Raw genomic sequence first — 115,343 nt, 5'->3', positions numbered from 1 at the left:
TGGGATATAAGGGCATCGACAGTGCCGAATTAGTGTTTCAGGACTATCGCATTCCAGCCGCGCGTCTTGTGGGTGGTGCGGAAGGAAACGGCCTGCAAGCCGCCCTTGGTGGGCTGGAGCTGGGGCGCATCAACATCGCGGCGCGCGGCTGCGGGTTGGCGGCGGCGGCGTTGAACGACAGCGTGCAATATTCGCAAATCCGCAAGACTTTCGGCAAACCGATCTGCAAACATCAGGCGATCCAGCTGAAACTGGGGGAAATGGCGACCAAACTCCAGGCGGCGCGTCTGCTAACTTATGACGCCGCGCGCGCCTATGACAGTGGCGAACGCTGTGACATGGAGGCGGGAATGGCAAAGTTTTTCGCCTCGGAAACGGCCGTAGAAAACGCGTTGGAGGCGATGCGAATCCACGGCGGATACGGGTATTCGAAAGAATACCACATCGAGCGCTATTTCCGCGACGCACCGCTGATGTGCATCGGTGAGGGCACGAATGAGATCCAGCGGATCATCATCGCCAAGCAGTTGATCGAGCGGAACCCGGCCTAGCGCGCGGTGTCGATCCAGGGCACTTGCGACCCGGCATTTGCGCCAGTGGCAGACGTCTTTGGGAACTCGGTCGCGACCGGTGCGGAACGCGGCGCGCTTTGCCTTCGTGTCAATGGACGCAATGTGGTGAACCTGTTCGGCGGAATGGCCCAGCCCGAGACGGATATGCCCTGGCGCAGCGATACGCTGGCATGTTGTTTCAGTGTGACCAAGGGCATGTTCGCGCTTCTGGCGCACGTGCTGATCGATAAAGGCATTCTGAAGCCAGACACTCGGGTTATGGACATCTGGAGCGGCTTCGGAACCGCCGGAAAAGACCGCCTGACCGTTTATGACGTTCTGACACACCGCGCAGGATTGCCGGCAGTTTCGGGTAATGTTTCGCCGGGTCTGCTCTACGATCGCTCGGGGATGGAGGCCGCACTTGCGACCTCGGCACCCGTCGTTTCAATCGGGACGCCGGTGTATCACAACATGACCTATGGCTATCTGCTGGGCGGAATTCTGGCGCGTGTAGGTGGCGCGCCGGTGGAAGATTTGATTGAGCGTGAATTGACCGGCCCGCTTGATGCAGATTTCCGGATTGGCCTTGGCCGGTCGGATATGGCGCGCACCGCGACCCTCAGCCAGGACGATCCGAATGCGCTGTTTGCGGCGCTAGACGCGGATCCGGAAAGCCTGTTCGCCCGTTCAATGCAATTCTTTGGGCGTGGCGAAGATTTTAACTCGGTCCGCTGGCAGCAGTCCGTGATCGGTTCGGGCAACGGGCACGCTACGGCAGCAGCGATTGCGATAGTGTATGAACAGTTGATTGCGCCCGACGGTTTGTTGTCTGCAGACCGCCAGCATGCTCTGCGGTGCGAGGTTTGCCGCAGTGACAGTGTAGATCCGATTATGGGCATGGCGATCCGGTATGGTGAAGGGGTTGAACTTTCGACGCCCGCGGCGCTTGATTTCGGCCCCAATCCGGCGACGGTGGGGTATTGGGGCGCAGGCGGCGCGCAGGGATTTGCGGACCCGGACTCCGGATTGGTATTCGGATATGTGACGGGACGGATGGACGCTGCACTTGGCACGTCGGCGCGTGCGGCAGCACTTGTTGCCGCCGCGTATCAATGTCTATGAGGCAAGGCAGGGGGAACAGATGACCCAAACACTCAGACTGGCGGACGGCGGGCTGCGGCTGGATCTGGGCCGGATTGCGCAGTTGACGTTGTGCCGGCCCCAGGCGCGCAATGCCCTGACCCGCGCCATGTGGGACGGATTGGCAGAGGCGGCGGCCCGAATTAACGCAAATGACCCCACACGCGTTCTGGTGATTTCGGGCGAGGGCGACAAAGCCTTCAGCGCCGGGGCGGATATTGCCGAGTTTCCCGAGACCTATGCGACCAAAGCGACGACGGATGCTTATAACGGCGCGGTCCGGCAAGCGCAGGCCGCGATTGCCGCTGTCGCAATGCCCACCATTGCCGAAGTGCGGGGTGCCTGTTTCGGAGGCGGCTGCGGCTTGGCGCTGCATTGCGATCTTCGGTTCGCAGCAGAGACGGCGCGATTTGCGATAACGCCAGCCCGGCTGGGCCTGGCGTATTCATTTGAAGATACGGCACGGCTGGTCACGCATGTCGGGGCAGCGCGAGCCAAGGACATCCTGATGTCGGGGCGTGTCGTCTGCGCCAGTGAGGCGCTTGGTATTGGTCTGGTTGATCGGGTCTTGCCCGACGCGGATCTGGCTGCTGCGGTGGCCGATTACGCCAACAGTCTGGCCGCCCTTTCAAAAGACTCGATCCGCATAGCCAAGATGACGATCAACGCTATTGCAAAGGGGGATGCGGCGCCGTCGCCTGAATTTAGGCAGGCGTTCGAGGCGACGTTTGCGGGCCCTGATTTTGCCGAAGGATCCCGGGCATTCATGGAAAAACGCGCGCCGAAGTTTAAGTAGCAACTGAGATCAGACGGCGTATTTAGCCGGATCAATTCCGCATAGCCAACGCAGTCTCCAACACGCGCCCGATGGTCAGTACCAGCGCCTCGGAATAGTCCGGACCGACAATCTGGACCGAGTTTGGCAGCCCGTTGCCGGGGACCGGGACCGCCACAGCCGGCCCACCGTGGAAATTTGCCAACGAGGTTAAATCCGCCTGATTGGCAGGCACCGGATCACTGTGGCGAAAAGCGCGTTGCGGAGCTGTTGGCATAAGCAGCACGTCAACATCCGCAAACCCCTGCGTTGCACTATCCGCCGCGGCCTGAATACGGGCGTGCCCATCGGCCAACCTGTCTGCCGACAGGTTGCGGCCATAGGATAGAAGGTCACGAAGTTCATCGCTCATCAGCTCCGAACCTGGGCGGTCCAGAATTGCGGACAACGCGATGGCCCCCTCAGCTTCGCAGACCAACAGACCGCCGCGGCGGGCGCGTGCGGGCTGCCAACCACGCAAATCAACATCACTCACGCCCGCCCCGGCGCGTTCCAATGCCCCGCGCGCCAAGGCCAGCCCTTGCAGAACCTCATCCTCGCACGCAACGTCATCGATCTGCTTTGGAATGCCAATGGTCAGACCCGCAGGCAGAGCCGTGGCCGGGCGCGCCCGCCAACCACCCGGCACGGGTTTCGAGGCGGGGTCCCCCTGATCTTGACCTGCCATCACCTCTGCCATTGCGGCCAGAGTCTCAACGTCTTGCGCTAAGGGGCCAATCGTGTCGAACGTGGGCGACAGGAAGATCAATCCGGTCCGTGGAATCAAACCGCGGGTCGGTTTTAGGCCGGCAACACCACAATAAGCTGCCGGAAGGCGCACTGACCCCATAGTATCCGTTCCCAGCGTGATGTCGCCGAAACCGGCTGGGATGGCCGCACCCGAACCGCCGCTTGACCCGCCCGGCGTCCTGTCGGGATCCAGCGGATTGGCGGTTCTGCCAAAGTGCGGGTTGTCGGTCGTTGCACCCAGCGCGCCTTCGTGCATATTCAGCATCGCAAGCGGAATGGCTCCGGCCGCGCTGAGGCGCGCCACAACAGTCGCATCCTGTTTGGCCAACGTTTCGCGCCGCGCACCAAGCCCGCCAGTCCATGGCAGGCCTTCGACGGCGAGGTTGTCTTTGATCCCTAGGATCATTCCATCCAATGGCCCCGAAAGTTGCCCGGCAGCACGCCGCTGGTCGCTGGCGATCGCCTCCCGCTGTGCGCGTGCGGCGTTCAATGTCGTGACAATCGCCAGGTCACTGTTGCGCGCGGCAATCGCGCTCAGCGCAATGTCGACATTTGCCTGCGCGCTATCTGTCAACAATCAACCGGATTGGTTTCTGGCGCGACTCGATCCCGGTTTCAGCGGCGGTTTCGCCCGGGGCGACCAGCGAAACCTCAATACCAACACCCAGCCGCGTCCTGATATGGGCGGCCATCGCATCTGCCAGATCGTCACCCTGTTGCGTCGCCTCAACCACAGCGGTCATTTCATCCCGTCCGGCGCGCCGCTGAACCCGGCAGAAAAACTCACCGTTCGCCGGTTCGAATTGGGCCGTCAACAACGCGCCGATTCCTGTTGGATAGATATTGATACCCCGCAGTTTCACCATGTTGTCGCTGCGCCCTAGAAACCCCTCAAGCCGACGGAATGGCAGGCCAAGTGGGTTTTCGCCGGCGACTTCACGGCTGACATCATGGGTTTGAAATCGGATGATGGGAAAGACATCATCTTTGAACAGGCAAGTGCAAACCATGTCACCCATGCCCCCAGGTCCGACCGGCGCGCCGGTGTCCACGTCCAGCAGTTCCAGAAACTGCGCGTCCTCTAATATGTGCAACCCGGATTGGTCCGGGCCTTCGCCCGCGATGCAGCCCGTGTCGCCCACGCCATACCAGTCATAGACATCAGCACCGCCCCAGGCTTGCGACATCGAGGCGCGGCTTTCAGCGCCCATGTGGCCCGAAATCACCCGCACAGGAATGTCTTTGCCAGGTTCCAATCCCTGCTCGCGTGCGACCTCGGCCAGCCGCTTGATGAAGTCGCCGAAACCAACAAGTGCGGTGGCTCCGAAGGCATGCATCAGCGCAACCTGGTTCGGGCTTCGCGTCTCAACGCCCGTTCCCGCTGTCAGCATCTGTGCGCCGACCCAGTGGTTGATCGCTTCGCGCACATAGTGGCCCCCGTTGACCATCCCGTGGCCATAGACCGAGTGGATGACATCGCGGTTGGTGATCCCCTGAAGCGCATAGAGCCGCCCCAGCAGCAGCGACTGAACTTCGCGACTTTTGGGGCCAAACAGCAACGGCTGCGGCTTGCCGGTGGTGCCGCTTGTGGTCTGAAAGATCAGCGGCGGGCGTTTGTCATCCGGGTAGGTGTCCAGCCCGTGGAAATCGCCAATCGGCGGATGGGCCTCGACCGAGGCCATCAGGTCGGACTTGGAATACGTCGGCAATTTGGTGATATCGTCGAGGGAGCGGATGTCGCCGGGTTCAACCCCCGTGTCGCCCCAATGCCGCTGATAGAACGGAACCTTCCAGGCAAACGCCATGATTTTCGTGAACAGAGTATTCTGGCGGGCGCGCAGCTCGTCCCGGCTCATCCCTCTGAAAGTGCTTAGAAAAGTGTCACCGCTCGGATGCGCCTGCGTCATTGCAGGATAGTCGATCAGATCGAAATAGTTGGTTTGGGTCACGCGTTGGTCCCTATGTGAATATGGTGATGCAAACATCCGAGTGCCGCTGATAAGTCGTCCAGCGGCCCGCCCTGCGGCAGCGCCAGCGTGGCGCTGACAATTCGGTCGGTCAGCCCGTCCGAAGCCCCCCCGGCAGCCATCAGCGTGCGGGCCTTTTCCACAATCTGATCCGTCGAAACCGGATTTTCCGGATCTCCCAGCGCGTCCGCAACGGCGACGGTGTATTGATCGCCTTCTTGCGTTTCCAGACTTACAGACGCGCCGAAATGGGCTGGAAAAGCTGCATCAAACTCGTCGGTAACGACCACCGTTGCAGCGTTGCGAAGTCGCACAACACCGGGCCGTTGCAATATCTCCGGCTCAAAACCGTCCAGCTTGGGTGGGCCATCAGCCAAAGTGATGGCTACGGCGTGCTGCAGACTGAATTTTGCTTGATTGGGCGTGGTCGGCGCCGGGGTGTCACAGAAAACCTTCGCATCGCGGAATGTTTCAATGCGGATCGCGCTGATATTATCCACCGCGTGTTTGGCATACAGCAACAGGGCGGCGTCGATTGCCGGGTGCGTATAGCGACAGGCGGGCCAGGGCTTGAAACTCGTCTCCCAGATTTTCCAGGGCCCGGCGGGGTCTTCCACCAGTCGTTCGGGCACCGGATCCGGGCACATCGCGTCGTAGAAGCCCTGGGCACCTTCCAACATGAACGCGGGCCCGGTGAACCCATGCGCGGCAAGTGCGACAGCGGCATATCCGGATTGCGCGGCGCGCGCTGTATGCAATTGCTTGGTCATCACCGGTTCATGGCGGCAATGCCAAGGCCCGGACGATTGCGTTGCCGCGTTGCCAAGCGCCCAGACCATCGCATCGGGGCCAAGTCCCATCAGATGACCGACCGCCGCCGCCGCCCCGAATGGGCCGCATGTGGCCGTGTTATGCCAGTTCGCGTAGTGGGCTTTTCCGACACTCTCTCCCAGGCGAATATCTGCATCGTACCCCCGGATTACGGCGTCCAGGAACGTCAATCCCGAACCCTCACAGGCTTGGGCAGCCGCAAAGGCGGCCGGGACGACAACAGGCCCGGGATGCAGGATGGCAGCGCGGTGCACATCGTCCATCTCAAGAACGTTTCCAAATCCTCCGTTTAGGAATGCGGCCTGTTCTGCTGTCGCCACGCCGGCGCCTCCGATGACCGAGAATTTACCGCGAGGCATCGTCGTCGACATGGACAATAGAACCTGTCCGACAGGTTCAGCCGCGCCTACCACAGCGCAGCCGATCCAATCCAATACGTGCAGAGCCGCCCGTTCTTGCGTGGCAGAATCCACAGGCCTGGCCAGTATGTCGATCAATTGCCATGTCAGGGAACTTGTCATCAGGGATTTGAACCCGCTAGAGTCAAATTTGTCCGGACATTTCTATCAGTCCGATGTAATGAATGCAATGGACTGCAATTGCGAGGAAAATGGTGACCACTGGTGCATGGGCGGATGCCTTAAAGCAGCTTTCTGGCGACGGTTCGGTCTATATCGCGGGCTGTTGCGGAGAACCGACCGCCTGTCTGGATGCGCTGGACGCAGACCCGGACATTGCTGCAGGGCGAATGTTCACCGGCGTTTGGATTCCCGGTGTCAACACGCGCGATGTGACTCGCCAGGGCGGACGCAGCGCATGTGTCAGTTTCGTCACCCCTGCGCTGCAGGACGCAGTGGCCGAACTGCGCGCGCAAATCCTGCCGATGCACTACAGCGCAACATCCCGTTGGCTTCGCAATAGCGCTGGTTTGTCGGGTGCGGTGTTTCAGGTTGGGCCGCCGCGTGACGGAACAGTCGGCCTTGGCGTTTCGGCGGACTTCACGCCGGCGGCGATTGCTGCCGGCGTTCCGCTGTTTGCGCAGATCAACCCGGCCATGCCGGATGTGGTCAACGGACCGCGTGTGCCGGTCGAGCGGTTTGCAGCAATGATTGAGGCTGAATCGCCGCTGATCGAGCATGACGCAGGGCCGCTCGACGAAGCTTATGAGACGCTCGGACGGCACGTCGCGCGGCTGGTCAGGGACGGCGACACGGTTCAATTCGGGCTGGGAAAATTACAGAACGCCGTACTTGGTGCACTGGCAGACCACCAAGATCTGTCGCTGAACGGCGGCATGATCTCGCCCGCGTTCCTTGCCCGGTTGCAGGCCGGTACAATTAAGCGCGCAATCACCGGAGTCGCACTGGGTGATCGCGATTTTTATGATCAGGTTTCGCGCGACCCGCGCATCACATTCGCCCCGGTAAGCGATACCCACGATGGCAAAAACCTTGCCGGCATTGCGTCATTCGTTTCGGTCAATTCCATTTTGGAGGTCGACCTGTTTGGCCAGGGCAATGGCGAATTCATTGCAGGCAAACAGATCACTGGACACGGAGGATTGGTGGATTTCATTCGCGGAGCCGCGCAATCGGACGGCGGGCGTAGCATTCTGGCACTGCCTGCGACCATGCGGGGGGGCAGCCAAAGCCGCATTGTGCCCTGTCTTTCTGCAGGGATCCCGGTGACAGTGACACGGTCAGACGTTGATTGGATCGTAACTGAATTTGGTGGCGCGCATTTGCGACACGCCACAGTCGATCAACGCGCTGACCGCCTGATTGCAATCGCGGCACCTCAGTTTAGGGATGCATTGGCAAACGCATGGGATGCGGCGCGATGCCGGGAAACGACACGATGACTAAGACGAAAAAAAACTTTGGTCGGGCCAGGCCGGGTTTGGATCACCTGCCACTCTATCGCAGACTCGCGCGTGAGATTAGGCAGGATATTGTTACAGGCGCCCACCCGGTTGGATCACTTCTGCCGACAGAACAACAGCTCTGCGATCGCTTTGGTGCCAGCCGATATACTGTCCGCGAAGCGCTGCGCTTATTGGGCGAAGACGGCATGGTGCAACGCCAACAAGGGCGTGGCACCGAAGTGATTTCGATCACCGAACGGCCGGTTTTTGCGCAATCCCTGACATCTCTGACGCAGCTTTATGACTACGCCGCCGAAACGCGGTTAATCGTAGAACGGGTTATCCGCATCGTTCCGGATCCGGCGTTGGCGCATGAACTTGGGCGCAAACCGGGGCGCGAATGGGTTCTTGCCGAAGGTGTGCGCAGGACCAATCAGGCGGAATTGATCTGCGTCAGCCACGTCTATGTTCACCAGGATTTTGCCGCTATTTCGGGGGAACTGGAAACGCACAATGGCGCGATCCATAGCCTAATCGAAAGTCGGTTCGACGTGCAGGTTGTCGAAGTTCATCAGGAAATCATGTCTGTGAAACTTGACAATAATACCGCACGGACGCTGGAGATGCCTGCAAAAGCTGACGCCTTGTTGGTTACCCGCCGCTATCTGGCGCGTGACGACAGGCCGGTTTTGGTATCGTTCAATTGGCATCCGCTTGCAGGGTTCAGATATGGCCAGGTGATCAGATGAGAGTGACACAATACCCATCCGCTTGGTTTGGCGGTAGCGAACCTTGAATCATCGCCTGAATTCTGAAAGCACGTCGCAGAGCAGGTGCAGGTATTGGCAACAAGTTTACGTCCATCTGACATTCAATGACACACATGGGAGCAACCATATCCAACGTCGCGATGTCCTGGTCAGACAGCTGGATGTATTAGTGCGGCCGAAATATTGCAGGCAGAAAGATCGACCGATTAATAACGATAGTCAGGGCATTTGAATGATCGGGACAAATCTCGTCTCACGGCAATGCGGACGAAAGCAACCGCACCACAATTGGCAGCATTGTCCCGCAAACTGTGCATTCGAAGACGTCGAGATTGCTGCTCTGTAGCGAATGTCTTCTTCGACGGGCCGCTCCGCAGCATGACTGAGCATGGGCCAATGGCCGGTATGTGCCGATTGTGTTGAAAAACTCCGAAATCAGAGCGTCGCGGATTTCTTGCGAAAACCTATGAAGCGAAATAGTCGGAAAGCTTTGACCACGAGACAGCGCATGGCTGCGCGTGAGCGCATGTAGGCGATTTGGGCCGACCCCCGCGCCAAAAATTTAGGATCGGGCTGCATGGAAAGAAAAATCATCGTTCAGGCCCTAAAACGGAGTTTTTCAACACAATCTGCACTAACCTGCCTTTCAATAGTTTATCGAATATTGCGCTGTGGCATCCCTGAAGCGGTTCACGGGACATCGCGCTGTGTCTTCATAAGTTGGAGATCCCGAACTTCAACATTCCAAAAGCAAGTGGCCTGAAAAACGTCGCTCAGCGAATTGCCGCACGCAACGTTACTCAGGTAGCAAGCCGAGACGTTGGTGCGCAGCTATGTCGAAGCGGGTTTTCAGAAGATACATCTAGACGCAAGTATGGCCTGCGGCGGCGAACCGCGCCCGAGCTTTTCGGACATCGCGGAAAGAGCTGCACGCCTGTGCAGAATTGCGGAAGACTATGCGCCAGATCCGTCAAAATTGATCTACGTTATCGGATCCGAAGTTCCCGTACCTGGGGGCGAGACCGACGATATGCAGGATCTCCAAATCACGACACCAGAACGGTTGGATGAAACCATCCAAACGCATGAATCCGCCTTCCGCAAAGAAGGCTTAGAAGGTGCGTGGGAGCGCGTCGTCTCAGTTGTGACGCAGCCCGGGGTAGATTTCAGCCACAGCTCTGTTCGTCAGTTCGATCCTGCCGCGGCAGTTGATCTTGTCGCAGCGATTAACCGGCACCCGCGTTTGACCTTCGAAGGTCATTCAACTGATTATCAGCCTACATCCAGCCTCGCCCAACTTGTCGAGCGTCACGTCTTCTTCCTCAAGGTCGGACCGGAACTGACTTTCCGGTTTCGCGAGGCGGTTTTTGCATTGGCTGCAATCGAAGATAGGGTTTGTCCAAAGACGGTATCTGGGATCATCGGCGTGCTCGACGAAGCAATGGACAATGCGCCCGCGCACTGGGACGGCTACTATGCTGGAACACCAACGGACATCGCGTTGCAACGCCATTTCAGCTTTAGTGATCGGATTCGTTATTTTTGGCAAGAAGCGCCCGTGCGCGACGCCGTTGACCTGCTTCTCAACAATCTCGTCGCAGCAGACGTCCCCAATGGGCTGATTGTGTTGAAAAACTCCGAAATCAGAGCGTCGCGGATTTCTTGCGAAAACCTATGAAGCGAAATAGTCGGAAAGCTTTGACCACGAGACAGCGCATGGCTGCGCGTGAGCGCATGTAGGCGATTTGGGCCGACCCCCGCGCCAAAAATTTAGGATCGGGCTGCATGGAAAGAAAAATCATCGTTCAGGCCCTAAAACGGAGTTTTTCAACACAATCGGCTTGTAACGCAGGCCTTCGGCGGACTTGAATTTGACGAAACCTCCGGCGACATCCGCACGCTTCTGGACACTCATGTGTGCAAAGCGGTTTCAAGATACTACGCGGCATGTGGCTTTGGCTGCCCGCCATCGTCAGACCGAAAACCCACGCGATGAAATTATCCAACGCCACACTGCGCGACCTGCCTGATCCGATCCTATGCCCAAGCTATGACCGCTCGCCCTGATCAAAGTTGCGAAAGCCGCCAGCGACCAACCCTGCGCGTGGCTGGGACAACACAAATTATGCGGAAATCTAATCGATGAACCGCGTTTCGCTGATGCCTTTGAGGGCTGGTTGCAGATAATTTGGGCGGATGGTTTGAGCGCTTCTTTGAACAAGTATTTGTACGGTTATCACTGAAAAGGACGCGGCTATGAAAGCAATAATTTTTCCCGCTCGTGGTGAAGTCACCTGCGCAAGCCTTCCCGATCCCGTTGCGGGCAACGGCGAAGTGGTGATCGCAGTCAAGGCAAGCGGACTCTGCCACACAGATTTCGAAGTGCTGAAGGCCGATTGTGTTGAAAAACTCCGAAATCAGAGCGTCGCGGATTTCTTGCGAAAACCTATGAAGCGAAATAGTCGGAAAGCTTTGACCACGAGACAGCGCATGGCTGCGCGTGAGCGCATGTAGGCGATTTGGGCCGACCCCCGCGCCAAAAATTTAGGATCGGGCTGCATGGAAAGAAAAATCATCGTTCAGGCCCTAAAACGGAGTTTTTCAACACAATCGGCCAATTACGGAACGTCAGCATTTCCTGTGGTTCCGGGTCACGAATACGCTGGTGTGGTGGCTGATGTCGGGCCCGGCGTCACAGGTCTTACCGTTGGGGACCGGGTCGTTGTTGACCCAAACCTCGAATGTGGAACGTGCCGCGCCTGCCTACGCGGCTGGGCCCATTTGTGCGACTCCCTCGGCGCGTATGGCGTAACCGAAAGCGGAGGCTTTGCCGAGTTCAGTCGGGTCAAAGCATCCGCGCTTCACCGGATCGGCGACATAGACTTCAGCATAGCCGCCTTGTGCGAACCGATGGGATGCGTCCTAAACGGGCTTGATGCCGTGCGTTCCTCAATAACGGACAATGCACTGATTTTCGGAGCCGGTCCGATGGGCTTACTGTTGGCCATGGCGTTGAGCGCCCACAATGTGCCTGACATTGTGTTCACCGATATTGATGATGCTCGACTGGAACTGGCGGCAAGTTTTGGTTTTGAAATCGTGGCTTCCGGATCCTCTGAATTGGCGGCCTTGCACTACGGGGTTGATCTGGTCGTGGATGCTACCGGCGTTCCTGCGGTCGCGGGCAATCTGGCAAACTACATGGCCAACGGCGCGAAAGGCCTGTTCTTCGGCGTCTGCCCATCTGACGCACGCATCGAAGTGTCCCCATTCGAGGTGTTCCGCCGTCAATTGACATTCGCCGGCTCTCATTCGTTGAACCACAACATCCCGCAAGCACTCGAAACGATCGCCGCTTTCGGTCCGGATATCAGCCGCGTCGTGTCGCATCGCATGCCTTTGGAAGGTGTCTCCAATATTCTGTTGTCCAGCCCGCCTAAAGGGAGCTTAAAAATACAGGCAACGATAAGCTGAGTGTGCGATTTATGCGATGGAGCCTTGGGACAGAACCAAGTGGTTAGAATTCATAGGAAGCAGCTCTTAAGTGCATGGCAACCGGCTCAAATGACAGCTTCTGATGTTGCAGTTGGCGCAGCTGCGCCCGTAGTGAAGGTCCGGTTAGTATCAATTTTGTTGAAAAACTCCTGCTTGATCGAGGGCTATGGCGCTGATTCAATCCTCTCAACAAGCGGGAGGATCAGCCATGATGGGACCGAGGCAGGAAGCACAGGCGGCGCTGTTCTATGAGTTCTCGCTGGAAGACCATGTCCCGCAAGATCACCTGCTGCGATCGATTGATCGTTTCGTCGATCTGAGCAGCATCCGCGCCCATCTTGCCGATTTCTACAGCCACACCGGTCGTCCTTCGATCGATCCTGAACTGCTGATCCGGATGCTGATCGTCGGTTACTGCTTCGGCATCCGGTCCGAGCGGCGGCTCTGTGAAGAGGTACACTTGAACCTCGCGTACAGGTGGTTTTGTCGGCTCGACCTGGCCGATCGGGTGCCGGATCACTCGACCTTTTCAAAGAACCGGCATGGTCGGTTCCGCGAGAGTGAGCTGCTGCGCCATCTCTTCGAGACCACGGTCGCGCGATGCATCGCCGAAGGTCTCGTCAGCGGTCAGCGCCTGGCCGTCGATGCCAGCTTGATCGAGGCGGATGCCAACAAGCAGTACTCTGCGCCAAAGGAAGAATGGGACATTGCGCGGATCGATGCAGACGCTGCACCCCGCGCGGTCCGCGAGTATCTCGACACTCTGGATGAGGCCGCATTCGGAGCAGCGACACCGGTCGAGCCAAAGTTCACGTCCTATTCCGACCCAGCCAGCCAGTGGACGGCGGCGCGTAAGGGTCCCGCATTTTTTGCCTACTCCGACAACTATCTCATCGATACCGATCATGGTGTCATCGTCGACGTGGAAGCGACACGGTCGATCCGTCAAGCCGAGGTGGGGTCAACCAAGACGATGCTGAAGCGGGCCAAAGAGCGCTTCGATCTTCATCCCGAACGGCTGATCGCCGACACCGCCTACGGATCGGGACCCATGCTCGGATGGCTGGTGGGTGAAAAGATCGCACCGCACATCCCGGTCTTCGACAAAGCCGGGCGCACCGATGGCACCTGGTCCCGAGCTGACTTCGAATGGGATGCCGAGAACAATCAATACATCTGCCCGGAAGGCGAGGCTCTGAAGCAGTTCCGCCGAAACTACTCCGACCCCAATCGCGGCCCAACCGGCAAGGGCGTGGCCAAGTACCAAGCGCTGAAGCACACCTGCCAATCCTGTCCTTCCAAGCCGAAGTGCTGCCCGAATGCCGACGCCCGTAAGATCACCCGTGAGGAACATGAGGACGCTCGCGACATCGCCCGCGCAATCGCCAAAACGCCGCAATACAAGATCTCGGTGAAGCTCCGGAAGAAGGTCGAAATGCTCTTTGCCCACCTCAAGCGCATTCTCGGCCTGGGACGGCTCCGATTACGTGGACCATGCGGCGCAAATGACGAATTCCTGCTCGCCGCCACTGCCCAAAACCTTCGCAAACTGGCAAAGATCTTTCCTGCACCGCAGCAAACGCGCAAAGCCTGATCAGAAAGGCGCTCGCGCTATGTTCAAATCGCTACTTTCTGCGCCCGCAACACGTTGTTTTTCCACAGAATCAATCCAAACCGAACCTTCGCTGCGCTCAGGATCGACAAACAAGGTGCGGACAGAGCCGTCATTGGATTTTCCGGCTTCGCTGGCGCAGCATCTGTTCGCAGTTGCGGCACTTGCTTCGCCGCATCGCAGCCCAGGTCACCGATGCAGCCGTTCAGGCCCGTCGAAAGTCACCAAACCGGAACCGCCTTTTCGCTGCGCGCTGGATCAACATTAAGGGCGCGGACTCTGCCGACGTTGGTCTTCGCGAAGCCAATGGCCGCTTCGGTTTTGCCGCAATCGCCGCGAAATGCAGCATCGGTGCGAACCGGTCATTGCTTGCAGCTGTCTGCTACCTATGCCGATACGCTGCGGGCAGACATGAAATTATCACTGACGTAGGGATTCCATGCGTTCCGCCGAAATCACTCAAACAGATACCGCATCAAGGATTTCTTCTCTCGAAATGTCGGATTTGCGACCTGTTCGGATGACACGGCCACGACGCATGATGACGTAATGATCGGCATGCTCGACCGCGAAATCGAAGTACTGCTCAACAAGTATGATCGCCATGTCGCCCTTGTCGCGCAAATGCGCAATTACCCGGCCGATCTGTTGGATGATGTTGGGCTGAATGCCCTCGGTCGGTTCATCCAGCAGCAGCAGCTTTGGTTTCGTGATCAGCGCTCGGGCGATCGACAGTTGTTGCTGTTGTCCGCCCGACAAGTCGCCGCCGCGCCGGCTGAGCATTTCTTTCAGGACTGGAAACAGCTCGAAAATCTCATCCGGGATCACACGCGCGGCGGGGCCTAAGCAGGCGAACCCTGTCTCCAGGTTTTCTTTGACACTCAGCAAAGGGAACACATCGCGCCCTTGGGGCACATAGCCGATGCCCAGTTTTGCCATACGATGTGCCGACGCTTTGCCGACCGATTGCTGATCGATCGAAATCGATCCGGAAGATCGCGGATGCGTGCCAGAAATTGCCTTCAGCAGGCTGGTCTTGCCGACACCGTTGGTGCCCATCACGCAGGTGACCTGGCCCAATTGCGCCTGGAATGAAATGTCATAGAGGATTTGCGAACTGCCATAGTGCAGCGACAGGTTTTCGACGTTCAACATCGCTCAGCGCCCCAAATAGACATCAATGACGTCCTGGTTCTTGGTCACGTGATCAAGGCTGCCCTCGGCCAGAACCGACCCTTCATTAAGCACCGTCACACGGCAATTGAGGCGGCGCACGAAGTCCATGTCGTGTTCAACCACAACCACCGCGCGGGTCTTGGCCGCCTTCACCAGAATGCTGGTGGTATGCTCGCGTTCCTCAGGAGTCATCCCCGCCGCAGGCTCATCAACCAAAAGCAGTTTCGGTTCCTGCGCCAACAGCATTCCGATCTCCAGCCACTGCTTTTGCCCGTGGCTCAACTCGCCGGATTTGCGATCAAGGGCATCGGTCAAACCAATTTCCAACGCCAGCAGTCGCACCTTGTCAGCGTCGGTTTCGCTGCGCCGGTAGAACAGAACCGACAACGGACCGCGCTTTTTTTTCAATGCCAGCAGCAGGTTGTCAAAAACGCTCTGATCCTCGAACACGGTCGGGCGCTGGAATTTGCGCCCCACGCCGGCCTGCGCGATTTTCGCTTCGGACATATTCAGAAGCGAAGCGGATTTCTCGCCCCAGACAACGCGACCTTCGTTGGGTTTCGTTTTGCCGGTGACAATGTCCATGAAGGTGGTTTTTCCAGCCCCGTTTGGCCCGATAATCGCGCGCATCTCGGCTGGGCCGATCTGGAATGACAGGTTGTTGATCGCTTTGAACCCGTCGAACGAGACCGACACCCCCGAGACTTCCAGCAGCACGCTCATTGCTGGGCCTCGCGCTCGCGAAGCGATCCCTGATCGGGGCCAAGGTCGGCGCCGTGTCGATTTGGCGCAAGGCGCCCGTTCAGCAGGTCGAATAGGCCGCCAATCCCTTTTGGTGCGTACATGGTGACCAGAACGAACGACAGCCCAAGAACGACCTGCCACCAGTCCACCCAGTTTATCGTGTAGAACCCAAGCGGCACGGCAGGAACCTGACCGCTGGTGAACCAGGTCGACACCAGGCTGACCAACGCCGCACCGATGACCGCTCCGTAAAGCCGCCCGCGCCCGCCGATCGCCACCCAGACCGCGAGGTAAATCGAGGCAATGGGCGCGATCTCGGCCGGGTTGATGATCCCGGCCTGGGGGTAATAAAGCGCCCCTGCAATGGCGGCGATCACGGCGGTCAGCACGAAGACGAACAGTTTGTAGCTTTCGACCGAATAACCAAGGAACCGCATCCGCGCCTCATCATCGCGGATCGCGCGGATCACATTGCCAAACTTGCCCGAGACGACCCAGGCTGCCACCAGATACCCCAGCAACAGGGCCAGCGCGCTTGCCCAGAAGAACCACAGCGATATCGTCGATTGCGGTATCGCTGCAGCGCCCGGCAGGTTTTGCAAGCCCGAAAGCCCGTTGTTGCCCCTCAGCCCACTTTCGTTCTGGAACAGATACAGCGCCAGCGCCAACGTCATCGCCTGTGTCAGGATCGACAGGTAAACCCCTGTCACCCGGCTGCGGAACGCCAGCCAGCCGAAGACCAGTGCAAGAAAACCGGGGACCAGAACCACCAGAATCAGCTGCAGCGTCAGGCTATGCGCGAACATCCAGATCACCGGGAATTCGTTGCTGCCAACCACACCAAAAATCTGCGTGCCGATGGCGTCCACAACCTCCTGATCTGTCGGTGGAATTTCGGCGTTGGCCAACGAGGCGACAACGATGTCACGGGTCCGCGCGTACATCAGCCACATGCCGATCATATAGCCGCCAAGACCGAAGAACGCGATGTGACCAAGGGACAGGATGCCGCAATAGCCCCAGATCAGATCCATCGCGATGGCCACAAGACACAGGCACAGGGTCTTGCCGAGGGTCTTGATGAAACTGGTCGAGATCAGGCCGGGGCCGGCCGCCTCGGACATGACTGTCACGACCAGTGTGAACAGGGCCAGACAGCCAAGAAAGATCAACACCGAAGGGTTTTTGAAGATGAAACTGCGCGCCATGTCCTAATCCCCCGCCGCCCGGCCTTTGAGGGCGATGATGCCACGTGGCCGGAACTGAATGAAAATGATGATGAAAACGATCATGTAGGTTTGCGCCGCAAGCGTGTTGCCGGGGTTGGCCCACTCGATGCCTTTTTGCAGAAATCCGATCATCACGGCCCCGGCTAGAGTGCCCCAGATATTGCCGACGCCACCAACGACCACGGTCATGAAGCTTTGCACGATGTAGTCGCTGCCAAGCTCGCTTGTGACCTTGGCGAACAACCCGATTGCCACGCCAGCGACCCCGGCAATGCCCGAGCCGAGACCGAAGGTCAGCATGTTCACCCGGTCCGGGTTGATCCCCATGCTGGCGGCCATGCGCGGGCTCTGGGTGACGGCACGGGTTTCAAGACCCATGCGGGTGCGTTTCATGATGAACAGGAAGACGCCAAGAAAGATCAGCGCCAGCACGAAGATTGCGATGCGGATGTAACTGATGCTGACCACGTCATTCAGCACCCAGGCCCCGTCCAGCCAGGCGGGCGAGGTCAGCGGACGCGCCTGCGTTCCGAACACGTTCTTGGCTATCTGCTGCAAGGCGATGGAAATCCCGAAGGTCGCCAGAAGGGTCTCGAGCGGGCGGTTGTAGAGGTGCCGGATCACCAACCGCTCCATCGCGACGCCGGCGACGAAGGTAACGGCAAAGGCCATTGGCAGGGCGACGATGATCGAGACGGTATAGCTGGGGATCAGAAGTTGCACGACATAGCCGGTGTAGGCGCCCATCATGATGAACTCTCCATGGGCCATGTTGATGACGCCCATGACACCGAAGGTGATGGCGAGCCCGATGGCCGCAAGAAAGAAGATCGAGGCCAGCGACAGTGCGTCGAGCGTCAGGTCAATCGTCTGGTTGATCGCAACATTGGTGCCGATAGCGGCAAGCGCCGCCTCGGCGGCAGCGGTGACGGCGGGCGACGGGTCGGCGTAGGCATCCAGGAACGTATGCGTGGCAAAGGCATTGGCCATGTCGGCTTGGGTGACCAGCGGTGGCACCGCACCTGCGGCTGCCAATGTGGCATAGGCCGTGGAGCGTGCGTCCGGTAACGACAGTCCGGCGACCGGCACCCCTCCGACCCGCCCGCTGTCAATATTCTCGGACAGGGCGGCGCGAATATCGGCATCCGTTACGCGCGGCGGAGCGAGGCCTGCGTCGGCCAACAGAGCGTAAGCGTCATCTTCGGACAATTCTGCGCTTCCGGGTTTCAGAACGCGGGCGATGTTTACGTTCTCGGGCGGGTCGCCCGCGACCACCATACGCCGGGTTTCGACCAGCGGGTTCAGAGTTGCCCGCAGGTCCAGCGAAATGCAGCCCGAGGTCCCCTCGATTGCCGCGATGCGCTTGGCTTCGTCGGAGTCGTAGCCGATGGTCAGCAACTGGCGCAGACGCTCTTTGCTGGCGCGCAGCACCGGGTTTTTTTCGGTCTCGACCGACGCGCGCAGCGGTGCCAGATGGCTGGCTTCGGGATCGCGCTGGATTGCCAGAAGTGCAGCGCGGCGACGCTCGGGATCGGGATCGGATAGCTGGAATTGCACGAGTGCTGCACCGATCATCGCGCGAATGCCGCTGTTGGGTTTGAGTTGTTTCAGGTCGTTCTTGGTCAGCACTGCAACATCGGCGCCATCCTCGAAGTCAAACAGCGCGACCTGTTTGTCATCGCCTTCAACCCCGTAGAAGAACAGCCCGTCCTCCTTGCGCTGCCACATCTCCTTGGCCTGCCACTTCTGCAGCACGTTCTGCGCCTGAGGCGTGCCACTGCTCGCCAGTGCGGTAATTGCCGGCTCGATGGTCTTGCGAGAGCTTTTTTCGATGAGCGCGCGGTGCTCTTGCAGCACATCCTGGATCGTCCGATCCTGCGCGATGGCCGGCAGCGCAATAGCGCCAAGGGCGAGGACCGCCAGAAGAAAAACGCGCATGTCGGAGTGCCTGTTCATGGTGGAAGGGGGCAATTGCCGCCCCCTTCGCGTGTTTACGAGCGATCAGTAGTTCGAGAGTGTCTGAACGCAGCTTTTGGTCTCGGTGTTGTACATACCGCAGCCAAGCTCCTGCCAATCCGACATCAGGACTGCGGATTCGGGCAGGAAGTCGGTCCAGGCGTCGCCGGGGACTTCCGCGGTCTGGCTGATGATGTCGAATTGACCGTCGGCCTGGATCTCACCGATCAGTACCGGCTTGGCCAGGTGGTGGTTCGGCAGCATCACGGCGGTGCCGCCTGTCAGGTTCGGTACTTCCAGACCGTACATCGCGGTGCGAACAGCGTCGACGTCGGCAGTACCAGCGGCTTCCACCGCCTGCACCCACATGTTGAAGCCGATCACGTGGGCTTCCATCGGGTCGTTGAACACCCGCTCGTCGCCCATGCGGTCTTTCCACTTGGCGACGAATTCGTCGTTCAGATCGCTTTCCGCTGACTGGAAGTAGTTCCAGGCCGCCAGGTGACCGACGAGGTTCGACGTATCGAGGCCCGATAGTTCTTCCTCACCGACAGAAAACGCCACGACCGGGATGTCGTCTGCCGATACGCCAGCGGCGGCCAGTTCCTTGTAGAACCCGATGTTCGCATCACCGTTGATGGTCGAGATCACGCCGACTTTCTTGCCGTCAGCCCCAAGGGCAACCACATCGGCAACGATCTTGGACCAGTCGGAATGGCCAAAGGGCGTGTAGTTCGTAAAGATGTCGTCCGCCGCGATGCCCTTGTCCTGAAGATAGGCCTCAAGAATGTTGTTCGTGGTACGCGGATAGACATAGTCGGTCCCGAGCAGCGCGAACTTTTCGACGCCAAGTTCATCCAGGAAATAATCCGTCGCCGGGATCGCCTGCTGGTTCGGGGCAGCACCGGTGTAGAAGACGTTTTTGGAGCTTTCCTCGCCCTCGTACTGCACCGGATAGAACATCAGACCGTTGAGTTCTTCCAGAACCGGCAGGGCCGATTTGCGGCTGACGCTGGTCCAGGAGCCGAAGATCACGTCGACTTCTTCAACGCTCAACAGCTCGCGAGCTTTTTCAGCAAACAGCGGCCAGTCGGAAGCCGGGTCAACGACGACAGCTTCAAGCTGCTTGTCCAAAACACCGCCAGCGGCATTCTGTTCGTCGATTAACATCAGCATGGTGTCTTTCAGCGTGGTTTCCGAGATTGCCATCGTGCCGGAGAGTGAATGCAGCACGCCGATTTTGATCGTGTCCTGCGCAGTCGCGGGCGCTGCAAGCGCAGCCGCCGCCAACGCGCCAGTCAGTGAAGTTTTCAGAAGCGATTTCATGGAGTTCCTTCCAAGCAGGGCGGAACAGCCTGGGCCGCCTTGCTGGGCAAGACGTGATCCCATAAGTTCCCCCTGCAACATCAGTGTTGCAACCGTGTGGCGGCCCGTCAGATGTCCAAATCATCGGGTCGTCACACACCCTCAAATCCGTTTGCCGAAGCAATCGACGGATCGGGCGGGTCAAGAAATGCCGCAGTGCGGCACAATGACAACGCGCAGGCAGACATAGCGGCCCGACTTCCGTCATATTGGCCAAAATTTGTGCACATTCCTGACATCTGCCCAAATTTTAAGCGTCGACCACCGCGCCGCTTGCGGTTCGCGCGATTTTCAGTGCGTCGTCGATCCAGTCAAAGCATTGAGATTGGGCTGCCGAAGGGGGATACAGAATCACCATTGTAGACAGAATATTGGTCACCGACGGCGCACAGCCGCGGGCAATTGGCGCGGCAAACGTGGCTGTGGCCGCGTCCAGTCGTGGCTCGACGCTCAGCGCATTGCGTCAGTCCGGATCGCTGAAACTTCTGTTCCCGCGCGTTGCCGTTGCGACCGGCGTGACTGCCGTCAGCATTAACACTGCCGGTGGCGTCACTGGCGGAGATCGTTTCGAACTCCGCGCCGAAGCCCGCTCAGGCAGCCGCTTGACCCTGACGACGCAGGCAGCCGAACGCATATATTGCGCCAATGGGGACGAAGTCAGCGACGTCTCGACCCATCTGTACATGGCTGACGGCGCGCGGATCGACTGGTTGCCGCAAGAGACCATTATCTTCAACCGCTCCGCGTTAAGCCGAAAGTTGCATATCGACATGGCACCGGATGCAACCTTTCTGGCGGTCGAACCGCTGGTCTTTGGGCGCGCTGCAATGGGTGAGACGCTGCGAAACGTCTCGCTCAGTGATCATATCCGCCTGCGGCGCGGCGGTGCGCTTGTATTCGCGGATGCGATCCGCCTGCGTGGCGACGCAAAGGCGCAGTTGGCCGGTCCATTCACCGGCGGCGGTGCCGGCGCTTGCGCATCGTTGATCTACGCGGCACCGGATGCCGAACTGCTGGTCGAGCGCCTGCGTGCATTGTTGCCGGACAGCGCCGGGGTCAGCTTGATCCGCCCCAGCATCCTGTTCGCGCGACTGCTGGCTGTCGACAGTTACCTGCTGCGCAAAAGCCTGATTCCGGCGATCGAGGCGCTGCGCAAAGCCCCCTTGCCAAAGACATGGACCCTCTGAGATGCAACTGACCCCACGCGAAAAAGACAAACTGCTCGTCGCCATGGCCGCCGAGGTTGCCCGCAAACGCATGGCGCGCGGCGTCAAGCTGAACCACCCCGAGGCGATCGCCCTGATCACAGACGCGGTGGTCGAAGGCGCGCGCGACGGGCGCAGTGTTTCGGAAATGATGAGCGCCGGGGCCGAGGTCATCACCCGCGATCAATGCATGGAAGGCGTGCCCGATATGATCCCCGAAGTGCAGGTCGAGGCGACGTTTCCGGACGGCACCAAGCTTGTCACCGTCCACACCCCCATCCGGTAGGCCGGGGTTCACCCCGGCACCCCAAGAACAGGACACTCACATGATCCCCGGAGAACTCTTCCCCGCCGACGGCACCCTGACCCTGAACGAAGGGACCCAGGCCATCACCCTGATGGTCGCCAATACCGGCGACCGCCCCGTACAGGTCGGCAGCCACTATCACTTCGCCGAGGCCAACCCGGCGCTGGAGTTCGACCGAACCACCGCCCACGGCTGCCGGTTGGACATCGCCGCCGGAACCGCCGTGCGGTTCGAACCGGGGCAGAGGCGCGAGGTTCAGGTGATCCCGCTCAACGGTGCGCGGCGGGTGTTCGGGTTCAATCAGGCCGTGATGGGAGACCTCTGATGTCCCGACAAATCGCCCGCGCTGACTATGCCGCCATGTATGGCCCGACTACCGGAGACCGCCTGCGGCTCGCCGACACCGATCTGATTATCGAAGTTGAACGCGATCTGACCACCTATGGGGAGGAGGTCAAGTTCGGCGGCGGCAAGGTGATCCGCGACGGGATGGGTCAGTCTCAGGTGACGCGGGCGGGCGGCGCGGTGGATACGGTGATTACCAATGCGCTGATAGTGGATCACTCGGGCATCTACAAGGCCGATGTCGGCCTGCGTGACGGGCGGATCGCGAAGATCGGCAAGGCCGGGAACCCGGACACGCAGCCCGGCGTCGATATCATCATCGGCCCCGGAACCGAGGCGATTGCCGGTGAAGGGCGCATCCTGACCACCGGCGGTTTCGACAGCCACATCCACTTTATCTGCCCGCAACAGATCGAAGACGCGCTGCACTCGGGCGTTACCACAATGTTCGGCGGCGGCACCGGTCCGGCGCATGGCACGCTGGCGACGACCTGCACGCCCGGCGCCTGGCACATCGGGCGGATGCTGCAATCGCTCGACGCGTTTCCGATGAATTTCGGTCTGGCGGGCAAAGGCAACGCCAGCCAGCCGGGGGCGCTGGTCGAGATGGTCGAAGCCGGGGCCTGCGCGCTGAAACTGCATGAGGATTGGGGGACCACTCCGGGCGCGATTGATTGCTGCCTGAGCGTGGCCGACGACATGGACGTTCAGGTGATGATCCACACCGACACGCTGAACGAAAGCGGCTTTGTCGAGCATACACTTAACGCAATGAAGGGCCGCACGATCCATGCGTTTCATACCGAGGGCGCCGGAGGAGGCCATGCACCGGATATTATCAAGATCTGCGGCGAGGATCACGTGCTGCCAAGCTCGACCAACCCGACCCGCCCTTTCACGGTCAATACTCTGGAAGAGCACCTGGATATGCTGATGGTCTGCCATCACCTCGACAAATCAATCCCCGAGGATATCGCCTTTGCAGAAAGCCGGATCCGGCGAGAGACGATCGCGGCGGAAGATATCCTGCACGACATGGGCGCGTTTTCGATCATTGCCAGCGACAGTCAGGCGATGGGCCGCGTCGGCGAGGTTCTGATCCGCACCTGGCAGACCGCTGACAAGATGAAGAAACAGCGCGGTCGGCTGGCCGATGAGACGGGGGAGAACGACAATTTCCGGGTTCGCCGCTATATCGCGAAATACACCATCAACCCGGCGATTGCCCATGGCGTTTCGGCTGAGATTGGTTCGGTTGAAGCGGGCAAACGCGCCGACTTGGTCCTGTGGGACCCGGCGTTCTTTGGCGTGAAGCCGGAGATGGTTCTGATGGGCGGAACGATTGTCTGCGCCCAGATGGGCGACCCGAATGCCTCGATCCCGACGCCGCAGCCGGTCTATTCACGGCCCATGTTTGGGGCCTACGGGCGGTCGGTCGAAAACTCTGCCGTCAGTTTCGTTTCGGCGGCCGCGCAGGCGGCAGGGATCGGCGGGCAGCTTGGACTGTCCAAGCAGACAGTGGCTGTTGAGAATACCCGCCAGATCGGTAAGCGAGATCTGCTGCTGAACGACGCGACGCCAAAGGTTGAGGTGGACCCCGAAACCTACGATGTCCGCGCAGATGGCGAGTTGCTGACCTGTGAACCAGCCGAGGTGTTGCCGATGGCGCATCGGTATTTTTTGTTTTGAGGGCGCCGACGATGTCATTTGATGACTTGCACCGAACGCATATCGAATATGCACACAACGATATTTCAGCGTTGGACGATGCGGTCTACCGTTGCAACCGTGGGAGGAAACCAAACTCACAATACGAAGAGGTTTCTAATGACACAAACAACGCAATCATCGACATTCGACCGCTCAACCGGGTTTCGCGCATCACTCGACAACTTTTTCGCGGGCATCGGACAGGGTTTCAATGCCTACATGGTTCGACGATCGCGTCTCGATCAGATCGAAAAACTCAACGCGAAAACCGATGCGAAACTGGCTTCTATGGGGCTGGATCGCGACGGTATCGTGCGACACGTCTTCCGCGACATGCTTCATCTGTAGGACGACTGTTCGCAAGACATTCGGGGGGCCGGTCTTGACCCCCCGAGACCTGCAAGAGCTGGTTTGTCATACTGTCCGTCATCACGCCGATAGTCGGGATCGTGGCGCAGCCTGCACCCTCACCTACGACGCGCGCTTCCTGCGCCGCAAAACCCTCACGACAGACAGTGGCGAGGCATTTCTCGTCGATCTCCCCCACACCACGTCCCTCCACCACGGCGACGCCTTCGAACTGACGGATGGCCGCCTGATCGAGGTCATCGCGGCCAAGGAACCCTTGCTGGAGATCACCGGCGAGCTAACACCGCTCGCCTGGCATATCGGCAACCGGCACTGCCCTTGCCAGATCGAACCTGACCGTCTGCTGATCCAGCGCGATAAGGTCATCCGGGATATGTTGGAAAAGCTCGGCGCAACCCTGCGCGAGGTGAGCGAATCCTTCACCCCCGAAGGCGGCGCCTATGGCCACGGACGGACCCATTCCCATGACCACTGAGGCACTGTCGCCCAACGATTTGCTGACCCTGGCGCAATGGCTCTCGCCCAGCTTTCCGGTCGGGGCGTTCAGTTACAGTCATGGGTTGGAATGGTCGGTCGATACCGGTGAGGTCACCAACGCGAACTCATTCGCGACATGGCTGGCAACCGTGATCGAACAGGGGGCGGGGCGCACCGATTTGATCTTGTTGGCGGCGGCTTATCGCGCGGGATCGCGCGGCGAACTGGCCGAGGTTGACGCGTTGGCCCGTGCTCTTGCGTGCTCGGCTGAGCGCTTGCTGGAAACCGAACAACAGGGGGCAGCATTTGCGCACACCGCCTCGGCAATCTGGAGGCTGAACCTGCCGGAACTGGCGTTTCCGGTTGCGGTGGGCGCGGCGGCCTCCTCGCAGGGCGTTCCGCTTGATCCTACGGCACGGATGTACCTTCAGGCTTTCGCCAGCAATCTGGTATCAGCTGCGATCCGCTTGATCCCGCTGGGCCAGACCGAAGGGCAGGCATGCCTCGGCGGGTTGGCAACGCTGATCAACCGAACTGCAGATATCGCCCTGGGACAGTCATTGGACGGCCTTGGGTCATCCGCGTTTCTGGTCGATATCGCCTCAATGTGCCACGAAACCCAAAACTCAAGGATATTCCGCTCATGACGTCTACAAATGGCCCTCTGCGCGTTGGCATCGGCGGCCCGGTCGGCGCAGGCAAAACCACCCTGACCGCCGCGCTGTGCGTGGCAATGCGCGATCAGTTCTCGGTCGCCGCAATCACAAACGATATCTACACGCGCGAAGATGCCGAGGCGCTGGTACGCCTTCAGGCGCTGCCCAGTGACCGGATCATGGGTGTCGAGACCGGCGGTTGCCCTCATACGGCGATCCGTGAGGATGCCTCTATCAACCTTGCCGCCGTGGCCGAAATGACCGCCCGCCATCCAGACCTTGAGGTCGTGTTCATCGAAAGCGGTGGCGACAACCTGTCGGCAACCTTCAGCCCCGAGCTGGCAGACCTGACGCTTTACATCATCGACGTTGCTGCGGGCGAAGAGATCCCTCGGAAAGGCGGCCCCGCAATCACCAGGTCTGACTTGCTGATCATCAACAAAACCGACCTGGCCCCTCATGTCGGCGCATCGCTCGACGTCATGCGACGGGACGCTGCCAGAATGCGCGGCGACCGACCCTTCGAATTTGCCTTTTTGAAAGCGGATGATGGAATACAGGCTATCATCCAGCACGTGACGGAAATCGGTGGTCTAAGGGCGATTGCTTGCAGGTGAGTGCGTAGACGCGCCATATTTTGAGTCCACACAATTCTGTAGTTTCAGGCAGCGAGGAAATATTCAGAATGACCCGCTTTCGGTGTGATGGCATCCCTACTGAAAGTACGTGCGCAATCTGGCGAACTCCCGATTTTGGCCGAACCGCGCTATCAGTCATGAAACTGATGGTGGGATCACGATTCCTTGACCTCGTCTGTTTTGTTACATCTGCCGATGTCAGTTAGAGACTTGTCGAAAGCGTGGTACACTTCGAGGCTGGCCGGATAAGGATCGCTCGGACAGCCGGTGGTCTAAGCGGAGGATATGAAATGACCCGATTAGTCAACATGCACCGCTCGGTTCTTTTCTCCGCTGCGGCGCTAGTTGCGACCGGCGTGACAGGTTTCGCAGCGCCCGCCCGTGCGCAATCCCTAAAGGCGACACAGTCGATGCGAGGTGGGGCAAACAACTACATTCCCGGCGCGCCGATCGTGGAGCGGATTGGCGGTGGCGGCTTTTTGATGGCATGTACGGTCCGTCGCGCAGGCGATGGCGCCCCGCTGTCTGGTCAGCGCATTCAGATCTGGGCGCATACAACTGAGGGGCACGAGCGTGATCCCCATAGTCACGGCGCAACGCTAACCGACAATAATGGCGAATTTCGCCTCGAAATGCCGCAGATTGTCCCTGCGTTTGGCCAGCCCCACGGGCATTTGGCCTATGATGGGGATGATTTTCAAACGGTGTTTCTGCGTCCGATCATGGCCAACTCAAGTGAAACGAACCTCATTGCCAACTTTGTCCTTCAACCGGCTTGAGCATCGGGCAAGCTCTGCGAAGGACCTTCATCTGGACCGCATTGGCATCGGTAATGCTGGTTCCGGTCGCAGTGGCCGCGGCCAGCCCACTTCTTGCCTGGCGTGACCCGGTCTATATTGCCGCTGGCTTTGCGGGCATTGCTGCCATGGCGCTGATGATGGTTCAGCCATTGCTGGCGCGGGGATATCTGCCAGGGCTACCTGCGCGCCTGAGTCGTCGCGTGCACCGGATCAACGGGGCACTTTTGGTCTTTCTGGTCACACTTCACGTGGCTGGACTTTGGGTCACCAGCCCACCGGATATGATCGACGCCCTGACCTTTTCGTCGCCGACTCCGTTCTCAAACTGGGGTGTCATTGCGATGTGGGCGCTGTTTGTGTCCGCGCATTCGGTTAAAATTCGGCATTACTGGCGCTTTGGTCCGGCAAACTGGCGGATCGCTCATGCGATATTGGCGGTCGTGATCGTTGTCACCACAGTCGTTCATGCCGTGCTTGTTCAGGGCACGATGGGCACGAAATCCAAAACGGCTCTCGGCGTCTTCATTGCTGCGGCATTGGCTATCGTTGTCGCCGATGTCTTCAGGCGCAGCCACCGCAGGCGCTGAGCGCTAGCCCAGCAACAACATCCGTATCATCAGCACAGGGTCAATCGAAGGACGGCCATGCGGGCTGTACGATGGTGCAAGAAGCGGGCGAACCTCAGACAGATCAAGAAACCGATCAATGCCACGTAGCGGATGATCCGTCGGCACAAAATCCTCAATCGAGAACTCATAGAACTGCGCACCCTGCGCCACCTGCCTTGGTTCCATCATCGCCGATCCTCCACTCTCAAATAAAGTGAATCAGGGCAGACCGCTCCAATCAACAGACTGTTTCAACACTATCTCCGCAACCTGACCCCTGAACAATTCGTTTTCACTGCAGAAAGCTCGAATGACCGGTTCTCCCCTCGCAAGGCAGCACAGATTTTTTGCACGCGCCGCAAGTTTGGCGCTGCGAGCGCACGCAGCAAGAAAATCCAATTTACAGGTTGGGCTCGCACTTCGTTTTCGCCGCTGCGTGATCTTATGTCTCTTCTAAGTTGGCGAACGGCAAGCAGCGTTCGCCAACATCGCTTAGATGTCGATGCGCTCCGCAATACTCGGAGCATCTTCCAATTCGACGCCAAGGTAGCGCACTGTGCTATCAACCTTCGTATGGCCGAGTAGAAGTTGCACAACACGAAGGTTGCCAGTTTTGCGGTATATCTCAGCGGCTTTGGTCCGGCGGAGCGAATGAGTGCCGTAGCCGCTCGGTTCTAGTCCAATCGCAGCCACCCAATCACGAACTAAAGCGTTTCGACATTAACCTGAGACATATCCGGCGGCCTTAAAGTAGTTCCAGCATTCTACTGGGTCGTAGAGATCGCAGATTGCTCCGATTGCTTCGAAGACCTGGGTAAAGGACCTGGCCCCGATCCGTCGCAAATGGGCTTTCAGTTTAGAGAAGGCCTGCTCGATGGGATTCAGGTCGGGCGAGTACGGTGGCAGGTAAAGGAACCAGCAGCCGTGATTGCGTAAAGCCTGCGTCGCCTCCTTATTCCGGTGGGTTGCCAGGTTGTCGAGAATGACGACAGTGCCGGGGTTGATCTCGGGGACCAGCACTTCGCGGATGTAGGCCGCGAAGGCGGGGCCATCTATCGCTCCCTTGATGACCCAAGGTGCGATCAGCGCGCCTTGGGTCAGGCCCGCGATCAAGGTTTGGGTTCCCCAGCTTCCGAAGGGCGCATCCATCGTCAGGCGCTTACCGCGCTTGGCTCTGCCGCGTAGGCGCGTGAGGTTTGTCTTCACTGCGGTTTCGTCAATAAAGACAACGCGCTCAGGAAAGGTCGCAATGGCTGGCGAGCGGTATCTGAACCAGTCGGCCCGTTGCTGCCTTACCTTGGCGCGGCGGCGCTCGGTTGCGACCAGCGACTTTTTTTGTACGTGAAGCCGAGCCGGGACAGAAGGTTGGCGATGGAGGAGTGATGCACCCGCACACCCTCTGCATCGGCCAGCGCATTACGCAACTCAAAGAGCGTGATGTCAGGGTCTTGTGCGATCAACTCCTCAAAGAATTCCCGATGCGGAGCCAGCTTTCCCTTGCCGCGCGGCGGTCCCTGCCGGGCAGGTTCCGCATGACCCTTCATCCTCACCTGACGCGCCCACCGCGCGCCTGTGGCAGGCGACAGCTTCAACCGCAACGCCGCCGCGCGCCCGCTCAACCCTTCTTCAATGTATCTCTGAAACCGTATCCGAAGCGCAGATGGCAAAGGTGCTGACATGATCCATCCTCCCAAACAGGATGAATCACAGATCAGGTCTCAAGGGAATCCCTCGCGATTCAGGTTCAAGACGAAACGCTTTAGTCGACCATACGCGGAAGAGTTCCGAGGAGGCGCTGGAGCAGGAGTTCAACTCTCTTCACGTCCAGCGCGAGGCCTGCGCCGCCTATGTGGCCAGCCAGAAGCACGAAGGCTGGCTACTTCTGGAAGGCGCGTATGATGACGGCGGTCTGTCTGGCGGAAGCCTGGAACGGCCGGCTCTGCAACGGCTGCTCGAAGACGTCCGCAGCGGCATTGTCGATCAGATCGTCGTCTACAAGATCGACCGGCTGACCCGATCTCTGGCGGACTTCGCCAAGATCGTCGATGTGCTGGACGCCGCGGAGGCCTCCTTTGTCTCGGTAACGCAATCGTTCAACACAGCAACCAGCATGGGCCGGTTGACGCTGAACATGCTGTTGTCCTTCGCGCAATTCGAGCGCGAAGTGACCGCTGAACGAATTCGCGACAAGATTGCGGCGTCAAAGCGCAAAGGACTCTGGATGGGAGGACAGGTACCGCTTGGCTACGACGCCGATGGCCGGACGCTGGCAATCAATGTATCCGATGCCAGGACCATCCGAACGCTGTACGAACTCTACGAGCGCCTGGGCACCATCCGACAAGTGAAGCAGGAGGCTGATCGGCTCGGCCTGCGTAGTCGTCGGCGAACGGCCCCAGATGGCAACACAAGCGGTGGCAATCCGTTCGATCGTGGCCATATCCATCACATCCTGACCAATCCGGTCTATGCCGGGCGCATCCGGCATCGTGACAAGGTGTTTGAGGGGCAGCACGACGCGGTTATCGAGCCCGACCGATGGGACGCGGTTCAGAACCAGCTTAAGGCCGGTGCAACGAAGCGGTGAGGGCGGTCAACTGGCAGGGTGAGCAAATCGCCTCTTATCGGCAAGCTCTTCGATGAGACTGGCGACAGGCTCACCCCATCGCATTCGCGAACGCGCAATGGCGTGCGCCTGCGTTATTACATCTCGCATCGTCTGGTCGCGCGATCCGGTGAGCCGCATGCGGATGCCTGGCGGCTTCCGGCGCAAGAACTGGAACATCGGATCGCAGGGCTTGTGCGATCAACGCTGGCAAGGCCGGGCTTCCCTGCGGCATTGCTTCGCGATGCTTCTGCGGATCAGATCTGCAAAGTGGCATCCAGACTGGGCAAAATGGCCAAGTCGGCCGATGCTGACGTTTTGCAGATCATTCAGCGTATCGATCTCGCTCCCGGCAACCTTGCGATCAGGATGGACGGAGAGGCCGTTGCAGAGCACTTACAGGTCGATCCGTCTCAACTGAAAGATGCAAGTCTTATCCCCCGCCACGCGTTCCAACTGCGCAAGCGAGGTGTCGAGACCAGGATCACCCTGGCCGATGTACCGACGAGTCAGGACGCTGTACTGCTCCTGAATATCGCGCGTGCACATCACTGGTTCGAGCGCATCAAGGCGGGTGAGACATTTGCCGAGATTGCCACTTCAGAGGACACATCGAAACGGCGCATCCAACAAATGATCGGTCTGACGTTCCTTGCGCCGGACATCGTCACAGATGTCATCGACGGCAAGCAGCCCATCAGCTTCACGTCGGACTGGTACTTGCGCCACGACCTGCCGTCCGACTGGGCCGACCAACGCGTGCTTCTCGCAGCTCTCTGATCAATCACACCTCAACCTCGTATCGCCGAAATGGCGAGTGCAGACTTTGGCCGGATTGGCCGAGGATCTCGCGCCTTATCCGTGTCTCGGCAGACCAGGCCCACGCACAAGCGCCCGAAAACGCGGCACAATTCGGTGCACACCTTGCTCAGTCTCGATCAAGGGAAGTGGCTGGCTGGGGTGGTAGGATTCGAACCTACGATACACAGTACCAAAAACTGCTGCCTTACCACTTGGCTACACCCCAACGGTGCGGGCCTACTTACTTGCGCTCTTTCGGCTTCGCAAGTGGGATTGACGCGAAAATCGCACTGTTTCAGCCTATTCCAGCGCGCTGCCTCGTTCGAGCAAATCTGTCTGTTCTTCTTCAAGGCGTTCGGCGTCGACCATGCGTTCCAGCGCCTGTTCATCGGCGGGCTGCACGTCTTCTTCGCGCGCCTCTGGCAGGGGTTTTGCCGGGGGGGCGTTCGGAGGCTGCTTTTGCATCTGATCCGAAGTGGATTGGGTGACCGAGGCCATCATGCCCGTGCCGAAAGCGCCATCCAGCCGCACGCGGTAGGTGGTGTCGGGGATTTCGACGCCTGCGGCCTCGATCGCGTCTTTGGCGTGGCGGATGGCGGAACCGCGCGCGGCGGCAAAGCTGGTCGAATGCTGATCAATCCATCCCGTGACCCGCAGCACCACGCCGGCGTCGCCCAGATCCTCGATCCAGGCGGTGGCGGCCGGATCCTCCAGGACAAACGGCAGATCCTGCACGGTCGCTTCGATCAATTGGCGGACCGCGGCCAGATCACTGTCGTATTCAACCCCGATGTCGAAAGAGAAACGACGCTCGCGATTGCGGGAATAGTTGATGATGCGGCTTTTGAATACGGTCGCGTTGGGTATGCGAATGTGGTTGCCGTCCAGCGACAACAGGATCGTTGCGCGGCTGGTCAGGCGGATCACCTTGCCCAGATCGCCCTCGATCTCGATCAGATCATTGGGGCTGAAGGGGTGGCGGATCGACAGCAGGACCGAGGCGATGAAATTCTCCACCGTGTCGCGAACCGCGAAACCGATTGCCAGCCCGATGATGCCCGCCGCCCCAAGGATCGTGCCCAGCAGGGCCGTCGCCCCAAGGATATCCAGGGCCAGAACCAGGCCCACGACGATGAAGAACAGGCGGATGACCTGGCGATAGATCTCGGCAATGAACGGATTGGGGGCCATGCGTTCCCATGGTCCGCGCATCGCCGCCAGGACAAAGCCCAGCACGGCGACCAGACCGGCGGCAATCGCTGCCACGATCAGAAGCGGCAGCATCGCGACGATCTGGGACATGCGCGATGCCACACGCTCGGCAGCGGGGTTCAGGCGCCGGGCGATGTCTGTCGTTTCGCTCATGTGATTTTGCACGGTCAGCACGCCGTCAACCCGACCGATCAGGTCAATCAGATTGCTCGCAGCTTCGGCTTCCAGAACCTCGCCCGTCAGCGTAACGACACCGGCGCGCACTTCGACGCTGATGTCGTCGTAGCCATCAATCTCGGACAGGATGGACCTGATCTTGAGCAGGGTCGCCACATCTTCGGGCGCGACGGCAATGTCGTCGGCGCTGACTGTGGTGTCATTTTGGGCGTGAACCGGAAATGGCGTCACCAATGCCAGAAGGGCAAGTGTGACCAGCAGACGCAATACGGGCATTCCAAACCTCTGACATCGAATCCCGGCAATGCTACGCAGACCGGCAGCGACTTGCCAGCGATCTTGGTCAGAGTGTCGCCCGACGCACCCCTTGCCGCCCGCTGTGGCCCCGAGGGCCTAGCCCGAAACCTGTTCGCGCAAGATCGACACGGTCAGGGATGCCATCAGGTAGAATCCGGTGAATATCAGGAAAGCCAACAGAGTGTTGATGAAGGATTTCGGGTATGTGGCTGCATCCGGGGCGATCGGGCTGACACCCAGCGACAGGTATCGCACCTGGCGATTTGCCTCGATCCGGGCACTTTCCATCTGCTGCAGCGACTGCTGCATCAAAGCGGTGCGCGTCTGCAAATCCACTTCGGCCACCCTAAGCTGGCTGGCGATACTTGCCAGAGAATCCCGGTTTTCGGTCGCGCCGGTCAGTTGATTACGCAATTCGGTGATGAGCGTTTCCAACCGGCTGATATCCCCTTCGACAGCGCGCACATGCGCCTGATTCGGGCGGAGATTTTCCAGCAATTGCTGAAGTTCCAGGCGCTTTTCTTGCACCTCGGTTTCAAATCGGTTGACCTGCCCCAGCAGGGCAGAGGATTCCGATGTCGGATCCAGGACGCCCAGTTTTTCCTGTAGCGCCAGAACCCGGTCCTGTGCCGCGATCATCTTGGCTTCGGCTTCATCAAAGCTTTCGCGGGCGCCGCGCATCTGGTCGCCGCGCAGCCGCTGGGTCAGGTTATCGACCTGTTCTTCGGCATAGGCGATCAGGGCCCGCGAAAACGCCGCGCTAACCTCGGGATCGGCAGCGCCAACTTCCATTTTCACGATGCCTTCGGTCGGATCATACCCGATCGTGACCTGCTTCTTGAACAGCTTATAGGCCGCTTCATTGGTGGCGTCCGGGTCCAGCCGCTGCAATGGGTCGATGTCTTCGTGGCTGAAGTGCGCCTTGAAACCGATGTCATTATCCAACCGCAGCAATGCCTCGCGGCTTTCAAGATAGCTTTGGACCGTGATCGAATCCTGACTGGTCGCGAAACTGGTGCCAGAGAACAAGCCGCCAATCGAAGACCCGCCTGCGCCTTCGGATTGCTGGATCAGAAATTCGGACTTGGTCGAATACATCGGGGTTGCCATGACGTAGAAATACCAACCGGTGAGGAACGTCGGAAGCAACACAAAGACCGTCAGCCGTGCCAGCAATGTCGCCAGTCGCCGACGCCTGCGCTGGGCAATCTCGCGCTGGATTTCACGCACTGCGCGGATCTGATAGACCCGGTGATCTTCGGGCATTGGCTGTGCCGGGACCGAGGGGCTGGCCGTGGCCTGCGAGACGCCGGGTGCAGGCGACGGGGCGTCCGCCTCGGAGTCTCCGGTTTTTTCGGTCACCAGCTCCAGCATATTCGCGCGCTGGAAGGGGTCGATACCGCGTTCTCTCAGCTGGCGGACAGCATCAAAGTCGGATGTCGGGGCAAGGCCGTTCTTCTGCGCCATCCGTCGCGCCATGCGCAGCTGGCGGCCGGTCAGCCCCTCGCGCCGGATTGCCGCAATATCGGTCGCGAAGGACCCGGTCGGTTCGCCACTGTTTGCGGCGGGTGTTTCGGTCGGGCGTTCGCGGAACGCATCCATCGGGTTGCCCGCAGGCTGGCCACCGGCCTGGTCCGCGCCCCCATCCGGCACATCGGCCGCCAAAGGCGTCGAAGCGCGAATGCGATACTTCAGAGCCTTAGCCTTCATAGTCATAAAGCCGCCTAGCCTCGTGCAGGTTATCGAACATATACAGCTGTCCGTTACGCAACACACCCGCAGTATGACAGTATTTTTCAAGAATTTCTGGCGAATGCGACACAATCACGAGTGTCGCAGTCTCCATCCGTTCGCTGAGGATATTGCCCGCCCGGCGGTTGAATTCCATATCCGTGCTGTAGGGCATGCCTTCGTCGATCAGGTAAATGTCGAAATCCAGCGCCAGCAGAAGCGCGTATGACAACCGTGCGCGCATGCCCGAACTATAGGTGCCCACAGGGGCATCGAAGTATTCCTCAAGATCGCACATCCAGCGGCAGAACGCCTCGATATAGTCCGGGTCCAGACCGTACATCTTGGCAATGAAGCGGGTGTTTTCCACCGCCGACAGCTTGGTTTCGATCCCCCCATATAGCCCAGCGGGAACGAGATGCTGGCGTTGCGGGTGATCATGCCCTCATCGGGTTTTTCCAGCCCGGCCATCATGTTGACGACGGTGGTTTTGCCTGTCCCGTTCGGGGCCAGGATGCCAAGCGAGGTTCCAAGCTCCACCCGGAACGTCGCCCTGTCGAGGATGACCTTGCGTTGTGTGCCGGTCCAGAAGGACTTGCTGACTTCCAGAAACTCGATCATCTCGCCGTTTGACCAACTCGCGTTACAGGTATCGCCACAGTGACCCGGCAAACCTGAACAATTACTGACCGCAGCCCGCAGGGCGGCAGCGCGTGCATCGGGTATGTGCGCCAGAGCGGCCATTGCGCAAGCAAAAATGGATAACAGCGTCAGGGGGCGTTGCATCAGTTCTGCAAAATGCACAGGCGCGGGCGTTGCAGACGGGGCATTCGCAGCCTATCAATTCTAGGAACCGATTCCGGTCAACAAACGGTTCGATGTCAGCAAGGGTCACATGCGCACAATTGTCATAGCTTTGGTCCTGCTTGCGCTTTGGCTGCTGATGTCAGGCGTCTACAAGCCGCTGACCATCGGGTTGGGTGTCGCATCGGTGGTGCTGGTCGTGTTCGTGATGCGCCGTATGGACATGGTGGATCAGGACCGGCCCGAGCTGCATTTGAGATTTTTCGGGTTCTTCGCCTACTTTGGTTGGCTTCTGGTCGAGATTGCGCGCGCCAACTGGGCCGTGACCAAAGTGATCCTGTCGCCTGAGATGCCGATCCGACAGCATCTGTTCCCGGTGAAGTACAGCCAGAGGTCTGACGTTGGCCAGGTGATCTTTGCCAACTCGATCACGCTGACGCCCGGCACGATCACGGTCGAGATTGAGCCGAAGCACTTCTTCGTTCATGCACTGGCGTTCCACAGCCACGACATCGTCGCCCTGGCCGATATGGACGCGCGGGTCACGGCAACCGAAAGCGGGGCGGCCTGATGTTCGCAGTTGGCACTGTCGCGCTTCTGATCGCCATGGTCATAGTTCTGATTCGGGTTTTCCGGGGGGCGACGCTGTACGACCGGGTGCTGGCCGTGAACGCCTTTGGCACCATCACAGTCTTGTTCATCGGCATTGTTGGCTTCCTGATGGAGCGGCCGGAATTCCTTGATATCGCAATGCTTTATGCGCTGATCAATTTTGTCGGCACGATCGCCATCCTCAAATTCTTCCGGTATCGCGCGATCGGCGATATTCCACGCAACGACCCCGAGGAGGAGGCCGCAGGATGAGCGATCCGGAATTCCTTGTTGAGGGTCTGAGCTGGGGCTTCATCCTGGCAGGCAGCGCCTTCCTGCTGATCGGCGCTTTCGGCGTGTTGCGGTTTCCCGATTTCTGGTCGCGTCTGCACGCGGTGTCGGTCATGGACAGCGCTGGTGTGATCCTTTTGCTGATCGGCATGGCGATCCAGGCCGGGCCGACACTGATCGCGGTGAAGCTGTTGATCATCGGGTTGTTTTTGTTCATCACCGGCCCGACGGCGACACATGCGGTGGCAAATGCCGCCTTCGTTTCCGGCCTGCGCCCGAAAGAAGGCGATGGGTTGCGCAGCATTGTTGACGCGCCGACACCTGCGCAGGATGGCGACTTGCAAGCGGCAGACCTGTCATAGACCTGTTCATCACCATAACGCTGTTCACCTTCATGGTGCTGACGGCCCTTGCCGTTGTGCGAATGCGCAGCCTGTTCGCGGTTGTCATGCTGTCGGGGATCTTCAGCCTGTTGTCGGCCTTGCTGTTCATGACCATGGACGCCGTCGACGTCGCCTTTACCGAGGCCGCAGTCGGCGCCGGGATCACCACGGTGCTGATGCTGGGCACCATGGCGCTGACCTCGCGCCATGAACGCCCGACGGCCCGGTCACCGCTGATCCCGCTGTTTGTGGTCGTTGTGACCGGTTCGGCGCTGATTTACGGCACGATGGACATGCCGAATTTCGGCGATCCGGCCGCCCCGGCACAGACCCATGTCGGTGCCGATTATATCGAACGCACGCCCGATGACATCGATCTTCCCAACATGGTGACCGCCGTTTTGGCCAGCTATCGCGGTTACGACACGCTGGGTGAGGTTGCCGTGGTCTTCACCGCCGGGATCGGCGTGCTGCTGTTGATCAGCGGATTGCGCCGCCGACGCCGTGACGACGAAGATGAGGAGGGGTCCGCCTGATGCGTCATCACCTGATCCTGCGCGTCATCACCAAACTGCTGGTCGGTGCCATCATCCTGTTCGGTCTTTACGTCCAGTTTCACGGCGATTTTTCGCCCGGGGGCGGGTTTCAGGCCGGGGTGATCATCGCGGTGGCCTTCATCCTTTATGGCGTCGTGTTCAGCCTGCACCATGTTCAGCGGGTGTTCCCGCCCTGGCTGGTCCACAAGCTGCTGGCGCTGGGTCTGCTGATCTATGCGTTCACCGGATTGTACAGTTTCACGCGAGGGTTTCGGTACCTCGACTATGCGGCTTTCGACCCGCATCACCCCTCGCACGGGCAACACTATGGCATTCTGCTGGTCGAAGCCGGGGTCGGCATCACCGTAACCGGCGTCATGATCGCGATCTACTATGCCTTCGCCGCCCGCACCCCCGTCATCAGCGATGAGGAGTGGTGATGACGTCTGAGTTTTTCTTTGGGCACCTGAACTACTGGCTGTTCATCATCCTGATGATGACCGGCCTCTATATCGTTGTGGCCAAGGGCAATCTGGTCAAGAAGATCGTCGGGCTGAACATCTTTCAGACCTCGGTTTTCATGTTCTACATCTCGATCGGCAACGTCACCGGCGGCACCGCGCCGATCTTTCCGCTGGATATGAAGGTTGACCCGGATGTCCTCTATTCCAACCCGCTGCCGCATGTGTTGATCCTGACCGCAATTGTCGTCGGCGTGGCCACAACGGCGCTGGGCCTGGCGCTGATTGTGTGCATACGTGAGGAATTCGGCACCATTGAAGAAGACGCGCTGCTGGAGCTTGAGCATGAGATTTCGCGGAAAGTGAACGACCAGCACGGTGATGCGATGGGCGGGCGACACAGTGGCGACTGAGGCGGTCCATACCACGTTCCAGATGGCCGACCACCTGCCGGTGCTGTCGGTCTTGGTGCCGTTCATTGCTGCACCGCTGATCGTGTTGCTGGGCGGGCGGGCGCTGGCCTGGCCATTGGCATTTCTGGCCAGTGCGGCATCCTGCCTGATTTCATTCGCGCTGCTGATGCAGGTGATCGACGGCAGTGTCATCAGCTATCATCTTGGCGGCTGGGCACCGCCGCTGGGCATCGAATACCGGATCGACGCGGCCAATGCCTTCGTTCTGTTGCTGGTCAGCGGGATCAGCACCGTCGTGCTGCCCTATGCCAAAGCCAGCGTCGCGCAGGAAATCCCCGCCAAGCACCACACGTTGTTCTATTCCTGCTACTTGTTGTGCCTGACCGGTCTGCTGGGCGTGGTTGCCACGGGTGACGCCTTCAACGTCTTTGTCTTCCTCGAGATTTCGTCGCTCTCTACCTACGTCCTGATCGCCATGGGGGCGCATAAGGACAAGCGGGCGCTGACGGCGGCCTATGACTATCTGATCATGGGGACGATCGGTGCGACTTTCTTCGTGATCGGCATCGGGTTCCTTTATATGGCGACTGGCACGCTCAACATGGCTGATTTGGCCGAGCGGATTGCCGACAAGGGCGCGAACCGCACCGTCAAGGCGGCCTTCGCCTTCATCATTGTCGGCATGGGCTTGAAGGTTGCGATGTACCCGCTGCATCTGTGGTTGCCGCGCGCCTATGTTTTTGCGCCCTCGGCCGTGACCGCCTTCTTGGCGGCAACGGCCACCAAGGTCGCCGTCTATGTCATGCTGCGCTTCGCGTTTTCGGTGTTCCAGCCCGCCTTCGTGTTCGAGGTTAACACGCTGGAGTTCATTCTGATCCCCTTCGCCCTGCTGGCGATGTTCGCGGCGTCCTTCATCGCGGCGTTCCAGAGCAACCTCAAACGTCTGCTGGCTTATTCCAGTCTGGCGCAGATCGGGTACATGATGCTGGGCATCGGGCTTTTGAACGAGACGGGCGTGACCGCGACGCTGGTGCATCTGTTCAACCACGGCATCACCAAAGCGGCGCTGTTCATGGCCGCCGGGATTTTCATCCTGCGCTGTGGGAGTACGTTTTTCGACGACATACGCGGTCTGGGCAAGGTTATGCCCTGGACCTCGGCGGCGGTGGTCATTGCGGGCCTCAGCCTGATCGGGGTGCCGGGAACGGCGGGCTTCGTATCCAAATGGGTGCTGGTGCAGGGCGCGCTGGAACGTGGCTGGTGGTGGATCGCGGTGCTGATCGTGGCTTCGTCCCTGTTGGCAGTGGTCTATGTCTGGCGTGTGGTCGAGGTGCTGTATCTGGCCGAGCATAAGGCCCGCGCAAACCCGTTCAACCCACCGCTGATGATGACCGTGCCGCTGTGGATCATGGCGCTGGCCTGCATCTTCTTTGGATTGAACACCGATCTGACGATGGGCGCGGCAAGCGTTGCTGCCGAGGGGTTGTTCGCAGGCTCGACCGGTCTGGAAACGGGGGCAGGCGATGGACACTAACACCGCCATCCTGCTGAGCATTCTGATCCCGTCGCTGGCGACCGGGACCAACCTGATGTTCCGCAACAACCCGAACCTGCGCGACGGGCTGACGCTGGCCGCCGCCGTGCTGACGTTCCTTTGCGTGCTGAACATCCTGTTCAACGAAGGCAACGGCACCACCGAGCAACTGCGGCTGTTCACCGTTCTGCCGGGCCTTGATCTGGCCTTCAACGTCGAACCGCTGGGCCTGCTGTTCGCGCTGATCGCCAGCGGCCTGTGGATTCTGACGCACCTCTACGGCATCGGCTACATGCGCGGGAATGATGAGAAGGACCACGCCCGCTTCTTCGCCTGTTTCAGCTTCGCGATTGCATCGGTCATGGGCATCGCCTTTTCGGCCAACATGTTCACGCTGTTCCTGTTTTATGAGGCGCTTACGGTCTCGACCTATCCGCTGGTCGCCCACAAAGGCACGCCCGAGGCGATCCGCGGCGCGCGCACCTATCTGGCGATCCTGATCGGCACCTCAATTGGCTTGCAACTGATCGCGGTGGTCTGGACCTGGGTTGTTGCGGGCACGCTCGACTTCACCAAGGGCGGCATTCTGGAGGGACATATCGCCGGGCCGATGGTCGCGGTGCTGCTGGCGCTTTACGCCTTCGGGATTGGCAAGGCTGCGCTGATGCCGTTCCACCGCTGGCTGCCCGCCGCGATGGTGGCGCCGACGCCGGTCTCGGCCCTGCTGCATGCGGTGGCCGTTGTGAAGGCAGGCGTATTCACCATGCTGAAGGTGGGCGTTTATATATTCGGGATCGACTTTCTGGCTGACACCGGCGCGTCGGTCTGGCTGATGTGGCTGGCCGCGTTTTCGATCATCGCCGCCTCGGTCGTGGCGATGACCAAGGACAACCTGAAGGCGCGGCTGGCCTATTCAACCGTCAGCCAGTTAAGCTACATCACGCTGGGTATGGCGCTGGCGACCAGCATGGGCGCGCTGGGCGGGGGAATGCACATCGCGATGCACGCCATGGGCAAGATCACCTTGTTCATGTGCGCAGGCAGCATCTACGTCGCCACGCACAAGACCGACATCAGCCAGATGACCGGATTGGGCCGGGCGATGCCAATCACATTCTTCGCCTTCCTGATCGGCGCACTGTCCATCATCGGCCTGCCCCCATTGGGCGGATCGTGGTCCAAATGGCTGCTGATCGTCGGGGCGGCGGACACCGGTCAGATGGTGATGATCGGGGTGCTGATGGCCAGTTCGCTGCTGAACGTCGCCTATCTGCTGCCGCTGGTCGGGCGCGGCTTCTTCCTGCGCGATCCGGGTTCCGCTGGACCGGTGGCCATGGCCGAATCGCCCACGCTGGTCTGGCTGCCCCCGGCGATCACCGCTGTCGGCTGCCTGTTCCTGTTCTTCTTTGCCGGCGATATCCTGACCTTCCTGTCGCCCATCGTTGCCCCGAATTGAGGAGAGGCTGATGTCAAACCACCCCCCCTCAACCGATGATCCGGCGAACTGGCCGCGCCTTGGGCGCCTGTTAAGCTGGGTCGACAGACCCGGCAGCGCGCATCGGCTGTTCTGGGGCCTTGCCATGGTCTGCATTGTCTTGGTGATGCTGGACTTCACCTATAAGAAATATGGTCATTTCGGGGTCGAGGCGATCCCCGGCGCCTATGGCATCTATGGCTACGTGATGTTCACCCTGTTGATCTTCGCCGCCAAAATCCTGCGCGATTTCATCAAGCGGCCCGAAAATTACTACGGCGACAAGGCGGTGGATTCGGAAACCTACCCCGAGGATCAGCTGGATCGGGTGCAACATGGCGACTAGCATCCCAACCGCATATCTGTTTTTCGCCGCCGCCATCGTGCTGCTGGCGCTGCCGAAAGGGCAGGCGCGCAGCATCCTGCTGCTGGTCGTGCCGATCATCGCGGGCCTGCACGTCTGGATGCTGCCCGAGGGCAGCCTTGCCACCGTCAGCTTCCTCGGCCTCGATCTCGACCTGTCCCGCGTTGACCGCCTGAGCCGCGTCTTCGCCCTGATCTTCTGCCTCGCCGCCTTCATCGGCAACCTGTTTGCCTGGCACGTCAAGGATCCGGTGCAACAGGTCGCTGCACTGCTGTATGCTGGCTCGGCCATTGGTGCGGTCTTCGCAGGCGACCTCATAACACTGTTCATCTATTGGGAAGGCACGGCCATCGCCTCGGTCTTCCTGATCTGGGCGCGGGGGACGACAGCGGCTTATCACACCGGCATGCGCTATCTGATTATCCAGATCGGATCGGGCGTTATCCTGCTGGCAGGCGTCGGGCTGGTCTGGCAGGAGACCGGCAGTCTGACGTTCGGAGCGATGACACTGGGCAGCCTCGGCACATGGCTGATCTTCCTGTCCTTCGGCATAAAATGCGCCTTCCCGCTGCTGCATAACTGGCTGCAAGACAGCTATCCAGCCGCCACCATCACCGGCGCCGTGATCCTGAGCGCCTTCACCACCAAGCTGGCCGTTTATGCGCTGGCACGCGGCTTCGCGGGCACGGAAATCCTGATCTACATCGGCGTCTTCATGACCCTGTTCCCGATCTTTTTTGCCGAGATCGAGAACGACTTGCGACGGGTGCTGGCCTACAGCCTCAACAACCAGCTGGGCTTCATGGTGGTCGGCATCGGGGTGGGGACCGAGATGGCGCTAAACGGCACAGCCTCCCACGCCTTTGCCCATATTCTTTACAAAGCGCTGCTGTTTATGAGCGTCGGCGCAGTGATGTTCCGTACAGGCACGTCGAAAGCGAGCGAGCTTGGCGGCCTTTACCGTACCATGCCGAAAACCGCGATCTTCTGCCTGATCGGCGCGGCGTCGATCTCGGCCTTTCCGCTGTTTTCCGGCTTCGTGACGAAATCTTTGATTCTGGACGAAACGGCCTCAGCCCATTACCCGCTGATCTGGGCTTTGCTGGTCTTTGCCTCGGCAGGCGTGCTGAGCCATTCCGGCATCAAAATCCCGTTCTTCACCTTCTTTGCCCATGACAGTGGCATGCGCCCGGCCGAGGCGCCGACGCATATGTTGTTGGCGATGGGGATCACCGCGTTCCTGTGCGTTTTCATCGGGGTATTCCCGGATACACTCTATGCGATCCTGCCCTACCCGGTGGAATACCACCCCTACACGATGAACCATGTCGTCGCGCAGTTGCAATTGCTGCTGTTTGCGCTTCTGGCCTTTGGCGTTCTGATGCGCACCGGAATGCACCCGCCTGAAATCCGGGCTGTGAATCTGGACACTGATTGGACGTATCGCAAGGCCGCGCCTTCGGTCATCGGGCTGGCGGCACGGGGGCTGGCGCAGGTCTGGAATGCGGTGACGGGCAAGGCGACGCGGATTGTGGAGGCGACGATCGCGCGGCTTTACCGCAGCCACGGGCCAGAGGGGCGCATGGCCTCGGTCTGGCCGACGGGCGCGATGGTTCTGTGGCTGGGGATCCTGCTGGGCGTGACGCTGATTGTGAGTTTTGTGAGTTAGCCAATCGCTTCCGATCCTCGTCGGTGCGGGTGTCAGCCCGGCAGAAAACCCCTGATGAGATCTGGAGGCCTACGCCCCACTCGCGTCCGCGCCGGGAACCGAGGGAATACACACTCTGCGGCCTCCCGCCAGGAGCGTGCGCATTAAGTAGACGGGTGCCTCGATATTGCCAGCAACGAGTCGGAGCGGACGTTGGCGAGGCGCGCTTTTCCGCCCGGAATCAAGCCCGCAAGGGCGCCGGGCGATCGCCTGACCGTCCCGCGGGCAGGCGATTTCGATGGATCGCGAAACCTTCGTAGTCCGGCGTTAACGCTGAACCATAAATTGCCACGCACAACCGTTGCATCGCCTACCCCCGGTCAGGCGCTCGCCCGGCTTGTTCTTCGCCGCGCCAGCGCCCGCTTCATGTCAATGTGCCAAGCAGGCTGCGGGTGCTTTGGAAATCCTGTTGTTCGCTTTAGGCAACTGCATTCCACGCCATTCCGGCCAGAACGGCGCCGACCATCGCCAGCCCGATGTAGGCAACAAAAACTCGAGGTTTCACCAGGGCCCAGACCGCAATCGCTGCCGGGATGCAGCTGACGCCACCCGCGATAACAAAGGACATCGCCGCGCCATTGCTCATCCCCTGCGCCAGCAGCGCGTCGACCAGTGGCACGGCGGCATAACCGTTTAGGTAGGCTGGTGCGCCGACCAATGCGCCCAGAATGATCGGGAACACGCCGCTGCCGCCCAGAACCCCGGCGATCCAGTCTGCGGGAACATAGTGCAGCATCAGCGCTTCGATCAGATAGGCCAGCACCAGCCATTTGGTCAGGAAAAGGGCGTTTTCCAGCGCCGTGTCGCGGAAAGTATCGCGCCGATCACCCTCGGCCCAGAAACGCCAGTTGGTTTGACCCGAGAATGGCGAGGGGCCGCAGCCGCAGCCTTTTGCAGCCGGACGCGCGCGCAGCGGGTCGGCAAAGACCGGGCTGCTGGCGAAGGCTTTGACGACAAAGGCACCCCCCAGCCCCAGCGCCACGGCGGCCAGCGTCTTGGCTGTCGCAAATCCGGTGCCCAGCGTTCCGGCAGTGATCGCGAACATCGCCGGATCCATCAGGGGTGAGGCCAGCCAGAATGCCATGACCGCGCTAAGCGGAGCACCAACCGCCAGCATGGCGGCGATGAAGGGGATCACCTCACACGAACAGAACGGCGACAACCCGCCCAGCATTGCCGCAAGGACGATCATGCGTGTCTCGCGCCCTTCGAAGGCGCGGGCCAACAGCGCCTCGGCACCGCTGGCCTTGAGGTAGGCGACGGCAAGCACTGCGAAGGCGATGAACGGCAATGTGCCCACGAAGACGCGGGCGGCGAAACCCAGCATCGGGCCGACCTGAGGCCAGTCGAAGATGGCCACCAGAAGGACCAGAATGGCACTGGCCAGCCATGCTTTGTCGGGCATCCAGCTGCGGCCCTGTTGGTCGTGCGTCGCGTCGGTCATGCGCCGTGTCCTTCGTTTGCCCCGTGCTGCGCATGTGGGTCTTCGCTATCGGCGCAGCATTCGCTGAGGAGATATGCAGCGAGGGCTTCCATCTCAGAATAATCGGCGGCGATGCAGATGATCTGCCGCCCGTCACGGACCTGGTTGACCAGCCCGGCGGCGCTGAGGATTTTCATGTGATGCGTCAGGGTCGAACCGGAAACACCGCTCCGCGTGCCCAGCGTCCCGATGGTCAGCCCGTCCGGCCCGGCGCGCTCCAGTGTGCGCAGCACGCTCAGCCGTTGTTCCGAGCCGAGGGCCGCAAATGTCGATGCGGCTTTCTCGACCGGCAGAAGGGGGGTGCTTTGTTTCATATTTCGACATATCTAGAAATATCGAAATTATGTCAAGTAGGTTTGTCGCCCGTGTCCATAAGCGCTAGACCCGCGTCATGGCCACCGACCTTGCCCAATGCACCCTTTGCGCCGAGCGTTTCGCCGCGACAAAAACCGCGCATGCGCCGCGCCCGGTGCTGTGGTTTCGCCAGTCTGCACGGCTGTTGATCGCAGGGCAGGCGCCGGGGATGCGGGTGCATCAGTCCGGCGTGCCGTTTGATGACCCGTCGGGAGAGCGGTTGCGCGACTGGATGGGCGTTGGGCGCGATACTTTCTATGACCGCGACCGGATTGCCATCGTTCCGATGGCATTCTGCTTTCCGGGATATGATGCCAAGGGCAGCGATCTGCCCCCTCCCGCAGTTTGCGCGAAGACCTGGCGACAGGGGGTTCTGGACTCATTGCCATCCGTCCAGTTGACCCTTCTGATCGGCGGGCATGCGCAGCGCTGGCATCTGGGCACCCGCAACGTGACCGACACGGTGGCTGATTGGCGCGCCCATGCCCCCGCGGTGATCCCATTGCCGCATCCGTCGTGGCGCAACACCGGCTGGCTGAAGAAAAACCCCTGGTTTGAGGCTGAGTTGCTACCAGTTCTGCGCGCGCGGGTGGCGGAGGTTCTGGGATGAGCGAGACCCCCCTCGATCAGGCGCATCTGGCGGCCGAGGCGGACCCGGATCAGCGGTTGCGATTCTTCGACCGGCTGGCGGGGGCGGAGTTGTTTTTGCTGTTGGAGCGTGATGAACCGAAGGTGTTCGAGCTGTCCGACGGGCCTATTGTGCTGGCCTTCGATACCGAGGCCCGGCTTGCCGAATTCGCCCCGGCAGGCGCTGAGCGGGCCGAGATCACCGGGCGTTCGATGGTGGCGATGCTGGCCGGGCAGGGCGTCGGGCTGGGTCTGAACCTGAGCGTCGCACCCTCGTCCCAGATCCTTGGGCCGGACGCGCTCGACTGGCTGGCGGGGATGCTGGACCAAGGCCCGGCGGAGGTGTCGGGCAGGCCCAAAGCATTGCGCGCGCCGGGCCGTGCACCCGAGGCGCTATTGCGCGCGCTGGATGAGAAACTGTCCGCTGCCGCTGGGCTGGCCGATGCGGCCTATCTGGCCGAAGCGGATTGGGACAATGGGGCGTCGGGCCACCTGCTGGCGGTTATCGGTGCGCCCGATGGCGCGCGCAACGCCCTGACGCGGGCGGTGGGTGAAGCGCTGGTGTTTTCGGGGATCGAAGCCGGCGCCGTGGATGTGAGTTTCCATCACCCGGGCGACCCGGTCGTTGCGACGCTGGAGCGTGTGGGATTGCGCTTTGATCTGCCGCAGTTGGGGTTGGTGCCAACGATGCCGGGCCGCGATCCGTCGCGGCCACCGAAGTTGCGTTAAAGCGTTTCGACATTAACCTGAGACATATCCGGCGGCCTTAAAGTAGTTCCAGCATTCTACTGGGTCGTAGAGATCGCAGATTGCTCCGATTGCTTCGAAGACCTGGGTAAAGGACCTGACCCCGATCCGTCGCAAATGGGCTTTCAGTTTAGAGAAGGCCTGCTCGATGGGATTCAGGTCGGGCGAGTACGGTGGCAGGTAAAGGAACCAGCAGCCGTGATTGCGTAAAGCCTGCGTCGCCTCCTTATTCCGGTGGGTTGCCAGGTTGTCGAGAATGACGACAGTGCCGGGGTTGATCTCGGGGACCAGCACTTCGCGGATGTAGGCCGCGAAGGCGGGGCCATCTATCGCTCCCTTGATGACCCAAGGTGCGATCAGCGCGCCTTGGGTCAGGCCCGCGATCAAGGTTTGGGTTCCCCAGCTTCCGAAGGGCGCATCCATCGTCAGGCGCTTACCGCGCTTGGCTCTGCCGCGTAGGCGCGTGAGGTTTGTCTTCACTGCGGTTTCGTCAATAAAGACAACGCGCTCAGGAAAGGTCGCAATGGCTGGCGAGCGGTATCTGAACCAGTCGGCCCGTTGCTGCCTTACCTTGGCGCGGCGGCGCTCGGTTGCGACCAGCGACTTTTTTTGTACGTGAAGCCGAGCCGGGACAGAAGGTTGGCGATGGAGGAGTGATGCACCCGCACACCCTCTGCATCGGCCAGCGCATTACGCAACTCAAAGAGCGTGATGTCAGGGTCTTGTGCGATCAACTCCTCAAAGAATTCCCGATGCGGAGCCAGCTTTCCCTTGCCGCGCGGCGGTCCCTGCCGGGCAGGTTCCGCATGACCCTTCATCCTCACCTGACGCGCCCACCGCGCGCCTGTGGCAGGCGACAGCTTCAACCGCAACGCCGCCGCGCGCCCGCTCAACCCTTCTTCAATGTATCTCTGAAACCGTATCCGAAGCGCAGATGGCAAAGGTGCTGACATGATCCATCCTCCCAAACAGGATGAATCACAGATCAGGTCTCAAGGGAATCCCTCGCGATTCAGGTTCAAGACGAAACGCTTTAGGGGGCAGGTTAAAAAACTTCATGCCTCCGGCGGGGAAATTTTCGACAAGAAGACGGACAAGGCCTCAGTAACCTGCACGGCGGTCAACCAGATGCAGCAGGGGTTCGCCGGCTTCGCTGCGGCGGATGTTTTCGGCGATGATCGTGACCGCCGTTTCGGGGCGGGTTTCCGAGGCGATGTGCGGCGTCACGGTCACACGCGGATGCGCCCAGAACGGGTGATCGCGGGGCAGGGGTTCGATGCGGAAAACATCCAGCGTGGCGCGGCTGATCTGGCCAGTATCGAGGGCCGCCAGCAGCGCGTCGTCGTCGATCAGCGGGCCACGACCCGGATTAAGGATCGAAGCGCCGCGCGGCATGAGCGAGAGTGTTTCGGCGTTCAGCAGCCCCTCGGTCCCCGCAGTCTGGGGCAGCAGGAGGATGAGGATCTCAGAGCCTACCATGACATCGCGCAGCCCGTCCTGACCGCTGTGGCATGTTATCCCGTCGATCTGTCTGGGTCGGCGGCTCCAACCGGAGACGTTGAAATTCAGCCCTGCAAGGGCCAGCGCGGCCGCAGACCCAAGCGTACCAAGGCCGAGGAGGCCGATGCGGCGATTGCGGGCCAGTGGCGGGGTAATCTGTTGCCAGGTTCCGGGCGCTGCCTCAAGATGGGCGTCCATGCCGATGTGGTGACGCATGGTATGGGCGACGATCCATTCGGTCATGCCCTCGGTCATGCCGGGGTCGACCATGCGGGCCAGCGGCTGGGTCAGGGTCGGGTTTGTGATGATCCGTTCGACCCCGGCCCAGAGGCTGAGCACGGCGCGCGCCCGCGTGTAGGGCGTAAAATCAGTGATTGCGCCGCCGGGGGAATAAACGATGAAATCGACCTGTTCCGGTGGGGCTCCCGTGGTCAGCGTTGCGTCCACGCCCGCGGTCTGCAGCGCCTGCGCCAAAGGACCTTCGTACCGGGGCCAATTTGCCGGGGCCGCATCGAACAGGACAGTGACGCTCATTTACCGCGCGGCCTGTGGACGTGGGCGGACTGTGCCAGCCCGAATGCGGCAAGCAGAACGATCATGGCAGTTCCTCCGTAGCTGATCAGTGGCAGCGGCACGCCGACGACGGGCATCAGCCCCATCACCATGGCCATGTTGACGGCGAAAAACAGGAAGAATGTCGCCCCGACGCCCAATGTGACCAGTGACCCGAAGCGATCCTTGTTGGTCAATGCCGAAGTGATGCAGAACATCAGGATCAGCCCATAGAGCAAAAGTAAAGAGATGGCCCCGACAAAGCCGAATTCCTCGGCCAGGGTGGTGAAGATGAAGTCGGTGTGTTTTTCGGGCAGGAAGTTCAGGCGCGACTGGGTGCCCTGCATGAAGCCCCGGCCCGAAAACCCGCCCGAGCCGAGGGCGATTTTCGACTGGGTGATGTTATAGCCCGCGCCCAGCGGATCTGATGAGGGATCAAGAAAGGTGTCGATGCGGCGGAACTGGTAATCTTTCAGCAACTGCCAGTCGGTGCCACGCGACAGCAGGGTCGTATAGACGACCCCGACGCCTGCAATGATGACCGCGATGAAATACGCCCAATGGACCCCGGCGACGAACATCATGATGCCCCCGCCCGCGACCAGCAGGATCGCGGTGCCCAGATCAGGTTGTTTCAGGACCAGGAAGGTCGGCACCAGGATCAGCGCCATGGGAACAAGTACCCAAAGCGGATGAGAGGTTCTTTCAACCTCTAGCCAGTCGTAATAGGCGGCGAGGATCATCACCAGCGTGACTTTGGTCAGCTCGGACGGTTGCAGCCGCATGAAACCAAGGTCGATCCAGCGTTGGGCGCCGCCGCCGCTGAAGCCGAAGAATTCGACCAGCAGCAGCAGCAGGATCGACACCGCATAGGCCAGGCCCGCCATGTTGCGCCAGAACCAGATCGGCACCATCGCGATGACGAACATGGCCGCCAGCCCAAGGCCAAAGCGTTTCATCTGTGGTTCGGCCCAGGGCTGCATGTTGCCGCCCGCGACCGAGAACAGCATCAGAAAGCCGACGCTGGCCACGGCCGTCAGCAGCAGAATCAGCGGCCAGTTCAGATACAGGACTTTCGAAATCCCGGTCGGCACGGTCTTGATCTTGTATTCCAGATAACTCATGCGCGAGAGCTTGCCGGTTTGCCGGTCTGGCGCTGGCGCAGTGGCAGGGCGTTCAGGCGTTCGCCCGCTTCGCGCTGTTGGTTGCTGGGATAAGCCTCTAACTGGGGCATGCCGCCATAAAGCGCATAAAGCATCAGATCGCGCGCGATGGGCGCGGCGGCGACCGAGCCTCCGCCGCCATGTTCGACCACGACCGAGACGGCGTATTTCGGGTTTTCGTATGGGGCGTAACTGACGAACAGCGCGTGGTCACGGCGTTCCCACGGCAGATCGGCGTTGCGGGTAACGCCCTGGGCGCGTTCGGCGGCCGAAATGCTGCGGACCTGGCTGGTGCCCGTTTTTCCGGCCATCGTGAATTCCGGCAGCGCCACCCGCGACCGACCTGCCGTCCCGCCTGCGCGATTGACGACGCCGAACATTCCGTCACGCACCAGCCGCAGGTGGTTTTCATTGACCCGCAGCGACAGGGCCGGTTCCAGCGGAACCTCGACCGAGTCGACGGATTTCACCAGCCGGGGTTCTACCCCCGTTCCATTGGCAATCCGCGCTGCCATCACCGCCAGTTGCAGCGGTGTGGCCAGCACATAGCCTTGCCCGATGGCCGCGTTCAGCGTGTCACCGACGCGCCAGTCTTCGCTATAGCGCTGCGCCAGCCAGGTCTTGTCGGGCATGATGCCGCGGCTGACGGCAGACATCGGCAGGTTGAAGGCGTCGTCAAAGCCGAACCGACGCGCCATTTCCGCGATCTTGTCGATGCCGACCTTTCGGGCAAGCTCGTAATAATAGACGTCACAGGACCGGCGCAGGCTGGTTTCCAGATCGACATTGCCATGGCCGCCCCGCTTCCAGCAGTGGAATTTGCGTTTGCCCAGCGTGGTGAACCCGCGGCAGCGCGTGGTGTCGTTCGGCTGGATGATCCCATGTTCCAACCCCGCCAGCGCAACCATCATCTTGAAGGTTGATCCCGGCGGGTAAGTACCCTGCACCGACTTATCCGCCAGCGGGCGGTAAATGCTTTCCGTCAGGGTGCGATAATCGGCGCTGGAGATGCCGTGGACGAATTTGTTTGGGTCGAACGAAGGGGTCGAGGTGATGGCCAGGATATCGCCGGTGTCCACCTCCATCACCACGGCGGCGGCGCTTTCGTACTGCATCCGGGCCATGGCGAAATTCTGGAGCCCGTGATCGAGCGTCAGTTGCACATCCGCGCCGGGGTCGCCTTCCTTGCGCTCAAGCTTGCGCATGACGCGGCCGTTGGCGTTGACCTCGATCTGGCGGCTGCCTGCACCGCCGCGCAGGGCGGCCTCCATCTTGCGCTCGACCCCGACCTTGCCGATCTGAAATTTCGGGATCTGCAACAGCGGGTCCTTGTCGTCGATGCGGCTTAGATCATAGTCGCTGACCGCACCAACATACCCCAGCACATGCGCAAAATCGCTGCCCATCGGGTAGCTGCGCGACAGACCAACCTCGGGCGTGATACCGGGCAGGGCGGGTGCGTTGACCGCAACCTCGGCGATGTCATCCCAGCTAAGCTGATCGGCCAGTGTCACCGGCACGAAGGGAGAGCGTCGCTTGACCTCGGCCACCGCGCGCGCCAACTCGTCCGGGTCAAGGCGGACGATGCGGCGCAGGCGTTCGACGACCGCGTCCACATCACCGGCAACCTCGCGCACGATTGCGATGCGGTAATTCTGTTCATTGTCCGCGATCACCACGCCGTTGCGGTCATAGATCAGCCCGCGCGCCGGGGCGAGCAGGTGCAGGTTGATGCGGTTTTCATCGGCCAGAAGGCGATATTCCGAGGCCTGCTTGACCTGCAACTGATGCATGCGCGTGCCAAGAACTCCCAGTATGCCCAATTGCACGCCGCCCAGAACCAGACCCCGGCGGGTGATCAGCTTGGCGCTGTACTCGGCATCGCGGGGCGTGCGTTTCATGCCCTGATCCCCAATGCGCCGGATTGCGGTCGCAAGGCTTTGCGCAGACCCAGGCCATGGCGGGTGGCCAGGACGACCAGCGGATAGGCAAAGATCGTCAGCACGAACTGGGACGCGATCAAAGTGAACCGTGGCTGATCAGCCACGAATACCGCCAGCGCCAGCGCCTGCCCGGCAAACATCAGCGCAAGGACACCCACGACCATCGACCATTCCACCGCCAGCGGCATGTCGCGCGACGTTGGTTCGCGGCTACGCAGGAATTCGAGGGCGAGCACGCCAAGCGCGGTCCAAAGACCCAGCGGGCGCATCAGAAGGAAATCGCCCAGCAGAACCATCGCGGCAAACAGCCAGATCGGCATGACGGCGGATCGCCGCAGCACCCAGACGAACCCGATAAGAGTGACGAAATCGGGGATCGGCCAGCCGCCCGGCCCGGTGCGCAACGGCAGCAGATGCACAAAATAAATCAGCCCGGCCAGCAGGACGAACAGCAATCGCAGACGCCAGCAGCGCGTGGTTGAGATATCAGCCATCCGTAGCCTCCCGCGGCAATTGCGGGCCCTGAACTTCGGGCAGCGGGGCGACCATGGATCCGGGGTCGTCGATGGTATTGGCCAGCTTGCTGCGCAGCACCCGCAGGAATTCCAGGCGCTCATAATCAGCCGCCAGCGACACGCGCAATCGCCTGTCCTGCCCAAGGGCCACTTGACCGACCAGAAGGCCCGCCGGGAACACTTGCCCATCGCCGGAACTGACCACGCGGTCGCCGGGGCGGATCTGGTCGGGTTCCTGGAGGAAGGATATCAGCGGGCGCGGCAGGTTCTGACCCGTCAGAATCGCGGTCTGCCCGCTTGGCTGGATGGTGATCGGCATACGCGAGGATGAATCCGTCAGCATCAGCACCCGCGACGAATTCGCCCCGACCCCGGAAATTCGCCCCACCAGGCCCAGCCCGTCTGTCGCCGCCCAGCCATCGCGGATCCCGTCGCGCGCACCGACATTCAGCAGCACCGACTGGCGAAACGGAGAGCCGCTGTCAGCCAGCACCACGCCGCCGATATAGGTCAGCTTCGGTTCCAATTGCATCTCGTTCAGCGCCAGCAGCTTGGCGTTTTCCTGTTCAAGTTGCAGCGCGGCCTCTTTCCAGGCCTTCATTTGCTGAAGCTCTCGCTTCAACTCCTGATTCTGTTCATGGATGCGGGCGTAGGACTGAAAATCCTCGATCATGCCCGCCGCCGCAGTGACCGGAACGAAGGCCCAGTCAAAGGATGGCACGAAGCGGTCGACCACCATGGCGCGGAACCGTTCAGCGCGCGGGTTGTCGATACGCCATAGCGCGAACAGCCCAACCAGGAAAATAATCAGCCCAACGACAAGAACCCGCCGAACAGGGCGGGCGAAATCTTCAGCGCGGGCTCGGCTTCGGGCCACGGGTCAACCCCCGATCTGACGTCAGGAGAGGGCAACAGGCACAGCAGCGCCCGCGCCCCGGCGGAGTGTTAGCTGTCGTAGTCTATCACATGCCGCAACTGTTGTTCATATTCCAGTGCCTTGCCAGTGCCGAGCGCTACACAATTCAGTGGTTCGTCAGCCACCGAAACGGCCAGCCCGGTCTGTTCGCGCAGGGCCAGATCAAGGTCACCCAGCAAAGCGCCACCGCCGGTCAGAATCACACCGCGATCCACGATGTCGGCGGCAAGGTCCGGCGGGGTTGCTTCCAGTGCGGCGGTCACGGCTTCGCAAATCGCGGCCACGGGTTCGGCCAGCGCCTCGGCCACCTGGGCCTGGTTGATCTCGGTCTCTCGCGGGACGCCGTTGATCAGGTCGCGGCCCCGGATGTGCACGGCGGTGCCGCGCCCGTCGTTGGGCATGCGGGCGGTGCCGATGGTGGTCTTGATCCGCTCGGCCGTTTGTTCGCCGACCAGCAGGTTCTGTTGGCGGCGCAGGTGGTTGATGATCGCCTCGTCCATACGGTCGCCGCCGACGCGGATCGAGCGGGCATAGACAACATCGCCAAGGGACAGCACCGCAACCTCGGTCGTCCCGCCACCGATGTCGACGATCATGTTGCCGGTGGGGTCGGTGATCGGCATGCCCGCGCCGATGGCGGCGGCAATGGGTTCCGCGATCAATCCCGCTTTGCGCGCACCGGCCCCCAGAACCGACTGGCGGATGGCGCGTTTTTCAACCGGGGTGGCGCCGTAGGGCACGCAGACGATGATTTTCGGTTTCGAGAACGTGGTGCGCGGATGCACCTTGCGGATGAAATGCTTGATCATTTCCTCGGCGACATCGAAATCTGCAATGACGCCTTCGCGCATCGGGCGGATCGCCTCGATAGAACCGGGGGTGCGGCCCAGCATCAGCTTGGCATCCTCGCCCACCGCCAAAACCTGCTTGCGCCCGTCTTTGATGTGGTAGGCCACCACCGAAGGTTCGGCCAGCACGATGCCCTTGCCCTTGATATAAATCAGCGTGTTGGCAGTGCCGAGGTCAATCGCCATATCGGCCGAGAACAGCCCTCCGAATAACCAGCCAAACATCGCGTACCCATTCCAATGCCAAAGTCAGATATGTTCGGTGATTCCCCAACCACCGGGCAGGCAAACCTTATAGGCGGCGTGTCGATGATCGAAAAGGACAATTCCGGCAGGCGGTGGGCAAAGCTCCGCCGCCTGCCGTAAGGTCTTAGCCCGCATCCTTGTAGCTGACCGTCTTCACGTCTGCATCCGGGTCCGACTTGGTGCGGCGCACCAGCAGCCGGTTCAGCGCGTTGACATAGGCCTTGGCGCTGGCCACGACCGTGTCGGTATCCGAGGATTGGCCAGTGGCAATGCGCCCGTCTTCCTCCATCCGAACACTTACCGTGGCCTGCGCGTCAGTGCCTTCGGTCACCGCATGCACCTGATAGAGTTGCAGCCGCGCGTCATGCGGAAACAGGGCTTTCACCGCATTGAATACTGCATCCACGGGGCCGTCGCCGGTTGCCGTTGTCTGGTGGTCTTTGCCGTCAACCTCCAGCGTCAGATCGGCTGATTGGGGCGCTTCGGTGCCGCAGATCACCCGCAGGAATTTGACGCGAATCCGTTCCAACGTTTCATCGCCTGGCTGATCGCGCATCAGGGCGACCAGATCCTCGTCGTAGACTTCCTTTTTGCGATCAGCCAGATCCTTGAACCGCACAAAGACATCGTTCAGCTGATTGTCGGCCAGATCGAACCCCAGCTCTTTCAGTTTGGCGCGCAGGGCAGCACGGCCCGAGTGTTTGCCCATCACGATGTTCGAAGTGTTCAGCCCGATATCCTCGGGGCGCATGATCTCAAACGTTTCGGCGTTTTTCAGCACACCGTCCTGATGGATGCCGCTTTCGTGCAGAAAAGCATTCTTGCCGACGATGGCCTTGTTGAACTGCACCGCAAAGCCGGAAACCTGGGCAACCTTGCGGCTGAGCGCCATGATCTTGGTCGTGTCAATTCCTGTGGTGTAGGGCATGATGTCCTTGCGAACCTTCATCGCCATCACAACTTCTTCCAGCGCCGTGTTGCCTGCACGTTCGCCCAAGCCGTTGATCGTGCATTCAATTTGCCGCGCTCCGCCATCGACAGCGGCCAGCGAGTTCGCCGTCGCCATGCCCAGATCATTGTGGCAATGGGTGGCGAAAATCACCTCATCCGCGCCCGGAACATCGTTGATCAGCATCCGGATCAGATCGGCGCTTTCGATCGGGGCGGTGTAGCCGACGGTATCGGGGATGTTGATCGTTGTCGCCCCGGCCTTGATGGCGATTTCCACCACGCGGCGCAGATAATCATGCTCGGTCCTGGTGGCATCCATTGGCGACCACTGCACGTTGTCGCACAGGTTACGGGCGTGTGTGACGGTGGCGTGGATCCGTTCGGCCATGCCGTCCTGTGTCAGGCTGTGCATGTCCCGGTGCAGTGGCGAAGTGCCGATAAATGTATGAATTCGCGGGCGTTTGGCGTGTTTCACAGCCTCCCACGCGCGGTCGATTTCTTTGAACTGTGCCCGTGACAGCCCGCATATGACCGAGGATTTGGCACGTTTTGATATTTCCGTGACCGCCTCGAAATCGCCGGGGCTGGCGATGGGGAATCCTGCCTCGATGATATCGACGCCCATCTCGTCCAGCAGTACGGCAATCTCCAGCTTCTGGTCGTGGGTCATGGTCGCGCCGGGGCTTTGTTCGCCATCGCGCAGGGTGGTGTCAAAGATCACCACACGGTTCTTGTCCGTCGTGTTCGTTGGGTTTGTCATTGGTCTAATCCGTTGTTTCCTTAGCGTTTTATCCGGCGCGGGGACCCCTCTGAGCGGTTGCGCCGAAAGGCACGCTCAGAGGCGGCTAAGGAGAAGAAGCAGGCCCAACGCATGGCGGACGGGATATGTGCTACGTGCTTCATGGGGGCACTTATACGGATTTGAGGCGGCGTGAAAAGAGTTTCATGCTTTCGGCGAGGATATTTTCGACGAGAAGAGAGAGGCGGCTGGTGGCTTATCCGCCCGGGGCTAGACCCAGTTCGGCGTCAGTGGCGGCAACACCGTATTTGTCCGCCGGTGGCATCGGACGGGCGGGCCAGTCGGGATCGAATGTGAATGACGACACCTTGCGCCCCGGCAGCAGCGCCCCGTTCCCGGCACCCTTGGCGTAGTCATAGTAGAGTTTGACGATTTCCTCATGGCTGGTTTGCTGGGCAGACAGATGGGCGAGGCATGCGTCGCGCCATTTCGCGGCGCGCGGTGCGTTGGCTGGGATTGTGTAGCTTTCGTAATAGTCCAGGAACCAGAAGCGCATGAACAGTGGGGTATAGACAACCTCGGCCAGGCCGAAATCGTCGAACAGGTACGTGCCGTCCGGATTGTGCTGCATCAGGAAGTCATCGAACCAGCGCCAGTGGGTGTCCATCTTATCCGCAAATCCCGCGCGGTCTTCGCGGGATTGGTTCATAACCATGCGATAACCGTCGCCGGTGAAAGCGCCTTCGCGGGTAATGAACAGGCGTTCAATGGCGCGTTCATAGGGATCGGCGCGGGCGACGGGCGGACCAGGCAGGCTTTCGTCCAGATAGCGCAGGATGACCATGCTTTCCTTCAGGACGCGGGATTGATCGTCCTCAAAAATCGGCAGGGCAGTGGTGCCGCCGGTCTTTTCCAGCAGCCAGTCGGGGCGCGGAACGGTGATGTCGATCACTTTGAAGTCCACCGCATCGCGCTGACCTTTGAGGTCCAGCAGGATTTCAAGCCGCTGGCAGAAGGGGCAGACCGGGATGTGGAAGACGGTTGGTTTTGGCATCAAGCTGCATCCTTTGTTGGTGCATCATGATACGCGCGCGACGATCCCGGTCCACCCCGATTTGATCCCTGGCCGGAATGGGTTAGGTCCGCCCTTATAACACAGAAACGGGCATTAGTGATCGGCGCTTCGGGCGGGATTGGCGCAGCGATTGCAGAGCGTTTGCAAGCAGACCATTCTGTAACGCGGCTGTCGCGGTCGGCTGACGGGTTGGACGTCACGGACGAGGCGTCGGTTGCTGCGATTTTGGGTGCACTGGATGCGCCGTTCGACCTGATCTTCGTGGCGACCGGCGCGCTGCGCGTTGATGGCGCCGGGCCTGAAAAATCGCTGAAGGCAGTGGGGGCTGAGGGTCTGGCGGGGCAGTTCGCGGTGAATGCGATTGGTCCGATGTTGGTGTTGAAGCATAGCCTGCGTCTGATGCCGCGTGACCGGTGTAGCGTGTTTACCGCCTTGTCGGCGCGGGTTGGTTCCATCGGCGATAACCGGACCGGCGGTTGGTATGGGTATCGGGCCTCCAAGGCGGCTTTGAACCAGTTGATCCACGGGGCGGCGGTCGAAGTGGCGCGTACCCACCCGAAGGCGGTACTGGCCTTGCTGCATCCGGGCACTGTGGATACGCCCTTCACACGCGAATATCCCGGGCGCGACAAGCTGAACCCGGCAGAGTCCGCGCAGCGCTTGCTGGATGTTTTGAGGCATTGACGCCCGCGCAATCCGGCGGGTTCTTCGATTATTCGGGCGCTCCGGTACCTTGGTGAGGGGGTGTCAGCGTTTAAGCGCGCCCTTGAAATCTGACAGCGCAAAGGCACCCAGCAGCCGCCCGGCGACGAAGTAACTGACCATCCCGATACTGACCAGTAACAGCAGGGCCAGCCACTGGGCCGGTCCGGCGAACATAGGTGCCAGCGCAAACATCGCCGCCCAGAGGACGGCGCCCATCAGCGCGGCCGCAAGACAAATGCGGGCGGCGCGGCGGCGCAGACGGTCATCTGGTTTGGCAGCCTCGCCCATGGACCGCGCGCCCCGCCACAGCAGCCAGACCATCGCCCAACCTGCCAGGCTGGCCCCGACGGCGGCAGCAAGATAGCCAATGACCGGTGCCAGGCTGATGGCGAGGGCGGCGTTTATGACCATCGCCACCAGCGCGAACCGAAACGGGCTGCGGGTATCCTCGCGCGCGAAATACAGCGGTTGCAGCACCTTTTGCAGAACGAAAGCGGGCAGCCCCAGTCCATAGATCGCTACGGCGGCGGCGGTGGCGGCGGCGTCTTCGGCGGAGAATGCGCCGCGTTGAAACAGGGTGCTGACCAGCGGTCCAGGCACCACGATCAGGGCGACAGCGGCGGGGACGGTCAGAGCAAGGCTCATTTCCGCCGCGCGGCTGGCGGCGTGCTGCCCGCCTGCGGTGTCGTTCGCCTGAAGGCGGCGCGATAGATCGGGCAGCAGGACCACCCCGATCGCAATGCCAACCACCCCAAGGGGAAGCTGGTACAGGCGATCTGCGTAGCTGAGCCAGGCGATTGCGCCGTCAAAGAAGCTGGCCACCTGCCGCCCCACCAGCAAGTTGACCTGAACCACGCCCCCGGCCAGGGCTGCGGGGGCGGCGATGATGGCGAGACGCTTCAGGTCGGGGGTCAGACGCGGGCGGGTCGGGATCAGGCGGAACCCGGCCTGCGCAGCAGCGACCCAGACCAGCGCCAGTTGCGCAACACCGGCCAAGGGCACCGTCCAGGCCAGCGTCAGCCCGATATCCCAGCCCATAAGTTCTGCCAGCCAGAGCGCGCCAATGAACAGGATGTTCAGCAACAGCGGTGCCGCGGCGGCGGCGGCAAACCGGCCGGTGGCATTCAGAACCCCACTCAACAGGGCGGCGAGCGAGATGAACAGGATGTAGGGAAAGGCGATCCGCCCGAACAGCGTCGCAAGATCAAGCCGCCCGTCATCGGCGAAGCCCCCGGCCATGGCCAGAACCAGCCACGGCATGAATATCTGGGCGACCAACGTGAAAACGATCAGGATTCCGGCCAGGGCGGTAAAAGCGTCGCGGGCGAAGTCCAGCGGGCCGTCGCGGGCCTCGAGCTTTTTCGAGAACATCGGCACGAAGGCCATGTTGAAGGCGCCTTCGGCAAAGAAGCGGCGGAACATGTTGGGCAGGCCAAAGGCGATCAGGAACGCCTCGGCCACCGGGCCGGCGCCAAGGAACGCAGCGATCAGGATGTCCCGAACGAACCCCAACACGCGCGAGGCAAGCGTCCAGCCGCCAACGGTCAGAAAACCGGAAATCAGGCGCACGGGCTTCATCCCTGCGCCCGCTTTGCACCGGACGCGATCGCCTCGCGCAGCTTCTTTTCCAGCCCCTTGCGGCGATTTTCCGAATGGAGTTTCAGCCCAACCATGTCCTTGACATAAAAACTATCCACGGCCTGTGCGCCATAGGTTGCAATCACCGCACTCGAAATCTGGATATTTGCATTCGCCAGGGTTCGCGTCAGATCATACAACAATCCGGGACGATCCCGGGTGTCGACCTCGATAATCGTATATATTTCCGAGCCTTCGTTGTCGAAGCTGATCGAGGTCGGCACCTTGAACGCACGCTCGCGCTTCTTGATCCTGTCGCGGTCCTGCACGGCGTCGCGGACCACAACATCTCCGCTGAGGGTTTTTTTGATCATGGTGCGCAACCGGCGCAGGTGGCGCGCCTGATAGGGGCTGCCTTCTGCGTCCTGAACCCAGAACGTCGCCGTCGCATAGCCGTCCTTGGACGTATAGGTGCGCGCATCGACGACATTTGCCCCCACAAGCGTCAGCGCCCCGGCCAGACGCGAAAAAATCCCGGGATGGTCGGCCAGTGCAAAGCAGGCGCGGGTTGCGTCGCGGTCTTTGTCTGGCAACAGGTCGATGCGAATCTCGTCTTCGCCGATGTCCTTGAGGAAGTCTGCAAAGACGCAATGCGCCGCCGTTGGCAGGCCCTGCCAATAAGGGCCATAGTGGCGCGACGTTTCGATCTTCAATGCCTTCTTGTCCCAATCGGGCAGGGCGGCGCGCAGGTTGCGCTTGGCCTCGGCCACACGGGTTTCGCGGTTCACCGCTTCCAGGCCAGAGCCAAGCGCGGTTGACGTTTCGCGGTAGAGGCCGCGCAACAGCTCGGCCTTCCAGTTGTTCCATACGCCGGGGCCGACGCCGCGTATGTCGCAGACCGTCTGCACCGTCAGCAGGTCCAGCCGCTTGACGGTTTTCACGGCCTTGGCAAAGTCGCGAACCGTCCGCGGGTCCGAGATGTCGCGCTTCTGCGCCATGTCCGACATCAGCAAATGGGTGCGCACCAGCCATTCGACGGTTTCGCAATCGGCAGATTTCAGCCCGAAGCGCGGGGCGACCTTGCGGGCGATCGCTGCCCCCAGAACGGCGTGATCCTCGGGCCGGCCCTTGCCGATGTCATGCAGGAACAGCGCCAGGTACAGGACCTTTCGGTCTACGCCGCCTTTCAGGATGCCACTGGCGATGGGTAATTCCTCGACCAGTTCTTCGCGCTCGATCTGGGCCAGGGTCGAGATGCACTGGATCGTATGCTCGTCCACCGTATAGCTATGGTACATGTTGAACTGCATCATCGCGACGACGGGGGCGAATTCGGGGATGAAGGCTGCCAGCACGCCAAGTTCGTTCATGCGGCGCAGGGCGCGTTCGGGGTTGCCGTGCTTCAGCAGCATATCGAGGAACAGCCGCGTGGCCACTGGATCGGCCCGCATGGCGTCGTCGATCAGGTCAAGGTTGGCCGCGACCAGACGCATTGCATCGGGGTGAATCAGAAGGCCGGTGCGCAGACCCTCTTCAAAAATGCGGAGCAGATTCAGCTTGTCGGCAAGAAATGCCTTGGGCGACTTGATGCTAAGGCGGTTGTTGACGATCCGGTATTCGGGCCGTGTCTTCTTGCGACGGCGAAAAAAACCGACAAGCATCGGTTCTTTCTTGATATGTTTGGCTTCCAGCGCGGTCAGGAAGATGCGGGTCAATTCGCCGACGCGGGTGGCGTGCCGGAAATATTCCTGCATGAAATGTTCGACCGCGCGCCGCCCACTGTGATCGCTGTAATCCAGCCGTTCGGCGACCTCGACCTGCAAATCGAAGGTCAGTTGATCCATGGCGCGGTCGGTAATCAGATGCAGCTGGCAACGCACAGCCAACAGGAAATCCTCGGCCGCGGCGAAGGTGGCGTATTCCTCGGGTGAGAACATGCCAAGCGGGACAAGTTGTTCGACCGTTTCGACCCGGTTGAGGTATTTTGCAATCCAATAGAGCGTCTGCAGATCGCGCAGCCCGCCTTTGCCCTCTTTCACATTGGGTTCGACGACATAGCGTTGCCCGCCCTGACGCGTGTGACGCGCGGCGCGTTCTTCAAGCTTTGATTCGATAAAGGCGGGCCCGGTGTTTCGGAACACGTCGGACCACAGTGTCTCTTTCAGCGTCTTTGTCAGCTGGCGATTGCCGATCAGTGGGCGGTGTTCCAGCAGGGCGGTGCGAATGGTGGTGTCTTCGCGGGCCTGTCGGACATTTTCAGCGATCGAACGTGTGGCGTGGCCGACTTTCAGATGCATGTCCCAGAACATGTACAGCATGGATTCGATGACGCTTTCGATCCAGCCGGTGGCCTTCCAGGGCAGCAGGAACAGCAGGTCAACATCAGAATGCGGGGCCATTTCGGCGCGCCCGTACCCGCCCACGGCCACAATCGCGATACGTTCAGCCTCGGTCGGGTTGGGGCGCGGGTGCAGGTGGTGTGTGGCAACGTGGAACACGGCGGCCACCACCGCGTCCATGACGTCGGAATAGGCGCGCACGGCGTCGCGCGCGGTCTTCGGCTCCTCCGCCAGAACGCTTGCAATCCTGTCGCGCGCTTGGCTGTTGGCCTCGCCAATCAAACGGACCGCGATGGCGCGCATCCCGGCTGCGTCACGGGCATCCTGCAACGCCGCGTCAAGCGCTGTCTGCAACGCGGGGCCGTCCAACCACTGCGTTGGGCCCATGTTCAGTGACCCGGCCGTTTCAGAAACCGGCGCCACCGAAGCTTCTGGGCGCGGGGTCAATGATGCTGACCTGATTGTTTCGGATCTGGGCCACGGCCAATGCGCGGTCATTGGTGCCATCGGTGCGCAACCGCCAGACGCCACCGGTTCCGACGAACCCGGCGCTGCGGGTCAGGCTGCGCACGCTCAGCGCATCGCGCGATCCTTCCGAGACCAGCGCGCCCACAGCAGCGATGCCGTCGTATGCCAGGCCCGCGGTCGGATGCGGGTCCGTGCCGAAACGCTCGGAATACCGCGCGCGGAATCCGGCGGCCAGCGACGGATCGGGGATAGCGAACCAACTGCCCTGCAATCCGCCCAGCGACAGGGCGCTTGACGGGATATCAAGTCGTTGAAGCCCGATATACTGCACTGCCGAAGGCGGCAAACCGGCACCTGGAAGCAGATCAGCCAGGAAAGGCATCGCGCCAGCCGTACCCGAGGTGAAGAAAACAGATTGCGCCCCCGAGGATTTGGCATCTTTGGAGAAGCCCGAAATCGCCCGCGTCACACCCTGTTGCGACAGCGGAAAAGAGCCAGAGCCGACCAGTTCGGCCTGCACCGAATTGCCGACGGCATTTCGGATCGCCGTCGCGCCAATCTCTTCAGCGGCGTCTTGTGCGTGGATGATATACATCTTGCCCTTGCCCTGGCTGGACGCATAGCTGACCAACCGGTTGGCCGAATTCTGGAACGTGTTGCCCAGAACGAAAACATTGCCGCCTGCCACGGCAGTGTTGTTGGAAAACGCCAGAACGTTGACGCCCTGCGGGGCGACTGCAAGACCTGCGGCATTGGCCGAGGCGGCAAAGAACGGGCCGACGATGATCTGCGCGCCCTCGGCCACGGCCTGCTGGGCGACGATGGATGCCTGCCCGGCCTGTCCGGCTGTGTCGTAAACACGCAGGTCAATTGATGCGCCTCCAAGATCCTGGATCGCCATCCGGGCGGCGTTTTCCAGGCTGGCGGCAATGATCTGGCCACCCTCGGCAGATGAACGCGGCACCAGCAGCGCGACGGGAACCGCGCGCGTGGTATCAATCCCGGGGCCCGCGCCTGCGCCGCCAAAGCCGCCGAAATTGCGGAAATCTATGGGTTCGCAAGCAGATAGGGCAAAACCGGCGACCAACGCGACACAGGCAAATGCGATCCGGCGGGAAATAGAAGATAAGGCGGGCATTGAACTTCCTTGTCGACTTATAAAGTAAAACAGGACATGCCCGCACTGTCACAAGCGGCAACGGGTGCCTTGGCAGCAGCAAAAAGACACTATGATGATCACAACACGGTGTAAATCTCGACCTTCCTCTGACCGCCCGCGTGGCGGCGTCCTGCTGTGACCGGCGCTGGCCCAAAATCTGACCCCGGCGCAGGTGCCGCATTGGCCGCTGGGCTGTACCTGGTGGCGACCCCGATCGGTAATGCACGTGATATCACGCTGCGCGCTTTGGACATTCTTCGCGACGCCGACGTCCTGATGGCCGAAGACACGCGCCGGGCGCGGCATCTGCTGGAACTGCATGGCATTTCCCTGCGCCAGCGCCCGCTGATATCCTACAACGATCACAACGGCGCTGGCCGCCGCCCACAGCTTCTGGCGCTGTTGGAGGAGGGGAAGTCGATCGCCCCGACAAGCGATGCCGGAACGCCCGGCATTGCCGATCCGGGCTTTGCACTGGTGCGCGCGGCAGTGGCCGCAGGGCATCATGTTGAGGGCGCACCCGGACCATCAGCCGTGATCTCGGCACTCGTCGTCTCGGGCTTACCCACAGACCGGTTCCTGTTTGCGGGGTTTCTGCCACCAAAGCGCGCGGCTCGCCTAGCCGCACTGCGCGAGCTGGTGCGCACAGGCGCAACATTGGTGATCTATGAAAGCCCGAAACGATGTTTGGAAACTGTTAAGGATATTTGTGCAATATTCGGTGGGGATGTTGAAGCGGCCCTGTGCCGGGAACTGACCAAGAAGTTTGAAGAGGTTCGGCGCCAGACGCTTGCGGAATTGGTTGATGACATTGCTGGCAACCCGCCGCGTGGCGAAATTGTTCTGGTGGTGGATCGAAAGCCGGATGACCGTGGAGCGGATGATCTGAACGCGGTTCTGGAGGATGCAATGGCAAGGTTAAGTCGTAAGGATGCAGTTGCCGAAGTTGCGATGGCGTTATCATTGCCGCGACGCGAAGTGTATCAGGCCGCCCTGAAAATCGGGAATAAGCCGATTGTGTTGAAAAACTCCGTTTTAGGGCCTGAACGATGATTTTTCTTTCCATGCAGCCCGATCCTAAATTTTTGGCGCGGGGGTCGGCCCAAATCGCCTACATGCGCTCACGCGCAGCCATGCGCTGTCTCGTGGTCAAAGCTTTCCGACTATTTCGCTTCATAGGTTTTCGCAAGAAATCCGCGACGCTCTGATTTCGGAGTTTTTCAACACAATCAGCCATGAGTGGATCATGTTCATATCACGCCGGGCTGGCGGCAGAAGATCAGGTTGCGGAACTCTATCAGCGCAATGGACGTGCTGTGACGCATCGGCGCTGGCGTGGAAAGGGCGGCTAAATTGATCTTGTCGCACGCGACGGGGACGATGTTGTCTTTATCGAAGTTAAAAAATCGCGGGATTTTGCGCGGGCAGCGGAAAGCCTGTCGTCGCGCCAGATGCGGCGCATCTGGGCTGCTGCCAGCGAATTCCTGGCCGGAGAGCCACTTGGGCAGATGACGCCATCGCGATTTGACGTGGCACTGGTCAATGGGGTCGGGCAAATCGACGTTATCGAAAACGCATTTGCGGCCTGAAGGTGAATGTGGCCCGCTGGTCATGGTTTCTAGGCGTTGCGCTGGCATCTCTGAACGCTAAACAGGGGCGGCACGTTTATTGAGGTTGCCATGCCCCTGTCAGTTGCCTTTCAGATGGACCCGATCGGTTCCGTAGATATCAATGCCGACAGCAGCTTTCGCCTTGCGGAAGAGGCGCAGGCGCGTGGGCATTCGCTGTTTTACTATACGCCGGACAGGCTGGCGTATTCTGGCGGCAGGATCACCGCCCGCGGCTGGCCGCTGTCGGTGCGCCGCGAACAGGGCAATCACGCGGTTCTGGGGGCAGAGTCGCGCGTTGATCTGTCGGAGGTTGACGTGGTCTGGCTGCGCCAGGATCCGCCGTTTGATATGGGGTATATCACGACGACCCATCTGTTGGATCGCATCCATCCCAATACGCTTGTGGTCAATGATCCGTTCTGGGTGCGCAATTACCCTGAAAAGCTGTTGGTGCTGGATTTCCCCGACCTGACGCCGCCCACGACGATTGCCCGCGATCTGGACGTGCTGAAGGATTTCCGCGCCGAGCATGGCGATATCATCCTCAAGCCGCTTTACGGCAACGGCGGTGCGGGCGTGTTCCGGCTGCGCCCGGATGACGGAAACCTGGCCAGCCTGCACGAGATGTTTTCCGGTATGAACCGCGAACCGCTGATCGTTCAGAAATTCCTGCCCGATGTCAGCGCCGGGGACAAACGGGTCATCCTGGTGGATGGGGTACCGGTGGGCGCCATCAATCGGGTGCCCGCGCAGGGTGAGACACGGTCGAACATGCATGTGGGTGGGCGCCCGGAGAAAGTCGAACTTTCGGATCGGGACCGTGAAATCTGTGCGCGCATCGGTCCGCTTCTGCGCGAAAAGGGTCAGATCTTCGTCGGGATCGACGTGATCGGAGACTATCTGACCGAGATCAATGTAACCTCGCCCACCGGCATTCAGGAGTTGGAGCGATTCGACGGGATCAATGTTGCGGGCATGATCTGGGATGCGATTGAGGCGCGGATCGCGAGGTAGGCAGATGAGAGTCCGGCGCTCAGCGAAGTTTTGAGACGGACAGGCGATAACCTACAGCCTCGGCCACATGCGGCTTCCTGACATTATCTGATTCGGCCAGATCGGCGATTGTGCGCGCGACGCGCAGAATGCGGTGATATCCGCGCGCCGACAGGCCGAATTTTTCGGCCACGCGGTTCAGCAGGTCGCGCCCTTCTGAATCGGGTGTTGCGAAGGCCTCCATCGCGTCCCCTGCGATATCGGCATTGGCGCTCATGCGAGGTATGTCGGCAAAGCGGCTATCCTGGATGTTGCGGGCCGCGCCGACACGAAGGGCGACTTCGGCGGTGCCCTCGGCAGCTTCTGGCAGATCCAGATCGCGGTAGGCGACGGGGGGAACCTCGACCCGCAAATCAAACCGATCCAGCAGCGGGCCGGAAATCTTGCCCAGATAGTCATCGCCACAGGCCGGGGCCCGCCCGCAAGCGCGGCTCGGGTCTGACAGGTATCCGCAGCGGCACGGGTTTGCGGCGGCGATCAGCATGAATTTGCACGGGTATTTCACATGTGCGTTGGCGCGGGCGACCACGACCTCTCCGGTTTCGATGGGTTGGCGCAGGGTTTCAAGAACCGCACGCGGGTACTCGGGGAATTCGTCCAGAAACAAAACGCCGTTGTGCGCAAGCGAGATTTCACCGGGTTTCGCGCCGCGCCCGCCACCCACGATCGCCGCCATCGAAGCTGTGTGGTGCGGTTCGCGAAACGGGCGCGCGCGGCTGATTCCGCCTGCGTCCAGCAAGCCAGTCAGCGAGTGGATTATCGAGGTTTCCAATGCCTCCATCGATGTCAGCTGCGGCAGGATGCCGGGCAAGCGCTGCGCCAGCATGGATTTCCCGGACCCCGGCGTTCCAACCATCAGCAAATGGTGGCGGCCCGCGGCCGCAATCTCAAGCGCGCGTTTGGCGCGTTCCTGGCCGCGCACATCGCGCAGATCCATGCTGGAACAGGTCGGTTTGGCAACGCCCGCTTCGGCGGGCGACAGCGGCGCCTGCCCGGAAAAGTGGCGCACCACATCGCCGAGTGAGGCCGCGCCAATAACCCGCGTTGCGTCGACCCAGGCGGCTTCGGCGCCACAATCAGCGGGGCAGAGCAGGGAACAATCAGCCTCGGCGGCGGCCATTGCTGCGGGCAGCGCGCCATTGACCGCAACAAGGGCGCCGTCCAGCGACAATTCCCCCATGGCGACGGTCTGGGCGACTTCTTCGGCGGGCAGAATGTCCAACGCGGCAAGCAGCGACAGCGCGATTGGCAGATCGAAGTGAGAGCCTTCCTTGGGCATATCGGCAGGCGACAGGTTGATCGTGATCCGCTTGGATGGCAGCGCCAGCGACAGGGCCGACATTGCCGCGCGCACCCGGTCGCGCGCTTCGCTGACGGCCTTGTCGGGCAGGCCGACCAGCGAAAAGGCCGGCAGCCCGGCGGTGATGGCGCATTGAACCTCGACCAGGCGGGCCTGAACGCCTTCGAAGGCGACGGTGTAGGTGCGGGCGACCAAGGGTCAGGCGGACGTTGTGTAACACATGGTTAACCCTTGACGCGGAATGTCTTTAACAAAGGTTAATGAAATGTGATTTCTTGATCTGGGCAGGTCAGAACAGGGCCGCGAAATCGGGCCAGGCCAGCGGATCGGGCTGGGTCTTGTCGCGGCAAAAGGCATTGCAAAAGCCGAAGATGCGGCCCTCGACAGACAGGAAATGCGTTACCGGATCGCCGGAATATGGGCAAAAGGCATTTTCTGACGGACCGTTTTCAACAGCATGGGCCACCAATGGCGCGGGGCCAGGCCAGTCGGTGCGCGCATGGTCGCGGCGATACCAAGGCAGATCCTCTCCGCGTACGAGGCCCATGGCGCGCCAGCGGCGGAATAGCCGGGTCATTGAGGTGGGCGTCGACGTAAGCCCGTGCTTCGGGCGCGGTTTTCAGACCATACCCGGCGATACGCGCCGCAACTGGCGCGAAAAAGACGTCGGCGGCGGAGTAGGCCCCACACAGCCACGGGCCATCCGGTTTGCAGGTTGCGCGGGCATGGGACCAGATCGCCTCCAGACGTCGCAAGTCAGACTGCACCGCCTCGGACGGTTCGAAATCGCTATAGGTGGCCCGCATGTTCATCGGGCAGTCTTCGCGCAGTGCCATGAAGCCTGCGTGCATTTCGGCGACCAGATTGCGCGCCGTGGCCCGCGCCAGCGGATCTTCTGGCCAAATGCCCGCGTCCGGGTGGCGCGAGGCGAGCTCCTCGGCAATTGCGATGCTGTCGCCAAGGATTGCGCCGTCCGGGGTGCGAACCGTGGGAACGGTTTTGGCGGGCGCGAATTTGGCCAGTTGGTCGGCGACGTTACCGACCGTGAAATCAATCAGGGTGACGTTCCGCTTGATGCCGAAGGCTTCGAACACCAGCCAGCCGCGCAGGGACCAGCTGGAATAGGCGCGATCGCCGATGATGAGGTCATAGGTCATTCGCGAAACGTAGCAGGGCGTCGTGCTGTGCGGAAATTCCGATTTGTGCAGTGGCGCGTCACGGAAGGTGATTGATTGGATCGGCTACTGACCCCGACCCATAGGTGATGCGCGTCACCGACAGGTTGTCGATCCGGTGGCCAATGATCTGACTAGGGCTGAGGTTGGTCGCACGCGCGATCTGGGTCATGATGATGCCGATATGGGCAACTACGATGATGTCGCGGCCCGCATGATCCTGGTTCATCTGGTCGACGATGGGGGCAACACGCCCGGCGGCGTCATGCCAGCTTTCGCCGTTCGGGGGGCGGATGTGGCCCGGATCTTCCCAATAGGCGCGGCTGAGGTCGGGGTCGGTGCGCGCGACGTCGTCAAAGCTGCGCCCGTCCCAGTCACCGAACGAGAATTCGCGCAATGCCGGCACATCGGGCAGGCGCGTTCGGGCATCCTGTATGGCGTCCGCCGTTTCACTGGCACGGATCAGCGGCGACGCAACAATCAACGCATCGGCGGGCAGATAGGCGGACAGGCGTGTCAATTGCGCCGTGTCACTCAGATCCGCCGGAATGTCGCGCCAGCCGACGAAGGTTTTGGCGTGTGTCGGGCCGTGGCGCACCCACCACCAGGTAGCGCCCTCAGACATCGGGCAGCGGCCCCTTCAGCGCAAATGGCAGCCCGGCCATCACGCCAACAACGCAGTCGGAGCGTGCCGCAATCTGTTGGTTGAGTTTGCCGAGCGCATCCCGGTAGCGCCGCCCCAGCGCCGTGTCGGGAACCAGGCCCAGACCAACCTCGTCCGAGACGATGATCAGCGGGCCGGGTGCATTCTCAATCTGGGCCAGCAGGGCTGCGATCCGGGGTGAAAAATCGCCATCCGTGTGCATGATGTTGCTAAGCCACAGGGTAATGCCATCCAGCAGGATCACACCTTCGTGACCCGCATCGCGCAACGCCTCGGCCAGTGCCAGCGGTGCTGTGACTACCCGCCATCCGTCACCGCGCTGGGCCTGATGGTTGGCGATTTTCGCCGCCATTTCAGCGTCTTGCCCCTCGGCCGTGGCCAGGTACAAACGCGGCAGACCTGACGCAACCGCCCAGCGCTCTGCCAGCACGGATTTACCCGAAGACGCGCCTCCGATCAGAAACGTCACCCGTTGCATCATGTTTTTTTGAACTTTCTTTGGTCGGAATGCGTGTGTTCTTTCGTAACACTCCTGTGCACGCAAGTTAAACGTGCCGCCCTTGGAGGGGGGAACATGTCTGGAAACCACGCCGCGGATCAAAATTTCAATCGTCGCGCCATGCAGGCCGAGATGCTGAGTGCCGAGGATGAGCGTGAGCTGGCGCTTGCCTGGCGTGACAAGCGGGATGAGGCCGCGCTGCATCGGCTGATCACGGCCTACATGCGGTTGGCGATCTCGATGGCATCGAAATTCCGCCGCTATGGCGCGCCGATGAATGATCTGGTGCAGGAAGCCTCGCTTGGGCTGATGAAGGCAGCGGACAAGTTCGACCCGGATCGCGGTGTGCGGTTTTCGACCTATGCGATGTGGTGGATCAGGGCGTCGGTGCAGGAACATGTGATGCGCAACTGGTCGATGGTCAGGACGGGCAGTACGTCGTCTCAGAAATCGCTGTTTTTCAATCTGCGGCGCGTCCAGGCGCGGCTGGAACGCGAAGCGGCAGCGCGGGGTGAGGCGTTGGACAAGCATCAGATGCAGCAGACGATTGCCACGGAAATCGGCGTATCCCTGGCCGATGTCGAGATGATGTCGGGGCGGCTGGCGTCGGGCGACTATTCGCTGGATGCGACGCAGAGCAGTGATGATGAGGGCCGCGCCTGGGTCGATGCGCTGGCCGATGACGGCCCGATTGCCGAGCAGACCGTCGCCGCGCGTCTCGACACGGTAAAACTGCGCGGCTGGCTGCTGGACGCGATGACCAAGCTCAGCCCGCGCGAACGGCTGATCGTGCGCGAACGCAAACTGGCCGATCAGCCGCGAACGCTGGACAGTTTGGGGCGCGAGCTTGGGTTGTCGAAAGAACGCATTCGCCAGCTGGAGGCAGCAGCGTTTGGCAAGATGCGCGCGGCGTTGGAGGCACGCTCGGGCGAGGTTGCGGCGCTGCTGGACTGATATCGCAACCCTTGTGCGCCCTGTGCGGGCTGCATAGACTCTGCCCCTGACGGTCTTGAAAGGGCGGAACATGCTGGCGGGCAAACGGATTTTGCTGATCATTGGCGGCGGCATTGCGGCGTTCAAGGCGCAATTGCTGATCCGCGCGTTGCGCGAAAAGGGGGCGGCGGTGACGCCGGTTCTGACCCGCGCGGCCGAGGAGTTCGTGACGCCCCTGTCGGTATCTGCGCTGGCGGCCAACAAGGTCTACCGCGATCTGTTCGACCTGACGGATGAGGCAGAGATGGGGCATATTGAGCTGTCTCGATCCGCCGATCTGATTGTCGTGGCCCCCGGCACTGCGGATCTGATGGCCAAGATGGCGCAGGGTTTGGCCAACGATCTGGCCTCGACCCTGTTGCTGGCGACGGACACGCAGGTTCTGGTGGCCCCGGCGATGAATGTTCGGATGTGGCAACATCCGGCGACCCAGCGAAATCTGGCGACCTTGAAGGGCGATGGCATCCGGTTTGTCGGACCCGAAAGCGGCGATATGGCCTGTGGGGAGCACGGCCCGGGCCGGATGAGCGAGGTGCCCCAGATTGTGGCGGCGGTTGAGGCCGCGCTGGCGGACGGCCCCTTAAAGTGGCGGCACGTGATCGTCACCTCGGGCCCGACGCATGAACCGATCGACCCGGTGCGCTATATCGCCAATCGCTCGTCCGGGGCGCAGGGCACTGCGATTGCCGCGGCGCTGTCGGCGCTGGGCGCGGATGTGACCTTTGTGACCGGCCCGGCGGATGTTGCCCCCCCCGGTGGGGTGCGCGTGGTCCCGGTGCAAACAGCGGAAGAGATGCTGGATGCGGTTCAGGCGGCTTTGCCTGCCGATGCGGCGGTATTCGCGGCAGCGGTGGCGGATTGGCAGGTGACGGGCAAGACAAGCTCGAAAATCAAGAAGGACGGCAGCGGGAAAATTCCGGCGCTGAAGCTGGCCGAGAATCCGGATATTCTGGCGACGGTGTCCAAGGGAAAAAACCGCCCGAAGCTTGTCGTGGGATTCGCCGCCGAGACAGACGACGTGATCGAGAACGCGACCGCCAAGCGCAAACGCAAGGGGTGCGACTGGATCGTTGCAAATGATGTCTCGCCCGAGACTGGGATCATGGGCGGGGCCGAGAATGCGGTGACGCTGATCACTGATGCGGGGGCCGAAGAGTGGCCACGCATGGGCAAAGACATGGTGGCCCGGCAATTGGCGGCGCGGATTGCTGAGGCGTTGGGATGAAGAAAGATGCCTCCGGCGGGAGTATTTTTGGCGAAAAGACGGGCCGGGCATGAGCCGGATCGACCTGATGCGCGAGGAGGGGGCGGACGCGGCAGTGGCGCTGCCCGAATACGCGACCTCGGGGGCGGCGGGGGCGGACCTGCGGGCCAATCTGGACGAAGCGGATCGCGCCGAAGGGGTGACGATTGCGCCCGGCGCGCGGGTTTTGGTGCCAACGGGGCTGCGGATGGCGATCCCGCCGGGGTTTGAGGTGCAGATCAGGCCCCGCTCAGGCCTGGCGCTGAAACACGGGGTGACGGTGGCGAATGCGCCGGGGACGATTGATTCAGACTATCGCGGGCCGGTTGGGGTGATCCTGATTAATCTGGGTGCGGCTGCCTTTGTCATCGAACACGGTGCGCGGATTGCGCAGATGGTTGTGGCGCTCGTGCTGCAGGCTGAGATTGCCGAGGTTGCCGCGTTAGACCAGACCGCGCGCGGGGCGGGTGGCTTTGGCTCGACCGGGGTGGGCTGATGGCACTGGTTCTGGCGCTTGGGGCCGGGCTTTGGGGGATCGGGCACCTGATGGGCGCGCAGGTTCGGGCGCGGCTGTTGATGCTGATCTTGCTGTATGTGGCGGTTCTGGCGGTGAACCTGGCGCTTCCCGAAGGGCATCCCTTGGCAGTGGCGACCGGCGGGTCAGCGGGCGAATGGCTGGTGGTCGGCGGGATCGTTGCCGCGATCTGGGGTTACACGCGTGGGCTTTCGATTTTGAAACGCCGGGTGCGGCCCGAAAACCGGACGGCGGGAGAGGCGGCAGCAACACTCGACTCAGAGCGCCACGCCCGCCACATCGTCCTTCGTGAAATCGGCGGGGTCGGGCAGCAAAAGCTGACCAAGGCGCGGGTGCTGGTTGTCGGGGCGGGGGGCCTCGGCTCGCCTGCGCTGATGTATCTGGCCGCCGGGGGCGTTGGGACCATTGGGGTGATCGACGACGATGTGGTGGATCTGTCCAATCTGCAGCGTCAGATCATTCACACGGATGCGCGGATCGGCATGCCCAAGGTGTTTTCGGCTGAGGCGGCAATGAAAGCGCTGAACCCCGGTGTGATTGTGCGGCCCTATCACCGCCGGTTTGAGGCAGATATCGCGGGAGATCTGTTCGCGGATTATGATCTGGTGCTGGACGGCACTGACGATGTGGCGACGCGTTATCTGGTTAACGAAGCGGCTGCCAGGGTCGGCATCCCTCTGATCTCGGGCGCGATCAGCCAGTGGGAGGGGCAGGTGAGCATCTTTGCCCCGAACGACGGAACCCCTTGCTACGCCTGTGTTTTCCCCGATCCCGCTGCGCCTGGATTGGCCCCCAGTTGTGCCGAAGGGGGCGTCGTCGGGCCGCTGCCGGGCGTCATCGGCTCGATCATGGCGGTGGAGGCGATCAAGGAAATCACCGGCGCCGGGCAGGGCCTGCGGGGCCGGATGCTGATCCATGATGCGCTGTGGGGAGAAAACCGGACGCTGACGCTGAAGCGCCGCGCCGGCTGCCCTGTGTGCAGCGGCTTGCCAGCGGGGGATGCGGCGTCCTAGGCTGCGCCCAGTGACTGCAACCAACAGGAGGCCGCTGCCATGCGCCTGACCATTCTCGCCGCCGCCCTTGCCCTTGGAACCGCCCCGCAGATCGGCCTCGCCGCAGGGCATCTGCCCGATCTTGGCGGGCAAGAGGTCGTGGTCGTCACCGAAAACGCCTATCCGCCGCTACAATTCGTCGACCCGGCCAGCGGGGACGCAATCGGCTGGGAATATGACGCGATGGCCGAGATTGCCAAGCGGATCAACATCACCGTGGTCTATGAAAACACCAGTTGGGACGCGATGATCCCGGCGGTTTCTGGTGGCGAGTATGATCTGGGCATGACCGGCATCACCATCCGCGAAGATCGCGCCGAGATGGTCGATTTCTCGGACAAATATATGACATCGGAAATGGTCATGCTGGTGCGCGCCGATGAAGACCGGTTTACGGACGCCGCCAGTTTTGCTGCGGATGACGACCTGTTGATGGCGGCTCAGCCCGGGACAACTCCGTTTTATGTCGGCGTCTACGACGTACTGGACGGGAATGAGGAGAACCCCCGCATCAAGCTGTTCGAGACCTTCGGCGCGGGCGTGCAGGCTTTGCGCACGGGCGACGTCGATCTGGTGCTGACGGATGGCACGGCGGGCAATGGCTATGTCGATACCTCGGACGGGGGCCTCAAGATCGTGGGCGAAAAACTGGGGACCGAGGATTTCGGGTTCATCTTCCCCAAGGGTTCGGAGTTGGTCGAAGCGATCAATGCCGCGATCGCGGATATGGAGGCGGACGGCACCATTGAGGCGCTGAATACCAAGTGGTTCCTGGACTATAAACTGGGTGGGTGACGCTCGGCGTTTGGTCGATCCGGACCATCCATGAAGCCAGACGCGCAAGACAAAGACTTCCCCTGGTGGCTGCTGATTGCTGCCGGGCTTGCCGCCTGGATGATGTGGAGCGTGGTCGCAGATGACCTTTACCGGCAGGTCCTTGGGACCTTGTCGCGCGGCATCTGGATCACCATCTTCGTCACGCTGATCGCGTTCTTTTCAGCCTCGGCCATCGGGTTGGGGTTGGCGAGTGCGTCGCTGTCTCGATATCTGATTCTGCGGCAGATCGCGCGGTTCTATATCGAGATTGTGCGCGGCATCCCGATCCTTGTCCTGCTGCTTTACGTGGCTTTCGTGCTGGCCCCTGCGTTGGTGGCGGCGTGGAACTGGACCACCGGCGCGTTGGGGTTCGAACCGATCCGCAACCGCGACTTTCCGCTGCTATGGCGGGCTGTTCTGGCGTTGACCATCGGCTATTCCGCTTTCATTGCCGAGGTATTCCGCGCCGGGCTGCAATCGGTGGATCATGGGCAGATCGAAGCGGCGCAGGCGCTGGGCCTGTCGGGCTGGCAGCGGTTTCGCCATATCGTCTTTCCGCAGGCCATCCGCACCATCCTGCCGCCGCTGGGCAATGATTTCGTGGCGATGATCAAGGACAGTTCGCTGGTGTCGGTGCTTGGGGTGCTGGACATCACGCAATTGGGCAAGCTGACGGCGGCGGGGAATTTTCGGTATTTCGAAACTTACAATGTTGTGGCGCTGATTTACCTGATCATGACGGTGTCGTTGTCGCTGCTGCTCAGGCGGTTGGAGGCGCGGATGCGCTCACTTCCGGGATAGGTGGCTGGACGACGGGCGGGTGCGCCCCTAGCTAATGCGGAAAGGAGATTTTCATGAACCCGCTTTTGTCCGACTGGACCACCGAATTTGCCCTGCCGCCTTTCGCAAGGATTTCCGACGATGATTTTGCCCCGGCGGTTGAGGCCGCGCTGGCCGAGGCCCGGGCAGAGATTGCGAAGATCGCGGATAGCCCCGCGCCTGCGACGTTTGAAAACACGGTCGCGGCACTGGAACTGGCCGATGAAAACCTTTCGCGGGTTTTGGGTGTGTTTTACAATCTGGCGGGGGCCGATGCGACACCGGACCGCGAGGCGCTGATGCGGGAGTTTTCGCCGAAACTGGCCGCATATGGCTCCGAGATCACGATGAACGCGGCGTTGTTCGCGCGGGTCGAGGCGATCTGGGCGGCGCGTGACGCATTGGACCTGACCGACGAACAGGCGCGGGTCTTGTACCTGACGCGGCGCGGATTTGTACGCGCAGGGGCGGCACTGGAAGGGGTGGATCGGGATCGGCTGAGTGCGATCAAGGAACGCCTGGCGGTGCTGGGGACCGAGTTCACGCAGAACCTTCTGGCGGATGAACGCGACTGGTCGATGCCTTTGGCTGCGGCTGATCTGGCGGACCTGCCCGGCTTCGTTCAGGATGCCGCGCTGGCGGCGGGGGACGAAAAGGGCGCGGGTGGCCCGGTGGTCACCCTGTCGCGGTCGATTATTGTACCGTTTCTGCAATTCTCGCCGAACCGGGCGTTGCGCAAACTGGCGTATGAGGCTTGGGGCGCGCGTGGGGCTAATGGCGGCAAGACCGACAACCGGGCGATTGCGGCCGAGATACTGGCACTTCGGGCAGAGCGGGCCGGGTTGCTGGGCTATGACAGCTTCGCCGACTTCAAGCTTGAGACCGAAATGGCGGGCACGCCGGGTGCCGTGCGCGACCTGCTGATGCAGGTCTGGGCACCGGCGAAGGCGCGCGCAGAAGAGGATGGCGCGGCGTTAGAGGCGATGCTGGTTGCGGACGGGCAATCCGCGCCATTGGAGCCATGGGACTGGCGCTATTATTCTGAAAAACGCCGCAAGGCGCTGCACGATCTGGATGAGGCGGAATTGAAACCGTATTTACAGCTCGACCGGATGATCGAGGCTGTGTTTTCGGTGACCGGGCGTTTGTTCGGGCTTGAATATCGCGCACTGGATGTGCCGCTTTACCATCCCGACGCGCGCGCGTGGGAGGTTACGCGCAACGGGCAGCATATGGCCGTTTTCATCGGGGATTACTTCGCCCGAAGCTCAAAACGCTCGGGCGCTTGGTGTTCGGCGATGCGACCCCAGAAGAAGCTGGGCGGCGATGTGCGGCCAATTGTTGTGAATATCTGCAATTTCGCCAAGCCATCCGAAGGGCAGCCTGCACTGCTGTCCTATGACGACGCGCGGACGCTGTTCCACGAGTTTGGCCACGCCCTGCATCAGATGCTGAGCGATGTGACCTATGAGAGCATTAGCGGAACCTCGGTCGCGCGTGACTTCGTCGAATTGCCCAGCCAGTTGTTTGAACATTGGCTGGAGGTGCCGGACGTTTTGGCAGAATTCGCGACCCATGCTGAAACGGGTGAGGCGATGCCTGCGGCGTTGCTGGAGCGCCTGCTGGCGGCGCAGACTTATGACATGGGGTTCCAGACGGTCGAATATGTCGCCTCGGCATTGGTCGATCTGGCGTTTCACGATGGCGTGCCACCCGCCGATCCGATGCAGAAACAGGCCGAGGTTCTGGAAGCGTTGGGCATGCCACGGGCCATCGGCATGCGCCACGCAACGCCGCATTTCGCCCATGTGTTTGCGGGCGACGGCTATTCCAGCGGTTATTACAGCTACATGTGGTCCGAGGTAATGGACGCGGACGCCTATCAGGCATTCCTGGAAGGCGAGGGGCCGTTTGATCCGGGTCTAGCGCGCAGTCTGGAGGAAAATATCCTGTCAGTTGGGGGATCTGTCGAACCAGACGTGCTCTATACCCGGTTCCGAGGCCGTATGCCCGGTGTCGGCGCCTTGCTGAAAGGGCGAGGCCTGGCCGCATGACTCGGCGGAAAAGCCTGCGGCTTTGCTGTTTTTGTTGGCGTCGGGTGCGATGTGAGCCTGTCACATTCTACGCCGCGTATTTGGCGCGGTTCGGAGCCTCCGGCGGGAGTATTTTTGGCGAAAAGACAGGGTCAGTCGCGCAGTTCTTCGGCGTGTACGCCCCAGAGCGTGGATTTTTCGACCCAGCCCTTGTGGCCGTCGGCGGTGATCCGGCACCAGGCGGGTTTGCATTTTCCAAGCCGCGCGATCACGCCGGATTCGGCGATGGCCATGGGTTCGCTGTCTGGGTCTGCGGCGCGGTGCAGGACCAGCATGTCCTGATCAACTATGACCATTCGGGTACCTGACAAAAGCGAGTAATGGACCCAGCCGCCTGCGCCCTCGCGGTCGCGGACCCGGCGCCAATGGCCGTATTCGCCGATGATTTCAACCGGCATGCCGCGACGTTTGAATACCCAGTCAATGCGATGCGTGAGCGAGGGGCCGCGGCGCACGTTCACTTCGCCAGATTTGGTTGAAACAAAGCGTGGCAGCGGCAAGTTTGTGACCGGGCCGCGTGCAGGCGCGGGCGCTGCCACTTCGGTTGTTGGCGGTTTTGGGCGCGGTTTCGGGGTCGCCTCGATCGTGGTGGCCGCACTGACGCTGCCAGCGCCGACAATCAGCCACAGACTCAGCATGGCTGCCGCCCGGTTTAGGGTTCCAATGACGTTCATCCGCCGATCCTTGCCTCTGCCCGCCCGGATTTTTCCGGGTCGTTGGGGTCATCCCACCTTGCGGCGCGCCCCGTTCCTTGCCAGTTTGCACATGATCGGGCCTATGGCCAGAAATCGGAGGGCATCATGGGCGCAAAAAAGCTGAGTGTTGTCGCAACGCGACGCTTGCCCGAAGTGGTCGAGACCCGGATGAGCGAATTATTCGACGTTACGCTGGGGCCGGATGACGGACCGATGGGGCGCGAGGCACTGGCAGCGGCGATGCGCGGGTGCGATGTTCTGGTGCCGTCACTGTCGGATCAGATTGATGCCGCTTTACTGGCGCAGGCTGGTGAACGGCTGAAACTGATCGCGAACTACGGCGCCGGTGTCGATCACATTGACGTGGCGACGGCCCGGCAGCGCGGTATTCTGGTGTCAAACACACCGGGCGTGTTGACGGACGATACTGCGGATATGACGTTGGCGCTAATTCTGGCCGTCACCCGGCGCATCCCCGAAGGTCTTGCGCTGATGCAGGCCGGAAACTGGGAGGGTTGGTCCCCCACGGCCATGCTGGGCGGGCGAATCGCGGGTCGGCGTCTGGGAATCCTCGGGATGGGGCGGATCGGGCAGGCCGTGGCGCGACGTGCCGCCGCCTTTGGCATGCAGGTGCATTATCACAATCGGCATCGGCTGCGAGAGGAGACTGAGGCGGAGTTGGAGGCGACATGGTGGGACAGCCTTGATCAGATGGTCAGCCGTGTGGATGTGTTGTCGATCAACTGCCCGCACACACCTTCGACTTTTCATCTGCTGAACGCGCGGCGATTGAAGTTGATGAAGCCGACAGCGGTGATCGTAAATACCTCGCGCGGGGAGGTGATTGACGAAAACGCCCTGACCCGAATGCTGCGCGCGGGCGAGATTGCCGGGGCGGGCCTGGATGTGTTCGAACACGGGGCCGAGGTGAACCCGCGCCTGCGCGAGCTGCCGAATGTGGTGCTGCTTCCGCATATGGGGTCGGCCACTGTCGAAGGGCGGATTGAAATGGGAGAGAAGGTTTTGATCAATATCAAGACCTTCGATGACGGCCACCGCCCACCGGATCTTGTGATTCCGTCGATGCAATGAGGCCAGCTGGGCCGTCGCACCGCGAAGTCGGCTGGGCGTTTCTGCTTTGCGTGGCCTATGTCGCCTTGTCACTGGCGCTGCGGTTGGCGACAGGCCCGGCGCTGGAAGTGGACGAGGCCGAGGTCTGGTTGCAGGCACAACTGGGTTATGCGCTAGGCTATGGTCCGCAATTCCCACTGTACTACTGGATACAGTTCGGTCTGTTTGATGTCTTTGGGAAATCTCTGGCCGTTATCGACATATTCCGATCGACCTTGATGGCGCTGACGGTGTTCTTTGCGTTTCTGGCGCTGCGGCAGGCGGTTGGGGCGATGTCGGCGTCTTTGGCGGCGGCATCGCTGATTTTCCTGCCGGATTATGCCTGGGTGTCACAGATGACGCTGACCCACACGCGGATTATGGCGGCGTTGGCGATGGCGACGTTCGTGGCATTTGCGTGGTTTTTGCGAACTGGCCGGATGGCTGCGATCGTCTGGCTGGGGGTCGCGCTGGGTTTGGGAGGGTTGAGCAAGCCGAATTTCTGGTTCGTGCCGATCATTCTGTCCCTGGCGGCGCTGTCGATCCCGGCGTACCGCGCGCGGATGCGCGACAAGCGGTTGCTGTTGGCGCTTGTGATTGGTGCGGCGATCGTTGTCGCGCCCTATGGTTGGATCATTCTGCATCCCACGGAAGCGCTTGCCTCGATCAACAAATTCGCGTTGCCCAAACCCGGAACGCGAATGATCGTGACACTGATCGGCCTGTTTGATCTGACGAAATGGGCACTTTATGCGATGTTGCCGTTGGTTTTTCTGGTGGCGATATTCCGCAGTTTCTGCGCCCATCGTCCTGATGATAGTGCGCCGGATGCAGAAGTCTTCGCCCTGTTCTGCATGCGTGCGGCATTTTCCGGGTTTGCGATTGCGATACTGTTTGTCGTGCTTGCTGGTGCGGGTCAGTTCAAATCTCATTGGTTGATGTTCGCCACGCCCTTCGCAGCCTTTGCATTGGTGTTGCCCCTTCTTGCGCGGATGAGTTTGCTACAGCGTCGGATTTGGGGCGCGCTTGCCATTCTGGCGGTGATTGGAACGCAGACCAGCCTTGCCGTGCTACGTGACACGCCCCCCGCTACGCATGCGCTGGATGCCGAGGCGCTGGCCCACGATCTTGAACAGCGGTTTGGGGCGGATCGCCTGACCGTGATTGGGGATTTCTATTGGAGCGGGAATCTGGCTCGGACCCGGCCAGATTGGGATGTGCGCGCGTTGACGCCGCCCGGTTCGGTTGATGGCGAAATCCTCATGTTGACCAAGCTTCCGATCGGATCGCCCGAAGGTATCTTGCGCTGGCTGAAGCTTGGCGAATGGAGCGCTGGGCAACAGGTTGTTCTGACCCCGGCTTTCATCGCGCCGAGCACAGAAGACAGGCCAGTTCATGCGCGAATTCTGACGCCGCCAGGATAATTTTCCCGGCCGGGGCGGGCAGGCCAGCGTTGCGAATGCAATTGCCGCTGGACCTGTCGCGCGCCGGGTGGCTAACCTTCGTCGGATGCGAGGATTTTCACAGCTTCTGCTCTGCGTTTTTATCCTGACGCTTGTCGGCTGCGGTCGCCAGCTGTCAGAGGCGGAAACCGACTATCTTGGTGGCCTTCTTGGATCGGGGCTGGCGGTTGAGCGGGTTCGCGTTTCCTCCACCGGACCCGAGATTGCGCAAAGCGATGCGCCGCCGCGATTGATCGTAACGGGCAGCGCGCTGAGCTGCGATGCGCCACCCGATACCCGCGCGATCCTTATGGCGCACGAGGCGACCCATGTCTGGCAATGGCAGAACCGGGACATCACCGGTTACAGCCCGTTTGCCGCCGTGATGGAGAATATCCGCGCGCGCGATCCCTATTCCTATGAACTTGAGGCAGGAAAGCCGTTCCTCGACTATGGTTTTGAACAGCAGGCGCGGATTGTGGGGGATTTTGTCTGCCATTCGGCTGCGGACCCGAATTCGGCGAAAACGAAAGCGCTTGGCGCGCTGCTGAAGCCGGTGTTCGGCCCCGGAGCGACCCTGGCAGGTCGCAATTGAGGGCCGTTGCGTCGGCGGCACTTGCACGGGGCGGCGCGATTTCGCCAGATTGGGCGCATATCTTTCGGCTGAGGGAATCGCGGCGATGAAAACCCATGTAAAAGCTCTGGTTGTTGGCGGCGGGGCGGTTGGCACCGGCATTGCCTATCATCTGGCCAAGGCGGGCTGGGATGACGTGATGCTGGTGGAACGGGACGAGCTGACGTCTGGATCAACCTGGCACGCCGCGGGTCTACTGCCGCTGTTCAACATGTCCTATGCGACCACTCACATCCACAAATACTCGGTCGATTTTTACAAATCACTGGAGGCAGAGACCGGGTTGAACGCGGGCTTCTCGGTCGTTGGCAATTTACGCATGGCGCAGACCAAGGACCGGATGGACGAATATATGCTCTATGCCAGCACCGCGGAAACCTGCGGTGTGCCGTACGAGTGGTTGAAGGCGAAAGACATCAAGGACCGCTGGCCGCTGATCCACACCGACGATCTGGAAGGCGCGATCTATCACCCGACGGATGGCTACATTAACCCCGCTGATGTGACGATGGCGATGGCCAAGGGGGCGCGCCAGCGCGGCGTGACGATCGAACGCAAGTGGCAGGTCGATGGCTACACATGGGCCGGGGATCACTGGGACGTCACCATGACCAAGATGGTCGAACGCGGCGGCAACCTTGTGTCCGGGGCCGAGCAGGTGGTGGTCCAGGCCGAGCATGTGGTGACCGCCACGGGCAACCACGCGCAGCGCACGGCGCGGCAGCTGGGGATCAAGATCCCGGCGATCCCGGTCGAACATACATTCATCGTGATGGATCAGGATTCGGCGCTGGTCGAATGGCGCAGGACCAACCCCGAACACCCGGTAATCCGGGATGCGGACGCGCAAAGCTATGTGCGTGAAGAACGTGGCGGCTGGATCCTGGGTGTCTATGAAAAAGGGGCCCCGGCGCGGTTCGAGCATTCGGTGCCCGACAGTTTTCGTGCCGACCTGTTCCAACTGGATCTTGAGCGGATCGAGGAACAGTATCTGGCCATGATCCACCGCATTCCGTCTTGTGAGGAAAGCGGGTTGAAGGACGATTTCAACGGTCCGATCTGCTATACGCCCGATGGCAACCCGCTGGTCGGACCGGCGCCCGGCTTGCGCAACATGTGGCTGGCCGAAGGGTTCAGTTTCGGGATCACGGCGGCGGGCGGAACCGGGTATTATCTTGCACAGATGATGGTCGAGGGCGAGGCCGAGATCGACATGTCGAGCCTTGATCCCAAGCGCTACGGGTCATGGATGACCACCGAATATGCGGCGCGCAAGAACGAGGAATGTTATTCCCACGTCTATATCCTGCACCACCCGGATGAGGAACGTGAAGCAGCGCGGCCACTGAAAACCGCGCCGTCCTATGACCGGATGAAGGCGCGCGGTGCACAATTCGGGCAGGTGAACGGGTGGGAGCGTCCGAATTATTTCGGGCCGCTCGATGCGCACGACAGTTTTGACCACGACGCCCGCAGCTTCCGCCGCGGCGGCTGGTGGCAGTATGCCGCGGAAGAGGCGAAGGCGATCCGCGAAGGCGTGGGCATGATCGACGCCTCGGCCTTTACCAAGCACGAGTTGCGTGGGCCGGGGGCCGCTGGGTTCCTCGACTGGTTCACCACCAACAAGCTGCCACGCGTGGGGCGGATCAACCTGACCTATGCGCTGACTGATACGGGGACGACGCGGACGGAATACACGATCCTGCGCCCGGCTGAGGATCGGTTTATCCTTATTTCCGCCGGGGCCTGGCAAGCCTATGACAGCGATTTTCTGGCCAAAGCGGTGAATGACAATGTTGAGCGCTTTGGTGCGATGCATCTGGTCGACATCACCTCGCAAAATGGCGTGTTCGCACTGGCCGGGCCAAAATCACGAGAAGTTCTGCGCGAGTTGATCGTGGATGCGGACCCGGACACGGCGCTATCCAACAAGCGCTTCCCCTGGCTTTCCGCCAAGCAGATCGAATTGAAGATGTGCCCGGTGAATGCAATCCGCGTGGCCTATACTGGCGAGCTGGGGTGGGAGTTGCATCACCCGATGGAGATGCAGAATTACCTGTTCGATCAACTGATGGCCGCCGGAGAGGCGCACGGGCTGAAACTGGTCGGCGCGCGGGCGCAGAACTGGCTGCGGCAGGAAAAATCCTATCGCGCATTTGGCACCGAATTGGGGCGAGATGCGACGCCGTTGGAGGCCGGGTTGGATCGGTTTGTGGACCTGTCGAAGGACTTCCATGGCAAGGCCGCGATGGTCGAAACTGGCATTCGTAGCAAATGCGTGACCCTGTCGATCGACGGCCCGGATGACGCCGACCCTTGGGGGCGCGAAGTGCTTTATGCCGGTGATGCGCGAGTGGGCCGCCTGACCTCGGGCGGGTATTCCGTGGCGTTTGGGAAAAGCATCGGCATGGGCTATGTCAGTCGGGATCATGCCGCGCCGGGAACGAAGTTGCAGGTCAAGATGTTTGACAAGCTGTGGAACGCGACCGTGACCGAAGACAGCCCATATGATCCGAAGAACGAGAGGATTCGCGTGGACGGATAAGGTGGAGTTTGGCCTGGAGGGGACGTTGGCAGTCAACTGCCAAGCCGGGCGAGCGCCTGACCGGGGGTATGCGACGCAACGCATGCGTGTGGCAATTTATAGTTCAGCGTTAATGGTGACATTCGAAGGTGTAGCGCCGTATCGAAATCGCCTGCCCGCGGGACGGTCAGGCGATCGCCCGGCGCCCTTGCGGGCTTGATTCCGGGCGAGGTGGGGTGCCGTCCGCAATCGTCCACTTCAAGCCATCTTCATTCGCGTTGACGTCTCTCAAAAGCGCACCGACACCCAACTCAGACCGTCGCGTGTCGCGCCCTTGCGCCGCGTTCGATCGCTGCCGCATGCAGGCGATCAATGTTCAACTCATAGCGCATTTCTTCCAGCAGGCGCAGCTCACTTTCCTTGAGCGAGCCATCGGCGGCGGCGACGTCACACGCCAAGGCGTATGCCGTTTCGTGCAGTTTTTCTGGCAGCGCCTCGCGGGTCATGCCGAACAGGGCGTCCAATCCGTCTTCCTCGGTCAACAGATCAAAGACCATTTCGGCGACCACGCGAATGCGGTCCTGATCATAATCGGCGAAGACTGGCAGGTGGTTGACGATGCGGTTGATCGTCAACAGCTCGGTCGTGGGCAAGCGCTCATCCGATGCAGAGATTGCGATCATCAAGGCGACAAGGCTGTCGGGCGGCGTCAAAGGCAAGCTCATCTCGGGTTTTCCGATCCTGGGTAAGCCCCGGACATTATTGACCTTGGGCGCGCGCGGCAATAGGACAGCCGCCTTTGCATCATCTGCCCGAAAGGGGCTGTCATGACCGATCTGCGCACCGCTGCTATGACCTCGAAGGCCTGGCCTTTTGAAGAGGCGCGCCGCGTGCTGAAACGGTACGAAAAGGCGCCGCCCGAAAAGGGTTACGTACTGTTTGAAACGGGCTACGGCCCCTCGGGTCTGCCCCATATCGGCACGTTTGGAGAGGTCGCGCGCACCACGATGGTGCGGCGCGCATTCGAAGTGATTTCGGACATCCCGACGAAACTGCTGTGCTTTTCGGACGATATGGACGGGTTGCGACGGGTGCCGGACAATGTGCCGAACCAGGAAGTGATGGCCGAAAGCCTGCAAATGCCGCTGGCCCATGTGCCGGACCCGTTCGGCACGCACGACAGTTTCGGGGCGCATAACAATGCGATGCTGCGCCGGTTCCTTGACACGTTCGGGTTCGAGTATGAATTCGCCAGTGCGGCCGAATACTATGCCTCGGGCAAGCTGGACGCGGTGCTGTTGCGCGCGGCGGAACGCTATGACGATATTATGGCTGTCATGCTGAAGTCATTGCGTGAAGAACGTCAGGCAACTTATTCATGTTTTTTGCCAATCTCTCCGACGACGGGGCGCGTGCTTTATGTGCCGATGAAGGATGTGGATGGCGCAAAGGGAACGGTGACCTTCGAGGATGAAAACGGCACGGATGTGACCCTGCCGGTCACTGGCGGCAACGTGAAATTGCAGTGGAAGCCAGATTTTGGCGCGCGCTGGGCCGCGCTTGGCGTGGATTTTGAGATGTACGGCAAAGAACACGCGCCGAACACGCCGATCTATGGGCGGATATGCGAGATTCTGGGCGGCAAGGCCCCGGTGAATTTCACCTATGAGCTGTTTCTGGATCAGAACGGTGAGAAGATTTCCAAATCCAAAGGCAACGGGCTGAGCATCGACGAATGGCTGACCTATGCGGCGACCGAAAGCCTGTCGTACTTCATGTACGCCAAGCCGAAGACCGCCAAGCGAATGCATTTTGACGTGATCCCGCGCGCGGTGGACGAGTATCACCAGCAGTTGCGCGCCTATCCCGGGCAAGAGGTGACGCAGCAGTTGAATAACCCGGTCTGGCATATCCATGGCGGCGCCGTGCCGGACAGTGGCATGGTTGTTCCATTCTCGATGCTGCTGAATATCGCCAGTGTATCAGGGGCCAAGGATAAGGCGACGCTTTGGGGTTTCATCCGCAAATACGCGCCTGACGCGACGCCCGAGGCGAACCCCGATCTGGATGCGGCGGCGGGCCATGCGGTGACCTATTACAAAGACCACGTCGCACCGCATAAAACTTATCGTGCGCCGGGTGATGCGGAACGCGCGGCGCTGGCTGATCTGCGCGACCGGTTGAAAAGCTGGGACGGGGGCCTGGACGCGGAAGCGCTGCAGACGATGGTGTTTGCGGTCGGAACCGAACATGGGTTTGACCCTTTGCGGGCCTGGTTCACGGCGCTTTACGAAGTGCTGCTTGGCGCGTCCCAGGGGCCGCGTTTCGGTGGGTTCATCGCGCTTTACGGTGTTGCGGAAACCGTGGAACTGATCGAGCGGGCGCTGGATGGCGGGCTTCAATCAGGGGCTGGTGGCGCATAAAAACTTGAAACTTCCCCGCCGTGCCGCACGTGTCTTGATCAGGACAGGTCGAAAGTGGAGGGATTGTTTCATGAGGAAATTTCTAACGGCATGCGTGGCCATGCTGATGTTGGCCGCACCGCTAAGCGCGCAGGACGCCGCCCCAGAGGGCGCCATTCAGGGTGTGATTTCCAGCCAGATGGACGCGTTTCGCGCCGGTGACGTTCCTGGGGCATGGGCGCATGCCTCTCCGACGATCAAACGCCTGTTCGGGACCGAACGGAATTTCGCGATGATGGTTCAGCAGGGCTATCCGATGGTCTGGCAGCCGGGAGATATTCGATTTCTCGAGTTGCGCGAAGTTGACGGCAAGCAGCGTCAGGAAGTCATAGTTCGGGATGCCGATAACGTATTTCACGTGCTGGAATACGACATGATCAAGACCGAGGATGGCTGGCGAATTGACGGCGTACATCTGGTGCCGGCGCCGCAGATCGGGGCGTGATCCTAACGAAAGGCCACGATCGCAAACCCCAGTGCGATGAAGGCTGACGTCAGGGTAGCAACGCCAAAGGCGCGAATGCGCCCGGGCTTGGGCTGATTGTGTTGAAAAACTCCGTTTTAGGGCCTGAACGATGATTTTTCTTTCCATGCAGCCCGATCCTAAATTTTTGGCGCGGGGGTCGGCCCAAATCGCCTACATGCGCTCACGCGCAGCCATGCGCTGTCTCGTGGTCAAAGCTTTCCGACTATTTCGCTTCATAGGTTTTCGCAAGAAATCCGCGACGCTCTGATTTCGGAGTTTTTCAACACAATCGGCTGAAGCCCGGCCTTGACTGCGTTGCGGGCGGTAACTCTGGCCAGAACCGACACGCCGGTCAGCAGCAGCACGAACGCCAGCTTTGCCTGGAACGCCGGTATGGTCAGCGCGTTCAGCCCGCCCCACGCCAATAATAACAAGCCGCTAAAGCGTTTCGACATTAACCTGAGACATATCCGGCGGCCTTAAAGTAGTTCCAGCATTCTACTGGGTCGTAGAGATCGCAGATTGCTCCGATTGCTTCGAAGACCTGGGTAAAGGACCTGGCCCCGATCCGTCGCAAATGGGCTTTCAGTTTAGAGAAGGCCTGCTCGATGGGATTCAGGTCGGGCGAGTACGGTGGCAGGTAAAGGAACCAGCAGCCGTGATTGCGTAAAGCCTGCGTCGCCTCCTTATTCCGGTGGGTTGCCAGGTTGTCGAGAATGACGACAGTGCCGGGGTTGATCTCGGGGACCAGCACTTCGCGGATGTAGGCCGCGAAGGCGGGGCCATCTATCGCTCCCTTGATGACCCAAGGTGCGATCAGCGCGCCTTGGGTCAGGCCCGCGATCAAGGTTTGGGTTCCCCAGCTTCCGAAGAGCGCATCCATCGTCAGGCGCTTACCGCGCTTGGCTCTGCCGCGTAGGCGCGTGAGGTTTGTCTTCACTGCGGTTTCGTCAATAAAGACAACGCGCTCAGGAAAGGTCGCAATGGCTGGCGAGCGGTATCTGAACCAGTCGGCCCGTTGCTGCCTTACCTTGGCGCGGCGGCGCTCGGTTGCGACCAGCGACTTTTTTTGTACGTGAAGCCGAGCCGGGACAGAAGGTTGGCGATGGAGGAGTGATGCACCCGCACACCCTCTGCATCGGCCAGCGCATTACGCAACTCAAAGAGCGTGATGTCAGGGTCTTGTGCGATCAACTCCTCAAAGAATTCCCGATGCGGAGCCAGCTTTCCCTTGCCGCGCGGCGGTCCCTGCCGGGCAGGTTCCGCATGACCCTTCATCCTCACCTGACGCGCCCACCGCGCGCCTGTGGCAGGCGACAGCTTCAACCGCAACGCCGCCGCGCGCCCGCTCAACCCTTCTTCAATGTATCTCTGAAACCGTATCCGAAGCGCAGATGGCAAAGGTGCTGACATGATCCATCCTCCCAAACAGGATGAATCACAGATCAGGTCTCAAGGGAATCCCTCGCGATTCAGGTTCAAGCCGAAACGCTTTAAGCCAGAGCAGCGCCAGACCGGCGGTCGCGACCCGTGCGTAAACCGGGGCCATGGCGCGCAGCACCCCGGCAGCCTCGGGCATGGTCGCGCGACTGGCGCGCAGGCCCAGCAACAGGTTGGCCAGCCCGCCGCCGATCCCCAGCGCCAGACCTGTGAAATGCACGAATATCGCAACCTGATAGGCCATATCGGCCCTCCGCTCGCATCGCAGGGGACGACTTTGCCGGGTCAGACGGCCACCCGTCAAGCGCACGCTGCCTTAGGGCCTGGTTAATCATGCCCGCCATACCCCCCGCCGCCAACCGGTCAGCCGCGCCTTGGGCGCGTCGTCGCAAGGGCTGCAGATGCGCCAGAAAAGGGGAATGGGATGAATAAGGCAATCACTGAAGGGCTGGTGCTGATGCCGCCACCATTTGCAGACGGGCTGAGCGTCTGGGCAAACGGGGATGGCACGCCGGGGTCCGCCACATACGACGGCGATCCCGGCGCGGCGCTGATCGCGGCGGATCAGGATTTTGGCGGCTGTCTTGAATTGCTGAAGATTAACTCCACCCAGCAGCTGCGCCACATGGGGGAAACGCCGATCCAGCCGGGATGCTATTTGCGTATCCGGGCGCGGGTGAAGGCGGTGTCCGGCAACCTGCCGGATGTGGCGATTTCAGCCTGGGCCGGATTGGCCAACAACGCCCACGCCGGTGGTCTGGTTGAGGTTTGCCCAGCAACAACCATGACCACCTATGGAGAGGTGGTCGAGGTTTCGGCAATTGTCGGCACAGGCGCGCGGGGCGGTGTGGATATGCCCTGGGGCACGGCCCCGGCCTATGGCCACTTTGGGCTGGACCTGACCGGGCCTTCGGGCGGCATCGTGCGGATCGACGACTTCGTCATCGAAGACATCACCAGCGCCTATTTGCGGGACATGATGGATTGGGTCGATGTGCGTGATTTCGGTGCGGTCGGAGATGGCGTTACGGATGACCACGCGGCATTTGATGCGGCGGACATCGCCGCCGACGGGCGCGACATTCTGGTGCCCGAGGGGACGTATCTGATCGGGTCCAACATCACGATGGACAACCCGGTGCGCTTTCAGGGAACGGTCACCATGCCCGCCGACAAGCGCCTGATCCTGCGCGGGAATTTCAGCCTAAAGCGTTTCGGCTTGAACCTGAATCGCGAGGGATTCCCTTGAGACCTGATCTGTGATTCATCCTGTTTGGGAGGATGGATCATGTCAGCACCTTTGCCATCTGCGCTTCGGATACGGTTTCAGAGATACATTGAAGAAGGGTTGAGCGGGCGCGCGGCGGCGTTGCGGTTGAAGCTGTCGCCTGCCACAGGCGCGCGGTGGGCGCGTCAGGTGAGGATGAAGGGTCATGCGGAACCTGCCCGGCAGGGACCGCCGCGCGGCAAGGGAAAGCTGGCTCCGCATCGGGAATTCTTTGAGGAGTTGATCGCACAAGACCCTGACATCACGCTCTTTGAGTTGCGTAATGCGCTGGCCGATGCAGAGGGTGTGCGGGTGCATCACTCCTCCATCGCCAACCTTCTGTCCCGGCTCGGCTTCACGTACAAAAAAGTCGCTGGTCGCAACCGAGCGCCGCCGCGCCAAGGTAAGGCAGCAACGGGCCGACTGGTTCAGATACCGCTCGCCAGCCATTGCGACCTTTCCTGAGCGCGTTGTCTTTATTGACGAAACCGCAGTGAAGACAAACCTCACGCGCCTACGCGGCAGAGCCAAGCGCGGTAAGCGCCTGACGATGGATGCGCCCTTCGGAAGCTGGGGAACCCAAACCTTGATCGCGGGCCTGACCCAAGGCGCGCTGATCGCACCTTGGGTCATCAAGGGAGCGATAGATGGCCCCGCCTTCGCGGCCTACATCCGCGAAGTGCTGGTCCCCGAGATCAACCCCGGCACTGTCGTCATTCTCGACAACCTGGCAACCCACCGGAATAAGGAGGCGACGCAGGCTTTACGCAATCACGGCTGCTGGTTCCTTTACCTGCCACCGTACTCGCCCGACCTGAATCCCATCGAGCAGGCCTTCTCTAAACTGAAAGCCCATTTGCGACGGATCGGGGCCAGGTCCTTTACCCAGGTCTTCGAAGCAATCGGAGCAATCTGCGATCTCTACGACCCAGTAGAATGCTGGAACTACTTTAAGGCCGCCGGATATGTCTCAGGTTAATGTCGAAACGCTTTAAGGCCTTACGTCGAGGGCTTCGGGGATGAAGTTCTTGGATTCAGGAAAGCCTTTCAGGCGTTGCTGCACTACACCGATCACGATGCGCTGGACCTCGATGGCCTCCGGATCGATGTGGATGGCCCGATCGACCTGCATGACGCCGTCAACACCGTCGACACGTTCGAGGTGCGTCGCGTGATCCGCAACGGGCAATTCTATGTCGTGAACAGCGCCAACTGGGATGTTGATACCGTGACCGGCGACGGCAGCTATTCTGCGGGCAATCCGCTGCAACTGAACAGCGTAACGAACGTGGCCAACATTCCCATCGGTGCCCAGGTCACCGGCAACGGCGTAGGGCGTGAGGTTTACGTTAAGTCGACCAATCCGGGGGCGGGGACGGTGACGCTCAGCCAGCCGCTGTTCGCGTCGAACGCCACGCAAACTTATACCTTCACGCGCTACAAATACGTGCTGGATTTCTCGGGCTTCACCAAGCTTTCCAAGTTCACCCTCAGCGATATTGAATTGCAGTGTAACGGTGACGCCAGCGGTATCCTGTTGGCCCCGGCGGGCGAGACGTTTCATCTGAAGGACAGCTTCGTCACCAAGCCCGAGCATCGTGGCATCACCTCGATCGGCACGGGCTGTCAGGATTTGCAGGTCGATCGCTGCCATTTCGTCTCGGACGAACAGCAGGCTCCGGCGACGAACCGGGTTTCGCTGGCGCTGAACGTCAACAAGAACGACGCCAAGATCCGCGATAACCGGTTTCAGCGGTTTGGCACCACGATGGTGCTGAAGGGCACCGGGCATTTGATTATCGGCAACCACTGGTTCCAGGGCGACGAGGTGACAGATGGCCCCCGACAGGCCGGGCTGGTGTTCACGCAGCCGAATGTGAATTCCACCGTGACCGGCAATTACATCGACAATTGCTTCGTCGAGATGACGAACGAGCATGACGCCGCACCGGATTTCTCGTCCGAGTTCAGCTTTGGCGGTCTGACGATCACCGGCAACATTTTTGGCGCTATTGACGTCGCCAGCTCTTTCGCCTGGCTGGTGGTCAAGCCGCACGGGCCGGGACATTTCCTGCAAGGGCTGACGGTGTCCGCCAACAGCTTCAAAACGGTGAACGGCAATATTGACCGGGTTGAGAAGGTGGACGATTCGATTGCCCCGTTGGATATGTCGCGGGCGCGCAACGTGGTGTTTTCGGCCAATACGTTCAACGGGATCAGCCAGAACACGATCAATCCGGTGTTGATGGAATTCAACCAGCCATCCAACCAGTCGGTCTGGACCCTGGATGCCGGCGCCTATCTGCCGTTCGAAGGCTGGGCGCGGCGCGTTACTTCGGTTGTGGTCGAGGATCTGCAATCCTCCAGCCAGTCGATCTATACCGCGCCACAAGTTGCCACCCAGCAGGGCGCGAACAAGGATCAGATCACGCTCGGCTGGTCGCAGGCGGTGAACGGCAAAGTTCAGGTGACGGTGCGGATGGACAACCCGGTCTAGGCTTATTCGGGGCCGGCTAGAGGGCTTTCCATCCCGCCATCATTGACCCAAAATTATCCCCGCCGGAGGCATTAAACTTTTTCTTTAGCGCGCAGGGTTACAAAACCCTGCGCGCTTTTGCATGACGTCCGCTATCTGCGGGCTGTGGTGACCGGGCCGTCGGCCGTGATCTGTGTCGCCGATAACGTGTGATCTGCGTTCTGCATCCGGTGGCTCAGCAGTGTTTGCGTCATCTCCAGCAACACGGACGCCATCGCCGGATCATCGGCCAGATTGCGCATTTCCCCGTCGCCCTCGCGGTCAAACAGCAGCGGCGGCAGCGTATCTGCGAAGTGGGTCAACGTATAACGCGGTCCGCGCAACACTGCGAAATTCGCACCCGATGCGTGCAGGTTGTGCGTTGTCTGCCAAAGCGTGGGGGCAACGGGGTTGCCAAAATCCAGCTCGCTATAGCTATGGGTGCGCCAATCGTCCGGCGTGTCACCTTGCAAGAACACCTTTAGGGATCGCCCGTCCATCGACGGCGGCGCCGCCAGTCCGAGGCAGTCGAGGATCGTCGGGGTCACATCCACGGATTCACTTGGGCGCGTGACTTCGGTGCCGTGGGCGTCCGGCTGCGTCGGATCGCGGATGATCAGGGGCGTGTGCCAAGCGGCGTCATAGGGGCTCATCTTGCCCCAGGTATGGTGATCGCCCAGCATCTCTCCGTGGTCGGCGGTGACGACCAGCAGGGTGTCATCCCATTGGCCGCTGTCTTTCAGAAATGCGATGATGCGCCCGATGTGGACGTCCACTTCGGCGGCAAGGCCAAGGTAAATTGCGCGTAAGTCCTGGACGGTGGTGTCGTCATTGCCCAGATCGGGAAATCCATCCACCAGCGCGGCGGCGTTGGCGGGGGTGAAGAAGGGATGGGTCGCCAGTTCTGCCGACTGTGACCCATGCCGGTCGGGCAGGGGCAGTGTGTCTGGGTCGATCATCCGGTTATAGGGCGCGGGCGCGACCAGGGGCGGGTGTGGCCGGATATAGGTCAGATGGGCGAACCAGGGCCGATCTCCGCGTGCGCGCAGGTGCGTCAGGCAGGCGTCGGTCAGAAAGGCCGTGTCGCTGTCTTCAGCCCGGTAGAAGGCAGGATCATCGACACGGCGCAGCTGATCAGCTTGCGCAACCGGCACATAGAATTCGGTGTACTCGGGAATATCGTAGCCTTTGGCCACAAGCGAGGCGCGCCATGGAAAGCTTTCATCAGCGCCCATTTCGACAGTCTGCACGAATCCCGGCATGACCCGCTCGTAGGTTCGCAAATCCGGGTCAACCAGCTGGTGCAACCTTGGGTCGAGCGTGGTGTCGGTATAGCCAAACAGCAGCGGCAGGTGCCCACCCTTGCGCACTTCGGTTGCCAGGTTCGACGTGTCATGGCGCAGCGGCGCGCCATTTCGGACCGAGCGGTGGTTCATCGCGTATTGCCCGGTCAGGAGCGAGGCACGCGACGGCCCGCAAGGGTTTGCAACAGAATGATGATTGGTAAAGCTGACGGCCGCACCCATCAGGGCGCGCAGGTTCGGCAGCGGCACGTGATCGGCCAGCGCGCCGTGCAACAAGTCGGCGCGCATCTGGTCGATGATGATGAACATCACATTGCGGGGGGGGATCTGTGTCATGGGGGTTCGCAGTCAGCTGGGTTTGCGGAAAATCCGGGTCAGTTTGTGCAGTTCTTCCAACGCGTCATAGCGCTTGCTGGCCCGGGGCCAATCCTCTTCCTGCACCGCCGCGATCATCGCTTCAAGCAGCAGCATCGTCGCGATGTTGCTGTCCCATGCCGAGGGGACCTGAACCCAGCAGGGAAACACGAAGGGTGCGACCTTGGAGACGGGCGAGGCCCATTGATCGGTGATCAGAACAACTTTCACGCCGCGTTCCGTCGCCAGTTCGGCAAGGCGCATCAGATTGGTTTCGTACCGGCGGATGTCGAACATCAGGATCACGTCGCCCGGTCCCATATCCAGCACGTAATGCGGCCATGTCGCCGCCGAGCTTGTCATGTGGGTCACGTTCTCGCGGATCGCCTGAAAATGGGTGAAAGCGTATTCGGCCAGGGCGCGCGTCACCCGGCCGCCGACCACGTATAGATGGCCTTCGGCGTTGGCCATCTCGGCAACGGCGGCGTCAAAGGCATCGGTGTTGAGGTTGGAAAACGTTTGCCCGAGGTTGACCATCACCGCTTCGGAAAACCGGTTCAGCATGTGCGATTCCGGCGCGGCGGCGGCCCAGACCTCGCGCTTTTTGACCGGGCCGGACAGGGTCGCCTCCAACTCGTCCCGCAGGGCTTTGTGGAATTGCGGATAGCCTTTGAAGCCCAGCTTTTGCACCATCCGTGCGACCGTCGGCGTTGAAACGCCGGCGTTTTCCGCCACGATGGTGATCGAGGCAAGCCCCGCCACGGGATAGTTTTCCAGCAGCGACGCTGCCAGTTTGCGCTCGGACACGGTAAGGCCGTCAAAAGCCTCGTGGATCATGTCGCGTACGGTGCGGAAGGCGTCGGTCAAGGGCGGAACTCTTGCAAATGGTTTGCCAGCTTAGGCACAAACGTCGTGCCCTGACCAGCCGTTGAAAGTATATTGACAGTCTAGTGATCCCAAGAAAGGATATTGTCAGAATGTCTGGGGGGAGTCGGGCCGGATGGCCAATGCGGCAGATCGCGAACAGGTGGTTGAGGTGATCAATCCCGGTGCCGCCGGGCCTGTCGTTCTGGTGTGCGAGCATGCCTCGTCCCATATCCCGGCAGAGTTTGCGGATCTTGGGTTGAGCGCGGCGGATCGCCTGAGCCATGCAGTCTGGGATCCGGGTGCCGAGGCTTTGGGCCGCGCGATGGCCGAACGGCTTGATGCGCCGTTTGTCGCAGGTCGGATGTCGCGTTTGCTTTACGATTGCAATCGTCCGCTGTCGTCCGAAGCGGCGATGCCAAAACAAGTCGAACTGGTCGCCGTGCCGGGGAATGCGGGGCTGACCGCCACAGATCGCGCCGAACGCGCGGATCGGTTTTATGAGCCGTTCAGAGCAACGGTTGCGGCAACACTGGATGGCGCTGCGGCCCCAGTGCTGGTCACGATCCACAGCTTCACGCCGACCTATTTCGGCGAACCTCGGGCGGTCGAGATTGGGATTCTACACGATAGTGACACGCGGTTGGCTGACGCCATGCTGGGAAACAACGGACCACTGTCTCACTGGCGCGTTGCGCGCAATGAACCCTATGGCCCGGCAGACGGGGTGACCCACACGCTGAAGGAGCACGCGCTTGCGCGCGGCATCGCGAATGTAATGATCGAAGTGCGCAACGACCTTCTGACGTCCGAGGGCGAGGTTGCGCGCATCGCCGACGCGATGGTTGCCAGCCTGACGACAGCGCTGGCGACACTAGACGGCGCCAAATCGGTCGCGGCACATCATGCCTAGAGTTTTTCTGAGCTATATCCGCCTGGTCGACGGGCTGAACCGCCGTGTCGGGCGGTTCATCATGTACGGCATCTTTGCGTTGATGGCGATTTTGCTGTGGTCGTCGATTTCAAAGACCTTCTTCAACCCGTCGCTGTGGACGCTGGAACTGGCGCAGTTTGCCATGGTGACCTATTACATCCTGGGCGGGCCTTATTCGATCCAACTGGGCTCGAACGTGCGGATGGACCTGTTTTACGGCGAATGGGACGATCGCAAGAAGGCCTGGTTTGATGCCTTCACGATCTTCTTCCTGATCTTCTATCTTTGCGTTCTGCTTTGGGGGGCGCTGGGCTCCACCGCTTATTCGGTCGGCTATTTCGGGCGCGAGCCGATCCAGTTTTTCGGCGAACTCGGCGGGAGCCTGCTGACCGGCGGGCCGGAGGCGGCGGCTGAAAAGCTGGGCTTCCTGGAACGTTCATCAACCGCGTGGCGGCCTTACATGTGGCCGATCAAATCGATCATGATCCTTGGGTTCTTCCTGATGCTGTTGCAGGCGATCAGCGAGTTTCTGAAGGACGTCGCGCGCATTCGCGGGGTAGAGGTGGCATGAGCCAGGAATGGATCGCCATCATCATGTTCGCGACCATGATGCTGATGCTGATGACCGGGCAGCGGGTGTTCGGGGCCATCGGATTTGTCGGTGTGGTGGCGGCCCTGTTGCTGTGGGGGCCGAACGGGGGCGGGGCCGACATTGGATTTTCAGCGGCGATGAAGCTGATGAAATGGTTCCCGCTGCTGACCCTGCCGATGTTCATCTTCATGGGCTACGTGCTAAGCGAATCGAAGATCGCCGATGACCTGTACCGCATGTTCCACGTCTGGATGGGGCCATTGCGCGGGGGGCTCGCCATCGGGACGATCCTGCTGATGGTGCTGATCTCGGCGATGAATGGTCTCAGTGTCGCAGGGATGGCCATCGGGGCGACGATTGCCTTGCCGGAGTTGCTGAAGCGTGGATACGACAAACGGATGGTGACCGGGGTCATTCAGGCCGGGTCGAGCCTTGGTATCCTCGTCCCGCCTTCGGTCGTGTTGGTGCTTTATGCGATGATTGCACGGCAACCGGTCGGTCAGCTGTGGCTGGCCGGGGTCATTCCGGGGCTGATGATGGCCGGGATGTTCATCATCTACATCGTGATCCGCTGCCGGATAAACCCGGAACTTGGCCCGGCGCTTCCTGCTGAGAACCGCGATATCCCGCGCGTTGAGAAGATGCGCCTGCTAAGCGCGGGTCTTCTGCCGCTGGGTATCTTCGCGGTGATGATGGTGCCCTTTGTGAACGGCTGGACCTCGCTGGTGGAAAGCAGCGCGGTGGGCGCGTTGGCGGCGTTTCTGGCGGCGGTCGTCAAGGGGCGGATGACGCGGCAGGTGTTCGAGAATTCGGTGCGTAACACGCTTGGAATCTCCTGCATGTTCATGTGGATCATTCTGGCGGCACTTGGCTTTGGCGCGGTATTCGATGGCCTTGGGGCGGTTAACGCCATTGACGATCTGTTCACCGAACGCTTGGGCCTTTCCCCCTGGATGATCCTGATGCAGCTGAGCTTCATCCTGATGGGCACGTTCCTGGATGACACCGCGATGCTGGTCATCGTCGCGCCGCTTTACGTGCCGCTGGTCGCGGTGCTGGGCTTCGATTTGATCTGGTACGGGGTGCTTTATACGATCACCACGCAGATCGCATACATGACGCCGCCGTTCGGGTATAATCTGTTCCTGATGCGCGCCATGGCCCCGCCCGAGATTATGCTGATCGACATCTATCGCTCGATCATTCCGTTTGTCTTCGTGATGGCGCTGGCGCTGGCGCTGGTGATGATCTTCCCGCAGATCGCGCTGTGGCTGCCACAAACCGTCTATGGGAACTGAGGGGGACCAATGAAGCTCGACTTCCACCATATCAATTTCGTCTCGGGCGATGTCGACCGGATGCATGACTTCTATACGAAAGTGCTGGGTCTGGACGACATGCCGGTTGCGCATTTCCCACGGACCGAGGCGGCGGATGGCAAGGGGTTTGACGGCAAGATCCGGTTTGCCACCGATGGCGGGATGCAGATGCATCTGGCCGAGCGGGCAATGGATATCGCCTTCCACAACGGGCAGGTGATCAACCCCCTTGAGCGTGTCCATATCGCCTTTCGTACCGACGATCTGCCCGCGTTCCTGGCCACTCTCGACGCCGAGGGCATACCTTATTCCGATTATGGCACCGCCTTTTCCATGGATTGGCATCAGGTGTTCTTTCACGACCCCGAAGGCAATGTGATCGAGGTGCATCAGCAGGTGGCCTGACAAAGGGGACAAGCCTCGTAACAGACGGGGCCAATAACGCCGCAAAGCGGTATTTCATGGGGCATCCGCCCCGCCAACTGAAAGGATCAGACATGACTTCAAGACGCAAGTTTATCGCAGGGGCCGCCGTTGCACCTGCCGCTGCGCTGGCCACGCCCGCGCTGGCGCAAAGCCAGATCAAATGGCGGATGCAAACCTATGCCGGCCCCGCGCTGGCCGCCGAGGTCATCGTGCCGGCCATCGAGATGTTCAACAAGATCGCCGGCGATCGCATGAACATCGAGCTGTTCTTCGCAGACCAGCTGGTCCCCACCGGAGAGCTGTTCCAGGCGATGCAGCGCGGCACGATTGATGCGGTGCAGTCGGACGATGACTCGATGGCCTCACCCACCGAAGTGACGGTGTTCGGCGGCTACTTCCCGTTCGGGTCGCGGTATTCGCTCGACGTGCCGGTGCTGTTCAACCAGTACGGTCTGAATGAGATCTGGGATGCCGAGTATTCCAAGGTCGGCGTCAAGCACATCTCTGCCGGTGCCTGGGATCCCTGCCACTTTGCCACCAAAGACCCGATCCGGTCGCTGGCCGATCTGGAAGGCAAGCGGGTCTTCACCTTCCCGACCGCCGGGCGCTTCTTGTCCCAGTTCGGCGTCGTGCCGGTGAACCTGCCGTGGGAAGACATCGAGGTTGCTGTGCAGACCGGCGAACTCGACGGCATCGCTTGGTCGGGCATCACCGAGGATTACACCGTTGGTTGGGCCGATGTGACCAACTATTTCCTGACCAACAACATCTCGGGCGCCTGGGCGGGATCGTTCTTTGCGAACATGGATCGCTGGAACGAACTGCCCGAAGACCTTCAGACGCTGTTCCGCGTGTGCTGCGACCAGTCGCATTACTATCGTCAGTGGTGGTACTGGGGTGGTGAGGCGAACCTGCGCGTCAACGGCACCAAGATGGAGCTGACCTCGACCCCCGACGCCGAATGGCAGACGGTCGAAGACGCTGCCGTCAAGTTCTGGGACGAGATCGCAGCCGAGTCCGAAACCAAGGCCAAGGTTGTCGAGATCTTCAAGAAGTACAACGCCGACATGGTGAAGGCCGGACGGCCCTACCGCTACGGTTAAGACTAAACTCTCGGGGCGCAGCAAATGCGCCCCGGGACCCATTCAAGGGACGCGCAAATGACACTCGATGACCTGAGAGCCCGCGTTGACGCGGGCGAGATCGACACCGTTCTGGCTTGCATGGTCGATATGCAGGGCCGCCTGATGGGCAAGCGGTTCCATGCGCGGCATTTTGTCGACAGCGCGTGGGAGGAGACCCATTGCTGCAACTATCTGCTGGCCACAGATCTGGAGATGTTCACGGTCGACGGCTATGCCTCGACCTCGTGGCAGGGTGGCTATGGCGATTACACGCTCAGACCCGACATGGACACGTTGCGGCTGGCCGCGTGGTTGGAAGGCACTGCACTCGTTCTTTGCGATGTGTTGGATCACCACGGCCACGCCCCCATCGCCCATTCGCCGCGTGCGATGCTGAAGGCGCAGATTGATCGGTTGGCCGAAATGGGTCTGACCGCGATCAGTGCCACGGAACTGGAATTCTTCATCTTCGAACAAAGCTATGACGCGATCCGCAAGGGCGGTTTCCGCGACCTGACTCCGATCAGCGGTTATAACGAAGATTACCACATCCTGCAGACCACCAAGGAAGAAGAGGTGATGCGCGCCCTTCGCAACGGCCTCTATGACAGTGGCATTCCGGTCGAAGGGTCAAAAGGCGAAGCCGAGGCCGGGCAGGAGGAGTTGAACCTGCGTTATGGCCCCGCGATGGACTGCGCCGACAATCACACGATCGCCAAACACGCCGCCAAGGAAATCGGCTGGCAAAAGGGCCGCGCCGTCAGCTTCATGCCGAAGTGGGATGCGGGCCGGGTCGGCTCGGCCAGCCATGTGCATCAGTCGTTATGGAAGGGAAAGACCAACGCCTTTTTCGACAAGGACGCCGATCTGGGGATGAGCGGTATGATGCGCGCCTACCTCGGCGGGCTGCTGAAATACGCGGGCGACATCACGTGGTTTCTCGCGCCCTACGTGAACAGCTTTAAGCGGTTCCAGAAGGGCAGCTTTGCCCCGACGCGCAAGGTCTGGTCGGTCGACAATCGCACGGCGGCGTTCCGACTATGCGGCGACAGCTCGCCCGCCGTTCGGATCGAATGCCGCGTTGGCGGGGCGGACCTGAACCCATACCTCGCCATCGCAGGCATGCTGGCCGCCGGCATCGCCGGGATTGAGGAGGGGCTGGACTGCGGCAAGCCATTCGACGGCGATGCGTACGAAGGGGGCAAGGAGTCCATTCCCGATACCCTGCGCGCCGCGACCGAAACCCTGCGCGGTTCCAAGATGCTGCGCGCGGCCTTTGGCGACGCGGTCATCGACCACTACACCCGCGCTGCCGAGTGGGAGCAGGAGGCTTTCGATGCCGTCGTCACCGATTGGGAAATCGCGCGGGGGTTTGAGCGGGCATGACCAGGGTTCTGAACGTCACGCCGATGATCGCTGTGGCCGATATCGACGCGGCCTGTGATTTCCTGCGTGACTGTCTGGGGTTTGAGGTCGGTTTTCGGATGGAGGGCTACGCCTGGTGCCATCGCGGCGACGGGGCGATCCGACTGCTGAATGCCGACCCGAACGCCGACATGGCCGACCCAGCACGCCAGCACATCATCTACATTGACGTTGACGATGTGGATGCGTTTTACGATGAGCATCGCGCCGCACTCGACGCCCTGCCATCTGGCCACTTCCGCGCGCCCTTTGATCGCCCCTACAATCAACGAGAGTTTCACGCCATCCACGGCCCGTTCCTGTTCATGGTCGGGCAAGACATTCGGGACAAGACATGACCACACTCACCTGCATTTCACCCATCGACGGATCGGTTTTCGCGACCCGCGCGTGCCTGTCACAAGCCGATGCCAAAGCGGCGGTTGCCGCCGCCCGAACCGCCCAATCCGACTGGGCCGCGCGCCCGCTGGAGGACCGCATCGCGCTGGTCCGTGCCGGTGTCGCGCGACTGGGCGAAATGACGGAAGAGGTCGTGCCCGAGCTTGCCCGCATGATGGGCCGCCCGATCCGCTATGGCGGTGAATTCGGCGGCACGGATGAGCGCGCGAGCCACATGGCGGACATCGCGACCGAGGCCCTGAAGCCGATCGAGGTTGAGGATTCCGATAAATTCCTGCGCCGGATTGCCCGTGAACCGCATGGCGTCGTGCTGGTCGTCGCGCCCTGGAACTATCCCTACATGACTGCGATCAACACGGTCGCCCCGGCGCTGATCGCGGGCAATACGGTGGTGCTGAAACACGCCACCCAGACCCTTCTGGTGGGCGAACGGATGGCGCGTGCATTCACCGAGGCGGGCGTTCCGGCGGATGTGTTTCAGAACTTGTTTCTGGACCACGACACAACCTCGGCCTTGATCGCGGGCGGGCATCTGGATTTCGTGAACTTCACTGGGTCGGTCGGTGGTGGGCGGGCCATGGAGCGTGCGGCGGCGGGCACCTTTACGCCGGTCGCGACTGAGCTTGGCGGCAAAGATCCCGGCTATGTTCGCGCTGATGCGGACCTCGACGCGGCGGTGGACACGCTGATCGATGGGGCGATGTTCAATTCGGGCCAATGCTGCTGCGGGATCGAGCGGATATATGTCCATGAGTCGCTGTTTGACACCTTTGTTGAAAAGGCAGTCGCCGTGGTCAGTGCCTATAAGCTGGGCGACCCGTTGGACCCGGAAACGACGCTGGGGCCGATGGCAAACGTGCGGTTCGCGGCAGAGGTCCGGGCACAGACATCCGAGGCGATTGCCGATGGTGCGACGGCCCATATCGAAACCATGGCGGCGGATGACGGTGGTGCGTACCTCAGCCCGCAAATCCTGACCAACGTGACCCACGACATGCGGGTCATGCGCGACGAAAGTTTCGGACCCGTGGTCGGGATCATGTCCGTCAAGGATGACGACGAAGCGATCCGCCTGATGAACGATAGCGAGTTCGGGCTCACCGCCTCGCTCTGGACGCAGGACATTGACGCGGCGTTGGAGATCGGTGCGCGGATCGAAACCGGCACGGTGTTTTTGAACCGCGCCGACTACCTCGACCCGGCGCTGTGCTGGACGGGGGGCAAGAACACCGGCAAAGGCGGGGCGCTGGGGGTCATCGGCTATCAGAACCTGACGCGGCCAAAATCCTATCACTTCAAGAAAGTCACGACATGAGCATCACCGGAAACTGGTCATACCCGACGGCCATCAAATTCGGGGCAGGGCGGATCGCTGAACTGCCCGAGGCTTGCGCGCAGGCAGGCATCAAACGCCCGCTGCTGGTTACCGACCGGGGGCTGGCAAGCCTGCCGATCACAGATGCAACGCTGGATATCCTCGAAGCTGCCGGTCTGGGCCGGGCGAAGTTCTCGGACGTCGACCCGAATCCGAACGAGATGAACCTGGACGCCGGGGTAAAGGTTTACCGCAAGGGCGGGCATGACGGGGTGATTGCCTTTGGCGGCGGTTCGGGCCTGGACCTGGGCAAGATGGTTGCCTTCATGGCCGGTCAAACGCGACCGGTTTGGGATTTCGAGGATATCGGCGATTGGTGGACGCGCGCGGACGCGGATGCCATCGCGCCGATCATTGCAGTGCCGACCACGGCCGGGACGGGGTCCGAGGTGGGGCGGGCGAGCGTCATCACGAACTCCGAAACCCATGTGAAGAAGATCATCTTCCACCCCAAGGTTCTGCCCTCTGTCGTGATTTGCGACCCGGAACTGACGGTCGGCATGCCGCCTGCGATCACTGCCGGAACCGGGCTTGATGCGTTCGCGCATTGCGTCGAAGCGTTCTCCAGCCCGCATTATCACCCGATGAGCCAGGGCATTGCGCTGGAAGGGATGCGTCTGGTCAAGGATTACCTGCCGCGCGCCTATGCGGATGGCACCGACATCGAGGCGCGCGCGCAGATGATGAGCGCGGCAGCCATGGGGGCGACGGCGTTCCAGAAGGGGCTTGGCGCAATCCATGCCCTCAGCCACCCGATTGGCGCGGTGTTCGGTACGCATCATGGAACGACAAATGCGGTGTGCATGCCCGCGGTGCTGGCGTTCAACGCGGACGCGATTCGGGATCGTTTCGATGCCGCTGCGGCCTATCTGGACATCGACGGCGGTTTCGACGGGTTCTGTGATTTCGTTCAGGAGATGAACGATGCGCTGGGCATTCCGCGCAAGCTGTCCGAAATGGGCGCGGATGCGTCGCGGATCGACGAACTGGCGGCGATGGCGATCGAGGATCCAAGCTGCGGCGGCAACCCGGTGGAACTGACGGTGGAAAATCTGGCCGGGTTGTACCGACAGGTGATCTGAGCCGTCCCGAAGGGGAAATTGGTTTGGGGCGGACGTTTACGGCTTTCTCTGCGCCCGGAATCAAGCCCGATAGGGCGCCGGGCGATCGCCTGACCGTCCCGCGGGCAGGCGATTTCGATGGGTCGCGAATCCTTCGAAGTCCGGAGCTAACGCTGAACCATAAATTGCCACACACCACTGGCTCGTCGCCTACCCCCGGTCAGGCGCTCGCCCGGCTTGGCGCCTGATCGTTAACGCCCCCTCCACGCCAGTCGCCAGCCTTACCCCGCCGCCAACCCCATAAACGCCCGGATCATCCGGCTGTCGCGCCGTTCGCGCAGGCAGACCAGCGCCTCGTCCATCAGAAGGTTGGCATCGCGGATCGGTAGGGCGACCAGCCGCGTATCGGTGCCAAACTCTGCCTCGCTGACAATTCCGACGCCGCCACCGGCTGCAACGATTTCGCGGACCGCTTCGCGCCCCTCAGCCTCGACATAGCTGCTGGGTTTCAGGCGCGCTGCGGCGAAGGCCTCTTCCAGTTTTGAACGGGTCCGCGAACCGGTTTCGCGCAAGACCAGCGGGCTGCGCGCCAGATCGCCAAGGGAAATGTCCCCCGCGTCCGACAGCGGGCTTCCTGCCGAGACGAAAGCGATCAGCGGCGCTTGCGACAGATCAATCACGTCGTATTCGCTGCCCGATGGGATTTCGCCCAGCACGCCGATATCCGCCTCATAACTGGCCAGGGTCGCCGACACCTCGGCACTGTTGCCCGATCTGACCGATACCTGAACGCCCGGATAGCGCGCGCGGAACGCGGCCAGAAGTTCGACGATATGATAAGGCGTATCACTGACAATGCGCAGCGTGCCACTGCGCAGACTGCGACTTTCGCTGAGCATATCGCGGGCCAGATCCTCGATTTCAAACAGGCGGCGGGTGATTTCCAACAAGCGGCTACCGGCCTGGGTGATCTCGATCTGTTTGCGGGATCGGTCAAACAGACGAATGTCATATTCGGCCTCCAGCTTGCGGACCTGATCGGACAGGGCTGGCTGGGTCAGGCTCAGGGCCTCGGCGGCGCGGGAAAATCCGCCGTGGATGGCGACGTTATGGAAAGCGCGGAGTTGGGCGTGGCGCACGTGACTTCTCCATTAGGGTTGCAAATGTGATCCTATCAATCATAGTTTTTTCTGATAGGTCAATCTGTCGTCCTGATTGGTCAGCGGGCTGCCCCTCGCCTCAGGGTGGAAAGAAGCGCAAACGGTTGCAAATAAGGCCAAACAGGCGGGCTTGAATCTGTTGACACAGTGCCGAGCATGCGGGCAGAGTTGTGCCCGACGCAACTGCGTGACGGGGACGACGGGGGAAAATAAAAAAACAACTTCCCATACCTGATCGCATGCGTGAAGGCCGGGTGACATTCGCAGCGTTGTTACAACGTTGCTGCAAAATGAGCCCCACGAACAACTAACGATCCAACGAGGAGAGATCATGAAACGAATTCTTTTGACAGGGGTGGCGGCAATCATCTTGCCCGGTGCTGCTCTGGCCAACTGCCCGGCGATCAGCGTTGCTGACATGGGTGGCGTCGCTGCGGGTGAATTTCCGCAACAATATGAACTGGCAGAGTTCCAGGATGCAGCGGGCTGCACCATGGAGTTTTCAGCGAACCCCGATTCAGCCGCGCTGAACGGTCAGATCGCAGGCAACGGCGACCTGCCTGACCTGGCAGATCGTCTGCCGTCCGAACCGCTGGTCGTGGTGCCTTATGCGGGTGTGGGCAAATACGGCGGGACGCTGGACGTTCTGTCCAACGCGACCGAGGCTGGTACCTCTGACTTCCTGTCGGTGCGCCACGTCAACCTGGTCCGGTATTCCGATGACCTTCAGACCATCGTGCCAAACATTGCCAAGTCCTGGGAATGGAACGATGATTTCACCCAGCTGACATTCCACCTGCGTGCCGGTCACAAATGGTCGGACGGTGCGCCGTTTACCAGTGCAGACGTCAAGTTCTGGTATGACGATCTGCATATGGACACGAATATCTTCGAAGCGCCGAAGGATTACGTGACCGTCGCGGGTGAGCGGATGACCGTTGATGCCCCGGATGAGACCACAGTGGTCTTCAACCTGCCGGCACCCAAGCCCGGTCTGCTGGCACACTTTGCCACGCACTTCGGTCAGGGCTTCCAGCCCAAGCATTTCCTGGGTCAGTTTCACCCCGGTATCAATGCTGACGCAGACAGCCTTGCCCAAAGCCTCGGCTTTGAAAACGGCTATGACGCGATCAAGGCCTATTGGGGCAATTCGGACTGGACGGACACGCCGTCACCGATGCTGTCCAAGCCGGACCTTGTTGGTGGTCTGCCCAAGGCAACGCTGCCGACGCTGGAATCGCATATCTATGTGACCGACACGACCGAGGGTCGCCACCTTGTGGCCAACCCCTACTTCCACCAGGTTGATACGACCGGCCAGCAGCTGCCCTATATCGGTGAGCAGGACGAAGTCTATATCAACGACAACGAAGTTCGGATCCTGAAGCTGGTGAATGGCGAAGTTGACTATAAGTCACAGTCGCTGCAGCTGCCTTCGGCACCGCTTCTTCTGGAAAATCAGGAGGCCGGCAACTATTCGATCTACCTCAAGCCGGAAATCACGCTGGGTGCCTTTGGCTTCAACGTGACGCATGAAGATGAAGCCAAGCGCGCCATCTTTGGCGATCTGAGCTTCCGTGAGGCGATGTCGATTGCCATCAACCGCGATGAGCTGAACGAAACGGCGTTCTTCGGTCTGGGTAACGGCACCCAGTATGTCGGCTTCTCGCCGCTGCCGGAGTTTGTTGATCCGGCCTGGGAAAGCTACATGACGGATTTCGATCCGGATGCGGCAAATGCCAAGCTGGATGCAATGGGCCTGGCCGACACCGATGGTGACGGGCTGCGCGAAATGCCCAATGGTGACAAACTGGTGCTGAACCTGAACTATTCGACGCAAGGCATCGCCGGGCAGACGGTGGAACTGGTCAGCCAGTACTGGCGCGATGTCGGCATCGACTCGGTCGTGAAAGAGGTGACGCCGGACGAGTATCGCTCGGCCCAGTCCTCGAACCAGCTGGACGTTTCCATGTGGCGCAAGTCGCAGCCGCTGGCCATCGTTCTGGGCAACAACGAACTGTGGGTGCCGCCGTTCGAGAACTACTTCGGCAACCGGACCGGTATGCTGTGGGCAGCATATGTCGACAGCGGAGGCTCGGACGGTATTGAGCCGCCCGAGTACGTCAAGCAGCTAATCGCTGACATCAACGCCTTCCAGTCCGCGGACCAGTCGGGTGATGAGTTCAAGCAGATTGGTGAGCGTATGGTGAAGAACATGGTCGAAAACCTGCTGTTCATCGGCACGGTTCGCGCGCCTGCTCCGATCTATCGTAACAACGATCTGAAGAACTTCATCGAGTTCCAGACACATTCTTACGAGTACTATCGGACCTATCCGTACCGCGCCACGCAGTGGTGGCTGGACGAATAATCGACCGCTTTGGTTGAAAGAAAACAGTTGCGGGCGGCGCGTGTCGCCCGCAACCTTACCCGGACAAAGATCCGGGATTCGGGGCGAAACCCACTGACAATGTAACGGGGATGGACCAGGCCAGATGATGCAATTCGCGCGATTTGCGTTTGTGCGCGCCGTCATGGCGGTGATCACCCTGATTATCGTTTCATTGATCGTCTTTTCACTGATGGAACTGGTGCCGGGCGACTGCGCTGAACGCTATCTGGCGTTCAAGAACACGCAAGGGTCCAGTATCCAGATCGCCAACGAGTTGGAGGCAGAGCGCCAGCGCCTTGGTCTGGACCGCCCCTTCCTGGTTCGCTGGACCAGCTGGATCGTCAACGCCTTCCAGGGCGAATTCGGCGACAGCTGTATCCTGCGCGTCAACATCGCGCAGCTTCTGGGCGACAAGTTCTGGTTGTCGCTTGGGCTGTGCCTGGCCTCGCTTGTGCTGGCCTATGCGATTGCAATCCCGGTTGGCATCATCTCGGTTGCGACCAATTCCGCCGCACTGAACAACGGGTTGCGCCTGTTCTCGTACCTCGGGCTGGCGCTGCCGAACTTCCTGCTGGCGCTGATGATTATGCTGGCGGCGACGGTCTATTTCGGGGAAACGCTGACGGGGTTATTCTCGAACGAATTCCGCGATGCGCCGTGGTCAGGGGCGAAGTTTGTCGATTTGTTGAAACACATCTGGCTACCGATCTTCATTCTGGGCTGGTCGGCCACCGCCTTTGCGCTGCAAACCGTCCGGGCGCTGATGAGTGATGAGATTGGCAAGCTTTACGTCACCGCCGCTTCGGCGCGCGGCATCTACGGGCGCAAGCTGCTGTGGCGCTATCCGGCACGGCACGCGTTGGGGCCGATCGTCAACAGCCTTGGCTTCGACCTGAACCGGATTTTCAACGAATTGCCGATCGTCGCGTTGATCCTGATCCTGACGGACGCGGGTGCGTTGCTGATCGAGGCATTGGCACGCTCGAACGACCAACAGCTGGCGGGTGCGATCATCTTCCTGCTGACCGCTTCCATCGTGACGCTGAATTTCCTGACCGACCTGCTGCTGGCCGCAATCGACCCGCGTGTCCGCCGAAGCATCATGGGATGAGCCGATGACAGATACCACCGCACAATCCCCGGCCCCGCAGGACGACCAGAAGTCGAAAGAGGCGTATTTCACCGCCTCGCAGCGGCAACTGATCTGGGCGCGGTTCAAGAAACAACGGGCCGCCATGATTGCGGCCATGGTGCTGATCGTGCTGATACTGTCGGGGCTGTTCGCGCCCTTCCTGTCACCCTACGACCCGACGATTGCCGGGCGGGACAAGGATTACACAAACGGCGCACCGCAGATGCCGCAGTTCTGTGACAGCAACGGCTGTTCGCTGCGCCCATTCATTCATGCGGTCACGCGCGAACGGTCGATGGCAACCAATTTCCGCTGGGTGACCAAGGTTGACGAAGATACGCGCCTGCCGATGCAGTTCTTCGTGCGCGGCGATCGCTATAAACTGTTTGGCTTCGTACCCGGCAATATCCACCTTTTCGGGGTCGAAGGAGGCAAGATTCACCTGTTCGGCACGGATGAGGACGGGCAGGATATCTTCAGCCGGACACTCCACGCGGTCTGGACCTCGATGCAGGTCGGCACCATCGGCGTGGTGATCGCCTTCGTTCTGGCGCTGATTATCGGGGGGGTCGCCGGATATTACGGAGGCTGGATCGACTCGATCATCCAGATGGTGACCGATGCGGTACGCGTGGTGCCGGTGATCCCGCTGTTCATGGCGATATCCGCGATCATTGCAGCGGAAGGATCGCGCATAGGTATCGGCGACTGGACACTTGTCGAGCTTGGTCCGGGGCTAAGTTCCGAGGGGCGGTTCTTCATCATCTCGATCATTCTGGGGTTGGTCGGATGGCCCACGCTTGCACGCCGCGTTCGCACCCATATGCTGACCGAACGCAATCAGGAGTATGTGCTGGCGGCGCAGCTGTGCGGGGCCAAGCCCGGCCATGTGATCCGCCGCCACCTGCTGCCCAGTTTCACCAGCTATATCATCGTCGATCTGGTCATCAGTTTCCCCTATATGGTGCTGAGCGAAACGGCGCTGTCCTTCATTGGCCTAGGGCTGAAAGACCCGGTCAGCAGCCTTGGCGTGATGTTGCAAAAGGCAACCTCGGCCGATGTTCTGCTGAACTATCAGTGGTATTTCATCCCGGTGATTTTCTTCGTCGCCCTCGTCATGGCTTTCGTCTTTGTTGGCGACGGGCTGCGTGACGCTGCCGACCCTTACTCGGATAGCCACTGATGAGCCTTCTGGATGTCGAAAACCTGACGCTGCAATTCCGCACGGATGAGGGGGTCATCACGGCGGTGGACAATGTCTCTTTCAGCCTGGAACCCGGCGAGGTTATGGGGCTGGTCGGGGAAAGCGGGTCGGGCAAGTCGGTGACGGCCAAATCGCTGATGAAGCTGAACCCCGGCAACGCGATCTATTCGGACGATACGAAAATCACGCTGCATCTGGACAGCGGCCCGGTGGATGTCATGGCGCTGCGCAACGCGCGCGAAATGGAGGTTGTGCGCGGGGGCGCAGTCTCGATGATTTTTCAGGAGCCGATGGCCAGCTTCGCGCCCGCCATCAGCATCGGCAGGCAGATGGTCGAACAGCTTCTGGTGCATTCGGACATGAACAAGAAGCAGGCGAAGGATCTGAGCATCGAGATGCTGGATCGCGTCGGGATTTCCGATACCTCGACCCGCTTTGACCAATATGCGTTCGAATTGTCCGGCGGGATGCGCCAGCGGGCGATGATCGCCATGGCGCTGTCGACCAAGCCGAAACTGCTGATCGCGGATGAACCGACGACGGCGCTGGATGTGACCATTCAGGCGCAGGTCATTGACCTGATGAAAGACCTGGTGACCGAGTTCAACATGGGCATTATCTTCATCACCCATGACCTTGGCGTTGTTGCGCAAACCGCCGACAAGGTGGCCGTGATGTACCTGGGCCGGATGGTCGAACAGGGTCCGGTGCGCGAAGTGATCCGGCACCCGCACCACCCCTATACCCAGGGGCTGATCGCGGCGCTGCCAAAGCTCGACGATCTGGAGGCACCATTGGTGCCGGTGCCTGGCGACATTCCGTCGCCGCTGGAACGCCCGCCGGGATGCGTGTTCCACACGCGTTGTTCCAAGATCATCGGGGATGTCTGTAAAACGGATGTGCCGCAATGGGTGCAAACGGCCGAAAACCACCGCGCCGCATGCCATCTGTGTGAAGAAGGGTCGGGCGCATGAGTGATACGCCGCTGATTTCGACCGACGGGCTGTCGGTCACCTTCCGGATCAACGCCGGGGCATTCAAGAAATTTGACCTGAAAGCGGTCGAGGGGATCTCGATCGACATCCCAAAGGGCAGTTTCTTTGGCATAGTTGGCGAAAGCGGGTCTGGCAAAACCACGCTGGGCCGGGCGCTGTTGAAGGCGGTCGATATCTCGGAAGGGACGGCGACCTATGATGATGGAGAGGTTGAATATGACCTCAAAGACCTTTCGAAGGTGGACCTGTTTGAATATCGCAAGCGGGCGCAGCTGATCTTTCAGGATCCCTATGCCGCGCTGAGCCCCCGGATGACGGTGCGCGATATCATCGCCGAACCGCTGGAGGTGATGGGGATCACCAAAACACGCACCGATACGGACGAGCGTGTGCGCGAGATTGCCGCGAAGTGCCGCCTGAACCTGGAACACCTGCGCCGCTTCCCGCACGCGTTTTCGGGCGGTCAGCGCCAGCGGATTTCCATTGCGCGCGCGCTTGTTTCTGGCCCGAAATTCATCGTGGCGGATGAAAGCGTTGCCGCACTGGATGTATCGATCCAGGCCGATGTTCTGAATCTGCTGAAGCAGATCCAGTCCGAAATGGGCCTGACCTTTATGTTCATCAGCCACGACCTGAGCGTTGTGGCCCATACCTGCGATCATGTTGCGGTGATGTATCTGGGCCGGATCGTGGAAAGCGCGACAACCAGTGAACTGTTCGCCCAGCCACGCCACCCCTACACCAAGGCGCTGTTCTCGGCCATTCCGTCACTGGACCCGGATGATCGCGGCACCGCGCAGAAGCTGGAGGGCGAGATTCCGTCCCCCACGAACCAGCCGCCGGGCTGCAAGTTCCACACCCGTTGTCCGTTTGCCATCGACATTTGCAAGTCGACGGATCCGAAACTGGAAAAATCACCCGATGGGCATGCCGTATCCTGCCATCGCTGGCAGGAACTGCTGGATGAAAGCGCCGCCTGACGCATCGTGCATTTTGATAGGTCGATAAGGCGTATCAATTTGAACAATAGGTCAAACTCGGGCATTTTGCACGACTAACACGAGGGGGCCGATGCAGGTCATTGTCATTCTTTTGCAGTTGGCCGGGGCAGTTATGTTGCTGCTCTATTCGACGCGCATGGTGCGCACCGGGATCGAACGTGCCGCCGGCTCTGCGTTGCGCGACCTGTTCCTGACCACGCGCAAAAGTCTGCTGAAGTCTGCAGGTGTGGGCGTGATCGCGGCGGCGTCGCTGCAAAGCGCGACCGCTGTGGCGCTGCTGGTCGGCGGTTTTGCCACCACCGGCGTGATGGGCGTGACCGGGGCCTTGGCGGTTGTTCTGGGGGCGGATCTTGGCACGGCGCTGGTCGTGGTGTTCCTGTCGCTGGACCTCGGATGGCTAACGGCGGTTTTGCTGCTGGTCGGCGGATTTCTATTCCTGAAAACGGACGCGCGGCTGGCGAAACAGATTGGCCGGGTGCTGATGGGAATTGCGCTGATCCTTATTTCATTGTCGCTGATCAGTCAGGCGACAGTGCCGCTGCGGGAATCGCGGTTTCTGCCGGACATCGTGGCATATCTGGCCTTTGACCCGATCACGGCGGTCCTTGGCGGTGCGGCGTTGGCATTCCTGTTCCATTCTTCGGTCGCCGCAATCTTGCTGTTTGCGGCCTTCGCGGCCGAGGGGGTGCTGGGCATCGCAGCAGGTGTGCCCCTGGTTCTGGGCGCGAACATCGGCGGTGCCTGTGTGGCCGTCTGGCTGACGCGGTCGGCCCATATCAAGGCGCGCCGGATCACGCTGGGCAATCTGGCCTTTCGTCTGGTCGGGGCGCTGGCGGTTCTGGGCCTGATGCAGATTGTTGCGTTGCCCCTTGGGCGGTATGCCGAAACCGAAGCGCGCCAGCTGGTTCTGTTCCATTTCGCCTTCAACGCCGTATTGGTTTTGGTTTTCCTGCCTTTCGTCATCCCCTGCGCGACCTTGTTGAAGAAGGTCCTGCGTGACCCGGTCGTCAGTGAAAGCGTCCAACCCCCGCGGGTCAGTGCGCTTGATCCCGGCGCACTCAGCGATCCGCGCCAGGCGCTTGCCTGCGTGTTGCGGGAACTTTTGTTGATGGCGGGAACGGTCGAACAGATGCTGACCCCGGTGATGGAACTGTTCGACACGGCGGCGCCTGATCGGCTGCGAAGTTTGCGGACCATGGACCTTGAGGTGAATGAGCGTCACAGCGAGATCAAGTTGTTCCTGGCAGAGTTGAGCCAGCAACAACTGAACCGGGATGAAGCGGTGCAGCTGATGGACTACCTCGATGCCGCCGTGGCGCTGGAACGGATCGGTGACATCATCTCGAAGGACCTGCTGCGCGCCGTGTCCGAAAAGAACGAAAGCGGTTCCAGGTTTTCCGAGGACGGTTGGGCTGAACTGTCACGCCTGCATGCGCGTGTGATGGCCAACGCGCAGATGGCGTTGAATGTGCTGGTTTCCGACGATGTCGATACCGCCCTGCAACTAGTTGAAGAAAAGGAAAAAATGCGCGAATTTGAACGCCTTAGCTTTGACCGCCATGTCAGCAGGCTGGCCACCGGAACCCCCGAAAGCATCGCCACCAGTGATGTCCACATCGAGGTTGTTCGCGCGCTGAAAGAGATCAACTCTCGCTATGCGCTGATTGGGTATCCGGTGTTGCGTCAAAGCGGGATGCTGCGCGACAGCCGGTTGGACAAGACCGGTACGATAGATAGGCAAAACTTATAGTTTGGTATGTATTAACGATTTTTGCGATGCAATAATGCGCGCTAATCTGCCCGCAACTTGAAGGACTCGGACAAGGAAATCTACCGATGACACAGGCAAAAATCGAACCGCCGAAGCTGGGCGAACCCTATCTTCTGACGCCCGGTCCGCTGACAACATCTTATGGCGTGAAACAGGCGATGCTGCGCGACTGGGGCAGTTGGGACGCAGATTTTCGCGCCATGACAGCGGCAATGCGGTCCCAGCTTCTGGCTATGATCGGCCCCGAGGCTGATGCCTTCGACTGTGTGCCGATGCAGGGCAGCGGGACATTTGCGGTCGAATCGATGCTCGGCTCTCTGTTGCCCAAGGACAGCAAGACGCTGGTGCTGGTGAACGGTGCTTACGGGCAGCGGATCGTCAAGACCGTGCAATACCTGGGCCGCGCGCATGTGGTCATCGACAAGGGCGATTATATGCCGCCGCGCGGGGCCGAGGTTTCTGCCGCGCTGGCCGCAGATCCCGCGATCAGCCATGTGGTGCTGGTGCATTGTGAGACGTCTTCAGGCATTCTGAACCCGGTGAGTGAAATCGCCGAGGCGGTCAAATCCGCCGGCCGCAGCATTCTGATCGACTCGATGAGCGCTTTTGGCGCGCTGGAACTTCAGGCGCATGAGATTCCTTATGACGCCATCGTCAGCTCGGCCAACAAATGCATCGAAGGGGTGCCCGGCTTCGGCTTTATCATCGCCCGCAAGACGATGTTGGAGGCGGCCGCAGGCAATGCGACATCCCTCAGCCTGGATCTGCATGATCAGTGGGTGGCCATGAACAAGACAGGCCAATGGCGCTTTACCCCGCCGACCCATGTGGTCGCCGCCTTCATGGAGGCGCTGACCCAGCACCGCGCCGAAGGCGGCGTTGCGGGACGCGGCGCCAGGTACACGCAGAACCGCGACGTGATGGTCGCGGGCATGCGTGACCTGGGGTTCGAGACGCTGTTGAATGACCGCTGGCTGTCGCCGATCATCGTGACATTCTTTTGTCCTGCCGATCCCGCATTCGAATTCACCCGCTTTTACGAGGCGATGAAATCCCGCGGCTTCATCATCTATCCCGGCAAACTGACCGTCGTGGACAGTTTCCGTATCGGCTGTATCGGCCAGATGGATGCGGATGTCATGCGCGCGGTCGTCGATGCCGCCCGTGACAGCCTGACCGACATGGGCGTGGCAAGCGCTGCCCCGCCTGCAATTGCACTGGAAGAACGCGCCTGATTGGCCGCCTGAACCTGAAAGACAAAATAGATGAACGATATGACCCCTGCTGACATCGTGATAAATGAACGCGCCGATGCTGCGCCGAAAACCACCGCGATCGCGATTTGCCTGGACGGGTGTGAGCCCGCCTATCTGGATGCCGCCATCGCCGACGGGCTGATGCCGACGCTAAAGCGCATGCGCGAAACGGGGACTGACCGGCTGGCCCATTCCGCGATCCCAAGCTTTACCAATCCGAACAACATGTCGATTGCCACCGGACGCCCCCCGGCGGTGCACGGGATTTGCGGGAACTTTCTTTATGATCCGGAAACCGATTCCGAAGTGATGATGAACGACCCGAAATGGCTGCGTGCGCCGACCGTGTTCAAAGGCTTTTATGATGCCGGGGCAAAGGTGGCGATTGTCACGGCCAAGGACAAGCTTCGCGCATTGCTGGCCAAGGATCTGGCGTTCCAAGATGGCCGCGCAATTTGCTTTTCGTCGGAACGCAGCGACACCTCGACCAAGGCCGAACATGGCATCGACAATGCCAGCAAATGGCTGGGCCTGCCCGTGCCCGAGGTTTATTCCGCCGAATTGTCGGAATTCGTCTTTGCCGCCGGGGTGAAACTGCTGCGCGAATTTCGCCCTGACGTGATGTATCTGACGACAACGGATTACGTTCAGCATAAATACGCCCCCGATGATGCGCAGGCCAAAGCGTTCTATGAAATGTTCGACCGCTATCTGGCGGAACTGGATGCGGATGGTGCCGCCATTGTGGTGACGGCGGATCACGGAATGAAGCCCAAGCATGATGCGAATGGCGACCCCAAGGTGATCTATCTGCAGGACGTTCTGGACGATTGGCTGGGTGAGGCGCAGGCCCGCGTGATCCTGCCTATTACTGACCCCTATGTTGTCCATCACGGCGCGCTCGGGGCCTTCGCGACGGCCTATCTGCCCGCCGGATCCGACGCCGAAGACGTCGTGACGCGGTTGCGCGCCATGGATGAAATCATCTATGCCGATACGCGCGCCAATGCCTGCGAACGGTTCGAACTGCCCACAGATCGCATCGGCGATATCATTGTAATCTCGGGCGAAAACATGACCTTGGGCACGTCAGCGCACCGTCACGACCTGGCCGCATTGAATGAACCGCTGCGCAGTCACGGAGGCCTGACCGAGCAAGAGGTGCCGTTCATCGTCAACCGGGTGCTGCCAGATCTGGCGGCCGCCCCGACATTGCGGAATTTCGATGCATTCCATATTGCCTGTCAGGCGGCGGCGATGGAAGTAGAGGGCTGAGCGATGAATGCGATTGATCAAACGGTACGCCATGAGGCGATGCGGATTGGCGGCGAGAAGGTCTTTACCGATGACGTCGTCGAGGTCCGCTATCCCTATACCGATCAGGTGATTGGCACGGTTCCGGCAGGCACGGCAGAGCATGCGAAGAAAGCCTTCGCAATTGCAAAGGCCTATAAACCGAAATTGACGCGCTATGAGCGTCAGCAGATTCTGTTTCGCGCAGGCGAATTAATTCGTGAACGTCGTGAAGAGATCGCGCATTGGCTGACGTTGGAACTTGGGATCTGCAAACAGCACTCGCTCTATGAAACCGGGCGCAGTTATGATGTGTTCACGCTGGCCGGACAATTGGCGATTTTGGATGATGGGCAGATTTTTTCATGCGATCTGACTCCGCACGGGAAAGAGCGTCGGATCTACACGATGCGCGAACCTGTTGGGGCAATCTCGGCGATTACTCCGTTCAATCACCCGTTGAATATGGTGGCGCATAAGATCGCTCCGGCGATTGCGACGAATAATTGCGTGGTGTGCAAGCCGACAGAATTGACGCCGCTGACCGCAATTACATTGGCCGATATTCTGTACGAGGCGGGATTGCCGCCCGAGATGTTCCAGATAGTCACCGGAATGCCCGCTGATATCGGGGATGAGATGATTACCAATCCTGATATCGACATTATCACCTTTACCGGCGGCGTGCCGGTCGGGAAAATGATTGCTGAGAAGGCCGGGTACAAACGCACCGCGTTGGAATTGGGCGGAAATGACCCGCTGATTATTCTGAATGACCTGAGCGATGCCGATCTGGAAAAGGCGGCGACGATTGCGGTGGCCGGGGCGACAGGGAATTCAGGGCAGCGTTGCACGGCGATCAAACGGATTCTGGTGCAGGAAA

101 protein-coding genes, 1 tRNA gene and 10 pseudogenes (1 of these 112 running past the window's edge) are annotated in these 115,343 nt (G+C 60.7%); 71 read left to right on the top strand and 41 right to left on the bottom strand.

Annotated features, from left to right (window positions below; genetic code table 11):
* The 3 genes in view from GKR99_00560 to GKR99_00550 are tightly spaced (at most 19 nt apart) and all read left to right on the top strand, a layout consistent with a single transcriptional unit that may run on beyond the window.
* Positions 1-551 carry the 3' end of an acyl-CoA dehydrogenase gene (locus GKR99_00560; GenBank protein NKB26125.1) on the top strand. Its footprint begins 622 nt before the window's first position, so 551 of the gene's 1,173 nt are visible here — the last part of the coding sequence; its start codon lies off the left edge, out of view; its stop codon occupies positions 549-551.
* Positions 552-557: 6 nt separating this feature from the next.
* Complete coding sequence (locus GKR99_00555) at positions 558-1,676, top strand: serine hydrolase (GenBank protein NKB26124.1); 1,119 nt, start codon at positions 558-560, stop codon at positions 1,674-1,676.
* Positions 1,677-1,695: 19 nt separating this feature from the next.
* Positions 1,696-2,490, top strand: coding sequence for an enoyl-CoA hydratase (locus tag GKR99_00550; GenBank protein ID NKB26123.1), 795 nt, complete (start codon positions 1,696-1,698; stop codon positions 2,488-2,490).
* Positions 2,491-2,521: 31 nt separating this feature from the next.
* Here the strand turns inward: GKR99_00550 and GKR99_00545 are convergent, their stop codons facing one another.
* Genes GKR99_00545 through GKR99_00535 form a run of 3 tightly spaced genes read right to left on the bottom strand, consistent with a single transcriptional unit; the run spans position 2,522 to position 6,577 of the window.
* The gene (locus tag GKR99_00545) at positions 2,522-3,835 is read right to left on the bottom strand and encodes an amidase (GenBank protein NKB26122.1); all 1,314 of its coding nucleotides are present in this window, start codon (positions 3,833-3,835) and stop codon (positions 2,522-2,524) included.
* The gene (locus tag GKR99_00540) at positions 3,822-5,165 is read right to left on the bottom strand and encodes a phenylacetate--CoA ligase family protein (GenBank protein ID NKB26121.1); all 1,344 of its coding nucleotides are present in this window, start codon (positions 5,163-5,165) and stop codon (positions 3,822-3,824) included. The genes GKR99_00545 and GKR99_00540 overlap by 14 nt, the downstream gene beginning before the upstream one ends.
* Before the next feature lie 38 nt (positions 5,166-5,203).
* Positions 5,204-6,577, bottom strand: coding sequence for an MmgE/PrpD family protein (locus tag GKR99_00535; GenBank protein NKB26120.1), 1,374 nt, complete (start codon positions 6,575-6,577; stop codon positions 5,204-5,206).
* A gap of 62 nt (positions 6,578-6,639) precedes the next feature.
* Between GKR99_00535 and GKR99_00530 the strand changes: the two genes are divergently transcribed.
* The 7 genes and pseudogenes from GKR99_00530 to GKR99_00500 all read left to right on the top strand — a co-directional run bounded on the left by GKR99_00530 (position 6,640) and on the right by GKR99_00500 (position 13,779).
* On the top strand, positions 6,640-7,917 hold the full coding sequence (locus GKR99_00530) for a 4-hydroxybutyrate coenzyme A transferase (GenBank protein ID NKB26119.1): 1,278 nt from the start codon (positions 6,640-6,642) through the stop codon (positions 7,915-7,917).
* A complete protein-coding gene (locus GKR99_00525) occupies positions 7,881-8,669 on the top strand; it encodes a GntR family transcriptional regulator (GenBank protein ID NKB26118.1) in 789 nt (262 codons plus the stop codon). Before GKR99_00530 ends, GKR99_00525 begins: the two co-directional genes overlap by 37 nt.
* A gap of 409 nt (positions 8,670-9,078) precedes the next feature.
* Positions 9,079-9,222, top strand: coding sequence for a hypothetical protein (locus GKR99_00520; GenBank protein ID NKB26117.1), 144 nt, complete (start codon positions 9,079-9,081; stop codon positions 9,220-9,222).
* Positions 9,223-9,510: 288 nt separating this feature from the next.
* Positions 9,511-10,368: a hypothetical protein gene (locus GKR99_00515; GenBank protein ID NKB26116.1), complete on the top strand. Its 858-nt coding sequence runs from the start codon at positions 9,511-9,513 to the stop codon at positions 10,366-10,368.
* Positions 10,369-10,946: 578 nt separating this feature from the next.
* Positions 10,947-11,084, top strand: a pseudogene (locus GKR99_00510) (zinc-binding dehydrogenase).
* A 219-nt stretch (positions 11,085-11,303) separates the two neighbouring features.
* Positions 11,304-12,164 (top strand): annotated as a pseudogene (locus GKR99_00505) (alcohol dehydrogenase catalytic domain-containing protein).
* Positions 12,165-12,393: 229 nt separating this feature from the next.
* A complete protein-coding gene (locus tag GKR99_00500; protein NKB26115.1) occupies positions 12,394-13,779 on the top strand; it encodes an IS1182 family transposase in 1,386 nt (461 codons plus the stop codon).
* A gap of 477 nt (positions 13,780-14,256) precedes the next feature.
* Here GKR99_00500 and urtE read toward each other — a convergent pair whose 3' ends face one another.
* The 5 genes from urtE to urtA all read right to left on the bottom strand — a co-directional run bounded on the left by urtE (position 14,257) and on the right by urtA (position 20,228).
* Positions 14,257-14,952: an urea ABC transporter ATP-binding subunit UrtE gene (gene urtE / locus GKR99_00495; protein ID NKB26114.1), complete on the bottom strand. Its 696-nt coding sequence runs from the start codon at positions 14,950-14,952 to the stop codon at positions 14,257-14,259.
* Positions 14,953-14,955: 3 nt separating this feature from the next.
* Entirely contained in the window at positions 14,956-15,696 is a 741-nt protein-coding gene (gene urtD, locus GKR99_00490; protein ID NKB26113.1) for an urea ABC transporter ATP-binding protein UrtD, read from the bottom strand.
* Positions 15,693-16,925, bottom strand: a complete 1,233-nt coding sequence (urtC, locus tag GKR99_00485; GenBank protein NKB26112.1) for an urea ABC transporter permease subunit UrtC — start codon at positions 16,923-16,925, stop codon at positions 15,693-15,695. The genes urtD and urtC overlap by 4 nt, the downstream gene beginning before the upstream one ends.
* Before the next feature lie 3 nt (positions 16,926-16,928).
* On the bottom strand, positions 16,929-18,884 hold the full coding sequence (gene urtB / locus GKR99_00480) for an urea ABC transporter permease subunit UrtB (protein ID NKB26111.1): 1,956 nt from the start codon (positions 18,882-18,884) through the stop codon (positions 16,929-16,931).
* A gap of 63 nt (positions 18,885-18,947) precedes the next feature.
* On the bottom strand, positions 18,948-20,228 hold the full coding sequence (gene urtA / locus GKR99_00475; GenBank protein ID NKB26110.1) for an urea ABC transporter substrate-binding protein: 1,281 nt from the start codon (positions 20,226-20,228) through the stop codon (positions 18,948-18,950).
* Positions 20,229-20,683: 455 nt separating this feature from the next.
* On the opposite strand from urtA, the gene GKR99_00470 reads away from it, so the two are divergent.
* The 10 genes from GKR99_00470 (at position 20,684) to GKR99_00425 (ending at position 27,361) form a co-directional block, all read left to right on the top strand.
* Positions 20,684-21,454: an urease accessory protein UreD gene (locus tag GKR99_00470; protein NKB26109.1), complete on the top strand. Its 771-nt coding sequence runs from the start codon at positions 20,684-20,686 to the stop codon at positions 21,452-21,454.
* Position 21,455: 1 nt separating this feature from the next.
* Positions 21,456-21,758: an urease subunit gamma gene (locus tag GKR99_00465; protein ID NKB26108.1), complete on the top strand. Its 303-nt coding sequence runs from the start codon at positions 21,456-21,458 to the stop codon at positions 21,756-21,758.
* A 40-nt stretch (positions 21,759-21,798) separates the two neighbouring features.
* Positions 21,799-22,104: an urease subunit beta gene (locus tag GKR99_00460; GenBank protein NKB26107.1), complete on the top strand. Its 306-nt coding sequence runs from the start codon at positions 21,799-21,801 to the stop codon at positions 22,102-22,104.
* Positions 22,104-23,813, top strand: coding sequence for an urease subunit alpha (gene ureC / locus GKR99_00455; protein NKB26106.1), 1,710 nt, complete (start codon positions 22,104-22,106; stop codon positions 23,811-23,813). Before GKR99_00460 ends, ureC begins: the two co-directional genes overlap by 1 nt.
* Before the next feature lie 138 nt (positions 23,814-23,951).
* Positions 23,952-24,182 (top strand): hypothetical protein, encoded by a 231-nt coding sequence (locus GKR99_00450; GenBank protein NKB26105.1) that lies wholly within the window; start codon positions 23,952-23,954, stop codon positions 24,180-24,182.
* Entirely contained in the window at positions 24,106-24,678 is a 573-nt protein-coding gene (locus tag GKR99_00445; GenBank protein ID NKB26104.1) for an urease accessory protein UreE, read from the top strand. The genes GKR99_00450 and GKR99_00445 overlap by 77 nt, the downstream gene beginning before the upstream one ends.
* Positions 24,668-25,327, top strand: coding sequence for an urease accessory protein UreF (locus GKR99_00440; protein NKB26103.1), 660 nt, complete (start codon positions 24,668-24,670; stop codon positions 25,325-25,327). The genes GKR99_00445 and GKR99_00440 overlap by 11 nt, the downstream gene beginning before the upstream one ends.
* Positions 25,324-25,953, top strand: coding sequence for an urease accessory protein UreG (gene ureG / locus GKR99_00435; protein ID NKB26102.1), 630 nt, complete (start codon positions 25,324-25,326; stop codon positions 25,951-25,953). Before GKR99_00440 ends, ureG begins: the two co-directional genes overlap by 4 nt.
* Positions 25,954-26,264: 311 nt before the next feature.
* Complete coding sequence (locus tag GKR99_00430; protein NKB26101.1) at positions 26,265-26,753, top strand: twin-arginine translocation pathway signal; 489 nt, start codon at positions 26,265-26,267, stop codon at positions 26,751-26,753.
* Between the two features lie 53 nt (positions 26,754-26,806).
* Positions 26,807-27,361 (top strand): ferric reductase, encoded by a 555-nt coding sequence (locus GKR99_00425; GenBank protein NKB26100.1) that lies wholly within the window; start codon positions 26,807-26,809, stop codon positions 27,359-27,361.
* A gap of 6 nt (positions 27,362-27,367) precedes the next feature.
* Here GKR99_00425 and GKR99_00420 read toward each other — a convergent pair.
* The 3 genes and pseudogenes from GKR99_00420 to GKR99_00410 all read right to left on the bottom strand — a co-directional run bounded on the left by GKR99_00420 (position 27,368) and on the right by GKR99_00410 (position 29,061).
* A pseudogene (locus tag GKR99_00420) lies at positions 27,368-27,571 on the bottom strand (IS5/IS1182 family transposase).
* A 303-nt stretch (positions 27,572-27,874) separates the two neighbouring features.
* Positions 27,875-28,090, bottom strand: a pseudogene (locus GKR99_00415) (tyrosine-type recombinase/integrase).
* 12 nt (positions 28,091-28,102) lie between these two features.
* A protein-coding gene (locus GKR99_00410; GenBank protein NKB26099.1) for an IS630 family transposase occupies positions 28,103-29,061 on the bottom strand; the annotation gives its coding sequence in 2 pieces (ribosomal slippage) (positions 28,103-28,717 and positions 28,720-29,061; 957 coding nt in all).
* Between the two features lie 20 nt (positions 29,062-29,081).
* On the opposite strand from GKR99_00410, the pseudogene GKR99_00405 reads away from it, so the two are divergent.
* A pseudogene (locus GKR99_00405) lies at positions 29,082-30,767 on the top strand (recombinase family protein).
* A gap of 172 nt (positions 30,768-30,939) precedes the next feature.
* Here GKR99_00405 and GKR99_00400 read toward each other — a convergent pair.
* The 4 genes and pseudogenes from GKR99_00400 to GKR99_00385 all read right to left on the bottom strand — a co-directional run bounded on the left by GKR99_00400 (position 30,940) and on the right by GKR99_00385 (position 34,826).
* Positions 30,940-31,014 (bottom strand) — tRNA-Gln (locus GKR99_00400).
* 74 nt (positions 31,015-31,088) lie between these two features.
* Positions 31,089-32,453 (bottom strand): mechanosensitive ion channel, encoded by a 1,365-nt coding sequence (locus tag GKR99_00395; protein ID NKB26098.1) that lies wholly within the window; start codon positions 32,451-32,453, stop codon positions 31,089-31,091.
* A gap of 117 nt (positions 32,454-32,570) precedes the next feature.
* On the bottom strand, positions 32,571-34,190 hold the full coding sequence (locus tag GKR99_00390) for a capsule biosynthesis protein (protein NKB26097.1): 1,620 nt from the start codon (positions 34,188-34,190) through the stop codon (positions 32,571-32,573).
* Positions 34,174-34,826 (bottom strand): annotated as a pseudogene (locus tag GKR99_00385) (ATP-binding cassette domain-containing protein). The gene GKR99_00390 and the pseudogene GKR99_00385 overlap by 17 nt, the downstream one beginning before the upstream one ends.
* 274 nt (positions 34,827-35,100) lie before the next feature.
* Here GKR99_00385 and GKR99_00380 point away from each other — a divergent pair.
* The 10 genes from GKR99_00380 to GKR99_00335 are packed head-to-tail and all read left to right on the top strand — an operon-like array spanning position 35,101 to position 42,725.
* Positions 35,101-35,580 (top strand): hypothetical protein, encoded by a 480-nt coding sequence (locus GKR99_00380; GenBank protein ID NKB26096.1) that lies wholly within the window; start codon positions 35,101-35,103, stop codon positions 35,578-35,580.
* Positions 35,580-35,873 (top strand): pH regulation protein F, encoded by a 294-nt coding sequence (locus GKR99_00375; protein ID NKB26095.1) that lies wholly within the window; start codon positions 35,580-35,582, stop codon positions 35,871-35,873. Before GKR99_00380 ends, GKR99_00375 begins: the two co-directional genes overlap by 1 nt.
* The gene (locus tag GKR99_00370; GenBank protein NKB26094.1) at positions 35,870-36,253 is read left to right on the top strand and encodes a cation:proton antiporter; all 384 of its coding nucleotides are present in this window, start codon (positions 35,870-35,872) and stop codon (positions 36,251-36,253) included. The genes GKR99_00375 and GKR99_00370 overlap by 4 nt, the downstream gene beginning before the upstream one ends.
* The gene (locus GKR99_00365; protein NKB26093.1) at positions 36,250-36,810 is read left to right on the top strand and encodes a DUF4040 domain-containing protein; all 561 of its coding nucleotides are present in this window, start codon (positions 36,250-36,252) and stop codon (positions 36,808-36,810) included. Before GKR99_00370 ends, GKR99_00365 begins: the two co-directional genes overlap by 4 nt.
* Positions 36,807-37,250 carry a Na(+)/H(+) antiporter subunit B gene (locus tag GKR99_00360; GenBank protein NKB26092.1) on the top strand — a complete coding sequence of 148 codons (444 nt, stop codon included), beginning with the start codon at positions 36,807-36,809 and terminating at the stop codon, positions 37,248-37,250. The genes GKR99_00365 and GKR99_00360 overlap by 4 nt, the downstream gene beginning before the upstream one ends.
* Positions 37,250-37,684 carry a Na+/H+ antiporter subunit C gene (locus tag GKR99_00355; GenBank protein ID NKB26091.1) on the top strand — a complete coding sequence of 145 codons (435 nt, stop codon included), beginning with the start codon at positions 37,250-37,252 and terminating at the stop codon, positions 37,682-37,684. Before GKR99_00360 ends, GKR99_00355 begins: the two co-directional genes overlap by 1 nt.
* A gap of 22 nt (positions 37,685-37,706) precedes the next feature.
* A complete protein-coding gene (locus GKR99_00350; protein ID NKB26090.1) occupies positions 37,707-39,218 on the top strand; it encodes a monovalent cation/H+ antiporter subunit D family protein in 1,512 nt (503 codons plus the stop codon).
* On the top strand, positions 39,208-40,674 hold the full coding sequence (locus GKR99_00345; GenBank protein NKB26089.1) for a monovalent cation/H+ antiporter subunit D family protein: 1,467 nt from the start codon (positions 39,208-39,210) through the stop codon (positions 40,672-40,674). The genes GKR99_00350 and GKR99_00345 overlap by 11 nt, the downstream gene beginning before the upstream one ends.
* 10 nt (positions 40,675-40,684) lie before the next feature.
* Positions 40,685-41,038 carry a hypothetical protein gene (locus GKR99_00340; GenBank protein ID NKB26088.1) on the top strand — a complete coding sequence of 118 codons (354 nt, stop codon included), beginning with the start codon at positions 40,685-40,687 and terminating at the stop codon, positions 41,036-41,038.
* Positions 41,028-42,725 carry a Na(+)/H(+) antiporter subunit D gene (locus tag GKR99_00335; GenBank protein ID NKB26087.1) on the top strand — a complete coding sequence of 566 codons (1,698 nt, stop codon included), beginning with the start codon at positions 41,028-41,030 and terminating at the stop codon, positions 42,723-42,725. Before GKR99_00340 ends, GKR99_00335 begins: the two co-directional genes overlap by 11 nt.
* A 457-nt stretch (positions 42,726-43,182) precedes the next feature.
* On the opposite strand, the gene GKR99_00330 is transcribed toward GKR99_00335, so the two are convergent.
* Both GKR99_00330 and GKR99_00325 read right to left on the bottom strand, forming a co-directional pair.
* Positions 43,183-44,208, bottom strand: coding sequence for a permease (locus GKR99_00330; GenBank protein ID NKB26086.1), 1,026 nt, complete (start codon positions 44,206-44,208; stop codon positions 43,183-43,185).
* The gene (locus GKR99_00325; protein NKB26085.1) at positions 44,205-44,561 is read right to left on the bottom strand and encodes a helix-turn-helix domain-containing protein; all 357 of its coding nucleotides are present in this window, start codon (positions 44,559-44,561) and stop codon (positions 44,205-44,207) included. The genes GKR99_00330 and GKR99_00325 overlap by 4 nt, the downstream gene beginning before the upstream one ends.
* 77 nt (positions 44,562-44,638) lie before the next feature.
* Between GKR99_00325 and GKR99_00320 the strand changes: the two genes are divergently transcribed.
* Together GKR99_00320 and GKR99_00315 are read left to right on the top strand one after the other, a co-directional pair.
* Complete coding sequence (locus GKR99_00320; protein NKB26084.1) at positions 44,639-45,211, top strand: uracil-DNA glycosylase family protein; 573 nt, start codon at positions 44,639-44,641, stop codon at positions 45,209-45,211.
* Positions 45,208-45,957, top strand: a complete 750-nt coding sequence (locus GKR99_00315; protein NKB26083.1) for an SseB family protein — start codon at positions 45,208-45,210, stop codon at positions 45,955-45,957. Before GKR99_00320 ends, GKR99_00315 begins: the two co-directional genes overlap by 4 nt.
* Positions 45,958-45,969: 12 nt before the next feature.
* Here the strand turns inward: GKR99_00315 and GKR99_00310 are convergent.
* From GKR99_00310 to GKR99_00270, 9 genes are all read right to left on the bottom strand, one after another.
* A protein-coding gene (locus GKR99_00310) for an IS630 family transposase (GenBank protein ID NKB26082.1) occupies positions 45,970-46,928 on the bottom strand; the annotation gives its coding sequence in 2 pieces (ribosomal slippage) (positions 45,970-46,584 and positions 46,587-46,928; 957 coding nt in all).
* Positions 46,929-47,076: 148 nt separating this feature from the next.
* Positions 47,077-48,009 carry a glyoxylate/hydroxypyruvate reductase A gene (locus GKR99_00305; protein ID NKB26081.1) on the bottom strand — a complete coding sequence of 311 codons (933 nt, stop codon included), beginning with the start codon at positions 48,007-48,009 and terminating at the stop codon, positions 47,077-47,079.
* Positions 48,006-49,151 (bottom strand): rod shape-determining protein RodA, encoded by a 1,146-nt coding sequence (rodA, locus tag GKR99_00300; GenBank protein ID NKB26080.1) that lies wholly within the window; start codon positions 49,149-49,151, stop codon positions 48,006-48,008. The genes GKR99_00305 and rodA overlap by 4 nt, the downstream gene beginning before the upstream one ends.
* Entirely contained in the window at positions 49,148-51,091 is a 1,944-nt protein-coding gene (mrdA, locus tag GKR99_00295) for a penicillin-binding protein 2 (GenBank protein NKB26079.1), read from the bottom strand. The genes rodA and mrdA overlap by 4 nt, the downstream gene beginning before the upstream one ends.
* Positions 51,088-51,627: a rod shape-determining protein MreD gene (locus GKR99_00290; GenBank protein ID NKB26078.1), complete on the bottom strand. Its 540-nt coding sequence runs from the start codon at positions 51,625-51,627 to the stop codon at positions 51,088-51,090. The genes mrdA and GKR99_00290 overlap by 4 nt, the downstream gene beginning before the upstream one ends.
* Positions 51,620-52,525, bottom strand: coding sequence for a rod shape-determining protein MreC (mreC, locus tag GKR99_00285; protein ID NKB26077.1), 906 nt, complete (start codon positions 52,523-52,525; stop codon positions 51,620-51,622). The genes GKR99_00290 and mreC overlap by 8 nt, the downstream gene beginning before the upstream one ends.
* Positions 52,526-52,593: 68 nt before the next feature.
* Positions 52,594-53,637: an MreB/Mrl family cell shape determining protein gene (locus GKR99_00280; GenBank protein ID NKB26076.1), complete on the bottom strand. Its 1,044-nt coding sequence runs from the start codon at positions 53,635-53,637 to the stop codon at positions 52,594-52,596.
* A gap of 145 nt (positions 53,638-53,782) precedes the next feature.
* Positions 53,783-55,369 carry a 2-isopropylmalate synthase gene (locus tag GKR99_00275; protein NKB26075.1) on the bottom strand — a complete coding sequence of 529 codons (1,587 nt, stop codon included), beginning with the start codon at positions 55,367-55,369 and terminating at the stop codon, positions 53,783-53,785.
* Between the two features lie 235 nt (positions 55,370-55,604).
* Entirely contained in the window at positions 55,605-56,402 is a 798-nt protein-coding gene (locus GKR99_00270) for a glutathione S-transferase family protein (GenBank protein ID NKB26074.1), read from the bottom strand.
* Between the two features lie 96 nt (positions 56,403-56,498).
* Between GKR99_00270 and GKR99_00265 the strand changes: the two are divergent.
* Positions 56,499-57,163, top strand: a pseudogene (locus tag GKR99_00265) (SDR family oxidoreductase).
* A 7-nt stretch (positions 57,164-57,170) separates the two neighbouring features.
* On the opposite strand, the gene murJ reads toward GKR99_00265, so the two are convergent.
* The 3 genes from murJ to GKR99_00250 are packed head-to-tail and all read right to left on the bottom strand — an operon-like array spanning position 57,171 to position 62,651.
* A complete protein-coding gene (murJ, locus tag GKR99_00260) occupies positions 57,171-58,706 on the bottom strand; it encodes a murein biosynthesis integral membrane protein MurJ (protein NKB26073.1) in 1,536 nt (511 codons plus the stop codon).
* Positions 58,703-61,432, bottom strand: a complete 2,730-nt coding sequence (locus tag GKR99_00255) for a [protein-PII] uridylyltransferase (GenBank protein ID NKB26072.1) — start codon at positions 61,430-61,432, stop codon at positions 58,703-58,705. Before GKR99_00255 ends, murJ begins: the two co-directional genes overlap by 4 nt.
* Positions 61,433-61,451: 19 nt before the next feature.
* A complete protein-coding gene (locus tag GKR99_00250) occupies positions 61,452-62,651 on the bottom strand; it encodes an ABC transporter substrate-binding protein (protein NKB26071.1) in 1,200 nt (399 codons plus the stop codon).
* 156 nt (positions 62,652-62,807) lie between these two features.
* On the opposite strand from GKR99_00250, the gene rsmI reads away from it, so the two are divergent.
* From rsmI to gshB, 3 genes and pseudogenes are all read left to right on the top strand, one after another.
* Positions 62,808-63,725, top strand: coding sequence for a 16S rRNA (cytidine(1402)-2'-O)-methyltransferase (gene rsmI, locus GKR99_00245; GenBank protein ID NKB26070.1), 918 nt, complete (start codon positions 62,808-62,810; stop codon positions 63,723-63,725).
* A gap of 182 nt (positions 63,726-63,907) precedes the next feature.
* Positions 63,908-64,261, top strand: a pseudogene (locus GKR99_00240) (hypothetical protein).
* Between the two features lie 90 nt (positions 64,262-64,351).
* Complete coding sequence (gene gshB / locus GKR99_00235; protein ID NKB26069.1) at positions 64,352-65,296, top strand: glutathione synthase; 945 nt, start codon at positions 64,352-64,354, stop codon at positions 65,294-65,296.
* 19 nt (positions 65,297-65,315) lie between these two features.
* Here the strand turns inward: gshB and GKR99_00230 are convergent, their stop codons facing one another.
* The 4 genes and pseudogenes from GKR99_00230 to cobU form a co-directional block, all read right to left on the bottom strand.
* Positions 65,316-66,830: a YifB family Mg chelatase-like AAA ATPase gene (locus GKR99_00230; GenBank protein NKB26068.1), complete on the bottom strand. Its 1,515-nt coding sequence runs from the start codon at positions 66,828-66,830 to the stop codon at positions 65,316-65,318.
* A 94-nt stretch (positions 66,831-66,924) separates the two neighbouring features.
* Positions 66,925-67,792, bottom strand: a pseudogene (locus tag GKR99_00225) (glutathione S-transferase).
* A 58-nt stretch (positions 67,793-67,850) separates the two neighbouring features.
* Positions 67,851-68,435, bottom strand: a complete 585-nt coding sequence (locus GKR99_00220) for a histidine phosphatase family protein (GenBank protein ID NKB26067.1) — start codon at positions 68,433-68,435, stop codon at positions 67,851-67,853.
* Positions 68,428-68,955, bottom strand: a complete 528-nt coding sequence (cobU, locus tag GKR99_00215) for a bifunctional adenosylcobinamide kinase/adenosylcobinamide-phosphate guanylyltransferase (GenBank protein NKB26066.1) — start codon at positions 68,953-68,955, stop codon at positions 68,428-68,430. The genes GKR99_00220 and cobU overlap by 8 nt, the downstream gene beginning before the upstream one ends.
* Before the next feature lie 93 nt (positions 68,956-69,048).
* Here cobU and GKR99_00210 point away from each other — a divergent pair, with 93 nt between their 5' ends.
* The 7 genes from GKR99_00210 (at position 69,049) to GKR99_00180 (ending at position 76,485) form a co-directional block, all read left to right on the top strand.
* The gene (locus GKR99_00210; protein ID NKB26065.1) at positions 69,049-69,927 is read left to right on the top strand and encodes an RNA polymerase factor sigma-32; all 879 of its coding nucleotides are present in this window, start codon (positions 69,049-69,051) and stop codon (positions 69,925-69,927) included.
* A 70-nt stretch (positions 69,928-69,997) separates the two neighbouring features.
* Positions 69,998-71,191: a bifunctional phosphopantothenoylcysteine decarboxylase/phosphopantothenate--cysteine ligase CoaBC gene (coaBC, locus tag GKR99_00205; protein ID NKB26064.1), complete on the top strand. Its 1,194-nt coding sequence runs from the start codon at positions 69,998-70,000 to the stop codon at positions 71,189-71,191.
* A 67-nt stretch (positions 71,192-71,258) separates the two neighbouring features.
* Complete coding sequence (locus GKR99_00200; GenBank protein ID NKB26063.1) at positions 71,259-71,705, top strand: dUTP diphosphatase; 447 nt, start codon at positions 71,259-71,261, stop codon at positions 71,703-71,705.
* On the top strand, positions 71,705-72,757 hold the full coding sequence (gene moeB / locus GKR99_00195; GenBank protein ID NKB26062.1) for a molybdopterin-synthase adenylyltransferase MoeB: 1,053 nt from the start codon (positions 71,705-71,707) through the stop codon (positions 72,755-72,757). The genes GKR99_00200 and moeB overlap by 1 nt, the downstream gene beginning before the upstream one ends.
* A 39-nt stretch (positions 72,758-72,796) precedes the next feature.
* Positions 72,797-73,591: a transporter substrate-binding domain-containing protein gene (locus tag GKR99_00190; GenBank protein NKB26061.1), complete on the top strand. Its 795-nt coding sequence runs from the start codon at positions 72,797-72,799 to the stop codon at positions 73,589-73,591.
* 30 nt (positions 73,592-73,621) lie between these two features.
* Positions 73,622-74,413: an ABC transporter permease subunit gene (locus tag GKR99_00185; protein ID NKB26060.1), complete on the top strand. Its 792-nt coding sequence runs from the start codon at positions 73,622-73,624 to the stop codon at positions 74,411-74,413.
* A 53-nt stretch (positions 74,414-74,466) separates the two neighbouring features.
* Positions 74,467-76,485 carry a peptidase M3 gene (locus tag GKR99_00180; protein NKB26059.1) on the top strand — a complete coding sequence of 673 codons (2,019 nt, stop codon included), beginning with the start codon at positions 74,467-74,469 and terminating at the stop codon, positions 76,483-76,485.
* 131 nt (positions 76,486-76,616) lie between these two features.
* Here GKR99_00180 and GKR99_00175 read toward each other — a convergent pair whose 3' ends face one another.
* A complete protein-coding gene (locus GKR99_00175) occupies positions 76,617-77,162 on the bottom strand; it encodes an aspartyl-trna synthetase (GenBank protein NKB26058.1) in 546 nt (181 codons plus the stop codon).
* A gap of 162 nt (positions 77,163-77,324) precedes the next feature.
* Between GKR99_00175 and GKR99_00170 the strand changes: the two genes are divergently transcribed.
* The 4 genes from GKR99_00170 (at position 77,325) to GKR99_00155 (ending at position 82,950) form a co-directional block, all read left to right on the top strand.
* Positions 77,325-78,311 carry a D-glycerate dehydrogenase gene (locus tag GKR99_00170; protein NKB26057.1) on the top strand — a complete coding sequence of 329 codons (987 nt, stop codon included), beginning with the start codon at positions 77,325-77,327 and terminating at the stop codon, positions 78,309-78,311.
* On the top strand, positions 78,308-79,753 hold the full coding sequence (locus tag GKR99_00165; GenBank protein ID NKB26056.1) for a hypothetical protein: 1,446 nt from the start codon (positions 78,308-78,310) through the stop codon (positions 79,751-79,753). Before GKR99_00170 ends, GKR99_00165 begins: the two co-directional genes overlap by 4 nt.
* Before the next feature lie 85 nt (positions 79,754-79,838).
* Complete coding sequence (locus GKR99_00160) at positions 79,839-80,366, top strand: hypothetical protein (protein ID NKB26055.1); 528 nt, start codon at positions 79,839-79,841, stop codon at positions 80,364-80,366.
* 85 nt (positions 80,367-80,451) lie between these two features.
* Complete coding sequence (locus tag GKR99_00155) at positions 80,452-82,950, top strand: FAD-dependent oxidoreductase (protein NKB26054.1); 2,499 nt, start codon at positions 80,452-80,454, stop codon at positions 82,948-82,950.
* 290 nt (positions 82,951-83,240) lie between these two features.
* On the opposite strand, the gene GKR99_00150 is transcribed toward GKR99_00155, so the two are convergent.
* Positions 83,241-83,654: a 2-dehydro-3-deoxyphosphooctonate aldolase gene (locus GKR99_00150; protein NKB26053.1), complete on the bottom strand. Its 414-nt coding sequence runs from the start codon at positions 83,652-83,654 to the stop codon at positions 83,241-83,243.
* A gap of 102 nt (positions 83,655-83,756) precedes the next feature.
* Here GKR99_00150 and GKR99_00145 point away from each other — a divergent pair, with 102 nt between their 5' ends.
* Both GKR99_00145 and GKR99_00140 read left to right on the top strand, forming a co-directional pair.
* A complete protein-coding gene (locus GKR99_00145) occupies positions 83,757-85,352 on the top strand; it encodes a lysine--tRNA ligase (GenBank protein ID NKB26052.1) in 1,596 nt (531 codons plus the stop codon).
* Positions 85,353-85,422: 70 nt separating this feature from the next.
* Entirely contained in the window at positions 85,423-85,836 is a 414-nt protein-coding gene (locus tag GKR99_00140) for a DUF4864 domain-containing protein (GenBank protein ID NKB26051.1), read from the top strand.
* Between the two features lie 192 nt (positions 85,837-86,028).
* Here GKR99_00140 and GKR99_00135 read toward each other — a convergent pair whose 3' ends face one another.
* The 3 genes from GKR99_00135 to GKR99_00125 form a co-directional block, all read right to left on the bottom strand.
* Positions 86,029-86,277 (bottom strand): hypothetical protein, encoded by a 249-nt coding sequence (locus GKR99_00135; GenBank protein ID NKB26050.1) that lies wholly within the window; start codon positions 86,275-86,277, stop codon positions 86,029-86,031.
* Positions 86,278-86,311: 34 nt separating this feature from the next.
* Positions 86,312-87,270, bottom strand: a protein-coding gene (locus GKR99_00130; protein ID NKB26049.1) for an IS630 family transposase whose coding sequence is annotated in 2 segments (ribosomal slippage) — positions 86,312-86,926 and positions 86,929-87,270 — 957 coding nt in all. Because the reading frame shifts where the segments join, the coding sequence is not laid out codon by codon here.
* 25 nt (positions 87,271-87,295) lie between these two features.
* Positions 87,296-87,541: a hypothetical protein gene (locus tag GKR99_00125; GenBank protein ID NKB26048.1), complete on the bottom strand. Its 246-nt coding sequence runs from the start codon at positions 87,539-87,541 to the stop codon at positions 87,296-87,298.
* A gap of 180 nt (positions 87,542-87,721) precedes the next feature.
* Here GKR99_00125 and GKR99_00120 point away from each other — a divergent pair, with 180 nt between their 5' ends.
* The 3 genes and pseudogenes from GKR99_00120 to GKR99_00110 all read left to right on the top strand — a co-directional run bounded on the left by GKR99_00120 (position 87,722) and on the right by GKR99_00110 (position 91,061).
* Positions 87,722-88,546 carry a hypothetical protein gene (locus GKR99_00120; GenBank protein NKB26047.1) on the top strand — a complete coding sequence of 275 codons (825 nt, stop codon included), beginning with the start codon at positions 87,722-87,724 and terminating at the stop codon, positions 88,544-88,546.
* Between the two features lie 39 nt (positions 88,547-88,585).
* A pseudogene (locus tag GKR99_00115) lies at positions 88,586-89,543 on the top strand (IS630 family transposase).
* A 75-nt stretch (positions 89,544-89,618) separates the two neighbouring features.
* The gene (locus GKR99_00110; GenBank protein ID NKB26046.1) at positions 89,619-91,061 is read left to right on the top strand and encodes a hypothetical protein; all 1,443 of its coding nucleotides are present in this window, start codon (positions 89,619-89,621) and stop codon (positions 91,059-91,061) included.
* A 131-nt stretch (positions 91,062-91,192) separates the two neighbouring features.
* Here the strand turns inward: GKR99_00110 and GKR99_00105 are convergent, their stop codons facing one another.
* Both GKR99_00105 and GKR99_00100 read right to left on the bottom strand, forming a co-directional pair.
* Positions 91,193-92,719 (bottom strand): sulfatase-like hydrolase/transferase, encoded by a 1,527-nt coding sequence (locus GKR99_00105; GenBank protein ID NKB26045.1) that lies wholly within the window; start codon positions 92,717-92,719, stop codon positions 91,193-91,195.
* Positions 92,720-92,731: 12 nt separating this feature from the next.
* Positions 92,732-93,574, bottom strand: coding sequence for an SIS domain-containing protein (locus GKR99_00100; protein ID NKB26044.1), 843 nt, complete (start codon positions 93,572-93,574; stop codon positions 92,732-92,734).
* 163 nt (positions 93,575-93,737) lie between these two features.
* Between GKR99_00100 and GKR99_00095 the strand changes: the two genes are divergently transcribed.
* The 9 genes from GKR99_00095 (at position 93,738) to GKR99_00055 (ending at position 102,277) form a co-directional block, all read left to right on the top strand.
* Positions 93,738-94,514 (top strand): N-formylglutamate amidohydrolase, encoded by a 777-nt coding sequence (locus GKR99_00095; GenBank protein ID NKB26043.1) that lies wholly within the window; start codon positions 93,738-93,740, stop codon positions 94,512-94,514.
* Positions 94,507-95,106 (top strand): TRAP transporter small permease subunit, encoded by a 600-nt coding sequence (locus GKR99_00090; protein ID NKB26042.1) that lies wholly within the window; start codon positions 94,507-94,509, stop codon positions 95,104-95,106. Before GKR99_00095 ends, GKR99_00090 begins: the two co-directional genes overlap by 8 nt.
* The gene (locus tag GKR99_00085; protein ID NKB26041.1) at positions 95,103-96,425 is read left to right on the top strand and encodes a TRAP transporter large permease subunit; all 1,323 of its coding nucleotides are present in this window, start codon (positions 95,103-95,105) and stop codon (positions 96,423-96,425) included. The genes GKR99_00090 and GKR99_00085 overlap by 4 nt, the downstream gene beginning before the upstream one ends.
* Positions 96,426-96,434: 9 nt before the next feature.
* Positions 96,435-96,851: a VOC family protein gene (locus tag GKR99_00080; protein NKB26040.1), complete on the top strand. Its 417-nt coding sequence runs from the start codon at positions 96,435-96,437 to the stop codon at positions 96,849-96,851.
* 92 nt (positions 96,852-96,943) lie between these two features.
* Positions 96,944-97,975 carry a twin-arginine translocation signal domain-containing protein gene (locus GKR99_00075; GenBank protein NKB26039.1) on the top strand — a complete coding sequence of 344 codons (1,032 nt, stop codon included), beginning with the start codon at positions 96,944-96,946 and terminating at the stop codon, positions 97,973-97,975.
* A gap of 57 nt (positions 97,976-98,032) precedes the next feature.
* The gene (locus GKR99_00070; GenBank protein NKB26038.1) at positions 98,033-99,382 is read left to right on the top strand and encodes a glutamine synthetase; all 1,350 of its coding nucleotides are present in this window, start codon (positions 98,033-98,035) and stop codon (positions 99,380-99,382) included.
* On the top strand, positions 99,379-99,759 hold the full coding sequence (locus GKR99_00065; GenBank protein NKB26037.1) for a VOC family protein: 381 nt from the start codon (positions 99,379-99,381) through the stop codon (positions 99,757-99,759). The genes GKR99_00070 and GKR99_00065 overlap by 4 nt, the downstream gene beginning before the upstream one ends.
* Entirely contained in the window at positions 99,756-101,135 is a 1,380-nt protein-coding gene (locus GKR99_00060; protein NKB26036.1) for an aldehyde dehydrogenase family protein, read from the top strand. The genes GKR99_00065 and GKR99_00060 overlap by 4 nt, the downstream gene beginning before the upstream one ends.
* Complete coding sequence (locus tag GKR99_00055) at positions 101,132-102,277, top strand: iron-containing alcohol dehydrogenase (protein NKB26035.1); 1,146 nt, start codon at positions 101,132-101,134, stop codon at positions 102,275-102,277. Before GKR99_00060 ends, GKR99_00055 begins: the two co-directional genes overlap by 4 nt.
* A 260-nt stretch (positions 102,278-102,537) precedes the next feature.
* Here GKR99_00055 and GKR99_00050 read toward each other — a convergent pair whose 3' ends face one another.
* Entirely contained in the window at positions 102,538-103,395 is an 858-nt protein-coding gene (locus tag GKR99_00050) for a LysR family transcriptional regulator (GenBank protein NKB26034.1), read from the bottom strand.
* A gap of 352 nt (positions 103,396-103,747) precedes the next feature.
* Here GKR99_00050 and GKR99_00045 point away from each other — a divergent pair, with 352 nt between their 5' ends.
* From GKR99_00045 to GKR99_00005, 9 genes are all read left to right on the top strand, one after another.
* Positions 103,748-105,787, top strand: a complete 2,040-nt coding sequence (locus tag GKR99_00045) for an ABC transporter substrate-binding protein (GenBank protein NKB26033.1) — start codon at positions 103,748-103,750, stop codon at positions 105,785-105,787.
* Between the two features lie 124 nt (positions 105,788-105,911).
* Complete coding sequence (locus GKR99_00040) at positions 105,912-106,919, top strand: ABC transporter permease subunit (GenBank protein NKB26032.1); 1,008 nt, start codon at positions 105,912-105,914, stop codon at positions 106,917-106,919.
* A gap of 4 nt (positions 106,920-106,923) precedes the next feature.
* The gene (locus GKR99_00035; protein NKB26031.1) at positions 106,924-108,123 is read left to right on the top strand and encodes an ABC transporter permease subunit; all 1,200 of its coding nucleotides are present in this window, start codon (positions 106,924-106,926) and stop codon (positions 108,121-108,123) included.
* A complete protein-coding gene (locus GKR99_00030; protein NKB26030.1) occupies positions 108,123-109,118 on the top strand; it encodes an ATP-binding cassette domain-containing protein in 996 nt (331 codons plus the stop codon). The genes GKR99_00035 and GKR99_00030 overlap by 1 nt, the downstream gene beginning before the upstream one ends.
* Positions 109,115-110,119, top strand: coding sequence for an ATP-binding cassette domain-containing protein (locus GKR99_00025; protein NKB26029.1), 1,005 nt, complete (start codon positions 109,115-109,117; stop codon positions 110,117-110,119). The genes GKR99_00030 and GKR99_00025 overlap by 4 nt, the downstream gene beginning before the upstream one ends.
* Positions 110,120-110,210: 91 nt before the next feature.
* Positions 110,211-111,890 carry a Na/Pi cotransporter family protein gene (locus tag GKR99_00020; protein NKB26028.1) on the top strand — a complete coding sequence of 560 codons (1,680 nt, stop codon included), beginning with the start codon at positions 110,211-110,213 and terminating at the stop codon, positions 111,888-111,890.
* An 86-nt stretch (positions 111,891-111,976) separates the two neighbouring features.
* Complete coding sequence (locus GKR99_00015) at positions 111,977-113,146, top strand: 2-aminoethylphosphonate--pyruvate transaminase (protein NKB26027.1); 1,170 nt, start codon at positions 111,977-111,979, stop codon at positions 113,144-113,146.
* 30 nt (positions 113,147-113,176) lie between these two features.
* Entirely contained in the window at positions 113,177-114,442 is a 1,266-nt protein-coding gene (gene phnA / locus GKR99_00010) for a phosphonoacetate hydrolase (protein NKB26026.1), read from the top strand.
* Between the two features lie 3 nt (positions 114,443-114,445).
* On the top strand, positions 114,446-115,343 hold an 898-nt coding region (locus GKR99_00005; GenBank protein NKB26025.1), incomplete at its 3' end, for an aldehyde dehydrogenase family protein.

This window comes from Paracoccaceae bacterium (assembly GCA_012103375.1).
Taxonomy (GTDB): domain Bacteria; phylum Pseudomonadota; class Alphaproteobacteria; order Rhodobacterales; family Rhodobacteraceae; genus WLWX01.
Note: the sequence above shows the minus strand (reverse complement) of the source record. Positions and strands in the feature narration are given on the sequence as shown.

What these genes read in the sequence shown, in the direction of transcription:
- rodA (NKB26080.1), bottom strand. Translation starts at nt 49,151, where the DNA reads ATGAGTTATCTGGAATACAAGATCAAGACCGTGCCGACCGGGATTTCG.
- urtD (NKB26113.1), bottom strand. Translation starts at nt 15,696, where the DNA reads ATGAGCGTGCTGCTGGAAGTCTCGGGGGTGTCGGTCTCGTTCGACGGG.
- GKR99_00255 (NKB26072.1), bottom strand. Translation starts at nt 61,432, where the DNA reads ATGGGCCCAACGCAGTGGTTGGACGGCCCCGCGTTGCAGACAGCGCTT.
- GKR99_00060 (NKB26036.1), top strand. Translation starts at nt 99,756, where the DNA reads ATGACCACACTCACCTGCATTTCACCCATCGACGGATCGGTTTTCGCG.
- GKR99_00315 (NKB26083.1), top strand. Translation starts at nt 45,208, where the DNA reads ATGAGCGAGACCCCCCTCGATCAGGCGCATCTGGCGGCCGAGGCGGAC.
- urtA (NKB26110.1), bottom strand. Translation starts at nt 20,228, where the DNA reads ATGAAATCGCTTCTGAAAACTTCACTGACTGGCGCGTTGGCGGCGGCT.
- GKR99_00170 (NKB26057.1), top strand. Translation starts at nt 77,325, where the DNA reads ATGGGCGCAAAAAAGCTGAGTGTTGTCGCAACGCGACGCTTGCCCGAA.
- murJ (NKB26073.1), bottom strand. Translation starts at nt 58,706, where the DNA reads ATGAAGCCCGTGCGCCTGATTTCCGGTTTTCTGACCGTTGGCGGCTGG.
- GKR99_00075 (NKB26039.1), top strand. Translation starts at nt 96,944, where the DNA reads ATGACTTCAAGACGCAAGTTTATCGCAGGGGCCGCCGTTGCACCTGCC.
- moeB (NKB26062.1), top strand. Translation starts at nt 71,705, where the DNA reads ATGGCACTGGTTCTGGCGCTTGGGGCCGGGCTTTGGGGGATCGGGCAC.
- GKR99_00045 (NKB26033.1), top strand. Translation starts at nt 103,748, where the DNA reads ATGAAACGAATTCTTTTGACAGGGGTGGCGGCAATCATCTTGCCCGGT.
- GKR99_00350 (NKB26090.1), top strand. Translation starts at nt 37,707, where the DNA reads ATGGCCGACCACCTGCCGGTGCTGTCGGTCTTGGTGCCGTTCATTGCT.
- GKR99_00025 (NKB26029.1), top strand. Translation starts at nt 109,115, where the DNA reads ATGAGTGATACGCCGCTGATTTCGACCGACGGGCTGTCGGTCACCTTC.
- GKR99_00395 (NKB26098.1), bottom strand. Translation starts at nt 32,453, where the DNA reads ATGCCCGTATTGCGTCTGCTGGTCACACTTGCCCTTCTGGCATTGGTG.
- GKR99_00140 (NKB26051.1), top strand. Translation starts at nt 85,423, where the DNA reads ATGAGGAAATTTCTAACGGCATGCGTGGCCATGCTGATGTTGGCCGCA.
- GKR99_00065 (NKB26037.1), top strand. Translation starts at nt 99,379, where the DNA reads ATGACCAGGGTTCTGAACGTCACGCCGATGATCGCTGTGGCCGATATC.
- GKR99_00280 (NKB26076.1), bottom strand. Translation starts at nt 53,637, where the DNA reads ATGTTTGGCTGGTTATTCGGAGGGCTGTTCTCGGCCGATATGGCGATT.
- GKR99_00540 (NKB26121.1), bottom strand. Translation starts at nt 5,165, where the DNA reads ATGACGCAGGCGCATCCGAGCGGTGACACTTTTCTAAGCACTTTCAGA.
- GKR99_00020 (NKB26028.1), top strand. Translation starts at nt 110,211, where the DNA reads ATGCAGGTCATTGTCATTCTTTTGCAGTTGGCCGGGGCAGTTATGTTG.
- GKR99_00095 (NKB26043.1), top strand. Translation starts at nt 93,738, where the DNA reads ATGGCCAATGCGGCAGATCGCGAACAGGTGGTTGAGGTGATCAATCCC.
- GKR99_00030 (NKB26030.1), top strand. Translation starts at nt 108,123, where the DNA reads ATGAGCCTTCTGGATGTCGAAAACCTGACGCTGCAATTCCGCACGGAT.
- urtC (NKB26112.1), bottom strand. Translation starts at nt 16,925, where the DNA reads ATGGCGCGCAGTTTCATCTTCAAAAACCCTTCGGTGTTGATCTTTCTT.
- GKR99_00450 (NKB26105.1), top strand. Translation starts at nt 23,952, where the DNA reads ATGACACAAACAACGCAATCATCGACATTCGACCGCTCAACCGGGTTT.
- GKR99_00380 (NKB26096.1), top strand. Translation starts at nt 35,101, where the DNA reads ATGCGCACAATTGTCATAGCTTTGGTCCTGCTTGCGCTTTGGCTGCTG.
- GKR99_00375 (NKB26095.1), top strand. Translation starts at nt 35,580, where the DNA reads ATGTTCGCAGTTGGCACTGTCGCGCTTCTGATCGCCATGGTCATAGTT.
- GKR99_00305 (NKB26081.1), bottom strand. Translation starts at nt 48,009, where the DNA reads ATGAGCGTCACTGTCCTGTTCGATGCGGCCCCGGCAAATTGGCCCCGG.
- GKR99_00445 (NKB26104.1), top strand. Translation starts at nt 24,106, where the DNA reads ATGCGAAACTGGCTTCTATGGGGCTGGATCGCGACGGTATCGTGCGAC.
- GKR99_00085 (NKB26041.1), top strand. Translation starts at nt 95,103, where the DNA reads ATGAGCCAGGAATGGATCGCCATCATCATGTTCGCGACCATGATGCTG.
- GKR99_00125 (NKB26048.1), bottom strand. Translation starts at nt 87,541, where the DNA reads ATGGCCTATCAGGTTGCGATATTCGTGCATTTCACAGGTCTGGCGCTG.
- phnA (NKB26026.1), top strand. Translation starts at nt 113,177, where the DNA reads ATGAACGATATGACCCCTGCTGACATCGTGATAAATGAACGCGCCGAT.
- GKR99_00145 (NKB26052.1), top strand. Translation starts at nt 83,757, where the DNA reads ATGACCGATCTGCGCACCGCTGCTATGACCTCGAAGGCCTGGCCTTTT.
- GKR99_00355 (NKB26091.1), top strand. Translation starts at nt 37,250, where the DNA reads ATGACGTCTGAGTTTTTCTTTGGGCACCTGAACTACTGGCTGTTCATC.
- GKR99_00190 (NKB26061.1), top strand. Translation starts at nt 72,797, where the DNA reads ATGCGCCTGACCATTCTCGCCGCCGCCCTTGCCCTTGGAACCGCCCCG.
- GKR99_00500 (NKB26115.1), top strand. Translation starts at nt 12,394, where the DNA reads ATGATGGGACCGAGGCAGGAAGCACAGGCGGCGCTGTTCTATGAGTTC.
- GKR99_00340 (NKB26088.1), top strand. Translation starts at nt 40,685, where the DNA reads ATGTCAAACCACCCCCCCTCAACCGATGATCCGGCGAACTGGCCGCGC.
- GKR99_00325 (NKB26085.1), bottom strand. Translation starts at nt 44,561, where the DNA reads ATGAAACAAAGCACCCCCCTTCTGCCGGTCGAGAAAGCCGCATCGACA.
- GKR99_00100 (NKB26044.1), bottom strand. Translation starts at nt 93,574, where the DNA reads ATGATCCACGAGGCTTTTGACGGCCTTACCGTGTCCGAGCGCAAACTG.
- GKR99_00530 (NKB26119.1), top strand. Translation starts at nt 6,640, where the DNA reads ATGCAATGGACTGCAATTGCGAGGAAAATGGTGACCACTGGTGCATGG.
- GKR99_00390 (NKB26097.1), bottom strand. Translation starts at nt 34,190, where the DNA reads ATGACTATGAAGGCTAAGGCTCTGAAGTATCGCATTCGCGCTTCGACG.
- GKR99_00550 (NKB26123.1), top strand. Translation starts at nt 1,696, where the DNA reads ATGACCCAAACACTCAGACTGGCGGACGGCGGGCTGCGGCTGGATCTG.
- GKR99_00320 (NKB26084.1), top strand. Translation starts at nt 44,639, where the DNA reads ATGGCCACCGACCTTGCCCAATGCACCCTTTGCGCCGAGCGTTTCGCC.
- urtB (NKB26111.1), bottom strand. Translation starts at nt 18,884, where the DNA reads ATGCGCGTTTTTCTTCTGGCGGTCCTCGCCCTTGGCGCTATTGCGCTG.
- GKR99_00120 (NKB26047.1), top strand. Translation starts at nt 87,722, where the DNA reads ATGAATAAGGCAATCACTGAAGGGCTGGTGCTGATGCCGCCACCATTT.
- GKR99_00055 (NKB26035.1), top strand. Translation starts at nt 101,132, where the DNA reads ATGAGCATCACCGGAAACTGGTCATACCCGACGGCCATCAAATTCGGG.
- GKR99_00425 (NKB26100.1), top strand. Translation starts at nt 26,807, where the DNA reads ATGCTGGTTCCGGTCGCAGTGGCCGCGGCCAGCCCACTTCTTGCCTGG.
- GKR99_00015 (NKB26027.1), top strand. Translation starts at nt 111,977, where the DNA reads ATGACACAGGCAAAAATCGAACCGCCGAAGCTGGGCGAACCCTATCTT.
- GKR99_00335 (NKB26087.1), top strand. Translation starts at nt 41,028, where the DNA reads ATGGCGACTAGCATCCCAACCGCATATCTGTTTTTCGCCGCCGCCATC.
- GKR99_00520 (NKB26117.1), top strand. Translation starts at nt 9,079, where the DNA reads ATGGGCCAATGGCCGGTATGTGCCGATTGTGTTGAAAAACTCCGAAAT.
- GKR99_00290 (NKB26078.1), bottom strand. Translation starts at nt 51,627, where the DNA reads ATGGCTGATATCTCAACCACGCGCTGCTGGCGTCTGCGATTGCTGTTC.
- GKR99_00275 (NKB26075.1), bottom strand. Translation starts at nt 55,369, where the DNA reads ATGACAAACCCAACGAACACGACGGACAAGAACCGTGTGGTGATCTTT.
- GKR99_00155 (NKB26054.1), top strand. Translation starts at nt 80,452, where the DNA reads ATGAAAACCCATGTAAAAGCTCTGGTTGTTGGCGGCGGGGCGGTTGGC.
- ureC (NKB26106.1), top strand. Translation starts at nt 22,104, where the DNA reads ATGTCCCGACAAATCGCCCGCGCTGACTATGCCGCCATGTATGGCCCG.
- GKR99_00180 (NKB26059.1), top strand. Translation starts at nt 74,467, where the DNA reads ATGAACCCGCTTTTGTCCGACTGGACCACCGAATTTGCCCTGCCGCCT.
- GKR99_00440 (NKB26103.1), top strand. Translation starts at nt 24,668, where the DNA reads ATGACCACTGAGGCACTGTCGCCCAACGATTTGCTGACCCTGGCGCAA.
- coaBC (NKB26064.1), top strand. Translation starts at nt 69,998, where the DNA reads ATGCTGGCGGGCAAACGGATTTTGCTGATCATTGGCGGCGGCATTGCG.
- cobU (NKB26066.1), bottom strand. Translation starts at nt 68,955, where the DNA reads ATGATGCAACGGGTGACGTTTCTGATCGGAGGCGCGTCTTCGGGTAAA.
- urtE (NKB26114.1), bottom strand. Translation starts at nt 14,952, where the DNA reads ATGTTGAACGTCGAAAACCTGTCGCTGCACTATGGCAGTTCGCAAATC.
- GKR99_00165 (NKB26056.1), top strand. Translation starts at nt 78,308, where the DNA reads ATGAGGCCAGCTGGGCCGTCGCACCGCGAAGTCGGCTGGGCGTTTCTG.
- GKR99_00150 (NKB26053.1), bottom strand. Translation starts at nt 83,654, where the DNA reads ATGAGCTTGCCTTTGACGCCGCCCGACAGCCTTGTCGCCTTGATGATC.
- GKR99_00460 (NKB26107.1), top strand. Translation starts at nt 21,799, where the DNA reads ATGATCCCCGGAGAACTCTTCCCCGCCGACGGCACCCTGACCCTGAAC.
- GKR99_00250 (NKB26071.1), bottom strand. Translation starts at nt 62,651, where the DNA reads ATGCCCGCCTTATCTTCTATTTCCCGCCGGATCGCATTTGCCTGTGTC.
- GKR99_00175 (NKB26058.1), bottom strand. Translation starts at nt 77,162, where the DNA reads ATGCTGAGTCTGTGGCTGATTGTCGGCGCTGGCAGCGTCAGTGCGGCC.
- GKR99_00270 (NKB26074.1), bottom strand. Translation starts at nt 56,402, where the DNA reads ATGCCAAAACCAACCGTCTTCCACATCCCGGTCTGCCCCTTCTGCCAG.
- GKR99_00330 (NKB26086.1), bottom strand. Translation starts at nt 44,208, where the DNA reads ATGACCGACGCGACGCACGACCAACAGGGCCGCAGCTGGATGCCCGAC.
- GKR99_00070 (NKB26038.1), top strand. Translation starts at nt 98,033, where the DNA reads ATGACACTCGATGACCTGAGAGCCCGCGTTGACGCGGGCGAGATCGAC.
- GKR99_00465 (NKB26108.1), top strand. Translation starts at nt 21,456, where the DNA reads ATGCAACTGACCCCACGCGAAAAAGACAAACTGCTCGTCGCCATGGCC.
- GKR99_00220 (NKB26067.1), bottom strand. Translation starts at nt 68,435, where the DNA reads ATGTCTGAGGGCGCTACCTGGTGGTGGGTGCGCCACGGCCCGACACAC.
- GKR99_00345 (NKB26089.1), top strand. Translation starts at nt 39,208, where the DNA reads ATGGACACTAACACCGCCATCCTGCTGAGCATTCTGATCCCGTCGCTG.
- ureG (NKB26102.1), top strand. Translation starts at nt 25,324, where the DNA reads ATGACGTCTACAAATGGCCCTCTGCGCGTTGGCATCGGCGGCCCGGTC.
- GKR99_00535 (NKB26120.1), bottom strand. Translation starts at nt 6,577, where the DNA reads ATGACAAGTTCCCTGACATGGCAATTGATCGACATACTGGCCAGGCCT.
- GKR99_00210 (NKB26065.1), top strand. Translation starts at nt 69,049, where the DNA reads ATGTCTGGAAACCACGCCGCGGATCAAAATTTCAATCGTCGCGCCATG.
- GKR99_00040 (NKB26032.1), top strand. Translation starts at nt 105,912, where the DNA reads ATGATGCAATTCGCGCGATTTGCGTTTGTGCGCGCCGTCATGGCGGTG.
- GKR99_00035 (NKB26031.1), top strand. Translation starts at nt 106,924, where the DNA reads ATGACAGATACCACCGCACAATCCCCGGCCCCGCAGGACGACCAGAAG.
- GKR99_00200 (NKB26063.1), top strand. Translation starts at nt 71,259, where the DNA reads ATGCGCGAGGAGGGGGCGGACGCGGCAGTGGCGCTGCCCGAATACGCG.
- GKR99_00430 (NKB26101.1), top strand. Translation starts at nt 26,265, where the DNA reads ATGACCCGATTAGTCAACATGCACCGCTCGGTTCTTTTCTCCGCTGCG.
- GKR99_00080 (NKB26040.1), top strand. Translation starts at nt 96,435, where the DNA reads ATGAAGCTCGACTTCCACCATATCAATTTCGTCTCGGGCGATGTCGAC.
- mrdA (NKB26079.1), bottom strand. Translation starts at nt 51,091, where the DNA reads ATGAAACGCACGCCCCGCGATGCCGAGTACAGCGCCAAGCTGATCACC.
- GKR99_00370 (NKB26094.1), top strand. Translation starts at nt 35,870, where the DNA reads ATGAGCGATCCGGAATTCCTTGTTGAGGGTCTGAGCTGGGGCTTCATC.
- GKR99_00160 (NKB26055.1), top strand. Translation starts at nt 79,839, where the DNA reads ATGCGAGGATTTTCACAGCTTCTGCTCTGCGTTTTTATCCTGACGCTT.
- GKR99_00090 (NKB26042.1), top strand. Translation starts at nt 94,507, where the DNA reads ATGCCTAGAGTTTTTCTGAGCTATATCCGCCTGGTCGACGGGCTGAAC.
- gshB (NKB26069.1), top strand. Translation starts at nt 64,352, where the DNA reads ATGCCCCTGTCAGTTGCCTTTCAGATGGACCCGATCGGTTCCGTAGAT.
- GKR99_00525 (NKB26118.1), top strand. Translation starts at nt 7,881, where the DNA reads ATGGGATGCGGCGCGATGCCGGGAAACGACACGATGACTAAGACGAAA.
- GKR99_00105 (NKB26045.1), bottom strand. Translation starts at nt 92,719, where the DNA reads ATGACACAGATCCCCCCCCGCAATGTGATGTTCATCATCATCGACCAG.
- GKR99_00185 (NKB26060.1), top strand. Translation starts at nt 73,622, where the DNA reads ATGAAGCCAGACGCGCAAGACAAAGACTTCCCCTGGTGGCTGCTGATT.